Below are 112,813 nucleotides of genomic sequence, written 5' to 3'. Positions count from 1 at the left end.
GCAGCAAGTGATCGACGAATACCCGGTCAATGAACGTGAAGTGTTCGTTGCCGGCCTGTCGGCGGGCGGCGCCATGGCCGTCATCGTCGGCACCTTGTACCCGGATTTGTTTGCCGCCGTCGGCGTGCATTCGGGCTTGCCTTTCGCCTCGGCGCAGGACTTGCCGTCGGCGCTGGCCGCCATGAAGGGCGGCGCCATGCCCAATGCCCAGCGCAAGGCGCCGGCCGGCGGCGTGCCCATCATCGTTTTTCACGGCGACCGCGACACCACCGTCAACCCGCGCAATGGCGATGAACTGATCGCCCAGGGCGTGCGCAGCCAGGCGGGCGGCAAGGCGGCCAAAGCCGCTTCCATCGACGGCAGCGTGCCAAATGGCCGCCGCTACACGCGCACCACGCACAGCCAGGCCGACGGTTCGCCGCTGGGCGAGCACTGGGTCATCCACGGCGCCGGCCATGCGTGGTCCGGCGGCAGCGACAGCGGCAGCTATACGGATGGAAAAGGGCCGGACGCCAGCCGCGAGATGCTGCGCTTCTTCAAGACCGTCAGCTGATGTTGCCGGTGTAGGGCGCGATCTGCCGCTGCTTGTCGGCGATCTCGCATACGCCGTCGGCATAGCGGTGGGAGATGGCGATGAACTGGTCCTGGATCTGCAAAAAGGCGTCGACGATCTCGGCGTCGAAATGCGAGCCGCGTCCCTCGACGATGATACGCACGGCCTGCGCATGGTCCATGCCCTGCTTGTAGATGCGCCGGCTGATCAGGGCGTCGTACACGTCGGCCAGCGCCATCAGGCGCGCCGAAATCGGGATGTCTTCGCCAGCCAGCCCTTGCGGGTAGCCGCTGCCATCCCATTTCTCGTGGTGGCTGTAGGCGATCTCTTTCGCGTACTTGAGGAAATCGACTTCGATGCCCAGCTCGTGCTCGGCCGCCAGGATGGCGTCGCGTCCCAGGGTGGTGTGCGTCTTCATGATGGCCATTTCGTGCGGCTCGAAACGTCCGGGCTTGAGCAGGATATGGTCGGGGATGCCCACCTTGCCGATGTCGTGCAGCGGCGCCGTCTTGAACAGCAGTTCAATATTCTTGTCCGTCAAAAAATCGCGGAAACGCGGCAAGCCGCGCACCTTCTCGGCCAGCGCCTTCAGGTAGTGCGAGGTGCGGCGGATATGGTTGCCCGTCTCGCTGTCGCGCGTCTCGGCCAGCGAAGCCATGGCGTGGATGGTGACATCCTGCAGCGCCGCCACTTCCTGCACGCGGCGCTCCACTTCCGTTTCCAGGTACTGGTTCTGGTCGCGCAAGAAATCCTGCATCTGCTTCATCGCCAGCTGCGTCCTGATGCGCGCCAGCACGATGGGCGCCGAGATCGGCTTGGTGATGTAGTCGACGGCGCCCAGGGCCAGGCCCAGCTGCTCGTCCGCCACTTCGCTCATGGCCGTGACGAAAATCACGGGGATGCCGGCCGTGGCGGGATCGGCCTTCAGCGCGCGGCACACGTCGTAGCCGCTCATGCCCGGCATCATGATGTCGAGCAGGATCAGGTCGGGCTGGTCGCTGCCGGCGGCGATCTTCAGGGCGCGCTCGCCATTGACGGCGATCTTGGTGCGGTAGTCGTCTTCCAGCACCGCGCGCAACAGGTCGATATTGTCTGGCGTGTCGTCGACCACCAGGATGGTTGGCTTGCTTGCCGGCGCTCTCATGCCCGTCCTTCGTTCTGCATCATTATCCTTCTCACAGTGTCAGCTCCAGCGCATCGGCCACTTCGCCCAGCTGCGCCAGCGCACCTTCGAAATCGTATTGTCCCAGCATGCGCTTCAACTGGCGCGCGTGTTCCGCCTGCCCCGCCGCGACCAGCACGGGGCCGATGCCGTCGAGGTGCTTGACGGCCTGCGCATCGTCCTGCTGCAGCAGCTGCGACAGTTCGCGCAAGCCCGCTTCCAGGCGCGCCCGGTCCACCGGCGCCACGTGCGCCAGCGCCGCGCCGCCCGCCTCGGCCGCATGGCCGCGCGACTGCATGGCCAGCACGATCTTCGGCACCAGCTCGTCGAGCGCCAGGGTGCAGGCGGCCAGCGCCTGCGGCAAGCCGTCGTGCGAGCCCAGGCTGAGCAAGTGCTCGACTCGCGCGGCGCTGTCGGCCAGGCCGCCGGCACCGATATTGCCGGCCAGGCCTTTCAGGGTATGCGCTTCGCGGATGGCCGTTTCCAGCTGGTTGTTCTCGATGGCGGCAACGATGCGCTGCATGGCGTCGAACTGGGTTTCCACGAAGCGGTCCAGCAATTTTCGCATCAAAGCGGCATTGCCGCCCACGCGGCGCATGGCCTCCGCCATTTTCAGGCCCGCGATCACGGGCAGCTCCGCTTCCGGCTGCGCCACCACCGCCGCCATTTCCTGCGGCGTGGCCGGCGCGATCCAGCGCGCCAGGGTGCCGAACAGCTGCGCCACGTCGATCGGCTTGGCGATGAAATCGTTCATGCCGGCGTCCAGGCATTTTTCCTTGTCGCCCACCATGGCATTGGCCGTCATGGCGATCACGGGCAAGTTCGAATACCGGGGATCCTGGCGCAGCTTGCGCGTCGCCTGGTAGCCATCCATCACCGGCATCTGGCAATCCATCAGCACGCCGTCATAGGCGTTTTCCGCGATCTTCGCCAGCGCGATGGCGCCGTTGCCGGCGATGTCGACGCGGATGCCGGCGTCGTTCAGGATATGCTGCGCCACTTCCTGGTTCACTTCATTATCCTCGACCAGCAGCAGCCAGGCGCCGCGCAGGGCGCGCTCGTCGTCGCGGTAGCTGCTCTGGCGCTGCGTCTTGCGGCTCTGCCCCGTCACGCCGCCAAACACGAACGCAATCTGGTCGAGCAGGGTCGAGGCGCTGATCGGCTTGTTCAATACGCCGTCGAGCGGCAAGTCGCGCTGGCGCGCCGCCTCGAGCAGCGCTTCGCGATGGAAGGCCGTGACCATGATGCAGGCCGGTGTCGCATCGATGCCGGCGGCATCGGCGCGGATGCCGGCCAGGGTATCGAGGCCGTTCATGCCCGGCATTTTCCAGTCCATCAGCACCAGCCCGTACGGCCGCCCCTCGGCGCGCGCCTGCGCCACGGCGCCGATGGCCAGCGCTCCGCCAAGCACGGCACGCGCCTCGAAGCCCAGCGCCGTGAGCATGCTGACGAAGATTTCACGCGCGCTGGGGTTGTCGTCGACCACCAGCACGCGCAAGCCATGGAATTGCTGTGGCAATAGCAAATTATCGCGCGGCACGGCGGCCAGGCCGAAGCGGGCCGTGAAGAAAAAGGTGCTGCCCACACCCGCTTCGCTGACCAGGTCGATCTCGCCTTCCATCATTTCCACAAGCCGCTTGCTGATGGTCAGCCCCAGGCCCGTGCCGCCATGGTGGCGCGTGGTGGACGTGTCGGCCTGCGTAAAAGCCTGGAACAATTTGCTGCGCTGGGGCGGCGTGAGGCCGATGCCCGTGTCGCGCACGTCCACGCGCAGCACGGCCGCATGCTCTTCCAGCTGCTGCAGGCGGATAGTGACGACGATCTCGCCCCTGTCCGTAAATTTGATGGCGTTGTTGGTCAGGTTGATCAGCACCTGGCCCAGGCGCAGCGGATCGCCCTGCAAGGCGTTCGGCACGTCGGGGGCGACGTCGAACAGCAGTTCGAGTCCCTTGTCCTGCGCGCGCATCACGGACAGGTCGGCGATCTGCGCCAGCACGTCCTCGAGGAAGAAATCGACTTTTTCAAAGGCCATCTTGCCCGCCTCGATCTTCGAGAAATCGAGGATATCGTCGATGATGGCCAGCAGGTTCTTCGAAGCCGATTCCACCTTTTCCAGGTAGTTGCGCTGGGTCGACGTCAGTTCCGTCTGCAGCGCCAGGTGGGTCATGCCGATGATGCCGTTCATCGGCGTACGGATTTCGTGCGACATATTAGCGAGGAAATCCGACTTCATCTTGGTCGCATCCTCGGCCACTTCGACGGCGTGGCGCAGGTCCTGCTCGACGGCCAGGCTGGTGCTCATGTCCTTGAGCGCCTGCAGCAATTCGCCCGTCTCGTCGCGCGACGTCACTTCGATGACGGAACTGAGGTCGCCATTGGCCACGCGCGTGGCGATCGCCACCGCCTCGCCCAGCGGACGCGTGATCGAGCGCGCCGACCAGGCAAAGGCGAGACCCGTCAGCAAGGCCGCCAGGCCGATGCCGCCCATCAGCAGCAGCGAGGTGTCGATGTCGTTGCGTATCCTGGCGGCGCTGTCGCGGATCAGCTGCTGCTGCAGGTCGTCGAGCTGGCCCACGTACAGCAGCACTTTTTCCAGCACCGGCAAGGTCTGCGTCTGCATGGCCTGCTCGGCGCGGGCATGCTCGCCGCGCTCGACCAGTTCGAACATCGCCTTGAGCGACACATAGTAGTCGGCGCGTGCCAGGTGCATCTGTTCCAGCAGGCGCCGTTCCTCGGGCCGCGCATCGAGGCCGTCGAGGATGCGCACCTGCTCGTCGATGCCTTGCTTGATCGCTTCCAGGCGCGCCTGGTTCGCCTGGCGCAGCGCCAGCTCGTGCTGGTTCGGCAGGTTGCCGATGCGCGTGGCCGCCTCGCGCGCCAGCCCGTGGATCTTGCTGGTGGCCTTGGCGGCGACCCAGTCGCGCTGCAGGATATCGTCGGTCTCGGCGCGGATGGCATAGATGCGGCTGCCAGACAGGACGATGACGACCAGCATCAGCACGATCAACATGGCATAACCGGCATTGATGCGCACGCCGATACTGATATCCCTGAAGCGCATAACTTTCCTATAAGAAATTCTTGAAAGTCGAAGTCTGAGCGTATTCCCCTACAAAATGCAAGGTCTTTTGCAAAGGAAAAAGTATGCCGATGCGCTTATTTGGCCGCTGTCGGGACTTTTGCAGGCGGCGTCAGGGTGGCGATATGGGCTTGCAGGCAGGCGGGGCACCAGCATCCCGCAGCGCCACCGGGCACGGGAACGGCCGGCGGCAGGGCCACGCACCAGCAGGGTTCGTTGGCGTCCGGGTCAAGCTGGCCGCACTGGAAGGCGGCGCCGCACAGGCTGCACTGGCTCATGGCTGTGTGTGAATTGGCAAGTGTGTGTCATGCCGCGCAGGGATGGGACGCAGATGTAACGGGCAGTAAAAGGGCTGGCTGGGGAACATATCGGGCCAGACTATAGGATCATCAGGGAAAATACAACAAGATCGCCCTATAATGCCTCCAAGATTTTCTTCTTCCCTGTAAAATCGCACAAATCTATTTTCCGGACTCGCCATGAATCAACTAGCTAACTTGAACCTGGACATGAATGACGACTTGACGGCGGTGTCGCCGCAAATCAAGGCGCAGATTCTGGCCGAGGCCCTCCCCTACATCCGCAATTTCCACGGCAAGACCATCGTCATCAAATACGGTGGCAATGCCATGACGGACGAACGCCTGAAGCACGGCTTCGCGCGCGACGTCATCCTGCTCAAGCTGGTCGGCATGAACCCGGTCGTGGTGCACGGCGGCGGACCGCAGATCGACAACGCGCTGAAAAAAATCGGCAAGCAAGGCACCTTCGTGCAAGGCATGCGCATCACCGATGAAGAAACCATGGAAGTGGTGGAGTGGGTGCTGGGCGGCGAAGTGCAGCAGGATATCGTCATGCTGATCAACCATTACGGCGGCCAGGCCGTGGGCTTGACGGGCAAGGATGGCGGCTTGATCCGCGCACGCAAGATGCAGATGCCGGACCGCGAACATCCGGGCGAATTCCTCGACATCGGTTTTGTCGGCGAGATCGACGCGATCAACCCGGCCGTCGTCAAGGCGCTGCAGGACGATGCCTTCATTCCCATCATTTCGCCGATCGGTTTCGGCCAGGACGGCCAGGCCTACAACATCAACGCCGATGTCGTGGCGGGCAAGATCGCGGAAATCCTGAAAGCGGAAAAGCTGATCATGATGACCAACATCGCCGGCGTCCAGGACAAGCAGGGCAACCTGGTGACCGACCTGTCGGCGCGCGAAATCGACGAGATGTTCGCCGACGGCACGATCTCGGGCGGCATGCTGCCGAAGATCTCGTCCGCGCTCGACGCCGCCAAGTCCGGCGTGAACACGGTGCACATCATCGACGGCCGCATCGAACACTCATTATTGCTGGAAGTGTTGACCGAGCAGGCTTTTGGTACTATGATCCGTTCGCACTAAAAAAAATCGCAATGCATCACAGCGAGTAGTTTGGCGGCGCAGATCACCTGGCGCCGCTTTTAATTTGCCCTTGTAGCTCAGTGGTAGAGCACTCCCTTGGTAAGGGAGAGGCCACGTGTTCGATCCACGTCAAGGGCACCATCGACTTATCCCCGTATCTGAAAAATGTCCATGGCTGCGTTGCCTCGCCTCGCCGTACATGCGTACTGTCTTCGTCTCGGCGCCTTGCCCTGAACACTTTTCATCTACTCTGCCGTCATCTCCCCATAGTAAAAATGTCCATGGCGGCGTTGTCCTTCCTCGCCGTACATTCGTACTGTCTTCGGCAGTCCGCCTTGCCCTGAACACTTTTCCATCTGCTCTGCCGCGTGTCTTGCGCGGCTGAGCTAGCGCTATCTCTTCTGCCTTCTGTCGTCAAAACTCAATACACCCGCTCGACCTTCAATCCGCGTTTACGCAGTAAATCCGGCACGCTCTTGTCGCCCACCAAGTGCAGCACGCCGATGGCGGCCAGGCTGGACTTTTCGCGCGCAAGCAAGTTGGCGATGCCGTCGGCCAGGGCCGGGTTGCGGCCGTCCAGCAGCACTTTTTGCACGAACTGCGCGGCGAACGAGGGGTCTGTTGCCGCCTTTGCCGCCAGCTTGTCGAAGGCGGCAGCGTCGGCGTTGCGCCACGCATCGGCGATCTCGCGCGCTTCCTGGCTTTGTTCCTGCTCCTCGATCGACGCCACGCCGTCTTCGAGGAAGCGGCACTGGTCGAGCGGCGACATGGCGCCGAACAGCGCCATCTGGCCTTCCATCGATTCGAGTTCCACCACGGGGATCTTGCGCGCCTTGGCTTGCTGCGACAGATAACTGTCGACGGCCAGGTCGGAGCGGTAGCCAAGCGTGGAAAATTCGCCGATGGCCAGCACGCTGGCCAGCATCCACGGCTTCATCGGCGCCACCGCTGCGGGCGCGATGCCGTATTTTTGCAACAGCGGCGCCAGACGCGGCGCCAAAGTCTGGCGGCAGTCAGGCGGCACTTTGCTGCCTGGCGCCTCCATGCCGTATTTCAGCACGGCGCTGACGGCCTTGCGCGGATCGGCGCCGGGATCGATCTCCAGCGCCAGCGCGCCGGCGCCGTTCAACGCCTGCGTCACGGTCGGCTCGAGCGGATAAAAGTCGGGCGCGCCGACGTGGATGGTACCGAACAGATACAGGGTGTGGCTGGCATCCTGCACCTTGAACAGCGCGCCCCGTTTTTGCGCCACGGAAGGCGCTTCGGCCAAGGCCGACTGCAACGGCAGCAAGAATAATCCGCAAAACATCACTATAATCTGGCGTCGCATGGTTTTCCTGATTGTTGAATTTTTCATCTTCTCTCGCTAGCAAAGACTCCTGTGCCTGTGTCCCATCTTAACCGCTCGTCGCCGGTCTGGCTGTTTGACCTCGACAACACGCTGCACAATGCCTCGCACGCCATCTTCCCCACCATCACGGCCAATATGAACACGTATATTGCCCGCGTACTGGGCGACGGCGTGACGCCGGCCGACGACGCCATCGTCAATGCGGCGCGCGCGGCCTACTGGCGCCGCTATGGCGCCACCTTGCTGGGCATGGTCAAGCACCACCAGGTGCAGGCCGCGCATTTTCTGCACGAGACGCATGCGTTCGACGATTTGCGCGCGATGATACGCGCCGAGCGGGGCCTGGGGGCTTTACTCAAACGCCTGCCTGGCCGTAAAATTTTACTCACCAACGCGCCGCTGCGCTATTCGAGCGACGTGATGCGCCACCTGGGCTTGCGCCGGCACTTTTCACACCACGTCGCCATCGAGGCGATGCATGTGCACCGCCAGCTGCGGCCCAAGCCATCGACCCTGATGCTGTGCAAACTGATGCGCAAGCACCACATCCGCCCCGGCCGCTGCATTCTGGTGGAAGACACCCTGGCCAACCTCAAGGGTGCGAAAAAACTGGGCCTGCGCACGGCCTGGATCACGCAATACCTGAAAATGGCCGATCCGATCGGCGTGGCGAAGTTGCCCAAGGCGTTAAATCGCCCCGCTTACGTCGATGTCAAAGTAAAATCTGTCCGGCATTTGGCACGCCGCCTTCACCGTCTGCGTTGAAGGGGATTCCTGGGCTTCCGGTTGACACTGGAAGCCGCACCGCTAGCGGCGGTGACGGACCTCCCCATCAAGGCAGCATTTTTTTTAACGACAAGAGAAAATATGGCAAGCACACCGCCGGGCCAACGCAGGCTACAAATTCTTCAGGCCCTCGCCGCAATGCTGGAGCAGCCGAAAGGCGAAAAGATCACCACCGCCGCACTGGCGGCCAGACTGACCGTATCGGAAGCGGCCCTGTACCGCCATTTCGCCAGCAAGGCGCAAATGTTCGAAGGGCTGATCGAATTCATCGAGTCGAGCGTCTTCGGCCTGATCAACCAGATCGCGGAAAAACACAGCGATGGCATGACGCAGACGCGCGACATCATCGGCATGCTGCTCAATTTCGCCATCAGCAATCCGGGCATGACGCGCGTGCTGATCGGCGATGCGCTGGTCAATGAGGACGAGCGTCTGCAAGTGCGCATGAACCAGTTCTACGACCGCGTGGAACTGGCGCTCAAGCAGGCCTTGCGCGTGGCCGCCGCCGAAGGCCATGGCAAGGAAAGCGAAGTGGCGGCGCGCGCCACCCTGATCGTCAGCTTCGTCATCGGACGCTGGCACCGCTACGCCAAGAGCGGCTTCAAGATCAATCCATCCCAGGAAGCGGCGCTGCAAATCGCCATGCTGCTGGGGTAAGTCACCGCCGCAGCTGTCCCCATGCATACCGACTGCTTCGCCCTGCTCGACGACGCCAGCACACCCGGCGCCGGTTCGCGCCTGTACACGGGCCTGGCGGCGGTCTTGCAGTGCACCGAGGGACAACAGTGGCCGGCCCTGCTCGAAGGGCTGCAAGAGGCCTTGCAACGCGGCCAGTACGCCGTCAGCGTGTGCAGCTACGAACTGGGCGCGCACTTGCTGGCCATGCCGCCGCGCGCGGCCAGCCTTGACGCGCCGCCGCTGGCGCAAGTGCTCGTCTTCGAGCACTGCACGCAGCTGTCGCAGGACGAGGTGGCGCAGTGGCTGGACTCTCGCGTCGACGCGGACGCCGCGCCGGCCGGCGTGGCCGGTATCCGCGCGAACGTGGATCAAGCCGAATTCACGCGCGCGCTGCACCGCATCCACGACTACATCGTGGCCGGCGACACCTATCAGGTCAACTACACGTACCGTTTGCGCTTCGACGCCTTCGGCTCGCCCCTGGCCCTGTATGCGCGGCTGCGCGCGCGCCAGCCCGTGCCCTACGGCGCGCTGGTGATGCTGCCCGATGGCGGCGCCCTGCTGTCGCTGTCGCCGGAGCTGTTCGTGCGCCACGCACAAGGCGAGCTGACGGCGCGTCCCATGAAGGGCACGGCGCCAGCCGCCCCGCCTGAGCAAATGGCAGAAAACGCACGCCGCGCCGCCGCCCTGGCCAGCGACCCAAAAAACCGCGCGGAAAACCTGATGATCGTCGACCTGCTGCGCAACGACATTGGCCGCATCGCCGTCACGGGCTCCGTCAAGGTGCCGGCCCTGTTCGAGGTAACGCGCTACAGCAGCGTGCTGCAAATGACGTCCACCGTGCAGGCGCGCCTGCGCGACGATGCCAGCCTGGCCGACATCTTCCAGGCCTTGTACCCGTGCGGCTCGATCACGGGCGCGCCGAAACGCCGCACCATGGAAATCATCGCCGAACTGGAACCGGCGCCGCGCGGCATCTATACGGGCGCCATCGGCTGGTTCGATCCGCCAGCCGCCGGCGCCGCCCACGCCGTGGGCGACTTCTGCATGTCCGTGCCGATCCGCACCCTGGCCTTGCAACCGGCCGACCCTGATGGCATCCGGCGTGGCGAGATGGGCGTGGGCGCCGGCATCGTGCTCGACAGCGACCCGCACGAGGAATTTGCGGAATGCCAGCTCAAGGCCCGCTTCCTGACGGGCCTGAGCAACGACTTCGAACTGTTCGAAACCCTGCACGCCAGCCGCGACCATGGCTGCCGCCAGCAGGAGCGGCATTTGGCACGCCTGGCCGCCTCCAGCGCCTACTTCGGTTTTGCCTGGGATGCCAACGCTGCCCGCGCCGCGTTGCAGGCGGCCTGCGCGGCACGCCCCGACGATGTCCCTTTCCGCCTGCGCCTGGCGCTGCGCCAGGATGGGCAGTTCACGACGCAAAGCGGCGCGCTCAGCGCCTTGCCGGAGACGGTCAACGTCATGCTGGCACCCGATACAACGACGGCCGGCGACCTGTTCCTGCGCCACAAGAGCAGCGCGCGCGCGCGCTATGACGCAGCCTGGCGCGCGGCCGAGGCGCAAGGCGGCTTCGACATGCTGTTCTTTAACGAGCGTGGCGAGCTGACGGAGGGCGGGCGAAGCAATGTCTTCGTGCAGCTGGACGGCCGCTGGCACACGCCACCCCTGTCCTGCGGCCTGCTGCCCGGCGTGCAGCGCGCGGCCATGCTGGCCGATCCTGCCTGGAACGCGCAGGAAACCATCATCACGCGCGCCATGCTGGCGCGGGCCGAAGCGATCGTCGTGTGCAATGCGCTGCGCGGGGCGATCCCCGCGAAGCTGGTTACTTGATATCCACCTGCATTTCATAGCCGCCGTAGATCATCCGCTTGCCATCGAACGGCAATTTTTCCGGGTCCATCATCTCGGCCAGGCGCGGGTCTTTCATGACCTTGTCGTTGATTTCATCGCGTTTGGCGCGCGATTCATACACGATCCAGGAAAACACCACCACTTCGCCATCCTGCAAGTCCACCGCCTGCGGGAACGAGGTCAGCTTGCCCGGCTTGACATCGTCGCCCACGCATTCGCGAAATTCCAGCGCGCCGTACTCTCGCCAAACGGCGCCGCAACTGCGCGACATGGCCAGGTAGGCATCGAGCTTGGCTTTCGGTACGGGCACGACAAATCCATCGACATACGCCATGATGTTCTCCTTTGTTGTGACAAACGCGAACAACCAGCTTAGGACAATGATGGCAAGACGACAAGCACGGCATTAAAAAAAAGCAGGCGTTCAAGCCTGCTTGGGTATCAGCAACTTACAGCGCCAGCGCTTTTTCCACCGCGCCAACGAGTTTCTTGTCGTCCGGCGTCACCTTGCTGGGGAAGCTTTCCACCACTTTGCCGTGGCGGTCGATCAGGTATTTGTGGAAATTCCAGGCCGGGGTCTTGCCCGTCTGCTTGATCAGGTCCACGTACAGCGGATTCGGCGCGGGGCCGGAGACGACCGACTTCGAAAACATGGGGAACTTCACGCCATAGGTGTTGTAGCAGAAATCGGCGATTTCCTTGCTGTTACCGGGCTCCTGCTTGCCAAAATCGTTCGACGGGAAGCCCAGCACCACCAGGCCCTTGCTGCCGTACTTGGCGTACAGCGCCTCGAGCCCTTCATATTGATTGGTAAAACCGCAATAACTGGCCGTATTGACCACCAGCACGACCTTGCCCGCGTACTGGCACAGGTTTTGCGGCGCTTCATCCTGCAGGCGGTTGAAAGTCTGCTTGAGGATGGCCGGGCAGGCGGCTGGCGCGGCAGCAGCTGGCGCGGTGTCGGCCGCATGGGCCGGCATGGCCAGGCTGGCGCCGGCGGCAAGGGTGGTCAATGCAAACAGCTGGGCAAGAGTCTTGGACATGAAAGGCACCATGGTTGAACGGAAAAAACCATTCTATGTCAAACGCCGCGCGTGCGTACAAGACGGACAACAACAGCGATAGCTTGAGCGACATCAATGACGGTGCAGTACTTGCCCAGCGCACAGTTTTTTTACCTATGCTCGGCCTTCCTGTCCCTTTCCCTGCCTTGTGGAGCCGCCATGCCCTTCCCGCACCTGACCGCGCACCTGACCACACTAACCACCGCCCTGCTGGCCGCCAGCCTGCTCATCCTGACGCCAGGCGGCGCGCACGCCGCCACGACGGCCAGGACGGCCAAGCCCGCCAAGCCCGCCGCAACCAAGGATGCCCCCGCCCTGCCCGCCTACCAGGCTGACCTGAGCCAGACCACGGTGTCCGGCCTGTCCTCGGGCGGCTTCATGGCGGCGCAGTTTGCCGTCGCCTACTCGGCCACGGTGGCGGGCGCCGGCATCATCGCAGGCGGCCCGTATTTCTGCTCGGGCCAGCCGGGCCGCTTCCCCTACATTCCCTACCTGACGAATGCCTTGAGCACCTGCATGAATCCGGGCAGCGCGCAGGTGGCACCGCCCGTCGCCAGCGAATTGCTGCGCGCGGCGAACGATTTTGCGCGCGAGCGTCTCATCGACGACACGGCCAACCTGAAACGCCAGCGCGTATATCTGTTCAGCGGAACGAAAGACCAGACCGTGACGCGGCCGGTGGTGGAGCAGGTGGGGAAATTCTATCAACTGGCCGGTACGCCGGCGGCGCAGATCCGCTTCATCGACACGCTAGGCGCGGGCCACGCCATCCTCACCGACAGCAACGCCGACAAGCCTTGCGCCGTGACGGAGTCGCCGTTCATCAACGACTGCGACTATACGCAGGCGCGCGACATCCTGCAGCACCTGTACCCGGATCTGCAGCCGTCGTCGACTACCCTGACGGGCAAGCTGATCGCCTTCAACCAGCGCAGCTTCATCCAGAACGCGTACTCGAGCATGAGCAATACGGGCTACGCCTACATCCCGAAAGCCTGCAACAGCGAGAGCTGCCGCGTGCACGTGGTGTTCCACGGCTGCCTGCAAACGACGCAGGCCATCGGCGACCGTTTTTATACGAGCACCGGCTACAACCAGGTGGCGGACGCCAACAAGATCATCGTGCTGTATCCGCAAGCCGAACCGAGCCCCGTCTACCCGTACAACCCGAAAGGCTGCTGGGATTTCTGGGGCTACACCAGCATCAATCCGATCGACCCGGATTTCTACCGCAAGAGCGGCACGCAGATGGAAGCGGTCAAGGGCATGCTGGACCGGTTAGGATCGGCTCGCAACAGCCATCGATAACGGACGTCACGGATGCTTGAGAAAATCGTAGCGAGCGGCAACGATTTCTGGCTAAGAAGCGCAGCTGTACTTTAGTACAGTGAGCATCGCAGGCCGGAAAGCGCGCCGCGCAGTAGATTTAATCAAGCATTCTAGATACCGCCCATGCAGATGTATTTGATGACGAGATAGTCTTCGATACCGTAGGTCGACCCTTCACGGCCCAGGCCCGATTGCTTGACGCCGCCGAAGGGGGCGATCTCGTTCGAGATCAGGCCCGTGTTGACGCCGACCATGCCCGTTTCCAGGCCTTCGGCCACTCTCCAGATGCGGCCGATGTCGCGCGAATAGAAATAGGCGGCCAGGCCGAATTCCGTGTTGTTGGCCAGGGCGATCACTTCATCGTCCGTCTTGAAGCGGAACAGGGGCGCCAGCGGGCCGAAGGTTTCCTCGGTAGCCACGCGCATGTCGTTCGTCACGTCGGCGATGATGGTCGGCTCGAAGAAGCCATTGCCCAGCGCATGGCGCTTGCCGCCAGCGAGCAGGCGCCCGCCCTTGCCCAGCGCGTCGGCCACGTGTTCTTCCACCTTGGCCACGGCCTTGGCGTCGATCAGCGGGCCTTGCGTGACACCAGCCTCGATGCCATTACCCACCTTCAGCTTGGCCACGGCCGCCACCAGCTTGTCGGCAAACGCGTCATATACGCTGTCCTGCACGTACAGGCGGTTGGCGCAGACGCAGGTCTGGCCCGCATTGCGGTATTTCGAGGCGATGGCGCCTTCCACTGCCGCGTCCAGGTCGGCGTCATCGAAGACGATGAACGGCGCATTGCCGCCCAGTTCCAGCGACAGTTTCTTGATCGTCGGCGCGCACTGCTCGGCCAGCAAACGGCCCACCTGGGTCGAGCCCGTAAACGTCAGCTTGCGCACGATGGGGTTCGACGTCATTTCGCCGCCGATGTCTTTCGGCGCACCCGTGACGATACTGAACACGCCAGCAGGCACGCCCGCGCGCTCGGCCAGCACGGCCAGCGCCAGCGCGGAAAACGGCGTCGCTTCCGCCGGTTTCAATACCATCGGGCAGCCGGCTGCCAGGGCCGGACCGACCTTGCGCGTGATCATGGCGGCGGGGAAGTTCCATGGCGTGATGGCGGCGCACACGCCGATCGGCTCCTTGGTGACGACCAGGCGGCGGTCCGGCCATGGCGACTGCAGGGTCTCGCCCGCGACGCGCTTGCCTTCTTCGGCGAACCACTCGATGAACGAAGCGCCGAACTGCACTTCGCCCTTCGCTTCCGGCAGGGGCTTGCCCTGCTCGGTGGTCATGATCAGCGCCAGGTCATCGGCGTTTTCCAGAATCAGGTCATGCCAGCGGCGCAGCACGGCCGCGCGTTCCTTGGCCGTCTTCTTGCGCCAGGCGGGCCAGGCGGCATTGGCCGCCTCGATGGCGCGGCGCGTCTCGGCTGCGCCCATCAGAGGCACCGTACCGATATGCTCGCCCGTGGCGGGATTGTTCACGTTAATCGTCTGGCCACCATCGGCATCGACCCAGGCTCCATTCACGTAAGCCTGGTGACGCAACAAGGTAGGATCTTTCAACTGCAGCATATGGATCTCCGGTCTGGTTTGAATTATCGACGAGGGATACTATGCCACAGCGCGGCCGATTCCGCAGGCGCGGAACGGATTTACTCGACCTTGAAAGACGACAGTTTCGGGTCCGGCGCCGGGTATTCCAGCTTCATGCCCTGCAGGGTTTCCAGCAGCAGGGACGCGACCACGAGATTGCGCTGCGTCTTGGAGTTCGATGGCACCACATACCACGGCGCGTGGTCGGCATCCGTCTCGCGGATCGCCGTTTCATAGGCGCGCTGGTAAGCATCCCACTTCTTGCGCTGGGCGATATCGTTGGGGTCGAACTTCCACTGGCGATCGGGATCGTCGAGCCGCTCCTGCAGCCGTCCCCGTTGCTCGTCCTTCGAAATATGCAGGAAGATTTTCAGGATGACGGTGCCCGTTTCGCTCAGCATGCGCTCGAAATCGCGGATCTGCGCGTAGCGGCGCTGGCATTCGGCCTTGTCGATCATGTCCTGCACGCGCGTGATCAGCACATCCTCGTAATGGCTGCGGTTGAAGATGGCGATCTCGCCCTTCACGGGCACGTGCTGGTGCACGCGCCACAGGTAATCGTGCGCCAGTTCGATATCGGTGGGGCCCTTGAACGCGATGGCGCGGATGCCCATCGGGTTGATGTTGCTGAAGATGGCCTTGACCGTGCCATCCTTGCCCGACGTATCCATGCCCTGCAAGACCAGCAGCACCTTCTTTTTGTGCTGCGCGTACAGCATGCTCTGGCACTCGGCGATCTGCGCCGTCAGCGCCACGGTTTCCTCGCGGTCCATGGCCTTGCACTGGGCCGGCGTCAGCTTCTTGTTCGCCGCCTTGGTGGCGGCGCCCAGCAGGCGCTTGCCAGCGAAATCCTCGTTCAGCTCGAAGTCCTTGCCGGCGCGAAATTGCGTGCGCGCCTTCATGCCGCCACCGCCAGCTTGCGGTGCTCGATTTTTGTGCAGTGATCCATCACCACGTCCATGCCCGCCGCCCGCGCCAGCTGCGCCGCCTGCTCGTTGACGATGTCGAGCTGCAGCCACAGACAGCCGGCCTTGACGGCGATGGCTTCCTCGGCGATGGGCAGGATATCTTCTGACTTGCGGAAGCAGTCGACGATGTCGATGCGCGCCGGCGCGACGGCAGCCGCCGCCTCCGTCAGGGTGGCGTAGGCGCGCTGGCCCAGCACGTCGCGCCCGGCGAGGGCCGGATTGACGGGCAGCACGCGGTAGCCATGGCGCAGCAGGTAGTCGGCCACTTCATGGCTGGCGCGTTCGGGTTTGTCAGACATGCCGACGATGGCGATGATACGGCTGTCTTGCAGGATGCGGGCGATGTTGGACATGGTTTCTATAGTCAGGCGTGCGACATTGCCCGCCTAGCGTAGCAGAAAAAACCTACTGCGCGGCGCGATTTGCGGCCTGCGATGCTCACTGCCTTGGCGGCCCCGTGCTTCGCACAGCTCCGCTTCTCAGCCACAACTCACATCCGCTCGCTACGGTTTTCTCAGCAGGACGTTACTGAGAACGCACGGCCGCCATCTTCGCCACGAAAGCCTGCGCGCGCGCCGTCACGGCCGCGTAATCGCCCGTGGCGCCCGGGCCACTGAGGCTGCTGCCGATGCCCACGGCCACGGCGCCACTGGCAAACCATTCATTGAGGTTCTCTACCGTCACGCCGCCCGTCGGCATCAATGGCGCTTGCGGCAGGGGCGCGCGCAGGGCCTTGATGTAGGCGGGGCCGAACATCTCGGCGGGGAAGACCTTGACGATGTCGGCGCCCGCCTGCAGGGCCGTGACGATTTCCGTCGGCGTCATCGCGCCCGGCATGGACAGCACCTGGTAGCGCTGGCATAGCGCGATGGTGTCCACGTTGACGCTGGGCGAAATGATGAACTGGGCGCCGGCCAGGATGGCGGCGCGCGCCGTCTCCGTATCGAGCACGGTGCCCGCGCCCAGCAGCACGTCATGGCCATGGCGTTCGCGCAAGGTGCGCAGCACGCCCAGGGTATCGGGCGTGGTGAACGCCACTTCCAGCGCCGTGATGCCGCCGGCGATGCACGCCTCGGCGATCCGCAGCGCCGCATCGGGCGAGTCGGCGCGCACGATGCCGACCATGCCCCGTTCGAGGATGCCATTGAAAACCATGTGTTTTTGCATATGCTCTCTCCTGTCAGGCCGGCAGGGCGCCAAAGCGCACTTCCGGCAAACCGCGCACGCCCACCTGGCGCGCATGAAACAATCCGCCGGCCAGCGGTTCGCTCGCCAGCTGGGCCGGGGTCAAGTTCTCCTGCGCCGTCGTGACGAACAATTCGTCGTAGTGCGGGCCGCCCAGGCTCACGCAGCTGGGCTGTGAAACGGGCAGGCTGATCTTGCGCTCGACGCTGCCGTCCGGCGCGAAGCGCAAGACCCTGCCGGCGCCCCACTGCGCGCTCCACAGGTAGTCATCCGCATCGATGGTGGCGCCATCGGCGGCCCCCGGTCCCGGGTCGAGCACGGCAAACACGCGCACCCGGCTGGCGTCGCCGCCCAGGTAATCGTCCCAGCGGTAGATCGCCCTCTTCATCGAGTCGCAGAAATACATGGCCGTGCCATCGACGCTGAAGCAGATGCTGTTCGAGATGGCGATCTGCGGTAGCGGCAGGCGCTCCAGGGTCAAGTCCAGGTTGAGGCGGTAAAAGCTGCCGATCGCATCGCGGCACGGGCGCTCATCGAGCGTGCCGAAGACAAAGCGTCCCTGGCGGTCACAGCGGCCATCGTTCAGGCGCGTCATGGGCAAGTCGCCCTCCACCGTGTGCAAGCGCGTGACGGCCCCGCTGCGCGCGTCAAACCAGGCCAGTCCCGAGGCCAGTCCCAGCAGCAGCACCTCGTCGCTGTCCGTCAGCGCGAAACACGCCAGGCGCTCGGGCATGGCCCAGCTCTGGCGCTCGCCCGTGGCCAGCACCAGCGCATGCAGCTGGCAGCCTTCGATATTCGTCCAGAAAACGCGGCCGCTGCGTTCGCACCAGCGCACGCCCTCGCCCAGGAAGTTTTGCGCATCGACCAGTAATTGCGCCTGTGTTCCCATCATTTTTTTTTCCTTTAACTCTGTATAACGCATGATAAAACCGTCGCGAGCGGAAGTCAGTTGTGGCCGAGACGCGCAACTGTGCTTGAGCACAGTGAGCATCGAGGCCGCAAATGACGACGCGCAGCAGGTTTGATCGTGCGTTATCAATGAGACTCGCGCGGAACTGCGGAACCCCGGCAACCGACGAGGAAGTCCAGATCCGCGCCTTCGTCGGCCTGCGTCACGTGCTTGATATACATCGACTGATAACCGCCCTTCATGGCCGGCGGCGGCGCGCTCCACTCGGCGCGCCGGCGCGCCAGCTCCGCTTCGTCGACGTCCAGGTGCAAACGGCGTCCCGCCACGTCCAGTTCGATCATGTCGCCATCGCGCACCAGGGCCAGCGGCCCGCCCACGGCCGCTTCCGGCGCCACGTGCAGCACCACCGTGCCGTAGGCCGTGCCGCTCATGCGCGCGTCCGAGATGCGCACCATGTCGCGCACGCCCTGCTCCAGCAGTTTTTTCGGCAGTCCCATATTGCCCACTTCGGCCATGCCCGGATAGCCCTGCGGGCCGCAATTTTGCAGCACCATCACGCAGCTGGCATCGATATCGAGCGCAGGATCGTCGACGCGCTTTTTGTAGTGCTCGATGCTGTTGAAGACGACGGCGCGGCCACGGTGCTGCATCAGCTCGGGCGAGGCGGCGGATGGCTTGATGACGGCGCCGCGCGGGGCCAGGTTGCCATGCAGGACGGCGATGCCGCCTTCGTCCTTGAATGGCTGCGCCAGCGGCGTGATCACCTCGGGGTTGAAATTTTCCGCTTCGGCCACGTTGACGGCCATGGTGGCGCCCGTGACGGTGAGCGCCTCGCCATGCAATTTGCCCAGCAGGTCGCGGATGATCACGGGCAGGCCGCCCGCGTAGTAAAAATCTTCCATCAGGTACTGGCCCGACGGCATCAGGTTCAGCAGGCAAGGAATGTCGCGGCCCAGGCGATCCCAGTCGCCCAGGCGCATGTCCACGCCGATGCGCCCGGCGATGGCCAGCAAATGGATCACGGCATTGGTCGAGCCGCCGATGGCGCCGTTGACCATGATGGCGTTTTCAAACGCTTCGCGCGTGAGGATCTGCGACAGTTTCAGGTCTTCGTGCACCATGTCGACGATGCGCCGGCCCGTCAGCTGCGCCTGCAGCTTGCGGCGCGCATCGACGGCGGGAATGGCCGCATTGCCAGGCAAGGTCACGCCCAGCGCTTCGACCATGCTGGCCATGGTCGATGCCGTGCCCATGGTCATGCAGTGGCCGGCGGAACGCGACATGCACGATTCGGCCTGCTTGAATTCCGCCGAGGTCATGCGTCCGGCGCGCACATCCTCGGAAAACTTCCACACGTCCGTGCCCGAACCGATCGGCTTGCCGCGGTAGTTGCCGTTCAACATGGGGCCGCCCGACAGCACGATCGTGGGCAAATCCACGCTGGCCGCGCCCATCAGCAGGGCCGGGGTGGTCTTGTCGCAGCCCGTCAGCAGCACCACGCCGTCGATCGGGTTGGCGCGTATCGATTCCTCGACATCCATGCTGGCCAGGTTACGGAACAGCATGGCCGTCGGGCGCAGATTCGTCTCGCCCAGCGACATGACGGGAAATTCGACGGGAAAGCCGCCCGCCTCGAGCACGCCGCGCTTGACCATCTCGGCCAGGTCGCGGAAATGGCCATTGCAGGGCGTCAGCTCGGACCAGGTATTGCAGATGCCGATGACGGGACGGCCATCGAAGGCGTCGCTCGGATAGCCCTGGTTCTTCATCCAGCTGCGGTGAATAAAACTGTCCTTGTCGTCGCCACCAAACCACGATTGCGAACGCAAGGGGCGCTTGTTCTTGTTGCTGCTCATACTGTCTCCTGCGGGGAAATCAAGCCGCGCGCGGCGGCGATCAGCAGCGCACCGTGACCGGCCAGATTAGCTTGCTGCTGGTCGTCGACGATGATGCGCTTGCCATAAAAAAATCCGTGTTCTTCGATCAGCAGCCCGAGCGCCTGGCGCAGCATGGGCTTGCCGGTAATGACGAGCGGCGTATCGGGCCGCATCTGGATGGCGGTGCTGTTGCGCAGCGCCAGCAGGTCGCCGCTGAGGACGGCGCCCATCAGGAAATTGGCCCGCTCATTGCATTCGATGGCGCTGAACTGGCCCAGGGTGCGCACGCTGAAGCAGGCGCGCGCCAGCCCCGTTTTTTGCGCCGCGGCCGCGCCGGCCAGCAGCATCTTCGGCACCAGGGTCTGCGCAAAACCGCCATCGACCGATTGCTTGATCAGGGTGTGCTGCGTGATCGCCTGCAGCAGCTCGCCCGCAATGGTGGTGCTGCAGCCGAGGATGCGGCGCTGCTCGTCCACGCTGATCAATTTGGTATGCGAACCGGGCATGATCAGGGTCGCCGCGCCCCGCAATTGCAGGCGCTCGAGCAGCGCGACGACTTCCGTCTCTTCGCCGCGCATCATGTCCATCGCTTCGACGTTATGCAGGCCGACGGCGCCATGCTGGTTGCGCACGCCGGGAATCAGCCACAGGGGCTGGGGCAGCACGTCGGGCAAGTCCACCGCCTGCATGCCTTGCGCCAGCTGGGCCAGGCCGGCGGGCGCCGGCAAATGCGGCACTTCCCGCACACCCATGGGCGAAGTGATCATGCCCGAGGCCACGGCCAGGTCCACGTCGGACGGCGCGATGCCGGCGCTGGCCAGCACGCTGGCGATGGTGTCGCGCAGCGCCTGTTTCAGCGCACCGTTATGGCCATCGATGGCGGTATTGCGCACGCCCGTTTCCAGCTGCGCCTGGGCGACGACGGCGCCTGCGCGCCACAGCAAGGTACGCGTATTGGTGGTGCCGGCATCGATGGTGAGTATGTTCATGGGCAGGTTCGCAGCGTCGGTCAGGACAAAAATGAATGAGGGAAAAACTACCCCATGGTAGAACTGCCCCGCATATCTGACCAATCACTTATTTGACATCATTGATACCGGTTCGGATATGTCAAACGCATCGATATCCTGCACGCCCAAACGGTAGGCAAGATTGAAGCGCCTCACTTGTCCCGGCTGCAATTGCACACCCTGCGCCAGCAGGGAAAAACAGCGCGCATCGGAATACAAATGGCAACTGTCCTGGGTGCTGGAAAAACGCAGGACCCGGCCGGAAGCGGGGTCCGCCACCCGCGCCGCCTCGCGCAGCTGGCCGCTGCCCGTCCAGTAAAAGTCATGCCGGAATCCCGGCAAGTGCACGAGCGCGGGCCAGGCCAGGCGTGAAGCGAGCGGCGCCGGCTGGCGGAAGTCAAACGCGCTGCCCGCCACGTCGAGCGGAGCGCTGCACGCGTGGCCGCCGGGCCAGTAGCGGTCGGCGGCCAGGCGCAGCACATGGTCACCCACGGCCGCGCGGCCGCCCTGCAGATTGAACAGGGGCGCGGCCAGCGCAAAACGGGAAACCGTCTCGGCCGTGGCGACGCAATCGAGGTGCAGGCTGCCATCCTCGTCGAGCCGGTAGGCCAGGCGCACCGACAGGCCGTCGTGCGCCAGGTGCAGCAGCAAGTGGCCGTCGTCCGGCGGCGCGCACTGCCAGGCCGTGGACGAGCGCGCCGCAAGGGGCGCTGCGCCCAGCACATCGGCCAGGCGGCCATAGCGGTCGGGCGCCCACCAGGCCCGCACGCTGGCATCGTGCGCGTCGATGGCCACGCGCATGCCGCGCGCATTGCGCAGCAGATGCATCATGGCGCCTGCCCGGGGGCTGGCGGCGGCCGGCTGCGCTGCTGGAATTCGCGCGGCGTGCAACCGAGTTCGCGCTTGAAGACGGCATGCATGTACTGCACCGTGGTAAAGCCGCAACGCACGGCCACCTCGGCCACCTGCCCCGGTCCGCGCGCCAGCAGGGTCTTGGCCGCATCGAGCTTGAAATGCAGGATCTCGTCGTGCACGCTGCGCCCCAGCTCGTGGCGGAAGTGCGCTTCGAGCGAGGAGCGCGACACGCCCACGTAATCGGCCACCTGCTCCGTCTTGATGCCCTGGCAAGCGTACTGGCGAATAAAATGGCGCGCCTGCATCACCTGCGGATGCTGGAAAGGCTGGTGGCGCGTGGACGCGAGCACGTTCAGGCCGGCCGGCGGCACGAGGATGCGCGTGCCGGACAGGCGCGCGCCATTCAACATCTGATGCAGCAGATGCGCGGCCGTGCGGCCCATTTCCTCCGTGCCCTGGATCACGGAACTCAAGGGAATACGCGTGAGCATGCGCGCCAGCGGGTCGTTGTCGATGCCGATCAAAGCCACCTGCTCCGGCACGGCGATGCCCGCGTGCATGCACGCTTGCAGCAGCTGGCGCGCGCGCGCGTCGCTGACGGCGATGATGCCGACGGGTTTTTCCAGGCTGTTGAGCCAGGCGATCTGCTGCTCCACCGCCTCGTCCCACGACGGTGCGCTGGTGGCGACACCCCGGTACACGTCGGCGCGCATGTGGTCGCGCTCCATCAAGGCGCAAAACGCCGTTTCGCGCTCCTGCGCCCAGCGGTTGACGTCGGCCTCGGGCAGGCTGAAACAGGCAAAGCGGCTCAAGCCCGCTTCCACCAGGTGTTCATAGGCCAGCTTGACGATCTTGAAATTGTCGGTCGCCACATACGGGATGCCGGCCGGGTAATCCTCGGAGCGCGCATACGAGCCGCCCACGGCCACCACGGGCAGGCGGCTGTGCGCCAGCGCCTCGCAGACGGCGGGATCGTCGAAATCGGCGATGATGCCGTCGCCCTGCCAGCGCTCGATGCCGGGCAGGCGGCAGCGAAAGTCCTCTTCCAGGAACAGGTCCCACGACACGCGCGTCGTGTTCAGGTAGGCGGCGATACCCGCGATGATGTCGCGGTCGTAGATCTTATTCCCGTTAAACAGCAGCGCGATCCGGTGCGCGGTCGGCATCTTCATGGTGTCTCCTCCCGTGCCAGATCGTTTCACGGCTAACGGCGCCCTGCTCGCGTGCTGACATCGACCCACACGGCGAGGGTGAGGATACTGCCTTTCACGATCATCTGCCAGTAGGTGTCCACGTCCAGCATGGACATGCCGTTATCGAGACTGGCCATGACCAGCGCGCCGATCAGGGCGCCGTACACGGTGCCCGAGCCGCCGCGCATCGAAGTGCCGCCGATGAAGCAGGCGGCAATCGCATCGAGTTCGCTGAAGGTGCCGGCCGATGGCGAACCTGCGGCCAGTCGGCCCGTATTGATCAGGCCAGCCAGCGCGCACATCAGGCCCATGATGCCGAAGATCCACAGCTTGACGGCTTTTACGTTGATGCCGGACAGGCGCGTCGCTTCCATATTGCTGCCGACGGCATAGATGCGCCGGCCAAACACGGTCTGGCTCGTGATGTAGCTGAACAGTCCCAGCAAGGCCAGCAGCAACAGCACGGGCAGCGGGATGCCTTCATAGCCGTTCAGGGTTTGTACGAAGGCATACAGCACGGCGCCGATGACGGCCAGGCGCAAGCCGTCGGCCCAGGGCGCCGTCTGCGGCAAGCCATGCTGGGCACGGCTGGCGCGCGCGCGCCACGTCAGGAAGGCGGCCAGCAGGAACAGGCCGATACCCAGCACGATGCCGGGCACCGCAGGCAGGTAGCCCTGCCCCAGGTAGACCATCGGCTCGGAGACGGGCGCGATCGTGATGCCGCCCGTGATGCCCAGCAGGATGCCGCGGTACGCGAGCATGCCGCCCAGCCCGACGATGAAGGACGGGATGCCCCGGTACGCCGTCAGGTAGCCATTCAAGAGGCCGATCACCAGGCCGCAGCCGAGTACGGCCGCCAGGTTCAGCGCCAGCGGCCAGTGCTGCGTGACGTCCAGCACGGCGGCGATGCCGCCGAGCAGCCCCAGCAGGGAGCCGATCGACAGGTCGATCTCGCCGGCGATAATCACCAGCACCATGCCGCAGGCGAGGATGCCGGTGACGGACATTTGGCGCAGGAGGTTAGACAGGTTGCGCGGCGTGAGGAAACTGCCCTCCGTCTTCCACGAAAAGAAGGCCCAGATCAGCGCCACGGCGATCAGCAGGGCCAGCATTTTGTATTGGGTGAACAGCTGTTTGATACTGTGCGGTTTCATGCTGCGGGTTCCTTGTTTGCGGTGTTGGCGGCGGGCGCCGGGCGCTGGTCGAGCGCTGCCGCCAGCACGGTTTCCTGGCTCAGGCCATCGTTGATAAAATCGCCGCGCAGGCGGCCTTCGCCCATCACCAGCACGCGGTCGGACACGCCCAGCACTTCGGCCAGTTCCGACGAGACCATGATGATGGCCACGCCCTGGTCGGCCAGCGCCAGCATCAATTTGTAGATTTCATATTTGGCGCCCACGTCGACGCCGCGCGTAGGCTCGTCGAGGATCAGCACGCGCGGGCGCGTCAGCAGCATCTTGGCCAGCACGGCCTTTTGCTGGTTGCCGCCCGACAGGCTCGTGATGGACAGCGACGGGCTGGCCGCCTTCAGTTCCAGCTTCGCGATCTCGCCGCGCACGGCCGTCAACTCCGCCTCGCCATCGATGCGCGTGGCGCGCGTGAATTCCTCCAGCACGGCCAGGGTGATGTTCTGCCCCACGTCGAGGTCGGGCACGATGCCGTGATGCTTGCGGTCTTCCGGCACCATGGCCAGGCCCATGGCGATGGCCTTTTGCGGCGAGCGGGTATCGATCTTGCGGCCATCGAGCCACACTTCGGCCTGGCACGGCCCCTGGTAGGCGCCGAACAGGGCCGAGACGAGCTCCGTGCGCCCCGCTCCCACCAGGCCGGCGATGCCGAGGATCTCGCCCTTGCGCAGGGTGAACGACACATCGTCGACCCGCTTGCGCTGCGGGTTGTCGGCGTCGATGCAGGTCACGTGGCGCGCCTCGAACAGCACTTCGCCGATAGGTGCCGGCTGCGCACGCTGCGGATACAGCTGGCTCATTTCACGGCCCACCATTTGCGCGATGATGCTCTCGACGTTCATCTGCGCCATCGGCGTGGTGGCGATATGCTTGCCATCGCGGATGACGACGATGGTGTCGCAAATGGCCGCCACTTCATCGAGCTTGTGCGAAATGTAGATGCAGGTGACGCCCTTGGCCTTCAACGCGCGCAGGATATCGAGCAGCACGGCGATTTCCGACGCCGTCAGCGACGACGACGGCTCGTCGAGGATCAGCAGGCGCGCATTCTTGTTGAGCGCCTTGGCGATTTCCACCAGCTGCTGGTGGCCGCCGCCGTAATTCATCACGGGCTGCGCCACGTTCAGTTCGGGAATTTTCAGTTCGCGCAGCAGCTCGTCGGCGCGCTTGTACATGGCCGCGTAGTGCATGCGCCCGCCGGGCAGGGTCAGCTCGCGGCCCATGAAGATATTCTCGGCCACGGACAGCTGCGGCACCAGCATCAGTTCCTGGTGGATGATGATGATGCCCGCGTCTTCCGTGTCGCGGATCGATTGCGCGCGCAGGGGCTGGCCATCCCACAGGATCTCGCCATCCCAGGTGCCGTGCGGGTAGACGCCGGACAGCACCTTCATCAGGGTCGACTTGCCGGCGCCATTCTCGCCGCACAAGCCGATGCACTCGCCGGCCCGCACCTGCAGGTCGATGCCGTCAAGCGCGCGGACACCGCCAAACTGTTTGACGATGCCTTTCATTTCAAGCAGATAGTCGGACATGCTCACTCTCGTTGCGGATACGGGGGAAATGTCGGATTACGCGGCGCCCATGGCGCCGCTAATCCGACCTACGGCCGATGCGGACGGACGACACCACCACCGGCGTTTCCGGAGCCGGCGATTGTCGGATAACGGGCGATGCGGGCAATCGTAGGTCGGCTTAGCGCGCAGCGCGCAAGCCGACATCAAGCGGGTAATCAATTACCCAGCTGCGCCTTGGAATAGAAACCGTCATCGACGAGAATGTTCACATTCGCCTTGGTCAGCGGCGTTGGTTTCAGCAGCACCGTGCTGACCTTTTTCAGGCCGTTGTCATAGCTGGAGTTGTAAGCCGGCTTTTCATTGCGCGCCAGTTGCACGGCCAGCTTGGCCGCTTCCGCAGCGATGGTTTTCAACGGTTTGTAGACGGTCATCGACTGCGTGCCGGCGATGACGCGTTTCACGGCCGCCAGATCGGCGTCCTGGCCCGAGACCGGCACCTTGCCGGCCAGTTTTTGCGCAGCCAGGGCCTGGATGGCGCCGCCTGCCGTGCCGTCGTTCGAGGCGACGATGGCGTCGATCTTGTTGCCGTTGGCCGTCAGCGCGTTTTCCACGATGGACAACGCTTCGGTGGCGCTCCAGTCCTTCACCCACTGCTGGCCGACGATCTTGATGTCGCCCTTGTCGATGAACGGTTTCAATACCTTCATCTGGCCTTCGCGCAGCATCTTGGCGTTGTTGTCGGTCGGCGAGCCGCCCAGCAGGTAGTAATTGCCCTTCGGCTGCAGCTTGGTCACGCCTTCGGCCTGCATCTCGCCCACTTTCTCATTGTCGAACGAGATGTACGCGTCGATATCGGCGTTCAGGATCAGGCGGTCATACGACAGCACCTTGATGCCGGCCTTTTTCGCTTCCTTGACGGTGTTGTTGAGGACAGTGGCGTTGAACGGCACGATCACCAGCACGTCCACGCCGCGCGAGATCAGGTTTTCGATTTGCGAAATCTGGCGCTGCTCGCTGGCGTCGGCCGACTGCACGAAGACCTTGGCACCCTGCTTCTCGGCGGCGGCGATGAAGAAATCACGGTCGCGCGTCCAGCGCTCCACGCGCAGGTCGTCGATGGAAAAGCCGATCTTCGGGTTTTTCGCATCAGCCAGGGCGGCGCTGCTGCTCAATGCCAGCATGGCGGTCATGATGGCTGCACTGATGATCTTGTTCATTGTGTGTCTCCTTGTGGATTTTATTAACAACGTTTTTTAACTGCGGGTACTGCTGAAAAATTTTATGTCTGTGGTGGTGTCGGCTTACGCGCGGAGCGCTAACCCGACCTACCCCGACCTACATCAATGGTTGTGGCGCGGCAGGGTCTGGCCCACGGCGCGGTATTTCAGGGCCAGCTCCATGCAGGCGCCCGTTTCCAGCTGGCCCACGCTGGCGCGGTAGATTTCCTGCCACGGCGTGGCGCTGTCGTTGACGGGCGGCGGCAGTTCCTGCGCGCGGCGCGCCAGTTCGTCAGCATCGACCAACATGTCGCAGTGGCCGCCGTGCAAGTCCACGCGGATGATGTCACCCGTACGCAGCAGCGCCAGGCCACCGCCCACGGCGCTTTCCGGCGACGCGTTCAGGATCGAAGGACTGTCCGACGTGCCCGACTGGCGCCCGTCGCCCAGGGTCGGCAGGTTCAGAATGCCGGCCTTGAGCAAGGCGTCGGGCGGCTGCATGTTGACCACTTCGGCCGAACCGGGCCAGCCCACGGGACCTGCGCCGCGCATGACCAGCATGCAGCTGTCGTCGATGTTGAGCGCCGGGTCGTTGATGCGCGCGTGGTAGTCGCTTGAACCATCGAAGACGATGGCGCGCGCCTCGAACACGCCTTCGCTGCCGGGACGCGACAGGTAGCGCTCGCGGAAAGCGGGCGAGATCACGCTGGTCTTCATGATGGCGAAGTCGAACAGGTTGCCCTGCAAGGCCATGAAACCGGCCTTTTCCTTCAGCGGCGCGGCAAACGGGCGGATCATCTCGCGATCAGTACTTTCGCGTCCGGCCAGGTTTGCCGCCATCGTCTGACCCGTGACCGTCAACCGGTCCGCGTGCAACAAGCCCGCCTGCTGCAGCTCCCACATCACGGCCGGCACGCCGCCAGCGCGGTGGAAGCGTTCGCCCAAATACTTCCCGGCCGGCTGCATGTTCAGCAGCAGCGGCACGTCGTAGCCATGTTCCATCCAGTCGCTCGAATGCAGTTCCACGCCCGCATGGCGCGCCATGGCCATCAGGTGCGGCTGGGCGTTGGTCGAGCCGCCGATGGCCGCGTTGACGATGATCGCGTCCAAAAACGCCTCGCGCGTGAGAATGCACGACGGGCGCACGTCGTCATGCGCCATGGCGACGATGCGGCGTCCCGTTTCATAGGCGATCTGGCCCCGTTCGCGGTATGGCGCGGGAATGGCCGAGCAGCCCGTCAGGGACATGCCCAAGGCTTCCGCCAGCGCATTCATGGTCGATGCCGTGCCCATGGTGTTGCAATGACCGGCCGACGGCGCGGAGGCAGCCGCGATCTGCAGGAATTTGTCGTTGTCGATCAAGCCGGCGGACAGCTGGCGGCGGCCCTTCCAGATGGCCGCGCCGGAGCCGACCAGTTCGCCGTCCATCCAGCCGTCGAGCATGGGACCGCCCGACAGCACGATGGCGGGAATGTCCACCGTGGCGGCGGCCATCAATTGCGCCGGCGTCGTCTTGTCGCAGCCCGTCGTCAGCACCACGGCGTCGATCGGGTAGCCGTGCAAAATCTCCACCAGGCCCAGATACGCGAGGTTGCGGTCCAGCGCGGCCGTGGGACGGCGGCAGTTTTCAAAGATCGGGTGCAGCGGGAACTCCATCGGGATGCCGCCCGCGTCGCGGATGCCGTCGCGCACGCGCTGCGCCAGTTCCAGATGGATGCGGTTGCAGGGACTGATATCGCTGCCGCTTTGCGCAATGCCGATGATGGGCCGGCCCGAACGCAGCTCCTCGGCCGTGATGCCATAGTTCATGAAGCGCTCGAGGTACAGCGCCGTCATGTCGATGTGGTCGGGATTGTCGAACCAGTCCTGCGAGCGGAAGCGCCGCGCCTGGGGTTTGCCTGCGGTACTCATGCGCCGTACCAGCCTGCGTCGACATAGTATTCGCGTCCCGCGCACTTGGCCGCGTTGTCCGACGCGAGGAACAGCGCCAGCGCCGCCACGTCTTCCGGCTCCACGCGCAGCTGCAGGCATTGGCCCTGCAGGATCACGGCTTCCGCTTCCGGCGTATGCCACAGCTTTTCCTGGCGCGGCGTGCGCACGGCGCCAGGAATGATGCAGTTGACGCGGATGCCGTCGACGCCCAGGTCGCGCGCCAGGCCGCGCGTCAAGCCCTCGATGCCGGCTTTGGCCGTCATGTAGATCGACAGGCGCGCTTGCGCCAGGTGCCAGGAAATCGAGCCCAGGTTGAGAATCACGCCGCTGCCCTTGGCGCGCATGGCCGGCGCCACGGCCTGGGCGCAGAAATACTGGTGGCGCAGGTTGACGGCCATGCGCTCGTCCCAGTAGGCGGGCGTGACGTCCTGCAGTTCGTGGCGGTCGTCATTGGCCGCGTTGTTGATGAGGATATCCGTGGCGCCCGCGCTGTGTGCGATCTCGGCGAAGGTGGCGGCCAGGGCGCCCAGGTCCGTCAGGTCGCAATAGCGGAAAACGGGCGGCTGCGGCAGGTGGGCCAGCTTGTCCTGCAGCGCCAGCGACGCCTCGCGGGCGATATCGAGAAAGGTGACGTGGGCGCCCTGGCGCGCGAACGCCTCGACGATGGCCACACCGATGCCGGTGCCGCCGCCCGTGATGACGACGCGCTTGCCGGCCAGGCTGGAATAGATTGCATGCTGCATGGTGTCTCTCTTTTTAAAATAATCGGATCAAAGCAAGCCGCGCTGGGCCAGGTTCTGGTATAGCGCGCGCACGCCAAACGTCCAGGGGGCAATCGCATCGCAGCGCTGCACTTCATTGACCAGCGCGCCGAGCGCAGCGCTGGCAATCGTCACCCGGTCGCCCAGGTGGTGCGTAAAGCCGCCGCCCTGCGCGCCGCGGTCCTTCACGGGCGAGAACATGGTCCCGAGGAACAGCATGAAGCCGTCCGGATACTGGTGGTACTGGCCTGCCGTCTGGCGCACCAGGTCGAGCGGGTCGCGGCTGATCTCACGCATGAAGCTGGCGCCTTCGAGCACAAAGCCGTCGTCAGCGCCTTCGATCAGCAGCGACACTTCCGCCTCGCGCACGGTGTCGAGCGTGAAGTGCTCGTCGAACAGGCGGATGAAGGGGCCGATGGCGCAGGAGCCGTTGTTATCCTTGGCCTTGCCCAGCAAGAGGGCGCTGCGCCCTTCGATGTCGCGCAGGTTGACGTCGTTGCCCAAGGTCGCCCCCAGCACCTCGCCACGGCTGTTGACGGCCAGGACGATCTCGGGCTCCGGGTTGTTCCAGGCGGACGATGGCAGCAAGCCCACCTGCGCGCCGCAGCCGACCGACGACATCGGCTGCGCCTTGGTAAACACTTCCGCATCGGGGCCGATGCCCACTTCCATGTATTGCGACCAGGCGCCGCGCTGTTGCAGCTGTTGCTTCAGGCGCTGCGCCGCGTCCGAGCCAGGCTTCAATGCCGACAGGTCGCCGCCCAATGTCATTTGCAGGGCGGTGCGCAGGCTCGCCGCGCGCGCCGCGTCGCCGCCCGCCTGTTCCTCAATCACCCGTTCGAGCAGGCTGACGGCGAAGGTCACGCCGCACGCCTTGACGGCCTGCAGGTCGCACGGCGCCAGCAGCAGCGGCTCGCCGGCCGGCGCGGCCAGCGCCTGCTCCAGCAACGACTGCACGGGTCCGAGCGCGATGCCGGGCGCATGGCGGATGATATCGAGCGCATCGCTGCGCTCGAACAGCTCGGCCACCGTCGCCACCGTCTGCGTGATGTCGACCACTTCGCCGCCGCGCACGGCGACGACGCACGGGCCGTCACGCCAGATGCGGCCGACAAGGAGGGCCTGCGCCAGGTCGGCGGGCAACAAAGAGGCGGGGGAAATCGGCTGCATGGCAAGCTTTCAAAAGGTCGTGACGGGATGGCCGGTGTTCAAGTTCGGACCGATTCTGCGCGCCGCCCTGTGTCGCCGCAATTACGAAAATCACCAAATTGAATGATGATTATTGGTATTGCAGTGCACCAAAAAAAGCCGCCACCCAGCCCCCGTTTCCGCCCTGTGCGCAGGCGGAAAGGCGTGCCATGGCGCATTGCATCAATTGACCCATCGATATCGTTTTGGATATCAGCAATGCGAAAAAAGTGATTGGTGAGGGATGGATGGACAAACTAGTATCAGCCGTGGCCTGCAATCGGCCATTCGCACGGAGCCCGCCCACTGGACGACGGCCCTGGCACATTCAACTATCGAAGACGGTGGAGACCTGAAATGAAAACAACAATGAAAATGCTGACCGCGAGCCTGGCGCTGGCCATCTCCGGCATGGCGGTAATGCCCGTGGCAAGCGCCGCAGACAAGGGCGCAATCGGCATCTCGATGCCAACCAAATCGTCCATGCGCTGGATCGCCGACGGCGACAACATGGTTAAGGTATTCAAGGAGCGCGGCTACAAGACGGACTTGCAGTTTGCCGACGACGATATCCCGAACCAGCTGGCGCAGGTGGAAAACATGATCACCAAGGGCGCCAAGGTGCTGGTGATCGCCGCCATCGACGGCACCACCTTGTCGAACGTATTACAAAAAGCGGCCGACAAGGGCATCAAGGTCATCTCGTATGACCGTTTGATCCGCGGCACGAAAAACATCGATTACTACGCCACCTTCGACAACTTCCAGGTCGGCGTGCTGCAAGCGGGCTATATCGAATCGGCGCTGAAACTCAAGGAAGGCAAGGGCCCGTTCAATATCGAACTGTTCGGCGGCTCGGCCGACGACAACAATGCGCACTTCTTCTACAACGGCGCGCTGTCGGTGCTGAAACCCTACATCGACAGCGGCAAGCTGGTGGTGCGCTCGAAGCAGATGGGCATGGAAAAGGTCGCCACCCTGCGCTGGGATGGCGCCGTGGCGCAAGCGCGCATGGACAACCTGCTCAGCGCCTACTACGGCAATGCCCGCGTCGACGCGGTGCTGTCGCCCTATGACGGCTTGAGCATCGGCATCCTGTCCTCGCTCAAGGGCGTCGGCTACGGCACGCCGAAGCAGCCGTTCCCCGTCGTGACGGGCCAGGATGCGGAAATCCCGTCGGTGAAATCGATCATCCGCGGCGAACAGGCATCGACCGTGTTCAAGGACACGCGCGAACTGGCCAAGGTCACGGCCAACATGGTCGACGCGATGATGAGCGGCAAAACGCCGACCGTCAACGATACGAAGACCTATAACAACGGCGTGAAAGTCGTGCCGTCCTACCTGTTGAAACCGGTCACCGTCGACAAGGCGAACTGGAAGCAGGTGCTCGTCACCGGCAGCGGCTACTACACGGAAGCGCAAGTGAAATAAGCATCCAAGGTACTGAAGGCCCGGCCCTGCCGGGCCTTTCGCTTCACGCACTATCAAGAACAAGACTGCCGCACGACCGATGCCGACCAGCGCGGCCGTGCCAGAGAGGTTATATGACGAACACTATCCTGGAAATGCGCGGGATACGCAAAACATTCCCGGGCGTCGTTGCGCTCGACAATGTCAACCTGCGGGTACGCAGCGGCGAGATCCACGCCATCGTCGGCGAAAACGGCGCCGGCAAATCGACCCTGATGAAAGTGCTCAGTGGCGTCTACGGCCATGGCAGCTATACGGGCGACATCGATTACCTGGGCCAGACGCGGCACTTCCGCGGCATCAAGGACAGCGAAGAAATCGGTATCATCATCATCCACCAGGAACTGGCGCTGGTGCCCCAGCTGTCGATCGCCGAAAATATCTTCCTCGGCAACGAACCGTCCAGCATGGGCGTCATCGACTGGGAATACGCGCAAGGCAAGACGCGCGAACTGCTGCACAAAGTCGGCTTGAAAGAGTCCCCGGACACCCTGATCACCAACCTGGGCGTGGGCAAGCAGCAGCTGATCGAGATCGCCAAGGCGCTATGCAAGGACGTCAAGCTCTTGATCCTCGACGAGCCGACGGCCAGCCTGAACGAAAGCGACAGCGCGGCCCTGCTCGACCTGCTGCTGGGCCTGAAAGCCCAGGGCATCGCCTCGATCCTGATCTCGCACAAGCTCAATGAAATTTCAAGAGTCGCCGATGCCATCACGGTGCTGCGCGACGGGAACACGGTCGACAGTTTCGACTGCCGCATCGAACCCGTCAGCGAAGACCGCATCATCGAAAAAATGGTCGGACGCGAAATGGCGGACCGCTATCCGCCGCGCACGCCCACCATCGGCGAGACCATTTTCGAAGTGCGCGACTGGCGCGTCTTCCACCCCGAGCATGCCGACCGCCCCGTCATCAAGGGCATCAACATGCATGCGAAAAAGGGAGAGATCATCGGCATCGCCGGCCTGATGGGCTCCGGGCGCACGGAACTGGCGATGAGCATTTTCGGCCGCGCCTACGGCCAGCGCATCAGCGGCACGGTGCTCAAGAATGGGCAGGAAATCGACGTCAGCACCATCGGCAAGGCGATCGCACATGGCCTCGCGTATGTGACGGAAGACCGCAAGGGCCTGGGCCTGATCCTCGAGGAAGACATCCAGAAGAACACCAGCCTGGCCAACCTCGATGCGATTTCCAAGCACATGGTGATCGACGAGCAGCGTGAATTCAGCGTGGCCGAGGAGTTCCGCCGCAAGCTCAAGACCCGTTGCTCGAGCGTGGCGCAGAAGGTGGTCAATCTGTCCGGCGGCAACCAGCAGAAAGTGGTGCTGGCGAAGTGGCTGTTTTCGCGCCCCGACGTGCTGATCCTCGACGAACCGAGCCGCGGCATCGACGTGGGCGCCAAGTACGAGATCTACAGCATCATCAGCGACCTGGCCGCCGAAGGCAAATGCATCATCATGATCTCGTCGGAAATGCCGGAATTGCTGGGCATGTGCGACCGGATCTATGTCATGAACGAAGGCCGCTTTGCGGCGGAATTGAGCGCGGCAGAAGCATCGCAGGAGCGAATCATGCGCGCAATCGTTACACACGGAGAAAACAATGGACAATAAATTGACAGCAGGCGCGCCGGCAGCAGCGGCGCCAGCGGCCGCGCCGCAAGCGAAAAGCTATGCCGGCTTTTTGAAGAACAATATGCGCGACTACGGCATGCTGCTTTCGCTGATCGTCATCATGGGCTTTTTCCAGTACATGACCGACGGCACCCTGATGCAGCCGCTGAACCTGACCAACCTGGTGCTGCAAAACAGCTACATCGTCATCATGGCGCTGGGCATGCTGATGGTCATCGTGGCCGGCCATATCGATTTGTCCGTCGGCTCGGTGGTCGGCTTCGTCGGCGCCCTGGCGGCCGTCCTGATCGTCAACTACAACATGAATTTTGTCGCCGCCAGCATCCTCTGCCTGCTGGCCGGCGCCGTCATCGGCGGCGCGCAAGGCTATTTCGTCGCCTTCTTCAAGATCCCGTCCTTCATCGTCACCCTGGCCGGCATGCTGGTCTTCAAAGGCTTGACCCTGGCGCTGCTGGCAGGCCAGTCGGTCGGCCCCTTCCCTGAAGGCTTCCAGATGCTCAGCTCCGGCTTCCTGCCCGACCCGTTCGGCGGCGAGAACCTGCGCGGCCTGTCGCTGCTGCTGGGCGTGATCGCCGCCGCGGCGCTGATCTTCACCTCGCTGCGCAGCCGCGCCAAGCAACTGAAGCACGGCATGGAAAACGAGCCGCGCGCCTTCTTCCTGCTGAAAAACGCGGTCTTCGCCGCCGTGATGGTGTATTTCAGCTATCTGCTGGCGTCGTACCGCGGCTTTCCCAACGTGCTGGCCGTGATGTCGCTGCTCATCGTCGCCTACACCTTCATTACCAACCGCACCGTGCTGGGCCGCCGCGTGTATGCCGTGGGCGGCAACGAGAAGGCGGCGCGCCTGTCCGGCATCAAGACGGAACGGGTCAGCTTCTACACCTTCGTCAACATGGGCATGCTGGCCGCCCTGGCCGGCCTGATCTTCGCGGCGCGCCTGAACACGGCCACGCCAAAGGCGGGCACGGGCTTCGAACTGGACGTGATCGCCGCCTGCTTCATCGGCGGCGCCTCGGCTTCGGGCGGCGTGGGCAAGGTGATGGGCGCCGTCATCGGCGCCTTCATCATGGGCGTGATGAACAACGGCATGTCCATCATGGGCATCGGTATCGACTACCAGCAGGTGATCAAGGGCCTGGTGCTGCTGGCGGCCGTGTTCATCGACGTCATTAATAAAAATAAATGAGAAGAACAAGGAAGCACAGGTTCGAGCCTTAGGGGGCTCTGGCCGGCGCTTGCGCCGGCCTTTTTCATTTATGTGATCGCCAGCCGCGCCGCACGGTCGCCCCACCACGCGGCCTCTTCAAATACGGAAAAGCCCGACAGATCGGCATGCGCGAACAGGATCGCCCCATCGTGTTCGCGCAAGGCTTTGAGCCCCGCATTGCTGCGAAATCCCGGCAACGGCGCGGCCATGGCGTGGCCGCGCACGGTGATGTCGACGCGTTCGACGCAGCTGGCGAAATCGCGCCCGTACGCCGTCTTCAAATCGACGCTGGCCAGCGCCAGCAATTCTTCGGGGCTAGCCGTATCGAGCCACTTGCGCGCTTGCTGCGGTGTGCGGTCAGATAAGGCCACGTAGGCGCTGAAAACGGTTTTCTCGGGCGGGCGCACGCGGATGTCCTGGTGCGTGGAGACGACATAGCCGAGGCCAGGCTCCTGGTACACGACGTTGTCCCAGCACAGCGGTGCGTGCGGCAGTTCGTCAGGAAAACGCTTGAGCAGGAAATTGGCCACCATCCACGGCGCATACGCGGGCGTGTCGCGTTTCGCGTCGAAGCCATAGGCGGCGATGTTGTCCACCACGCGCGCCGCGACATACAGCGGCATGGCGCAGATGGCCTTGCGCGCCTTGACCAGGTAGGTGCGCGGCTGGCCATCGACCAGTTCCAGGCACAGCGCCTCCACGCCGCTGGCCGTCGTCGTGAGGGAAACCACCGTACCCGCATGGCGTTGGACACCTGAGGCCTGCTCCATGGCCGTGGCGACCGGCTGCATGCCGCCCGGCCAGGTCAGCCAGGCGCCATTGCCCGCGTTGGCCGCCTGACCCCAGCGGCTGCAATAGTAATGCAGGCCGGCCCAGGCCGAGACCTGGTCGTAGCGCGTGCCGTAGTCGTCGCGGCAGCAGTAATTCAGATACCAGTGCAAGGTGGGCGAGGTGTATCCCTCGCACTCCATCCACTGTTTCAAGGTGATGGTATCGAGCGCCTGCCAGGCCGGGTCTTGCGACGATTCCACGGTAGGAAAAACGAAGACGCGCTTGCCGTCGTTGCCATGCGCCTGGCGCAGGCGCCGCACGTCGGCAAAGAAGCGCTCGTGCTGCGCCAGCTCCTCGGCGGAGATGCCTTCGGTGGGAATGAAGCCATCCTGCCACTGGCCGTTGAACAGCAAGCGCTCTTCCGGCGCATGCAGGATGTAGCGCTCGTCGTAAGTGGGCTTTTCCGCCTGCGGATCGCGCTCGATGATACCCAGGTCGAACAATATCTCGCGCACATGCGTCGATTCGGGCGACGGCAGCGGCAGGTAATGGCCCCCCGTGGGATAAGCGAGATCGCCGAAGTGGCCGCCGGCCGCGTTGCCATACGGCTGCGGGCCATCGACCATGAGGAAATCCTTGTGCCCCAGTTTATTCAGCCGCCAGGCGGCCGTCAGGCCGGCGATGCCCGAGCCGAGGATGGCCACGTCGGTGGTGATGGTTGCCGAGGGCGCCGGCAGCGCCTTGCGCTCGCGCAGCAGCTCACGCAAATAGTGGCCCTCGCTGCGGCCCGGGTACAGCACCCTGGACGTGATTTCCTGCCAGCGCAGATAGGCGGCGATGCTGCCGATGCCAGCGGCGGCCGCCGCCGTGCCGCCGGCGGCCCACAGCATGAAGGAACGGCGCTGCATCAGCGGATCACCCGGTTCCAGTCCTGCTCGAATTCATGCACGAGCGACTGGGTGTTCAGGCGGTTCGGCGCCATCGGCAGCGGCTGCATGTCGGGCGGGAAGATGAACATCTCGCGCGTCGTGTCCGCATTCAGGTAGCGCATGGGCAGGCGGTATTTCGTCGGCGGTGTGTAGTCGAGTTGCGGCGAGGCGAGGATAAAACCCCATTCGCCGAACGAGGGCACGTAGGCGTGGTAGGGCCAGGTGCGCATGCCCACTTCGCGCAGGGTCGAATTGATGGTCCAGTAGGCGTGCGGCGCAAAGAACGGCGACGTCGATTGCACCACCATCAAGCCCTTGGCGGCCAGGTGCTTTTTCACCAGGTCGTAAAATGGCACCGAATACAGTTTGCCGAGCGCGAAGCTGGATGGGTCGGGGAAATCGACGATGGCCGCATCGAACATGTCGCCGTTGTTGCGCAGCCAGACGGCGGCATCGGCATTGACGACGGTGACGCGCTTGTCCGAGAACGAATTGTTATTCAGCTTCGCCAGTTCCGGGCGCGTGGTAAACGCGGCCGTCATGGCGGGGTCGAGGTCGACCACGGTGACGTGTTCGATCTGTGGATAACGGAGGATTTCGCGCAGGGCCAGACCATCGCCGCCGCCCAGCACCAGCACGCGGCGCGCCCACGGCAGCGCTTCCAGCACCGGATGCACGAGCGCCTCGTGGTAGCGGTACTCGTCGCGCGAGGAAAACTGCAAATTGCCATTGATGTACAGCCGCGTATCGTCCTTCCAGCGCGTGATCACCAGGCGCTGGTAGGGCGTGGTGGTGGAATACACGATCTGGTCGCCGAACAGGCCATGTTCTCCCCAGGCCACCATGCGGTCGGACATGGCAAAGCCGGCGATCAGCAGCAGCATCACGGCGCAGGCGCGCAGCAAGCGCCCCGTGAGGTTCTTCAGTTCCGCGCGGAAGACATAGATGCTCCACAGGCCCACGCCCACGTTGAGCATGCCGAACAAAAAGCCCGTGCGCACCAGGCCCAGATACGGTGACAGCACCAGCGGGAACAGCAGGGAAACGGCCAGCGCGCCCAAGTAATCGAAGGTGAGCACGCGGCTGACCAGTTCGGAAAATTCCGTCTGGCGCGTGTTCAGGGCGCGCATCACCAGCGGCACTTCCATGCCGACCAGTGCGCCGATCAGGAACACCATCACATACAATAAGGTGCGAAATGGCGCCGCCATCCACGAAAACGTCATGAACAGGATGGCGGCCGACAGGCCGCCGATCAGGCCCACGGCCAGTTCAATGTCGACAAAGCGCGAGAGCACGTCGTCGTCCTTCACGTACTTGGAAAAGTGCGCGCCTACGCCCATGGCAAACAGGTAGCAGCCGATGATGGTGGAAAACTGCAGAATGGAGTCGCCGAGCAGGTAGCTGGACATGGCGCCAGCGATCAGTTCATACGCGAGTCCGCAGGAAGCAACCACGAAGACGGACAAAATCAGAATCTTTTTGTTCATTGGACTTTTTTTTGTTCTAATATGCGTTGACGTTATCAAATACTCATTGCGAGGAAAGCCGTGCCCGCCATCCTAAACTATCTGATCCATCTTATACTGGCCGCCGCGCTGCTGATTGCCTTTTTTATCATTTACACGCGCGTCACGCCGTATAACGAAGTGCTGCTGATCCGCCAGGGTAACCACGCGGCGGCCCTGTCGCTGGGCGGCGCGCTGCTGGGCTTTTCCGCCACCATCGCCTCGTCCCTGATGCACACGGCCGACTACCAGCAATTCTTTGCCTGGGCCTTCGGCGCCATGGTGGTGCAATTGCTCGCCTATGTGGTGACCACGCGGCTGCTGCGCATGTCGAAGGACCAGATCGAATCGAACAACAGCGCTTTCGGCGGCCTGCTGGGCGCCATTGCCCTGTCGATCGGCGCCATCAACGCCGCCTGCATTTCCTGACACCGCTTTATCTTTTTCAAGGACATTCATCATGAGCCTCGGCAGCTTTATCAAGAAGCAGTTTATCGACGTACTGCAGTGGAACGAAGAGACGGAAGGCGTGCTGGCCTGGCGCTTCCCCATGCAGGATTTCGAGATCCAGAACGGCGCCATCCTGAATGTGCGCGAATCGCAGGTCGCCGTCTTCGTCAATGAAGGCAAGATCGCCGACGTCTTCGGTCCCGGCACGCACAAGCTGACGACACAGACCTTACCGCTGCTGACCAACCTGAAAAACTGGGACAAGCTGTTCGACTCGCCCTTCAAGTCGGACGTGTATTACTTCAGCACGCGCGTGCAGACGGGCCGCAAGTGGGGCACGCCGCAGCCAATCACCATCCGCGACAAGGATTTCGACATGATCCGCGTGCGCGCCTTCGGCATGTATTCGTACCGCATCGCCGACGCCCGCACCTTCTTCACCGAGATCAGCGGCACGCGCGAAGTCTATACGCGCGACGAGGTGGAAGACCAGTTGCGCGGTATTCTGATGTCGAGCATGGCCAGCTCGCTGGGCGGCGCGAACGTCCCCTTCCTCGACATGGCGGCCAACCAGGCGTTGATGGCGCAGGAAGTCAAGGATGGCCTGGCGCAGGCGTTTGCCCGCTATGGCGTGGGCCTCGATGAATTCAACGTGGCCAGCATCAGCCTGCCCGAGGAATTGCAGGCGGCGCTCGACGAACGCATCTCGGCCGGCATGAAGGGCGGCCTGGGTGCCGACAAGATGAGCGGCTACACGAAATTCCAGGTGGCCAACGCGATCCCGCTGGCGGCGCAGAACGAAGGCGGCATGGCCGGCATCGGTGCGGGACTGGGCGCCGGGTTGTCGATCGGCCAGGTGATGGCGCAAAGCATGGGCGGTACGCTGCAGCAGCAGGCACCGGCGCCGGCGGCGCCGCCAGCCCCCGCGGAGGAACCGATCGAGGCGCGCCTGGAAAACCTCAAGGGCTTGCTCGACAAGGGTCTCATCTCGCCGGCCGACTACGACGGCGCCAAGGCTGAACTGCTGAAAAAACTGATCGGCTAAGCGCGACTGCATGCAAACTGTTTCCTGTCCCAGCTGCGGCGCGGAAGTCCGCTTCCGCTCGCACGCTTCCGTGCTCGCCGTCTGCGAGTACTGCCACAGCACCATCCTCAAGGACGCCGATGCCGTCAGGGACGTGGGCAAGATGTCGGCCGTCCTGGAAGACTATACGCCGATCCAGATCGGCACGGCCGGCGTGCACGATGGCGTGCACTTCACGGTCGTCGGCCGCATCCAGCAGCGCTACAGCGCCGGCACGTGGAACGAGTGGTATCTGCTGTTCGATGACGCCAGCACGGCCTGGCTGGGCGACTCGTCCGGCCTGTACACCCTGACCCGCGAACGCAGCACGCAAGATACCTTACCCGTCTTTGGCGAGTTGGCGCCGGGCAAGCGCTACACGATCTGCGGCGAGCCGTACACGGCGGCCGAGATCCGCAACGCCGAATGCATCGCCGGCCAGGGCGAATTGCCGTTCAAGGTGGGCGCCGGCTGGCGCATCCAGGTGGCGGACTTCCGCAACTACGCCAGCTTTGTCACGCTCGACTACACGGATGGCCCGCAACCGGTCGTCTACCAGGGCGTCGCCGTCACCCTGGACAGTTTGAAGTGCCAGTTGCTGCGCGACGACGACGCCATCGCCAAGAGCGCCGGCAAGTACCGCGGCAAGCTCGATGCGCTCGACTGCCCTTCCTGCGGCAACGGCATCCACTATGTGCCCGGCGCGGCGGCGCAGCTGGTGTGCCCCGCCTGCCACGCGCAGCTCGACGCCAGCGGCCCGGAAGCGCAGGTGCTGGCCATCGGCAAGCAAGTGCACGACAACGCCGACATCTCCCTGGAACTGGGCGCCAGCGCGAAGATCAGCAATGTGGACTTCACGGTCATCGGCATGATGCGCCGCGCCGACGACGAAGGCAGCGAGTGGAACGAATACCTGCTGTACAACGCGCGCGCCGGCTTCTTCTGGCTGGTGGAGACGGACGATGGCTGGTCGCGCTCGAACGTGCTGCCGAACTGGCCCAACTGGGCGTCGCTGGACGCCGATACCTGTACGCTCGATGGCGCCACCTACCAAAAACTGTATGACTACGGCTCGCAGGTTGTGTATGCGGCGGGCGCCTTCAACTGGAAGGTGGCCGTCGGCGACAGCACGCATGTCCATGAATTCGAACAGGGACAGACCAAACTGGCGGCGGAGATCACCGGCGAGGAAATGACCTGGTCGCGCTCCGTGCCCGTCGCCTATGACCAGATGGCCGCCTGGTTTGGCGCCGCCTTCCATGGCGGCGACCAGGTGCGGAATATCCAGCTGAGCCACCGCGGCATCGCCAAGGTCTTCATCGTCATCGTGCTGGTCTTGAACGCGATCCCGATGTTCGTCTCGTTCTCCAGCACCTTGATGTGGAGTTTGCTGGGCTGCCTGGCGCTGTTCCTGCCCGCCGCTTTTCTCGACAAGAATGCAAAGAATCCCCCATGAGTAAATATGTGATCTATGCCCTGATGGTGACCTTCAGTGTCACGGCCGCCAACTGGGTGCGCATGTTCAAGGTGGCCGGTAGCAGCAGCGGCAGCAGCTGGAGTTCGCGCACGGGCAGCGGCGGCGGCAGCTATGGCGGCGGATCCAGCGGCGGGAGCCACAAATAAGCATGGCGTCCACACCGCATCTGCCCCTGGGCACCCATCTGCTGGCCGACCTGTCGGGCATCGCGCAAGAAGCTCTGCGCGACTGCGCCGCGCTGGAGCGCCTGCTGCGCGACGCCGCCATCGCGGCCGGCGCGCAAGTGCTGCACGGCCATTTCCACAGCTTTGGCCCGGGCCAGGGCGTCACGGGCGTGCTGCTGCTTGCCGAATCGCACATCTCGCTGCATACCTGGCCCGAGGTCGGCTTTGCCGCCGTCGACATCTTCATGTGCGGCGCGGCCCGGCCGCAACTGGCGCTCGACATCATCAAGGAGGCGCTGCAGGCCGCGCATTGCCAACTGCAGTCCATACGGCGTGCGCCGCCCGGGCATTCCTAGCGTCGCTGGTGGATCGCGTGGGGATCGCTTACACTGTCGGCTCATTTCCCCAACCGTGACTCCCATGCGCCGTTCCGCCCTCCTTGCCTTGCCCCTGCTGCTGCTGGTTTCCGCCTGCGATGACTACACGGCGCCCAGCCTGTACCAGGCCACCACGCCCGAGTGCAAGACGTGGACGGAGGGCTCGCGTTTCGAGCTGCCGCGCGGTATCAGCATCTACGCCACGCCGCCCGTCACCCTGAAGGAAGGCGGCACGGAGCTGGCGCTGATTTTTACTTTGCCCGTCGGTACGCAAGCCAGTTTTACGCGCCTGTCCTTCCTGCTGGAAGAACCGAAACAGCCGCCCTTCGCGCAAGCCAAGATACTCACCATTTACCAGCGCGGCATGAACCAGAAGGCGGAGATCGTCGACGTCATCGAGCAGCTGCCCATCATGTTTTCCGCCGTCGGCAACAGCAAGGAAACGCAATGGCGCCTGCGGTTGCAACTGCCGCGCCAGCTGCCGCAGCGCTTCGATCTGTCGATGCCCGACATGCTCGTCGGCGGCAAGCGCTATCCGGTGCGCACGTTTACGTACCGCTATTTCCCCGAGCGCCAGGCTTACGGCATGTGCAGCTAAGCCACACCCTCTGTTGACGGCGGCGCAGGCCGCTGGCACACTGGTGTTTTCCATCACACAACAGGAGTAGACAACATGCGCCATTCGGATACTGCCGTGCTGTCGGCTGCCTGATCACCGTTTTTTCCCCGCTAAGATTTTTAGCCCGCACTTCCCCATACGCTGATCGCGTAGCCGACGTTCCCCTTCTTTCGTGCCAGTCATCGCGACTGGCGGTGCCTGCACGCGCAGGCTACACGTCCGCACGCGGACGACAGAATATGGAATCACGCTACCATGATCGCATTCGATTTTGCACAACTACGCCGTATCGGGCTGCAGCAGGCCATCGCCAGCGCAGCCACCCAGCTCGACATCTCTTCCCCCGCCGCGCAGCTGATGCGCGTTTGCGCCGTGCACCGCGACAGCATCGGCGTGCACGACGGCATCCTGGAACAGCCGGCGCAGATCCTGCCGCGCCTGCTGCACGAACTGCAGGAACACGACACCATCCTCACGGTGGGCGACTGGGTCGCCGCCGAAGCCGATGGTCACGGCACGCTGTGGATAACGGCGCACTTATCCCCAGTCACGCAGATCGCGCGGAGCGGCAATGACGGCCGGCGCCAACTGCTTGCCAGCAATGTCGATACGGCCCTGCTGGTGATGGGACTGGACGACGATTTCAATCCGCGCCGCCTGGAGCGCTATCTGGCCATCGTGCTGGCGGCCCAGGTCAGCCCCGTGGTGGTGCTGAGCAAGGCCGATGTGGCCGATGACGTGCCGGGCAAGCTGGCGCAGCTCAGACAGCGCCTGCCGCCCCACGTGCCCCTGTTTGCCATCGATACGCGCCATGCGTATGACGTGGCCATCCTGGAACCGTGGTTGGGTGCAGGCCAGACCCTGGTGCTGCTCGGTTCATCGGGCGCCGGCAAGTCCAGCCTGACCAATACCTTGTGCGCGGTGGAGCAGGCAACCAACGGCGTGCGCCATGGCGACGGGCGCGGCCGCCACACGACGACGGCCCGCTCGCTGCACCTGTGCGCCAGCGGCGCCTGCATCATCGACACGCCGGGGCTGCGCAGCTGGCGCGCCGATGCCGATGCGCAGACCCTGGCGGCCACCTTTGACGACATCGCGGCGCTGGCGGCGGCGTGCCAGTTCCGCGATTGCCGGCATGCGAGCGAACCCGGTTGCGCCGTGCGCGGCGCCGTCGATGGGGACCGCCTGCGCAATTATCACAAGCTGCTGCGCGACGCGCGCCGCATCGACGAGACGCCGCTCGAGCGCATTGCCGCGCGCGCCAGGTGGAAGACGGTATTGAAGGCGGGACTGGAAAGGGGAAAGGACAAGCGCCGCTGATTTTTACTGAAATTCGTTTGCTGAAAAAAAAGGCAGCCCGAAGGCTGCCTTTCTTGCGCGGCGCAGATTGATTACATCTTGCGCAGCTTCTGGATCGCTGCCAGCTGCGCAATCGCGCTGGCCAGCTCGGCTTGCGCTTGCGCGTAGTCGATGCCCGAATCCTTGTTGTGGATATTTTCTTCCGCCAACTTCTTCGCTTCCAGCGCTTTCGCTTCGTCGAGGTCGTGACCGCGGATCGCGGTATCGGCCAGGACAGTCACGGTATCCGGTTGCACTTCCAGCAGGCCGCCGGCAACGAAGACGAACTCTTCTTCAGCCTGGCCGACTACCTTGATGCGGACCGCGCCCGGACGGATGCGGGTAATCAAAGGCGTGTGGCGTGGGTAGATACCCAGCTCGCCCTGTTCACCCGGCAACGCGACGAATTCTGCTTCGCCTGAAAAAATCAGTTCTTCAGCGGAAACCACGTCAACGTGAATTGTGTGTGCCATGTGTGTCCTATCGGGTTGAAGAACCCCGCCTTCTGAGGGGCGGGGTTAGGCCCAGACTTAACTTAGTTAAGTTTCTTGGCTTTTTCGATTGCTTCTTCGATCGTGCCGACCATGTAGAACGCTTGTTCCGGCAGGTGATCGAGTTCGCCCGAAGCGATCATTTTGAAGCCCTTGATCGTGTCTTTGAGCGAAACGTATTTACCAGGCGCGCCAGTAAAGACTTCAGCGACGTGGAAAGGCTGCGACAGGAAACGCTGCATCTTACGTGCGCGGGCGACCAGCAGTTTGTCTTCCGGTGCCAGCTCGTCCATACCCAGAATCGCGATAATGTCGCGCAATTCCTTGTAGCGTTGCAGGGTCGTTTGCACGGCACGCGCGGTGTCATAGTGCTCTTGACCAACGATCAACGGATCCAGCTGACGCGAGGTCGAATCCAGTGGGTCCACGGCTGGGTAGATACCCAGGGAAGCGATGTCACGCGACAGCGCAACGGTCGAATCCAAGTGAGCAAACGTGGTAGCAGGCGACGGATCGGTGTAATCATCGGCTGGAACGTAGACGGCCTGGATCGAGGTGATCGAACCGGTCTTGGTCGACGTAATACGCTCTTGCAGACGGCCCATTTCTTCAGCCAGGGTCGGTTGGTAACCCACAGCCGACGGCATACGGCCCAGCAGTGCCGAGACTTCGGTACCAGCCAGCGTAAAGCGGTAGATGTTGTCGACGAAGAACAGAACGTCCTTGCCTTCATCACGGAACGATTCAGCGATCGTCAGGCCGGTCAGCGCAACGCGCAGACGGTTACCTGGCGGTTCATTCATCTGACCGTAGACCATCGCGACTTTGGAATTCTCCGGGTTTTCCAGATCGACCACTTTCGCGTCAGCCATCTCGTGGTAGAAGTCGTTACCTTCACGAGTACGCTCACCAACACCGGCGAACACGGACACGCCGCTGTGCGCTTTGGCGATGTTGTTAATCAGTTCCATCATGTTCACGGTCTTGCCTACGCCAGCGCCGCCGAACAGACCGACTTTACCGCCTTTTGCAAACGGGCAAACCAGGTCGATCACCTTGATGCCGGTTTCCAGCAGTTCTTGCGATGGCGACAGTTCGTCGTATGCAGGAGCGGTGCGGTGGATCGACGCGATCTGCTCGTGCGACACGGGGCCGCATTCGTCGATCGGGTTGCCCAGCACGTCCATGATGCGACCCAGGGTTGCTTTACCGACTGGCACCATGATAGGTTTGCCGGTGTTCTGGATCATCATGCCGCGACGCAGGCCATCGGACGAGCCGAGTGCAATGGTACGGACAATGCCGTCGCCCAACTGCTGTTGTACTTCCAGGGTCAGTTCCGAGCCTGCCATCTTCAAGGCATCAAATACCTTAGGCATCGCGTTGCGGGGAAACTCAACGTCCACCACAGCGCCGATACACTGAACGATTTTGCCATCAGCCATGTTCGTTCCTTCAATATAGTTAAATTCGTTTAAACCGCAGCCGCACCGGCGACGATTTCGGAGAGTTCTTTGGTAATCGCAGCTTGGCGGGTCTTGTTGTAGATCAGCTTCAATTCGCCGATCACACTACCCGCGTTGTCGCTTGCAGCTTTCATCGCGACCATCCGTGCCGATTGCTCGGACGCCAGATTCTCCGCGACAGCCTGGTACACCAGCGCTTCTACATAGCGCTCCAGCAATTCGTCGATGATGCTTTGTGCATCCGGCTCGTAGATGTAATCCCACGAGTGTGCGCTCTTGTCGGCGACCATCTTGTCGGCCGTCAGGGGCAGCAATTGCTCCACGACTGGTTCCTGTTTCATCGTGTTGATGAATTTGGTGTAGCACAGGTACACTGCATCGATCTTGCCTGCCTGGAACTCTTCGAGCATGACCTTGACGGGTCCGATCAGTTTGTCCAGGTGGGGCGTATCACCGGTCTGAATGGCAGAGGCGACGATCTTGACGCCGATGCGATTCAAAAAACCCAAACCCTTGTTACCGATGGCAACTGCTTCAACCCGGTTGCCAGCTGCTTCCAGCTCGCGCGACTTCGACGTCACCTGGCGCAGGATGTTGGTGTTCATGCCGCCGCACAGACCCTTGTCGGTCGTGACAACGATGAAACCCACTGCCTTCGCTTGCGTACCCTGGGCAACTGCCAGGAACGGGTGCGTGTATTCCGGATTGGCGGTCGCCAGATTGGCGGCGATATTCCGAATCTTGTCACTGTAGGGACGAGCGGCCCGCATCCGGTCTTGCGCCTTGCGCATTTTGGACGCGGCGACCATTTCCATCGCCTTGGTGATCTTCTTCGTATTCTCTACGCTCTTGATCTTGCCTCGTATCTCTTTGCTTGATGCCATGAGTCCTTACTCCTTCTGCGCGTAGGGCGGCGCCTCACTCGAGGTGGGCGCCGCCTGGCCGCTTAATATGCGCCGGATTTCTTGAAATCAGCAATGGCCGCCGACAGAGTTGCTTCGCTGTCTTTGTCGAGTTGCTTGGTTTCTTCGATCTTGGCCAGCAGAGCAGCTTGCTTGGTCTTCATGTAAGCGTGGACACCAGCTTCGAACGACAGCACTTGCTTGACTGGCACGTCGTCCATGAAGCCTTTGTTCACCGAGAACAGCGATACAGCCATCAGCGAGATCGACAGTGGCGAGTATTGGGCTTGCTTGAGCAATTCCGTTACGCGGGCACCACGGTCCAGCTGCTTGCGGGTCGATTCATCGAGGTCCGAAGCGAACTGCGCAAACGCGGCCAGTTCACGGTACTGCGCCAAGTCGGTACGGATACCGCCGGACAGGTTTTTGATGACCTTGGTCTGGGCGGCGCCACCGACGCGCGATACGGAAATACCGGCGTTAATTGCAGGACGGATACCGGCATTGAACAGCGAGGTTTCCAGGAAGATCTGACCGTCGGTAATCGAAATCACGTTGGTTGGAACGAATGCGGACACGTCGCCAGCTTGCGTTTCAATGATCGGCAGTGCCGTCAGGGAACCGGTCTTGCCTTTGACGGCGCCGTCGGTGAACTTCTCGACGTAGTCGGCGTTCACGCGTGCTGCGCGTTCCAGCAGGCGGCTGTGCAGGTAGAACACGTCGCCTGGGTACGCTTCGCGACCTGGTGGACGGCGCAGCAGCAGCGAGATTTGACGGTATGCAACAGCTTGTTTGGACAGATCATCGTAGACGATCAGTGCATCTTCACCGCGGTCACGGAAGTATTCGCCCATGGCGCAACCGGAGTACGGCGAGATGTATTGCATGGCGGCCGATTCCGAAGCGGAAGCGGCGACAACGATGGTGTATTCCATCGCGCCGTGCTGTTCCAGCGAGCGCACGATGTTCTTGATCGACGAGGCTTTTTGGCCAATCGCGACGTAGATACATTTCATGCCCTGGCCTTTTTGATTGATGATCGCATCAATCGCCACAGCCGACTTGCCGGTTTGACGGTCGCCGATGATCAGTTCGCGCTGGCCGCGGCCAACTGGAACCATCGCATCGATCGACTTCAGGCCGGTTTGCATCGGTTGCGAAACGGATTCACGGGCGATCACGCCCGGTGCGATTTTTTCAATCGCGGCCGTCAATTTGGTTTCGATGGCGCCTTTGCCGTCGATCGGCTGACCCAGCGCGTTGACAACGCGGCCGAGCAGCTCAGGACCGACTGGCACTTCCAGAATGCGGCCGGTGCATTTCACCGTGTCGCCTTCGGAGATGTGCTCGTAGGCACCCAGAATCACGGAACCGACGGAGTCGCGTTCCAGATTCATTGCCAGGCCAAACGTGTTGCCTGGGAATTCCAGCATCTCGCCTTGCATCACGTCCGACAAACCGTGGATGCGGCAGATACCGTCGGCGACGGAAATAACCGTGCCTTGATTACGCACTTCAGCGCCGCCGTCAAGACCTTGGATCCGGCTCTTGATCAACTCGCTGATTTCAGATGGGTTGAGTTGCATACTAACTCCTAAAAGTGTTTCTCTCAGCTTGCGCGAGGGGTAAGGGTCTGTCTAAGCTGGCCTGCCGAAGCGCGTGTCTTACGACACCAGTGCAGCGTGCAGTTGCTGCAACTTGGCGCGCACCGAGGTATCGAGCACCTGGTCGCCAACGACCACGCGCACGCCGCCGAGCAGCGATGGATCCACTGTGACGGCAGGGTTGAGCTTACGACTGAATTTCTTTTCCAGCGTTGCGACCAGCTCGGCCGTTTGGCCTTCGCTCAGATCGAAAGCGCTCGTGATCTCGGCGTCAGCCGCACCTTCCAGGCCATTTTTCAAGGCATGGAATTGCGCGCCGATTTCCGGCAGCAGGCTGATGCGGCCATTTTCGATCAACATCGTGACGAAGTTTTTCACTTCCTCATTGAGCGGCGATTTCAACAACGACAGGATGGTGGCGGCGACGTCGCTTTCCGAAACTTTCGGATTGCGCGCGTACGCCTGTACCTCGGGGTGGCTACCGATCTGTGCCAGTTCGGACACCAGCTCGGACCACGCCGCGAGGTTGCTTGACTCCTTACCAGCTTGGGCTACGCGGAACAAAGCTTCCGCGTAGGGACGGGCGACGGTTGCGAGTTCTGCCATGATTACAGCTCGACAGCAAGACGCTGCAACATTTCGGCGTGAGCCGTAGCGTTAACTTCACGCTTCAAGATCTGCTCGGCACCCTTGACAGCCAGGTCAGCCACCTGAGCGCGCAATTGTTCGCGTGCTTTCGACAGTTGCTGTTCGGCGTCCGACTGGGCTTGCGCAATGATACGCGCAGCTTCAGCTTGTGCATTTTGCTTGATCTCTTCAGCAACCAGCTGCGCGCGCTTTTCAGCGTCCGCAACGCGTTGCGACGCTTCTTCACGTGCACTGTTCAATGCCTCTTGCGCACGCTTTTCAGCGACTGCCATCGAAGCTTGACCTTGATCGGCCGCAGCCAATCCATCCGCGATTCGTTTGGCACGCTCATCCAGCGCATTGTTCAGCGCTGGAAATACGAACTTCATCGAGAACCAGACCAACACCGCGAAGGTGATCATCTGGCCGATGAGCGACATATTGATGTCCATACCTTTGCTCCTAACTAAAAGTTTCTCCTAGGGTTGGAGCGAATTACTGAGCAACAGCCGTCAGAGCGGACAGGAACGGGTTAGCGAACGTGTACAGCAGAGCAACACCAACGCCGATCATCGAAATAGCATCCAGCAGACCAGCGATAACGAACAGTTTGGTTTGCAGTTGTGGCATCAGTTCTGGTTGACGTGCCGAAGCTTCCAGGAATTTGCCACCCAAGATAGCGAAGCCCAGAGCGGTGCCGATTGCGGCCAGGCCGATGATGATTGCTGCTGCCAGAACGGTCATGCTTTGTACTTGTGCGATCAGAGCTTGCATAAAATTCTCCTAAATTTAAAAACGAAAGATACTAAAAAAACAAAATATAAAGTTAATGATTAATGTTTCTCAACCGCAAGGCTCAGATACACAACCGTCAACGCCATAAACACAAAAGCTTGCAAAGTTACAATCAAGATATGGAAAATTGCCCATGGACCACCCAACGCCCACTGTGCCCACCAAGGCAACAACGCGATCAAGATGAAAATCAGTTCGCCGGCATACATATTGCCGAACAGTCGCAGCGACAGGGAGATCAGTTTTGCAACCAGCTCAACCATTTGCAGCAAGAAATTGACAGGTGCCAGGGCGATCGTGCCGATCAGGCCGCTCGCATGGAACGGTGCCGTGAACAGTTCCTTGATCCAGCCGCCCAGGCCCTTGGCCTTGATCGAGAAGGCGATCACGCACAGCACGACCGACAGCGACATGGCGAAGGTGTGGTTGACGTCGGCAGTCGGCACGGCGCGCAGTTTATGCACGCCAAACCAGCTCAGAATCTTCGGCAACAGGTCAACCGGCAGGAAGTCCATCGCGTTCAGCAACCAGACCCACACAAAAATTGTGATGGCCAGCGGCGCGATGACCTTGCTTTTCGCGTGGAAGGCCCCATTAATAGTGTCATTGACGATTTCCATGACCATTTCGACGAAGTTTTGCAACTTGCCGGGGACACCAGCCGTCGCGCGGCGCGACGCCATATAGAAAACAGCCAGGAAAACAAAGCCCAGAATGGCCGAAATCCAGAACGTATCCAGATTGATCATGCCGTCGGCACTTCTCAGGTGGGCCAGATGGTGACTGATGTATTCTGTGGCGTTGGCCGGGGCAGCATGGCCCGCTTCAATAGCGTGTTCTGTGGTCATAATGAATTTAGATTTGTCGTTTCAGAGCTCAACAGGCCCCAAAACCAATGATTAAACAGCGAGCAATGAAAACCAGTATGCTAAGGTTGCCACCGCGAAACCCAAGATCAGCCATAACCAGGCGGCCGACTGAAACAACACCAGTGCCAATATAAACAGCACCGCTGTGATAAATATTTTCACCACTTCTGCGCGCAAATGCGCCCGGAATGCCTTATTGGCGTCGCTAGAACCGCGAACTACCAACAGGGCATACACCAGGCTACCGATGACTGCGATAGCGCCGCCGTATGCGGCGGACCAGCCTCTGACACTGCCACCGAAAAACAGGGTGACCGTGGCAAAACTGATAGCGATTGCTAGCTGCAAGGCAACTACTTTGTAGACTGGCTTGGCAATACTTTGTTGTGAATCACTCAATTGCCAAGTTCCCAGAAAAATCTACACACGCAAAGACACGGGATTATAGTTGGCTTTGATCTATAGAGTCAAACGTTGCTGCACCGCAGCAGGGCAATTGCTGCGTGAAACTGACGCTTTACCGACTATTCGCCGCCATTTGCACCACTATATGGCAAAGCCGCTTGTCTGGCCGCTCCCAGCCGTGTTATCAAGGAATCACGTGGTGCATCCGGAAAGCATGGCCCGATTGTCCACACCCGCATGGCCCCTGTCTTTGCAGCTTGCTATTTAACCACGCAAGCGGGTCAACAAACCATCCAGTACGTCAAGATCGGCAAAATCAATCACCAATTGGCCACGGCCCTTGTTGCCCATCTTGAACACCACGGGCGTGGCCAGCGCATCGGACAGCTCTTCTTCCAGGCGCGCGATGTCGCCCGACTTTTCCTTTTGCCGCGGCTCGACCGGGTTGGCCGCTTCCTCGACCGTGCGCGTGACAAGCTTTTCCGTTTCGCGCACGGACAGGCGCTTGGCCACAACCTGATTGGCCAGGGTGATCTGGCTGGCCGCATCGACGGCCAGCAGCGCGCGCGCATGGCCCATGTCGATATCGCCGGCCATCAGCATGGTTTGCACAGGAGCGGCCAAGTTCATCAAACGCAACAGGTTCGACACGGCGCTGCGCGAGCGTCCCAGCGCAGTGGCCGCTTGCTCATGCGTAAAACTGAAGTCGGCGATCAGGCGGTGAATGCCCTGCGCTTCTTCCAATGGATTGAGGTCTTCGCGCTGGATATTCTCGATCAGCGCCATGGCCGCGGCGGCCAGGTCGTCCACATCGCGCACCAGCACCGGCACTTCCGTCAGGCCGGCCAGTTGCGAGGCGCGGAAACGGCGTTCGCCGGCGATGATTTCATATTTGACAAGTCCGCTCAAGGTGTCTTGCCCGATCGGGCGCACCAGGATCGGCTGCATCAGCCCTTGCGCCTTGATCGAGGCGGCCAGTTCGTTCAAGGCCCCCTCGTCCATGCGCGTGCGCGGCTGGTATTTGCCCGCTTGCATTTGCGACACGGGCAAGTTCGACGGTTGATTTGTGTCCGGACTGGCGAAGTCGCCGCCACCGCCGCCCAACAGGGCGTCGAGTCCGCGGCCCAGTCCTTTTAATTTTTTCGTAGCCATGCTGTCCTAATCGTGTTTTCAGAGTAAGCGCTCACACCATATTGTGCAGACGCTCGCCCCTTGTTTACATATGTTTGATGCGTTCGACCATCTCGGCGCCGAAGGCGATATACGCCTGCGCACCTTTCGAGCTCGGGTCGAAGGTCACGCCGGGCAAGCCGTACGACGGCGCTTCGGCCAGGCGGACGTTGCGCGGGATGATGGTGTTGAACACCTTGTCGCCGAAGTGCTGTTCCAGCTGGGCCGACACTTGTTGCGATAATGTCATGCGTGGATCGAACATCACGCGCAGCAGGCCGATGATCTTCAAGTCCGGGTTCAGATTGGCGTGCACCTTCTTGATGGTGTTGACCAGGTCGGACAAGCCTTCCAGCGCGTAGTACTCGCACTGCATCGGGATGATCACGCCATGCGCCGCGCACAGGCCGTTCAGGGTCAGCATCGATAATGCCGGTGGGCAATCTACCAGGATGAAATCGTATTCGCCGTCCACTTCGGCCAGCGCATCCTTGAGGCGGCGTTCGCGGTTGTCCAGTTCGACCATCTCCACTTCCGCGCCGGCCAGCTCGCGGTTCGACGGCAAGACATCGAAGCGCCCCGCTTCCGAACGCTGGCGTGCCGTCTTGACATTGGACTCGCCCAGCATGACTTCATAGGTCGACGCCTTCAGGCCGGCCTTGTTGATGCCGGCACCCATGGTCGCATTGCCCTGCGGGTCGAGGTCGACCAGCAGCACACGCTGGTTCAACTTGGCCAGACCGGCGGAGAGGTTGACGCTTGTTGTGGTTTTACCAACACCACCCTTTTGATTTGCTACACAAAAAATTTTGGCCATGTATCTTCTAGTTGTAAAGAGATGCAAACTTCATCACGCGCCCCGGCATTCGGCCGAAACGATTTATACTGTTTATTTCATTTATACGATATAAATCGTTTATACGGTTTATATTATTTATACCGTATAAACTGTTTATCTCATTTATTTTTTGACTTTTAAATTCTTGCTATAAAGACCAGATGACGCTCTGCATTTAGCCCTGGTACCTGAATTGCGCGTAATTCCGTCACTTTCCAGTCTGGCGGCAGCCGCTCTCTCTCGTCTGGTGGTGCCACCCCTTTCAAGGCGATGTATTGCCCGCCCTCGGCCAGTACGTGGTTCGACCAGTTGACGAAGTCGGACAGGTCGGCAAAGGCACGCGAGGTGATCACGTCGAATTTCTGCTGCACTTCCAGCTGTTCCACCCGTTTCGTGTACACGCTAACGTTGCTCAAGCCCAGTTCGGCCTTCACTTGCGTCAAAAAAGCCGTCTTTTTATGCACGGTATCGATCATCGACACCTTGATATCGGGCCGCGCGATGGCCAGGACCATGCCCGGCAAGCCACCGCCGGCGCCCACGTCGAGCACATTCTTTGCATCCGCGAACGCCGGCACGGCGGCCAGCGAATCGAGCACGTGCAGGGTCAGCATCTGCATAGGATCGCGCACCGACGTCAGGTTGTACACGCTATTCCATTTGGCCAGCAAGGCCAGGTAATCGAGCAGTTTTTCCGTCTGATCCGCGCTCAGGTCCAGCCCCAGCGCGGCGATGCCTTCATTCAAAATGGGGGCCAATGCGGCCCGGTCAAACTGCTTCATTCAACAACCTCGTCCTTTAAAGTGGTGGTGTGCGCGGCGCCAAAGCCGCGCTTTTTCAGGTGCACCAGCAGCAGCGAAATGGCCGCCGGCGTCACGCCCGAAATGCGCGATGCCTGGCCCAGGGTTTCCGGGCGCTGCTTGTCGAGTTTTTGCCGCACTTCGACCGACAGTGCGCCGATATCGAGATAATTGAAACCTTCTGGCAAGGCCAGGTTTTCATAGTGTTCGTGGCGCTCGATTTCCTTGCTCTGGCGCTCGATGTAGCCCGCATATTTGAGCTGGATTTCCACCTGTTCGCGCACGGCGGGATCCATCACGCCGGGGCCGGCCAGGGCCTGGCCTTCCATGCCCGTCATGCTCATCAGGGTGTCGTAGGCGACGTTCGGGCGGCACAGCAGGTCCGCCAGCGAGTACTCGCGCTCGATGGCCTGGCCCACGATGCGTTCCGATTCGGCGGCCGCCAGGATGCGCGGATTGACCCACGTGGAACGCAGGCGCTGCAGTTCCAGCGCCACCGCTTCGCGCTTGGTCTCGAACGCTTGCCATTGGGCGTCGCCGACGCAGCCCAAAGCGCGGCCGATTTCCGTCAACCGCATGTCGGCATTGTCTTCGCGCAGGCTCAAACGGTACTCGGCGCGGCTGGTGAACATGCGGTACGGTTCCTGCACGCCCTGGGTGATCAGATCGTCGACCAGCACGCCCAGATAGGCCTCGGAGCGGCCCGGTACCCAGGCTTCCTTGTCCTGCGTCAGCAAGGCCGCATTCAGGCCCGCCAGCATGCCTTGCGCGGCCGCTTCTTCGTAGCCGGTGGTGCCGTTGATCTGGCCGGCGAAGAACAGGCCGGCGACGGCCTTCGTTTCCAGCGACGCCTTCAAGCCGCGCGGGTCGAAATAATCGTATTCGATGGCGTAGCCGGGGCGCAGGATGTGGGCGTTTTCCATGCCCTTCATCGATTGCACCAGGGCGATCTGCACGTCGAACGGCAGGCTCGTGGAAATGCCGTTCGGATAGAACTCATGCGTCGTCAAGCCTTCCGGCTCGAGGAAGATCTGGTGCGATTCCTTGCCCGAGAAACGGTGGATCTTGTCTTCGATCGACGGGCAATAACGGGGGCCCACGCCTTCGATCACGCCCGTGTACATGGGGCTGCGGTCCAGGCCGGCACGGATGATGTCGTGCGTCTGGCTATTCGTGTGCGTGACCCAGCACGGTACCTGGCGCGGGTGCATGGCCGTGTTGCCCATCACGGAAAACACAGGCACGGGATCGAGGTCGCCCGCCTGTTCCTGCATGACGGAAAAGTCGATCGTACGGCCATCGATGCGCGGCGGCGTCCCCGTTTTCAAACGGCCCTGCGGCAGCTTCAGCTCTTTCAGGCGGGCCGACAGCGAGATGGCGGGCGGGTCGCCGGCACGGCCAGCCGAATAATTATTCAAGCCCACGTGGATCTTGCCGTCGAGGAAAGTACCGGCCGTCAGCACGACGGCGCGCGCAAGAAACTTCAAGCCGATCTGCGTCACGGCGCCGACGACCCGGTCGCCTTCGACGATCAGATCATCGACCGCTTGCTGGAACAGCCACAGATTCGGCTGGTTTTCCAGGCGCGTGCGGATGGCGGCCTTGTACAAAATACGGTCGGCCTGGGCGCGCGTGGCGCGAACTGCCGGGCCTTTCGAGGAGTTCAGAATGCGGAACTGGATGCCGGATTCGTCGGTGGCGATCGCCATCGCGCCGCCCATGGCATCGACTTCCTTGACCAGATGACCCTTGCCGATGCCACCGATGGAGGGGTTGCACGACATCTGGCCCAGTGTCTCAATATTATGCGTGAGCAATAGCGTCTTCTGCCCCATGCGGGCGGAAGCGAGGGCCGCCTCGGTACCGGCGTGACCACCGCCGACAACGATGACGTCGAATTCTGTAGGAAATAACATGATAAATAGGTAACAGTGCAAGTAAAAATGCGGGAAGAGAGCTCCGATTATAGAGTCTTTTTGCAAGCGCAACCTTCCACGGGCCAATTTTTGCTTAATTTTTACTCAGCAAGGGCAAGTCAGCGGCGATTTTTGTTTCACGTGGAACACGCAGCGGTGCCAGGACAGTGCCCGCGCTGGTGCTGCAACGTCCGGCAATGTTTGCTACAATTACCGCATCGTCCGCATCCGTGGCCACGCCTGTGGCCACGCCTGTGGCCACGCCTGTGGCCATCGGAGGACGGCCTCCCCCATCATGGGAACACACCGGGACGGCCCGCTCTGTATAAGGAGCCGCCATGGCCTGGATACTGTTACTCATTGCCGGCATGTTTGAAGTCGTGTGGGCATACTCAATGAAACTCTCCGAGGGTTTCACCAAACTCACTCCCTCCGTCCTTACCATCGTCATGATGATCGCCAGCTTCGGCTTGCTGTCGCTGGCCATGCGCACCCTGCCCCTGGGCACGGCCTATACGATCTGGACGGGCATCGGCGCCGTCGGCGCCTTTATCGTCGGCATCGTTTTTCTGGGCGAGCAAGTCAACACCCTGCGCGTGTGCGCCGCCGTCCTCATCGTGTGCGGCATCGTGCTGATGAAACTGTCGTCCAGCCACTGAGAGGAATCCCCATGCTCCTCGAAAACTATTTTCCCGTTCTGCTGTTCATTCTGATCGGCATCCTCGTCGGCATCGTGCCCATGCTGCTGGGACGCGCGCTCGGTCCGCACAAACCGGATGCACAAAAACTGTCGCCGTACGAATGCGGCTTCGAAGCATTCGGCGATGCGCGCATGAAGTTCGACGTCCGCTTCTATCTGGTCGCCATTCTGTTCATCCTGTTCGATATCGAAGTCATCTTTCTGATGCCGTGGGCGGCCAATGTCAACGAACTGGGCCTGGTCGGTTTCTGGGCCGTCATGGGTTTTCTCGCCGTGCTGACAATCGGACTAGTCTATGAGTGGAAGAAAGGCGCGCTGGACTGGGAGTAAGCGACGGATCTGGTTCCACGTGAAACAGGCGCGGGGCTGGAAAGCGGAGTAAGCTTGGCTTCTGTCCTCACTGTCAGGAGTCTGCATGTCCGCCTTCCAGTTTCGCACCGTGCCGCATCTGATCGTTGAACCGGGCGCCGCCGCCCAACTGGGCACGCACATCGCCCACCACTTCCCCACCGTACGCCGCGCCCTGCTCGTCACCGATGCGGGCTTTTTGCGCACGGGCCTGGCCGACGCCTCCCGGCACAGCTTGCAGGCGGCCGGCATTGAGGTCCACGTGTTTTCCGACGTGCAAGCCGATCCGCCCGAAGCCGTCGTGCTGGCCGGCGTGGCCCAGGCGCAGATGTTTCACGTGGAACTGATTATCGGCCTCGGTGGCGGCAGCTCGCTGGACGTGGCCAAGCTGATCGCCGTGCTGGCACCAGGCCACCAAGAACTGGCGCAACTGTATGGCATCGGTAATGTTCACGGCCAGCGCCTGCCCCTCGTGCAATTGCCGACCACGGCCGGCACGGGCTCGGAAGTGACGCACATCGCCATCGTCACCACAGGCGCCACCAGCAAGATGGGCGTGGTCGCGCCGCAACTGTATGCGGACCTGGCCATCCTCGACGCCAACCTGACCCTGGGTTTGCCGCCCGCTGTGACGGCCGCCACCGGCATCGATGCCATGGTGCATGCGATCGAAGCGTACACCAGCCACCTGCTGAAAAATCCCTTGTCCGACATGCTGGCCACACAAGCGCTGTCGCTACTCTCCAATAACCTGGTCACCGCCTGCCGCGATGGCGCCAACGTGCCGGCGCGCCAAGCCATGCTGCTGGGCGCCATGCTGGCCGGCCAGGCGTTTGCGAACGCGCCCGTGGCCGCCGTGCATGCGCTCGCCTATCCCATCGGGGGACTGTTCCACGTGCCACACGGCCTGTCGAATGCGCTGGTGCTGCCGCACGTGCTGCGTTTTAATCTGTCCCACGCAGCGCCCCTGTATGCGCAACTGGCCACCATCCTGCAGCCCGGCATCGCGGGCAGCGAGGAAGCGCGAGCCGTGGCCTTGATCGATACGATGCAGGAAATCGCCGTGGCCACGGGCATCGCGCGCACCCTGCGCGAGGTGGGCATCGCAGCCGGTGACCTGGACCACCTGGCCGATGAAGCCATGCTGCAGACGCGCTTGCTGGGCAACAATCCACGGCCCGTCACGCGCGCCGACGCGCGCGCCATCTATGCGGCCGCACTGTGAAGCAGCAGACGGAATAGGACCGGCCCGCCCTGCTACACTGCCGCCATGACGCCTCCCGACATCCCCATCCACCCTGACAGCACCAGCTTTCCGCACGGTGCCTGTGCCGGCTGCCATGACGGCGCGCCGCTGCCGTTTGCCTTCGAGTATGCGTATCAGCCCATCGTCGACCTGGCCACGCGCAGCATCTATGCGCACGAGGCGCTGGTGCGCGGCCCCAATGGCGAAAGCGCGGCCAGCGTGCTGGCGCAAGTCAACGACGACAACCGCTACCGCTTCGACCAGGCGTGCCGCGTCAAGGCCGTGGCCGGCGCTGCCAGGCTGGGCATGCAGGGATTTCTGTCGATCAACTTCCTGCCCAACGCCGTTTACCGTCCTGAAGTGTGCATCCGCAGCACCCTGGAAGCGGCCAAGCTCCATCGCTTCCCTACCGACAAAATCATCTTTGAAGTGACGGAAGGCGAACGGGTACAAGACCGTCCACATCTGGTCGAGATCTTCCGCGCGTACCGGCGCTTCGGTTTCCAGACGGCCATCGACGATTTCGGCGCCGGCTATGCGGGCTTGAACTTGCTGGCCGAATACCAGCCTGACATCATCAAGATCGATATGGACCTGGTGCGCGGCATCGATACGCATGCGCCGCGCCAGGCCATCGTGCGGGCCATCGCCAGCCTGTGCCATGAACTCGGTATCCGCGTGCTGGCCGAAGGCATCGAGACGCGCGCCGAGCGCGATTTTCTTTCCGGCTGCGGTATTTCCCTGATGCAGGGTTACTGGTTTTCCAAGCCCGTCTTCCAGGGACTGGGCCATATCGCCGAGTCGGCCTGGGAATAAAAACAGCCACGTGAAACGTGGCCGCAGCTTCTACATACCATATAGCCTAGTTGGGAATATCGACGACAGTCCCCGTCACACTGATGACATTGCCGGGCGCCGGCGCCGTGGCGATCGCTGGCACGTTGACATTCGTGATCAGGGTCGATGCATCGGCACGCGTCACCGTGCGCACCACCTGCGATGGCGGCAGAGCTTGCTTGGCATTCAGATGCGCATACATGGCGTCGAGTGCCCGGTTCAGGTACACGTGCAGCGGCACGATCAGGGTCGGCAAGGCATTGCTGAAGGAATCGAAGTGGTTCGCATTGGTCACCTCGATATAGCGCAGCTTGCTATTACCCCCTTCCACGGCAGCGTTCAGGCCCACGTAAGCGCGCGACGCGTGATTGACGGGAATCAGGGTGTCGCTGCGTCCGTGCACGATGATGGCCGGCTTGCCGTTCAATTTGCCGCTGGCCGCGACCTCGGCCATGCCCGCACGCACGCGCACGCTTTGCGTGGCCAATGTCCCTTGCAGGTTGGCGCCGCTGACGGTGTCGCGCCCCGTCGCCAGGCTGCGCAGGCACAGGAAGCCGTCGAGCGACTGGTCCGCCAGGCTGTTCGACGGCGACACGCCGGCCGTGTAGACCTTCGCGCCGCCCACGCTGTTCTCATACACGACATTGCCGAGGATGCCATTTTGTGCGGCAAAGCTGGCCGCCTTTTGTGCCGACGTGAACGCGATCGGATTGCCGCTGCCGTCCGTCTGCGCAAACGTGAAACCGCACACTTTATCGGTCACGGAGAATTTTCCATAGGAATACGCATAGGTGACGGCCACGAGGATGTTCGTGCCCGCATGCGCGGCCTGCAAGGGATCGGAGTCGGGCAACCAGCCATACGCGCGCAAGCGCTGCTTGGCGTCCGCCTGCTGCGCCGCCAGGTCGGCGCCGTTCAATAAGCCCTTGGCGACGAGCGCCGTGCAGCGTCCCGCGTTGCCGGCCACGGAGGCGATGCATGGTTGATACAGGGCAGCATAGGTGGCGTAGTCAAACAGCGCACGGCCGGGATTGGCGACCGCCGCCCCACCCTGGCGCACAGTGTAGGCGCTCGATGCCGCCGGCTGGACTTGCGGCTCGCTGGCCGCCACGCCGCTGATCAAGCCCTTGCTATCCTGTTCCGCCGCCAGCAAGGCCGAGCCGGCGCCGTTGGAAATGCTCGAGGCAATCGTGATGGTGTTCTTCGGCGTCAGCCGCACGATGCGCGAACTGCCGTCGCGGGCCAGCACGCCATAGCGCTCGTTCAAAACGTAATACGCCATCTCGACGGCCTGCAAGGTGACCTTGCCCCAATCCTTCTCGGGGTTCTGCTGCGAGTGCGCATGCTTGAAGGCGATGCGGTTCGGGTTGGTGCCAGTCCAGGCCAGCCGCTCGGCGTCGCTCAGGTCCGGCGCGAAGAGCGCATTCTTGCCGGCGGTCACCCTGCCAGCGCGCAGGCCGTTCTGCAGGTTGACGCTGTCGTCCTCGAACACATACAAGCCCGTGCCGGAACCCTTGTCGGCATACGCCACGGCGCAGCCTTTTTTCAAGCCCCATTCACCGGAGCTGCCGATGGCGCCGTAGATGCCGCGCGAGCCGCTCGACGTGCCCGTGACGATGCAGGCATGGTCGGGGTCGAAGCTGGCCGGCACCTGCACCATCAAGGTAACATTCTTCTTGCCCGTGCCATCATCGGCATAGGCGATGTATTCACTGCCCGCGACCAGGCCCTCGCCCGTACCCACGTTCCCGGACGCATCCACGTTCGGTCCGTACAGGGTGCCGTAGCCGCTGTTGGCGGCAATGTCGAGCACGGCCCGGTAATTGGCGTAGATGGCATTGCGGCGCAGTTCAAGCGGCGTCGGCTGTTCCACGTTCGCATACGCGGGCGCGGCGCCCGCCAGCCCCGTCTTGCCCAGGCCAGCCGTGAGCAGGTCGTTCGTCTTGCCGTCGTAGTCGGCCCGCGTGATGGTACCCAGGTAGCCGGGCATCTGGTTCAGTTCTTCCGGCGCATGGTTGCTGCCGCAGGCTGCCAATGCCAGCACGGTGCACAGACTGCTCCCCGCGCGCATGATCGTCATTTGCATGGTGGTACTCTCCGTTGAAGTAACAGTGGACGCACAATGAAAAACGCCGGACGATCCGTCCGGCGTTGCTTGAAAATCAGGCCGCGGCTTTGGCAGCCCTGCCGCCGAAGCGCGCAATGGCTTCGCCGACAATACCACGCCGGAACATCAGCACGCAGATGACGAAGATCACGCCCGTCACCATGCCCACCGATTCGCCCAGGGTGCCGAACCACTCGATGCCCGTGTGCGTGGCCAAATAGGTACCGACATCGCCCAGCTTGTTTTCCAGCGCAATGATCAGCACGGCGCCAAGGATGGGGCCGGACAAGGTGCCCATGCCGCCCACCAGAGTCATCAGCACAACCAGGCCCGACATGCCCCAGTACACGTCGGTCAGCGTCTCAAAGCCCAGCACCAGGGTCTTGGTGGCGCCGGCCAGCGCGGCCAGGGAGGCGGACAGGACGATGGCCATCAGCTTGTACTTGTTGACGTCATAGCCGAGCGAGATGGCGCGCGGTTCGTTTTCCTTGATCGCCTTGAGCACCTGGCCAAACGGCGAGTGGATGGTGCGCACGATCAGGGCGAAGCCGGCGACAAAGATGGCCAGCACGACGTAGTACAAGACGGTGTCATTGCCCAGGTCTATCGTGCCGAGCAAGGTTCCACGTGGAACACCTTGCAAGCCATCCTCGCCACCCGTGAACGGCAGTCGCAAGGCCAGGAAGTACACCATCTGCGCCAGCGCCAGGGTGATCATCGTAAAGTAGATGCCCTGGCGGCGGATCGCCAGGCCGCCGATCACCAGGCCCAGCAAGGCGCCCGTGGCGACGCCGGCCAGCAAACCGAGTTCCGTTGGCCAGCCCCAGGTGCGCAGCGCATAGCCGGTGACATAACCGGCGCCGCCGAAGAAGGCCGCGTGGCCGAACGACAACAAGCCCGTATAGCCGATCAGCAAGTTGAACGCGCAGGCAAACAGGGCAAAGCACAGCAACTTCATCAGGAAGACGGGATAGCCGTAAAACGGGGCCGCCAACGCCAGCAGCAAGGCAATGGCGTAGCCTACATTCTTATTCATCGTGGTAGCTCCAATACATGACTGATGAGAATTACTTTTCTTTGCCGAACAGGCCGGCGGGACGCAGCAGCAGCACGATGACCATCACCACGAACACCACGGTGGCCGAGCCTTCCGGATAGAACACGCGGGTCAGGCCCTCAATCACGCCCAGGCCCAGGCCCGTCAGGATGGAACCCATGATGGAACCCATGCCGCCAATCACCACCACGGCAAACACGACGATGATCAGGTTCGAGCCCATCAGCGGCGAAACCTGGATGATGGGCGCCGCCAGCACACCGGCGAAACCGGCCAGCGCCACGCCGAAGCCGAACGTCAACGTCACCATCAGCGGCACGTTGATGCCGAACGCTTCCACCAGTTTCGGGTTTTCCGTGCCGGCCCGCAGGTAGGCCCCTAATTTGGTTTTCTCGATGACGAACCAGGTGGCCAGGCACACGGAGAGCGATGCGATCACCACCCAGGCGCGGTAGTTCGGCAAGATCATGAAACCGAGGTCCGTCGCGCCGGCCAGCGCTTCGGGCACGGCATACGGCTGGCCCGAGACGCCATAGAACGAGCGAAACACGCCTTCCATGATCAGGGTGATGCCGAAGGTCAGCAGCAAGCCATACAGGTGGTCGAGTTTATACAGCCAGCGCAGCATGGTCTTTTCGATCAGGATGCCGACCAGGCCGACGAGGATCGGGGCGATGACGAGCATGGCCCAGTAATTGATGTCGAAATAGCTGAGGCCCATCCAGGCCAGGAAGGCGCCCATCATGTACATGGCGCCGTGCGAGAAATTAATAACGTTAAGCAAGCCGAAGATGACGGCCAGACCGAGGGACAACATGGCATAGAACGAGCCGTTGACGAGACCCAGCAGCAGCTGGCTCATCATCGCTTGTATTGGAACGCCGAAAATTTCCATGGCATCACAGTATAAAAAGCACCGCCGGATAGCGGTGTGGTATCAAGGGAAACGCGCCACCGCAAACGGGTGCGGCGGCGCAAGGCGAACCCTGCGGGCGAAGCATGCAGGACAGAGCGCCCGCGCGCAGGCGGGCACTCTGTGGAGGTTGCTACAGCGTTACTTCCACAGCGAACACTTCGACTCGGCCTTGGTCACATATGCTTGCGCGCCGGGCACGGTGGCGACTACCTTGTAGTAATCCCATGGGTATTTCGACTCGGACGGTTTCTTCACTTCCATCAAGTACATATCGTGCACCATGCGGCCATCGGGACGCACTTCGCCATTCTGGGTGAACATGTCGTTGATCTTGGTCTTTTTCAGGTAGGCCATGACCTTCTCGGTGTCATCCGTACCGATTGCCTTGACGGCTTTCAGGTAGTTGGCCGCCGCCGAATAGTCGGCCGCCTGCAGCATCGATGGCTCTTTCTTCATCTTGGCGAAATAACGTTTCGACCAGGCGCGCGTGTCCGCATTCAAGTCCCAGTACCAGCCATCCGTCAGGTACATGCCCTGCGTCAGGTTCAGGCCCAGCGAATGGATGTCATTGATGAAGATCAGCAAGCCGGCCAGTTTCATCGATTTCGTCAGGCCGAACTCGTTGGCCGCCTTGATGCTGTTGATGGCGTCGCCACCGGCATTGGCCAGGCCCAGAATTTGCGGTTTTGCCGATTGCGCCTGCAGCAGGAAGGAAGAAAAGTCGGAGGCGCCCAGCGGATGCTTGACGCTGCCCAACACCTTGCCGCCGGCCGCCTTGACGACCTCGGCCGTGTCTTTTTCCAGCGAGTGGCCAAACGCATAATCGGCTGTCATGAAATACCAGTTCTTGCCGCCCTGCTTGACGATGGTGCCGCCCGTGCCGCGCGCCAGCGCCACCGTGTCGTAGGCGTAATGCACGGTGTAAGGCGTGCACTCTTCATTCGTCAGGCGCGAGGAGCCGGCGCCGATGGCGATGAAGATTTTTTTCTTTTCCGCCGCCACCTTGGCCATGGCCAGGCTGGCGCCGGAATTGGTGCCGCCGATCAGCATGTCGACGCCCTGCTGGTCAAACCATTCGCGCGCTTTCGAAGCGGCGATGTCGGCCTTGTTTTGATGGTCGGCGGAAATGAATTCCACCTTTTTGCCGGCCAGTACGACGCCGGCATCGGCGATCGCCATCTTGATGGCTTCCGCGCCGCCGAGGCCGTCGACGTCGGAATACACGCCCGACATGTCGGAAATAAAACCGATCTTGATGGTGTCGCCCGATACCTGGGCGTGCGCGGCGGCGGAAAAGCCCAATGCGCAAAGAGTGGCGGTGGCAATGGCGATAGCGTTACGTTTCATGGTGTCTCCGTTGGGATTATTGTTTGCTATTCAGACGATTGCTGGTCGATGACGAGTAAAACGCACTACATGGGGACTACACGCCAAGCAGCTCGGTCAATACCGGCATCTTGGCCTCCAGTTCGGATGCAGCAAAAGTCTCGACAATCTGACCGTGCTCCATCACATAAAACCGGTCCGCCAGCGGCGCGGCAAACCGGAAATTCTGTTCCACCATGACAATGGTGTAGCCCTTCGCTTTCAGGGTGGTGATCATGCGCGCCAGCCCTTGCACGATGACGGGCGCCAGGCCTTCGGATATTTCATCAAGCAGCAGCAAACGCGCGCCCGTGCGCAGGATGCGCGCCACGGCCAGCATCTGCTGTTCCCCGCCCGACAGGCGCGTTCCCTGGCTGTGCCGGCGTTCCTGCAAGTTCGGGAACATGGCGTAGATTTCCTCCACCGACATGCCCTTCTCGCCGCTGGCCAGGGTCGGCGGCAGTAGCAGGTTTTCCTCGGTCGACAGCGACGAAAAAATACCGCGCTCTTCGGGACAATACCCGATGCCCAGGTGGGCGATTTTGTGCGTGGCCAAACCTATCGCTTCGACGCCGTTGACTTTGATGGAGCCCGTGCGCGCGCCCGTCAGCCCCATGATGGCGCGCAGGGTGGTCGTGCGGCCGGCGCCGTTGCGGCCCAGCAAAGTGACCACTTCTCCCTGCGCCACTTTCAGGTTCACGTCGTGCAGGATGTGCGATTCGCCATACCAGGTGTGCAGTTGCGTAATTTCCAGCGCAGGTGCGCCGCCATTCACTTGTGTCGCCATCAATGCGCCCCTTCCAGTTCCGCGTGGGTGGTGCCCATGTACGCTTCCATCACTTGCGGATTGCGCGACACTTCCGCGTAACTGCCTTCGGCCAGCATGGCGCCACGCTGCAGGACGGAAATTTTGTCGCAGATGCCAGAGACCACGCTCATATTGTGTTCCACCATCAAAATCGTGCGGCCAGCCGACACTTTTTTAATCAGTTCCGTCACGCGGTGCACGTCTTCGTGGCCCATGCCTTGCGTGGGTTCGTCGAGCAGCATCATTTCCGGTTCCATCGCCAGGGTGGTGGCAATTTCCAGCGCCCGCTTGCGCCCGTACGGCATGTCGACCGTAATGGTGTCGGCAAACTCCGTCAGGTCGACTTCGGCCAGCAAGGCCATGGCACGGTCGTTGAGCTGGTTCAATGCGCGTTCGCTTTGCCAGAAGTGGAACGAGGTACCGAGCTGGCGCTGCAAGCCGATACGCACATTCTGCAGCACGGATAAATGGGGAAAGACGGCGGAAATCTGGAAGGAACGGATCACGCCCATGCGCGCGATCTGGGCCGGTTTGGCGGCCGTGATATCTTTTCCATTGAACAGGATCTGTCCGGAAGTGGGGACCAGGAATTTGGTGAGCAAGTTAAAACACGTGGTCTTGCCGGCACCGTTCGGACCGATCAAGGCGTGGATATGGCCGCGCTCTACCTTCAGGTTCACGTCGCTCACAGCGGTGAAACCCTTGAATTCCTTGGTCAAATTTCTTGTTTCCAAGATTACGTTTGACATCGTGTCTCCTAGTTGTACTTTTTGTACTACTTAGTCATTTTTATAATACACAACTTAAATTTAACGCACAATACAGTATAACTACGGGGATTTTTCGCCGGCCCGAATGGCGCAAACTCGCACGCTTGCCCCGCTATTTCCAGGCCGCATGTATCATTTGCGCCGCTTTTTCCGCAATCATCACCGTGGGCGAGTTCGTGTTACCAGAAGTAATGTACGGCATGATCGAGGCATCGACGACGCGCAAACCGGCCACGCCGATCACGCGCAACTGGCTGTCGACCACGCTTGATGCCTCGCTGGCCAGTCCCATGCGGCAAGTGCCCACCGGGTGGAAGATGGTGGTGCCGATCTGGCTGGCCGCCTGCGCCAGTTCTTCCTGGCTCTGGAATTGCACGCCAGGCTTGTATTCTTCCGGCGCAAATTTTTTCAGGGCCGGCGCTGCGGCGATGGTCCGCGTCAGGCGCAAGGCGTCGGCCGCCACGCTGCGGTCCTGCTCGGTACTGAGGTAATTGGGAACGATCTTTGGCGCCGCATAGCTGTCGGCCGATGCGATCTGCACGTGGCCACGCGACGTGGGACGCAGATTGCACACACTGGCCGTAAATGCTGGAAACGCATGCAAGGGTTCGCCGAATTTGTCGAGCGACAAGGGCTGCACGTGGTATTGCAGGTTCGGCGTGGCTTGCTGCGGATCGGATTTGGCGAACGCCCCCAACTGCGATGGCGCCATCGACATGGGCCCGCTCTGAAACAACGCATATTGCAAGCCGATCTGCATCTTGCCCAGCATATTGCCCGCCATGATGTTCAGCGTTTTCACGCCCTGCACTTTGAATACCATGCGCAGCTGCAAGTGGTCCTGCAAATTGCCGCCCACGCCAGGAGCGTCCAGCACGGGCGCGATGCCATGCTGCTGCAGCAAGGCGGCCGGGCCGATGCCGGACAATTGCAGCAATTGCGGCGAGCCGATGGCGCCCGCCGTCAGCAAGGTTTCCCGCTTGGCCGTCGCCTGCCACTGCGTGCCGCCGCCCGTAAACACGATGCCCGTGCAACGGGGGCCCGACTCCGAAGTCTCAAGCAACAGACGTTCCACGTGGCAGCCCGTCATGATGGTCAGATTCGGGCGGCGCGATGCCGGTTTCAAAAATGCTTTCGAGGTATTCCAGCGGATGCCGCGGCGCTGGTTGACGTCGAAATACGCGCTGCCGCTATTGTCGCCGCCATTGAAATCGCTGGTTTTCGGGATGCCGACTTGCTGCGCCGCATCGCGGAACGCGTTCAGGATATCCCATGACAGCCGCTGTTTTTCCACGCGCCACTCGCCGCCCACGCCATGGTTTTCCGAGGCGCCGCCGTAATAATCCTCGCTTTGCTTAAATAGCGGCAAGACCTTGTCCCAGCGCCAGGAAGCGTCGTCCGTCAGGTCGGCCCAGTGATCGTAATCGCCGGCCTGGCCCCGCATATAGATCATGCCGTTGATGGAAGAACTGCCGCCGAGCACCTTTCCGCGTGGATAGATCAGGCTGCGCCCGCCCAGTCCCGCGTCCGCCTGCGTGGAATACAGCCAGTCCGTGCGGGGATTGCCGATGCAATGCAGATAGCCGACGGGGATGTGGATCCACACGTAATCGTCCTTGCCGCCCGCTTCCACGAGCAAAACGTTGGCATCCTTGTCGCGTGTGAGCCGGTTGGCCAGCACGCAACCTGCCGTGCCGCCGCCCACGATGATGTAGTCGTATTCGCCTGCCGATTCCAATGAAGCTCCTTTCGGTATGCCATCAAGCTGTCACGCGGCGTGTCTCCCCGCCGCGTTCCGCTACCAGAGTCTGTCTTTCTTCATGCATGCATGGCTGCTGAGCCGCCTTGAGATTACCACCAGTGCCGAACCAGGGCGACATTAATCGTTGCCTGGGATACGAACAAGCGTCACGGCAAGGTAAAAAAGCATCAAACCAGGGGCGGCAAGCTGTGGATAACCGTATGGATATCCACAGGGACGATATGTGTGTAAACGAAAAATTTTTTCAGCGGCTTTTTTTTGTCCAGAAACCGTCCCAGGCAGATACAACCCTTACTCAGCGCTTATCCGCACGCCAAGCGATTGTTTACAAGGATAAATCGGGACTTATCCACAGAAGATGCCGCCGTTAACTACTATTACTATTCTTGTATACGAACTTGTTAAGGTAAACCCGACAACGCACGTCTTGCCTGCCCTACCGCTTAGCGAACCTTCACAAGCCCATCTTCAAAAAAAGCTGGGCAACAGCGTTGGCTGACAAAAAAAATCGAGCCAACAACTGCGCGACGAAAACCGGCACGGCCGGCATCACGCAAACAGCACTGCCAAACCGTTTTGCAAAATGTAAACGTCAACAGACCTGAGCAGGCACAGTACCAGCAGGCGGTTCGATGTTGAAAAAAGGGGGAATTTGAAACGATTGTGGATAAGTCACTTGATATCCACAGGATGACTTGTGCGTAAACACGAACTTTTGCACAGGCCCGCATTTTATACAATTTTGCTCCTCGCGTGATACAGCGATTATGCACGCTTTATTTTGCGTGTAAACGATTGATCCTGTTGAAAAAAAGCGACTTATCCACAGAAAAAAACGCGTTTACTATTACTACTATTTTTATATATAGATCTATTGTAAACCGACAAAAAAAGCGGAAGTCCGGGGATATTTCCAAAAAGCACGCCAAACCGTCAAAAAAAAAGCCAACGGCAACATCCCGACCCACTGCCAAACCGTCTTCCAGGAATCACCTCGATGCCAGCCTCCGTGAAAGAACAGCGCTCGTGGTCGCTCAACGTTCATTGCCAGACCAGATCCCATGCTGACGAAACACGTCAACCATGCCACTACAGCAAGAAAAGCCACGATTTTTGCTTGGCGGTGTGGATAAGTGCCTGCATATCCACAGGATGAGATGTGGGAAAAGTCGATCTTTGTCCACAAGCCAATTTTTATCCCAAACAAGTCCTCCGTGGATACAATGCTTGTGCGCCTACTTTTTTGTGCGCTAAGTCGATGATTTTTCGATGGTATACCGACTTATCCACAAAAAAATGGCCGTTTACTATCACTACTATTTTTATGTATACATCTTTATTTAAAACACAGAGACAAACGCGAACGGTGGAAAAGTCGCCGAAACGGCTGTTTTCACCATGTAAACCGTTTTGCAATCCCAAAAACCTGTAAAAACAGCATGCATACACATCAAAAAATGCGTTTAGGCATCATCAGTGCCTTGCACGAAGAACAGCAGGGGCTGGTAGAAGCCATGCAAGGCCCCCAGAGGCATTCACACGGCATGCGCGACTACACCCTGGGAACCCTTTGGAATATCGACGCTGTGTGCGTCCTGTCGCGTCTAGGCAAGGTTGCCGCCGCCATGACAGCTTCTATCCTTGTGGAAAAGTACGGAGTTACCCACATCGTCTTCATCGGCGTGGCCGGCAGTGGGGATAAACGCGTGAAAGTGGGCGATATCGTCGTGGCCGAAGCGCTGTTGCAGCACGATATGGACGCTCGCCCTCTATTTCCCCGCTTCGAAGTGCCGTTGACTGGCCTGCAGCGCTTTGCCACGGACCTGGAACTGAGCACGCAACTGGCTGGCGCCGCAGAAGATTTCCTGCGTGACGATGTGTCCAGCGTGCTCAAGGCGGCCGATATCGCGGCATTTGGCTTGCAGCACGCGCGAGTGCACCGCGGCCTGATCGCCAGCGGCGACCAGTTCATCAGCAGCGCCGCGCATCTGAACCAGCTCAAAGTAGATATCCCCGACTTGCTGGCCGTCGAAATGGAAGGCGCCGCCGTGGCGCAAGTGTGTTTTGAACTGGGCGTGCCGTTTACCGTCATGCGTACCATTTCCGACAACGCCAACGAAGAGGCGGCCGTCGACTTCATGCGTTTCGTGCAAACCGTCGCTTCGCCATACGCGTATACGGTGATCCAGCAATTGTGCCAGCGCCTGGCTGGCTGATTTTTCATCCAGCGTGCATAAAAAAAGGGCAGAACCACTGGTTCCGCCCTTTTACGTTGACTGCCTGCTTAAATGTTAGACACTGAGCATCATCAGGCTGGCATTCCCACCGGCCGCCGTCGTATTCACGCACAGCGCCCGCTCAGCAACCAGGCGCCACAGAGGGATGGCACCGTCCTGCGTGGTGGCGATGGTGCCCACCAAGGCCCCTTCCCGTGCCGCCAGCAGCGGTTTGAGCTGGCCATCGAGGCTAGGCTCGATCATGGCGATCTGGAAATCATGCTTGACCGACTCCAGGTTGCTGACGATCTGGATGCGGTCCTTCAGCGCGGCCGGCAAGTCGCCCGGGATTAGTTCCGGCGATTGTGCCAGCACCAAGGCCTCGTTACCGGTGGCCAGGACGGCGGCCAGCTGGTTCATCAGCGTGCCCGAGGTCGCTGCCGCGCACAGAATCGTGCCGCGCGCGGCAAAGCTCAGGGTATTGCGCTCGCCTGTCGGGCCTGGCAAGACGGTGGTGCTGCCCAGCAAGGTGGTGCGTGCGTATTCCTGCGCCAGTTGTTCGACCTTGTCGTGGCCATGCATCTTTGCCCACACGGTCAGCGCGTCGAGTGCTGGCGGCGCCTGGCGTTGATGCTGCGCGCCGGCCGGCGCATTGCGCTGCAGGCGTTTCAGGTACAGGGGGCCGCCCGCCTTGGGGCCGGTGCCTGATTTGCCTTCGCCGCCGAACGGCTGCACGCCGACGACGGCGCCGACGATGTTGCGGTTCACATAAATATTGCCTACGTGCGCGCGCTTGGTAATGAAATCGATGGTTTCATCGATGCGTGTATGGATGCCCAGGGTCAGGCCGTAACCGCTGTCGTTGATCGATTGCACCAGTTGCGGCAGCTCGGAGCGCTTGTAGCGGATCACGTGCAGCACGGGGCCGAAGACTTCCTGCGTCAATTGCGCCAGCGACTTGATTTCCAACACGGTCGGGGCGACAAACGTGCCTTTGACGGTCGGCAAATCGAGCGAATAATGGTCGATGGCCATGGTTTTCATCTTGTTGATGTGTGCCAGCAAGTTACCTTGCGCTTCCGCATCGATGACGGGACCGATATCGGTGGCCAGGCGGTCAGGATTGCCGACGCGCAATTCCTGCATGGCGCCCTTGAGCATGTGGATGGTCTTGTCGGCGATTTCCGTTTGCAGGAACAGCACGCGCAAGGCCGAGCAGCGCTGGCCGGCACTGTCGAAAGCGGACGACATCACGTCCTGCACCACTTGCTCCGGCAAGGCGGACGAATCGACGATCAGGGCATTCTGGCCACCCGTTTCGGCGATCAGGGGAATGTCGATGCCTTCGGCCACGGCACGCGCGGCCAGGTTGCGGTTGATCAATTGCGCCACTTCCGTCGAGCCCGTGAAAATCACGCCTTTCACGCGTGCGTCATTGCACAGGCCGGCACCAACGACTTCGCCGCTGCCGGGCAAGAATTGCAGTGCGCCGCGCGGCACGCCCGCCGCATGCAGCAATTGCACGGCGCGGTGGGCGATCAGCGGCGTTTGCTCGGCCGGCTTGGCCAGTACCACGTTGCCTGCGGCCAGGGCGGCGGCCAGCTGGCCCGTAAAGATAGCCAGCGGGAAGTTCCACGGGCTGATGCAGGTGACGGGACCGAGCGCCAGGGTGTTCGGTGCGTGTTCCACCTGTGCTGCGTAGTAGCGCAGGAAGTCGACGGCTTCGCGGATTTCCGCGATCGCGTTCGGCAGCGACTTGCCCGCTTCGCGCACGGCCAGGGCCATCAGCTCGATGTGGTGTTCTTCGAACAGGTCGGCCGCGCGCAGCAACGCTTGCGCGCGGATCGACGGCTCCGTGGTTTGCCAATCCATGGCGTAGGCGCTGGCGCTGGCCAGCGCCGTTTCCACGTCGGCCGGGCCGGCTTCCATGACCTTGCCCACGACATCGTCGTGCTGGGCCGGATTGTGCAGCATGTGCGTGGGGCCATTCAGGCTGACGGCGCCATCGATCAGCGGCGCGGCCTGCCATGTCTGCTGCTGCGCCAGGCCCGTGGCCAAGGTGCGCAAAGTATCTTCATTCGACAGGTCCAGGCCGGCCGAGTTCCTGCGTTCGCTGCCAAACATGTCCAGCGGCAGCGGAATCGACGGATGCGGCAAGCCGCCCTGCAGGCGTGCCTGCTCGAGCGGATCGCGGATCAGGCTATCGATGGCCACGCTTTCGTCGACGATCTGGTTGACGAACGACGAGTTGGCGCCGTTTTCCAGCAGGCGGCGCACCAGGTAGGCCAGCAGGGTTTCATGCGAGCCGACGGGCGCGTAGATGCGGCACGGCTTGTCGAGATTCTCGGGGCCGACGACCTGGTCGTACAGGGTCTCGCCCATGCCGTGCAGGCACTGGAATTCATAGTCGGTGATGCCGTCGCGTTTCGCCCAGGTATAAATGGTCGACAGGGTTTGCGCGTTGTGCGTGGCAAATTGTGGATAGATCAACTTGCTCGCGGCCAGCAGTTTTTGCGCACACACGAGGTAAGAGACGTCCGTGTAGACCTTGCGCGTGTAGACGGGATAGCCTTCCTGGCCGTCGACTTGCGCGCGTTTGACTTCCGCATCCCAATACGCGCCCTTGACCAGGCGCACCATGAACTTGCGGCCGCTGCGGTGCGCCAGGTCGATCAGGAAATCGATGGCGAACGGGCAGCGTTTTTGATACGCCTGCACCACGTAGCCGATACCGTCGAAGCCGGCCAGGTCCGCATCGAAGGCCAGTGCTTCCATCAGGTCGAGCGACAGTTCCAGGCGGTCCGTTTCTTCCGCATCGATGTTGAAGCCGATGTTGTACTGTTTGGCCAGCAACAGCAGGGTTTTGACTTTCGGCAGCAATTCTTCCATGACGCGGGTACTCTGGGCGCGGCTGTAGCGCGCATGCAGGGCCGACAGTTTCACGGAAATGCCGGGACCGTTGCGGATGCCGCGGCCGTTCGACGCCTTGCCGATGGCGTGGATCGCCGTTTCGTACGAGGCGTAGTAGTTGGCCGCGTCCTGCTGCGTCAGGGCCGCCTCGCCCAGCATGTCGTACGAGTAGCGGTAGCCGCGTGTTTCATTCTCGCGGCTGTTCTTCAACGCTTCTTCGATGGTCTGGCCTGTAACAAACTGGTTGCCCAGCATGCGCATGGCCAGGTCGACGCCCTTGCGGATCAGCGGTTCGCCGCCTTTGGCGATGAGCTTGGTCATGGCCGAACCGAGGCCCGATTCGCTGCTGGTACTGACCAGTTTGCCCGTAATCAGCAAACCCCAGGTGGCCGCGTTGACGAACAGCGACGGCGATTCGCCCAGGTGTTTCTTCCAGTCACCCTTACTGATTTTGTCGGCGATCAAACGGTCGGCCGTCTGACTGTCGGGTATACGCAACAGCGCTTCAGCCAGACACATTAATGCAACACCCTCTTCCGACGATAGCGAGAACTCGTGCATCAGTGCATCGACGCCGGACGCGCGTGTGCGTTTTTGGCGCACGTTCGAGACCAGGCGGTGCGCCAGCGCTTGTCCTTCGGCCGTCGTTTCGGTGCTGCTGGGGCGCACTTGTTGCAACAGCCACTGCACCGCGGAAACCTCGTCGCGCCTATAGGCGGCGGTGATGGCGGCGCGTTGTGGAGTCGCTTCGGGCAGGATTTCTGCCTGGAACGCAGCAAAAGGAATCGGGGTAAAAGCCGAGGGGCCTGCAGGGTGCATAAGTGCTCTTTACAAGGAAAAAGGGGACGAAAACTGACGTAATTCTTGCTCTTTTTTGGTGCAAAAAAATACAGAAAGTCGGACGTTAAGATGATTCGATTGTAAAGGGGATTCTTATGGATTAATTCTGGTAATACAGGGGACTAGCAATAGATAGTTTTTGATGCGACAATTTAACCAAATAATATTAATTTGGGGGTGATGGGAATGCTGGACAAGATCAGTAAGAAAATCCTGATGGAATTGCAGAGCGATGGACGCATCAGCAATGTGGAGCTGGCCGCGCGCGTGAACCTGTCGCCTGCCGCCTGCCTGGAGCGCGTGCGCAAGCTGCACGAATCCGGTTACATCATGGGCTATACGGCCCAGTTGAACCCGCAGCTGCTCGACGTGTCGCTGCTGGTGTTCATCGAAGTGGTGCTCGATCGCACGACACCGGAAGTGTTCGACGCCTTCAAGCATAGCGTACAAATCATTCCAGAGGTACTGGAATGTCATATGGTCGCTGGCGGTTTCGATTACCTGGTCAAGGCGCGCGTCAAGGACATGGCCGCCTACCGCGAATTCCTGGGCAAGACCTTGCTGCAGAAAGGTGTGCGGGAAACCCACACTTATGCCGTCATGGAAGAGGTCAAAAACACCACCAAATTGCCAATTAAGTGACCCTGGTGTAGCCGCCCCGTTTTTCTGATTGAGCTATCGGAACAAATGTTGTAGGGTAGAACTACAATTCTGCTATCCGGTAGCCGGCCTGAAAACACGCGCAGACGTTGTGTTCAGGGTGCAAGGTGGGCAATCGTGCCCACCCGCATACGGCCACAGCACGTCCCTCCAGGGACGTGACGGGTTCGCGCAGCGGGGGACAAATGAAGCAGTTGCAGCATCAGCTGGTGCGTTTCTTTGTATTCACGATCCTGGCAATGGCCGTGGCCTGTTGCCTGGCCTATCTGCTGCTGCTGTCGGGCGGCGACCATCCTTATTTGATTGCCTGCATGGCCGCCGCCATCGGCGCCGCGCTGCTGGCGTTTGCCGGCCGTCCGCGTGGCGAACCGGGCTTGCACCAGTTCGCCGACACGGTGGGCAATGCCATCGATGCCATCATGATCGGTGCGGCGGAAACCTCGTATTTCGTCGATTCCGTCAAACAGAAGGTGGAACTTGATGTCCGCACGGCCAGCGACATTGCCGACAGTTCCGTACAAAATGCCGCGATGACGGAAAAGATCGCCGCCAATGCGGAACGGGCCGCCAAGGTGGCCGCCGGCGTGCGCGTGGAAAGCGTGGCGGCGCGCGCCGAAGTGGACCAGGGCTTGCGCCGCATCAATACGGCACGCGAGGAAGCGCAAGGCGCGTCCAGCACCATGCTGAGCCTGCAGGAAAAATCCAAACGCATCACGGGCTTCACGGAAGCCATTTCCGATATTTCCGCACGTACCAATTTGCTGGCGCTGAACGCCGCCATCGAAGCGGCCCGTGCCGGCGAACACGGCCGCGGTTTTGCCGTGGTGGCCGGTGAAGTGCGGCAATTGGCGCAGCGCACCAAGGAAGCTTCCGATGAAATCAGCGTGATGGTGCGCGAAATCAATGAACAGTCGGAAAAGGCCGCGCGCGGCATGAGTTCGCTGGCGGCCGGTGTCACGGAAGCGGCGCGCAACGTGGAAAGCGTGCACGCCTCACTCAGCCATATCGAGCAATCGTCGGGCGAGTCGGAAGACGAGATCGGGCAAATTGCCCGCGCCTCGCGCGAACACGTCGACACGACGCAAGTGATCGCCGACGCCATCCTGCAAATCCGCGACAGCATGCTGTCGACGAATGCCGAATTGCCGCGCGCCACGCAGTCGGCCATGGCCCTGGCCGAGCGGGCTGAAGTGATCGCGGGCGCCCTCGGTGAATCGAGCGTGGCCACGCCGCATGACGAGATCCGCGAGGCGGCCCAGCGCGCCGCGCGCGAGGTGGGCAAACTGTTCGAGCAAGCGATTGCATCGGGCCGCATCACGCGCGAAGCCCTGTTCGACCGCCACTACCGCCCCATCCCGAACACCAATCCGCCCAAGCACAACACGAAGTTCGACGCGTTTACGGACAAGGTGCTGCCCGACCTGCAGGAAGGCGTGCTGGCCGCCCTGCCCCATTTGGCGTATGCGGGCGCCGTCGACAACAATGGCTATTTTCCGACGCACAACAAGAAGTTTTCCCAGCCGCTGACGGGCGACTACGCCACCGATATGGTCAATAACCGCACCAAGCGCATCTTCAGCGACCGCACGGGCAAGCGCTGCGGCAGCAACACCAAGGCCTTCCTGCTGCAGACGTATAAACGCGACACGGGCGAAGTCATGCACGATTTGTCCGTGCCCATCCACGTCGAAGGCAAGCACTGGGGCGGTTTCAGAATTGGCTATAGATCCAGCAACCACGCATAGCAAAACGCCTGATGAGAGATCATCAGGCGTTTTTTCTTGTGCCGGCGGCGCTTACTCGATATGCGGCTTGGGCGCCACGCCGCCGCCGGCCGCCGTGGCCGTCCGTAAAGTGGGCGTGTTCATGCTTTCCAGATGATTACGCAGCCATTTATGGGCGGGGCTGCGGGCGTCGCGCTCGTGCCACAGCATGTCCAGGTGGACGGCCGGCAAGGTCAATGGCAAATCCTTGTACAGCAGGGACTCCGTCATGCCCGTCGAGGCGATCAAATGGCGCGGCAAGACCGTGATCAGGTCGGAATTGGCGACCACTCGCCCGGCCGTGAAGAACTGGTTGACCGTCAACAAAATGCGCCGTTCGCGGTGGATCTGCGACAGCGCTTCGTCGATCAAGCCATGCGCGCGGCCGGAAAAGCTCACCAATAAATGGTTGGCCGCGCAGTAGTTATCCAAGGTCAATTCCTTGTCGGCCAGCGGATGGCCGCGCCGCATCACGCACACATACTTGCCGGAATACAGGCGCTCGTGGCGGATGGGCGAACCCGTTTCGCTCGACAATTGCGCTGCCACGCCGGGAAAGAAGCCCACGGCCAGATCGATATCGCCGCGCAGCAGCATGGGGCGCGGTTCGCGCGTCGTCAGCGGCATCATGCGCACGTTGACGCCCGGTGCTTCCCGTTCGATCGAGCGCATCAGCGAGGGCAGCCAGAACGCGGCCGTCGCATCGGCCATCGCCATGCGGAAAGTGGCGTGGGTCTTCGACACGTCGAAGGTTTCCGGCGTGACGGCCGCTTCCAGGCTGGCCAGGGCCGAGCGCACGGATGGCCATAGTGCTTCGGCGCGGGGCGTGGGTTTTACGCCGTAGGCCGTGCGGATCAGCAATTCGTCACCGAGGCTCTCGCGCAGGCGTTTGATGGCGTTCGATACCGCCGGCTGCGTCATCGCCAGGTGGCCGGCTGCGCGCGTCAGGTTTTGTTCCGTCATGACGGCGTCGAAAACACGCAGCAAGTTCAGATCCAGCGTCAGAAAACTCATGGAAAGCCCAAGATAAAAGTTGAATTGATTACTTAAAATTGATTACTTAGCAGTGTAAACCGCGCCGGGCACGAATATTTTCACTCGTAAAAAAATATTACAGTTTTCCATTCACGATTCATATAATTGGTATCAAGAAATGGAATTAGATTTATATGTTGCACTGCACTATAGTACTGGCAAATTCTATAATGCACTGGAACACTATGTCTACCTTCGCCTCCGCCCTGTACGCAGTATCCGCACCCGTGCTGGAGATTTCTCTGCTCAACGCCCTGCAACTCGTGCTGGTGATCGTCGCTGTGGGCGCGTTCGCCCTGCTGTTCAAGCCTTTGCTGGTGGGGATCGCCCGCGCCATGATGCTGGTGGTGCGTCCCAAGTTGAGCCGCGAAGAGCGTCTGGCGCGCCAGCAGATGCGCGAAGCGCAAGCCTTGAAGCGCACTTTGGGCAAGATGGATGGCGTGTCGCCAAGCAACGCCGCCGAATTGCGCGCCCTGTCGACACGCGCATAAGCTCGCTGTTGCAGATGACAAGCCGGCATGCGCCGGCTTTTTTTACGCCCGCGTTTTGCTTCAGGCCATATCGCCCAGCAAATGCGCGCGCAACAAGGTGTCGGCAGGATGGGCGCCGATCCAGATTTTCAGCAGCGCATTGTAAAAGGCCAGGTCCGGCACCATGTCGCCCACCTGCTTGCCGTTCAGTTTGCACAAGGTTCCCTCTTCCGGCAGCCAGTCCACGGTGAGAATGTCGCCCTTTTTCAGGCCCGGTACCATTTCGAACATGGCGCCGAACTGCATCGTCTGGCTCAGCAGGCGCGTGCGGTCGGCCTGGTCGGAACTGCGCTTCAAGCCCTGCATGAAGGCTTGCCCCAGCTCGTCGGAAGTGATGTCGCGCAGCATGACGATTTCCAGGCGGCGCGGTCCGGGCAGCGCCAAAATGTCGGCCAGCTGGGTTTTCTTTTCCGGCAGGTACAGCGCGATCGTATAGACCTTGAAGATGACCTTGTAGCGCACGCCGGCGCCGTTGAGTTTCAACTCGCGGCTGGCCAGCTGTACCGTGTCGTCCAGCTTGACGCCGCCCACCTCGACGGCAAGCGCCGTTTGTGCCAGGCAGGCGCACAGGCAGGCGGCAGTGAGGGAACAGCCGAAACGGGATGTGCGTATTTGCATCTTCTACCTCCGTGGAAACCATGGGCTGTGGATAAGTCAGCACACAGTGTAGAACAGTTGGCAGAAGCTGGCGCCACGCAGAAGTGGTCCAGAAGTGGCGCGGGGGAAATGCTTAAGGTTTGGCAGGCAGTTCCGCCTGCAGGCGTTCGTACTTGGCCATCAATTGTTCCGGGCTTTCGCGCCAGGCGGGATTGAAGGGGATGCAGCTGACGGGGCACACTTGCTGGCATTGCGGCTCGTCAAAGTGGCCCACGCATTCGGTGCACTTGTTGGGATCGATTTCGTAGATTTCCGCGCCCATGTAGATCGCGTCATTCGGGCACTCGGGCTCGCAAATGTCGCAATTGATGCATTCGTCGGTGATCAGTAATGCCATGATTTCACTCTTACTTATTGCGATGAGGCAGCGTTGGCGGCAATCTTGTTTTGCAGCCAGCGGTTCACCGAGGGGAAGACAAACTTGGAGACGTCGCCGCCCAGTGCCGCGATTTCGCGCACGATGGTGCCCGAAATGAACTGGTACTGGTCGGACGGCGTCAGGAACATGGTTTCGACATCGGGCAACAGGTAGCGGTTCATGCCCGCCATCTGGAATTCGTATTCGAAGTCGGAAACGGCGCGCAAGCCGCGCACGATGACACGCGCTTCATGCTTGCGCACGAAATCCTTGAGCAAGCCGGAAAAGCTTTCCACTTGCACATTCGGATAGTGGCCAAGCACTTCGTTGGCGATTTCCAGGCGTTCGTCGAGCGAGAAAAACGGTTGCTTGTTCTTGCTGTCGGCCACACCGACGATCAGCTTGTCAAACAGACCCGATGCGCGGCGCACCAAATCTTCATGACCACGCGTGAGCGGATCGAATGTTCCTGGATAAACGGCTACAACCATTGCGGCTCCCTGACGATGCACCAATATAGACGCGCATTATGCCTGAAATTGGTGCTGCGCCTCGGGCCAGGGAGCCTTTTTGCCTCATTTATAGGCAGATTCAGGCAGTTGCAGGCACTTTGTTGTAAGTTAGCAAATGATAATAAACGGTGCCCGCCTTGTCGGCGCGGATGACTTCCCACGGCGCCATCCATTCCGGCTTTTCCAGTGCGCTCGCTTCATCGAAGACCAGCGGCAAGCCCGATTCGGCATACACGATGCCGCCTTCCTTGAGCAGATTGGCGCACAGCGGCAGCACTTTTGCGAGGAAATCCTGCTGGTAAGGCGGATCGAGGAAGATCAGGTCGAAGCGCTGGCCGCGCGCTGCCAGGCCCTGCGCCGTCAGCAGGGCGTCGCCGCGCAGCAGCTGGACATTATCAGCGCGCAATTTCGTCTTGTTCTCTTCCAGCTGGCGGATCACGGGCGTGTGCGTGTCGACCATGATGACGGACGCGGCGCCGCGGCTGGCCGCTTCGAAACCCAGCGCGCCGCTGCCGGCGAACAGGTCCAGCACCTGGGCGTTGGCCCAGTCGCCGTCGCGCAAGTGATTGATCCAGTTAAATACGGTTTCGCGCACGCGGTCCGGTGTCGGGCGCAAACCGAGTGCCTGCAAAACAGGCAGCACGGAGCGTTTCCACTGGCCGCCGATAATGCGCACCTGGTTCGGTGGCGGCGCGTGGTGCACGGGGACTTTGGCGGGTTTTTTAATCTTCTTTTGCATGGGGATTTCTTCAATTCGATGGCGGCCACTATAGCATATGGCCCCCTCCCCCCTGCTGGCGCTGCCTCGCTATTTTGGTTGCGTGGCCAGGGAATTGAAATCGTCGATCCAGCCCTGCATGCGCTTGACGGCGTGGGTCTTTTGCGCCGGCGTGGCGATCTTGATCACCGTCATGACCATCTGCGCCGTGCTGCTTTCGTAGGCATCGAAGAAGGCCTTGCGCTCCGAATGTTCGAGGCGCTCGAAACTGTCCTTGATCAGGGTCGTGATCAAGCCCACGGTGGCGTCCTTGCCAAGTTTTTCCTGGTGGACCTTCTTGACCAGGTTCAACACATTCTGCTGGCGCCGCATGCGTTCGTCGAGCCAGATCTCATTGTTCAGCGGACGTGCGTCGGACGCCTTGCGGATGATGGCTTCCTGCTCGCTGCTGAAGCTGCCGAACCACAGTTCGAATTGCTCCATGGCCTTCTTGTAGCGCAGTTGCTGGCGCTTCTCCTGGTCGCCGCTCAGGTATTTTTTGCGGTAATCATCATTGTTCGATTTGAACTTCTTTTCCATTTGCGCGATCTGCTCGGGCTTGAGCGAGCGCGCCAGGTCGGCCAGTTCGGGCGCCGCTTTCAGCAGCAGCGCCTGGGTGCGCTGCTTGATCTCGCTGTAATCGGCCATCAGGTCCGCCTGCGTGGTATTGCCTTGCAGCTGCTTTTGGCCCGTGCGCAGGATTTCCACGTAATCCTTCAATTGCGTCTTGCGGTGCCAGTCGAACAGCTTGTCGATATCCTCGCGCACCCAGCCCTTCTGGTCGCGGTCGAGGTCGACATACGCGTTCAGCCACCAGTACAGCACGGTATCGCCATTGTTGTAGGCCAGGCGCAAGCCGCTGCAGCCTGCGACGATAATGAAAAGCATGGCCAGCACGGCGTAACGAAAGCGGCTGGAGAACGGGGCCTGCGTGTTAAACTTTTTCATATTCTTAACTTATAAAAGACGGTCTATGAACGTTGTCATTCTCGCTGCCGGTATGGGCAAACGCATGCAGTCGGCACTGCCCAAGGTATTGCACCCGTTGGCGGGCAAGCCATTGTTGTCGCACGTCATCGACACGGCGCGCGGCCTGGCGCCGTCCCGATTATGCGTGATTTACGGGCATGGGGGCGCAGCGGTGCTGAAGTTGCTTGACGGCTACAAGGTGAACCATGCCGTGCAGATCGACGCCGCTGAGCAGGCGCAGCAGCTGGGCACCGGCCATGCCGTGCAGCAAGCGCTGCCTTTGCTGGACGACAGCGTGCCGACCCTGATCCTGTACGGCGACGTGCCGCTGACCAGCGCTGTTTCCCTGCAAAAACTGGTGAATGCGGCTGGCAACGATAAGCTGGCCATCTTGACCGTGGAACAGGACGATCCTTTCGGCCTGGGCCGCATCGTGCGCGAGAACGGCGCCATCGTGCGCATCGTCGAGGAAAAAGATGCCACGCCAGCAGAGCGCGCCATCCAGGAAATCAACAGCGGCATCATGGTCGCGCCCACCGTGGCCCTGAAGCAATGGCTGTCGGCCTTGTCGAATGACAATGCGCAAGGGGAATACTATCTGACCGATATCGTTGCCCAGGCAGTCGCTGACGGCGTGGCCGTCACCTCGGCGCATCCTGCCGCCGTGTGGGAAGTGGCGGGCGTCAACAGCAAGGTGCAGCTGGCCCAGCTGGAACGCATCCACCAGAACAATATCGCGCAAGCGCTGCTCGAGCGTGGTGTGACCCTGTTTGACCCGGCCCGCATCGACGTGCGCGGCGAACTCATTTGCGGCCGCGATGTCACCATCGACGTCGGCTGCGTATTTGAAGGCAGAGTCGAACTGGGCGACGGCGTGCGCGTGGGCGCCAACAACGTCTTCATCAACGCCACGGTGGCGCCCGGCGCGCACATCAAGCCCTTCTGCCATATCGAGGACGCCATCGTCGGCGCCGCTTCCATCATCGGCCCGTACGCGCGCCTGCGCCCGGGCACGGTCCTGGCGGAAGACGTGCACATCGGTAACTTCGTCGAAGTGAAAAACAGCCAGATCGCCGCGCACAGCAAGGCCAACCACCTGGCCTACATCGGCGACGCCACCATCGGCTCGAAGGTCAACATCGGCGCCGGCACGATTACCTGCAACTATGACGGCGTGAACAAGTTCCGCACGGTGATTGAAGACGACGCCTTCATTGGCAGCGACAGCCAGCTGATCGCGCCCGTCACCGTCGGCAAAGGCGCTACCCTGGGCGCCGGCACGACCTTGTCGAAAGATGCGCCAGCGGGCAAGCTGACCGTCTCGCGCGCGCGCCAGGTGACCATCGACGGCTGGACGCGTCCCGTGAAAATCAAGAAGTAAGCGCACCGCCCTCGGTACGCATGACGCCGTCAGCCTGTCCGGGCTGGCGGCGTTTTTTTTCGCCTGTGGATAATCCTGTGGAGAGTTGGCTGGCAACCCGGGATAAGTCCGACCATTTTTCCCATCCCGTATTTTCTCCATATTGTTGTGTGTGGATAAACATGTGAACAAGCATGCGGACAAGTGATGGATAAGCCCGGTATAAACTACGTATAAACGGTACAAAACCTGTGGAAAAGACGGGATAAGTTTTCTGATCCAGCTTGCCGCTCCAACGTACAAGCCAGTCCGGGCGGACTGAAAAAGTATCGCCGATTTTTTGCTTGCCTGGACTGTGGATAAGCTTGTGTACAATCTACGGATAAGTGATGAATAACTTATAAGTCATTGTATTGTAAGGATATTCAAGAGTTATTCGTAAGTATGGGCTGTGGGTAAAGCTGTGCAAAAGCCTGTGCTTAAAGCATGGACAAGCGATGGATAAGCCGGGATAAGTTTTTACACGGCAGTAGCTACACATTTATTGAACGGCCTCCTGCGAGGCCGGATGTGGCAGCCGTGAAAATCCGCGATTTTTATACTGTGGATAAACTTGTGTATAAGCACGTGAAAAGCGAGGGATAAGCTGAGATAACTTCTCTGTCCGCTTGTTTCACACAGCGATGCGCGTCTCGAACTTGCTGCGGAACGTGGAAAAATAGCTTTTCACGTTGCGCACATTCGCGTGCGCGGCAAACAGGCGGTGCGCCAGCGCGTGGTAGGCGGGCATGTCGGCCACTTGCACCATCAGCACGAAATCGGGCCCGGGCGAGACGCGGTAGCATTGCAGCACGGCCGCTTCCTGCGCCACCAGCTGCTCGAATTCCGCCATGCGCTCCGCCGCCTGTACGTCGAGCGTGATTTCCACGATGGCCGTCAGGCGCGCGCCCACCAGCTGCGGCGCGACGATGGCCACTTGCCGCTCGATGACGCCGCTTTCCCGTAAATGCTTGACCCGCCGCAAACACGTGGGCGCCGAGACGTGCACCGCTTGCGCCAGTTCACTGTTGGTTTGCGATGCATCAATTTGCAAGGCGTTCAGGATGCGACGATCGATTTCGTCGAGGGTAATGTTGTCTTCGCTCATAGTATTGATGGATTAGAGAATATATCGAGTATAAATGAAATAATATTTCATCATAAAATAGAGGTGAAATATTCAGTCAAATATACACGGATTTAGAAAGCATATTTCACGCGCTCTGCATTAGCATGCATGCATTGATTAAATTTTAGACAGAGGTTTCCATGTGCGGCATCGTCGGCGCAGTAGCGCAACGTAATATCACTCCCATCCTGGTCGAAGGCTTGAAGCGCCTGGAATACCGCGGCTACGATTCCTGCGGCATCGCCCTGCATGCGGATGGCCGCTTGCAGCGCTCGCGCTCCACCTCGCGCGTGGCCGAGCTGGAAAAGCAGATCGGCGAAGAAGGTTTGAGCGGTTTCACGGGCATCGCCCACACGCGCTGGGCCACGCATGGCGCCCCTGTCTCCTTCAATGCCCACCCGCACTTTTCCCCAACGGAAGAGAACGCCCGCGTGGCGCTGGTGCATAACGGCATCATCGAAAACCACGACGAGCTGCGCGCCGAACTGACGGCCCTCGGTTACGTCTTCCAGAGCCAGACGGACACGGAAGTGATTGCCCACCTGGTCGAGCACATGTACAACGGCGACCTGTTCGAGACCGTGCAGCAAGCCGTGAAACGCCTCGATGGCGCGTATGCGATTGCCGTGTTCTGCCGCGACGAACCGCACCGCGTGGTCGCCGCGCGCCAGGGTTCGCCCCTGATCGTCGGCCTGGGCAATGGTGAAAACTTTGTCGCGTCCGACGCCATGGCGCTGGCCGGCACGACGGACCAGATTATCTACTTGGAAGAAGGCGACGTGGTCGACCTGCAACTGTCGCGCTGCTGGATCGTCGACGTTGATGGCAAGCCCGTCGAGCGCGAAGTGAAAACCGTGCACGCGCACACGGGCGCGGCCGAGCTGGGTCCTTACCGCCACTACATGCAGAAGGAAATCTTCGAGCAGCCGCGCGCCATCGGCGACACCTTGGAAGGTGTGACGGGCATCATGCCGGAACTGTTCGGCGACGACGCCTATAAAATCTTCAAGCAGATCGACCGCGTGCTGATCCTGGCCTGCGGCACCAGCTCGTACGCGGGCATGACGGCGAAATATTGGATCGAGTCGATCGCCAAGGTACCCGTCAGCGTGGAAGTGGCCAGCGAATACCGCTACCGCGACAGCGTGCCGAATCCGAATACACTGGTGGTGACCATTTCGCAAAGCGGCGAAACGGCCGACACCCTGGCCGCCCTGAAACACGCGCGCAGCCTGGGCATGCTGCACACCTTGACCATCTGCAACGTGGCCACCAGCGCCATGGTGCGCGAATGCGCCTTGGCCTACATCACGCGCGCCGGCGTGGAAGTGGGCGTGGCCTCCACCAAAGCGTTCACGACGCAGCTGGCCGGCTTGTTCCTGCTGACTCTGTGCCTGGCGCAAGTCAATGGCCACCTGTCCGAAGAACAGGAAGCGGCGCACCTGAAAGCCATGCGCCACCTGCCTGTCGCCATCGCGTCCGTGCTGGCGCTGGAACCGCAAATCATCGCCTGGTCCGAAGAATTCGCGCGCAAGGAAAACGCCCTCTTCCTCGGTCGCGGCATGCACTATCCGATCGCCCTGGAAGGCGCACTGAAGCTGAAGGAAATTTCGTACATCCACGCCGAAGCATATCCGGCAGGCGAGCTGAAGCACGGCCCGCTGGCTCTGGTGACGAATGAAATGCCGGTCGTCACCATCGCGCCGAACGACGCTCTGATCGAAAAGCTGAAATCGAACATGCAGGAAGTGCGCGCCCGCGGCGGCCAACTGTACGTCTTCGCCGATGTGGATTCCCGCATCAGCTCCGGCGAAGGCCTGCACGTCATCCGCCTGCCCGAGCACTATGGAGATTTGTCGCCGATCCTGCACGTCGTCGCGCTGCAATTGCTGGCGTACCACACGGCGCTGGCACGTGGCACGGATGTGGACAAGCCACGCAATCTGGCCAAGTCGGTGACGGTGGAGTAATTTTTTAAAATGCATCAACAAGGTTGATGCAGAAATTAATCTTGAAAATTTAAGTTCTTTAAGATATAGTTGCGTCATGAAAATTGATGCAACTATTTCTTCTATTGTCGACCTGCTTCATCTGCAAGGCGGCTATTCTTTCAGAGGCTCCATAGAAGGAGCAGTCGATGGGAATGCGCTGGCTGTGCAGATGAAGGACGTTGATCCCGAACATGGCGTGAATTGGGCGGGCACACTCCGCACTAATTTGAGCACGCATAGATTGCCTGCCTGGCTCAAAGAAGAAGATATTCTTCTTGTTTCCAAAGGGACGCGTTTCTATGCGGTTTGTCTGGATCGCCCGCCCCACCCTGCCGTCTGCAGTCCTCACTTTTTTCACTTGCAGGTGAAGTCGACGGCGACGTTGATGCCAGCATTTGTTGCATGGCAAATAAACCAAGCTCCGTTTCAGCGGCAACTGCTACAGGCTGCCGAAGGTAGCAGCCAACTCAGCATCCGTCGTCCATTGCTGGAAGCACTCACACTCAGTATTCCGTCGTTGCAGATCCAGCAAAGCATTGTCGCGCTGGCCGAACTTGCACGTCAGGAGCGCCAAACACTCAAGCAACTTATTCGCAACCGCGAACAACAAATCAATGCACTCGCTGACGGTCTGTTCCCGACGGCTAACTTACATTTGCAGGGAAATCCATGAACGATCTCAACATCAAAATCAACGCCGTCAGCCAGGACGAAATCAATGGTGCAGTATGGAGTGCGTGTGACACCTTCCGTGGTACGGTGGATCCCAGCATCTACAAGGATTTTGTGCTTACCATGCTGTTTCTCAAGTATGTGTCGGACGTTTGGCAGGATCACTACGACAATTACAAAAAACAATATGGCGATCATCCTGAGCTGATCAAGGAAATGCTCAAGAACGAGCGTTTTGTCTTGCCAGCCAGCGCCAGTTTTTATTCGCTGCATAGCTTGCGCCACAGCGCCGGTAACGGCGAACGTATCGACAAAGCTTTGCATGCCATTGAAGATGCGAACTTGACCAAGCTGCGTGATGTTTTTCAAGACATCAGCTTCAACTCCAACAAGCTCGGCGATGAACAGCAGAAAAATGACATCCTGCGCCATCTGCTGGAAGATTTTGCAAAGCCAGCCTTGGATCTGCGGCCCAGCCGTGTCGGCACCTTGGATGTGATTGGCAATGCTTATGAATTCCTCATCAAGAATTTCGCGTCCACCAGTGGTAAAAAGGCCGGTGAATTCTATACCCCACCGGAAGTATCATCCTTGATGGCGCGCCTGATGACGCCACAGGAAGGCGATGAAATCTGCGACCCTACCTGCGGCTCCGGCTCCCTGCTGATGAAATGCGGCCGTCTGGTGCGCGAGAATACGGGCTCGCGCAAATATGCGCTGTACGGGCAAGAAGCGATAGGCAGCACCTGGGCATTGGCCAAGATGAATATGTTCTTGCATGGCGAAGATAATCATCGCATCGAGTGGGGCGATACCATTCGCAATCCCAAGCTGTTGGATAGCGTATCGAGCTTGAAACACTTTGATATCGTTGTCGCCAATCCTCCGTTCAGCCTGGAAAAGTGGGGCCATGAGGGGGCCGATACGGATAAATTCAGCCGCTTCCGCCGCGGCGTGCCGCCACGTACCAAGGGCGACTATGCATTCATTCTGCACATGGTGGAAACCATGAAACCCGGAACTGGGCGCATGGCGGTAGTGGTGCCGCATGGCGTGCTGTTCCGCGGCGCGGCAGAGGGCCGCATTCGCCAGAGACTGATCGAAGAAAACTTGCTCGACATAGTGATTGGTTTGCCTGAAAAACTGTTCTACGGCACGGGTATTCCTGCTGCGGTGTTAGTACTGCGCAAGAACAAGAGCGACGACAAAGTGCTGTTCATCGATGCCAGCCGTGATTTCGAAGCAGGGAAGAATCAGAACTTCCTGCGCGAAACTGACTTGCAACGTATCTTGGACACTGCATTCACAAGGCAGGGGTCAGATAAATACGCCTACCTTGCCAGCCCTGCAGAGATCGCCGAAAACGACTTCAACCTCAATATTCCGCGCTATGTCGACACCTTCGAGGAGGAAGCAGAGATTGACCTGATGGCTGTACGCAAGGAGCGCGAACAACTCAAGGCAGAGCTTGAAGTTCTGGAGGCGCAAATGGCGGTGTACTTGAAGGAACTGGGCTATGAGTGATAACAGCAAGCCTATCGTGGATCAAGGCGAATTAGTTCTTTACACATCAGAGGACGGCAACGCGACGTTCTTCCTGCGGGCAGAAGGTGGCACCGTATGGCTGACACAAGTAGAGTTGGCTGAACTGTTTCAAACCTCGGTGCCAAACGTCAATATTCATATCAAGAATGTTATTGAGGAAGGCGAGCTTGAGGGGGAGGCAACTATTAAGGAAGACTTAATAGTTCGAATCGAAGGTACACGACAGGTGAGGCGTCCAGTCAAGCTGTACAACCTGGACATGATCCTGGCGGTCGGATACAGGGTCAAATCTCCACGCGGCACGCAGTTTCGCCAGTGGGCGACCACGCATTTGCGCGAATACCTGGTCAAAGGTTTCGTCATGGATGACGAGCGCATGAAAGACCCGGTGGGTTGGGATTATTTTGACGAACTGCTTGAACGTATCCGTGACATACGGGCTTCCGAAAAGCGCTTTTACCAAAAAGTGCGCGATCTGTTTGCCTTGTCTGTGGATTACAAAGCCCATGCTGGCATGGTCGGTCCTTTTTTTGCTGAAGTACAAAACAAAATGCTATACGCCGTTACCCAGCAAACCGCCGCCGAGTTGATTGTCAATCGTGCCGATCCCAGCCAACCGAATATGGCGTTGACGGCATGGAAAGCAAAGCGCATCTGCAAGACGGACGTTATCGTTGCCAAGAATTACCTTAATGCCGAAGAAATCGATCACCTGAATCGCATGGTCACCGCCTTCCTGGAGTTTGCGGAACTGCGCATCCGCCAGCGCAAGCAGCTGACGATGGCCGACTGGAAACTATACGTCGATAACTTCATTCAGTTCAATGAAAGTCCTTTGCTGAAAGGCGCCGGACGCATGAGCCATGACGCCATGCTGAAGATCGCGCATGAGCGATACGAGCAGTTTGATGGACAGCGGCGCAAGGCTGAGGCGATTGAGGCGGACAGCAGCGATTTGAAGGAACTGGAGCAGGTGGAAAAGCAGTTGAGCAAGAAAGGTGGGCGTGATGTTTCCTAAAGATTGGCAACGATCTACGTTGGGTAAGATCGCGCAGATCACTTCCGGTGGTACGCCTGATCGTGCGAACGCTGACTACTGGGATGGCGACGTGCCGTGGGTAACAACGGGCGAAATTCAATTCAATACGATTAATGGAACGTTGGAAAAGATAACGGAATTAGGGCTGAAAAATTCAGCTGCGAAGCGTTTCCCAGTCGATACGTTATTAATGGCAATGTATGGACAAGGAAAAACGAGGGGGCAAGTAGCCAAGCTGGGAATTGAGGCCGCGACAAATCAGGCCTGTGCCGCCATCTTGTTGCGAGATGGGTATGACACGGATTTCTATTTTCAGTATCTATCTTTTCAATATGAAGCTCTTCGGGAGCTGGGCAATGCTGGTACGCAACAGAATTTAAGTGGAGGTATCCTAAAAATGGTACCTGTACCTATTCTTCCTCTAAAGGAGCAGCGCCGCATCGCCAACATCCTCACCACGTGGGATAAAGTCATCGCAAGCACTGAACGATTGATAGCGAATAGCCTAAGGCAAAAAAAAATGCTTGCTCAACGAATGCTGACTGGCAAGGTGCGATTACAAGGATTTTCGACTAGCGTAATTCGTCGTGAAACCCCATATGGCTCGCTGCCTGAGGATTGGGCTTACTTGCGGATCGAAGAAGTTGCAGTTGAAGTGAGCCAGAAGCTTGGTGATGTTGCTCCTTATCCAGTGCTATCTTGTACCAAGCACCATGGACTGGTTGACTCATTAAATTACTTTAAGAAGCAAGTTTTTAGCCTGGATACATCGACATATAAAGTTATTCCAAAGAACTGTTTCGTTTACGCGACAAATCACATCGATGAGGGATCCATCGGCTATCAGAATTTATATGATTTCGGATTGGTTAGCCCTATGTACACCTCTTTTAAAACTAACGATAATATTTTGGATTCTTATCTTTTTGCATTGCTTAAGACAGAACATTATCGCCAGATTTTTGCATCGGCAACCAATGCATCAGTAGACCGTCGAGGTAGTCTTCGGTGGAAAGATTTTAGAAAATTGCATATACCCGTACCATCGATCAGTGAACAAAAAGCCATTGCAAAGGTGTTGGTGCTCGCTGATCGTGATGCCGATTTGATGCAGCGTAAATTAGATTTACTACGCAAAGAAAAATCCGCATTGATGACTCAACTCCTGACTGGCAAACGACGCGTTCATTTGTCAGATTCCGAAACTGTGGTGTCAGCATGAACACAACCCCCAACTCCCGCGAGCAATACAGCGCCCATATTCCCGCATTGCATTTGTTGTGCAACCTAGGCTGGAACTTTATCACCACGGCGCAAGCTCTGGCGCTGCGTGGCAGCACGCGGGAAGTGTTGCTCAAGGGGCGGTTGATCGAGGTATTGCAGACGCGCCGCTATGAGTACAAGGGAGAGTGGTATGCGCTGTCCGCTGGCGGCATCGATCAAGTGGTGCGGGAGTTGTCGGCGTTGAGTCTTGCAGAAGGACTGATGCCAGCCAATGAAAAGCTGTATGGCAAGCTGGCGTTGGGTATTACTGTCACAGAATTCATGCCTGATGGTAAAAGGCATCAAACTACCGTGCAAGTGGTGGATTGGGCTGAACTTGACCGCAACCGCTGGGATGTCACGGAAGAGCTGGAAGTGCTATCCACTCAGGGCACGCATACCCGCGTACCCGATGTGGTGTGCTATGTGAATGGTATTCCGTTGGTGGTGATCGAGGCGAAGCGTGCTGAATCGGCCGGCAGTCATCCGGCCAAGGCAATGGTGCAGGAGGGGATCAGCCAGCACTTGCGCAACCAGCGGCAAGATGAGATTCCCAATTTGTTCTCGTACGCGCAATTGCTGCTTTCCATCAGTCAAACGGAAGGACGTTACGGTACCACGCATACGGCGGCAAAGTTCTGGGCCAAATGGCGTGAAGAAGAATTCGACGATTCATACATTTCCTTTTTTAAAAATTCCGCCTTGACCCCGGACACTCGCGCGGCCATGTTTGAAGGTAAACCCGTTGCCTTGGCAGCTTACTTTGATGCATTGTGGTCACATCCTATGCAAGCCACCGACCAGGATCGCCTGCTGGTCAGTCTCTTGACGCCGCAACGCTTGCTGGAATTTTTGCGCGGGTTTGTATTGTTCGACCGGAAGGTCGGCAAGATCGTCGCGCGCTATCAGCAGTTTTTCGGCATTCGCGCCTTATTGGAGCGCATCAGTCAGCGGCGTCCTGATGGCGGGCGTGAGGGAGGCGTGGTGTGGCACACCACAGGCTCGGGCAAGAGCTTTACCATGGTGTTCCTGACCAAAGCCCTGCTATTGGTGAAATCGTTGCAAGAATGTCGCGTGGTGGTGGTTACCGACCGGGTTGATCTGGAAAGCCAGCTCTCTCGCAACTTCATGTCGGGCGGCGCGTTTGGTTCATCGATTGGCACGCAAAAAGATGGTGAAAAAAGCCGCAGCTTGTCCGGGCGTGACCTTGCCAGGCGTATCGGTAGTGGCACCGAACGTATTACCTTTACCTTGATACACAAGTTCAATACCGCTTCCAAGCTGGCCGAATGCCGCAATGATTCACCCGACCTGATTGTGCTGGTCGATGAGGGGCACCGCAGCCATGGTGGCGAAACCCATGAGCGCATGAAGCAGGCGCTACCCAAGGCTGCGTATATCGCTTTCACGGGCACGCCCTTGTTGAAAAATGAAAAAGCCGCCAACAAGTTTGGCCCTATCGTGCATGCCTATACCATGCAGCGCGCGGTGGAGGACGAAACCGTGGCACCTCTGTTGTACGAGGAACGCAAGCCTGCATTGGATATCAATGAGGATGCAGTCAGCCGCTGGTTCGAGAAGATCACCGTGAATCTTAGTGATGCTCAACGCACCGACTTGAAGCGCAAGTACGCCAAAAAGAAAGCTGTTTATGGTGCGCTCAATCGCATTGAACTGATTGCATGGGATATTGCCACGCATTTCAGTGAAAATATCAAGAGTCTGGGCATGGGGCTGAAAGGGCAAGTCGCCACGGACAGCAAACTGAATGCAATACGCTACAAGAAAGCACTCGATGAAACCGGGCTGGTCACCAGCGCGATTGTCATCTCGCCGCCCGATACGCGCGAGGGCAATTCCGACGTGGATGAAGATACTTTGCCGGAAGTCCAAAGGTGGTGGAAGCAAAATATCGCCGTGTATGGTGCCGACCCCGAAGTGTATGAAAAGCAGATACTCAACGACTTCGCTACCGATGGCGCGCCGGATTTGCTGATCGTGGTCGACAAATTGTTGACTGGATTTGACGAGCCGCGCAACGCGGTGCTGTATATCGACAAGCCGCTCAAGGGACACAATCTGATCCAGGCTGTGGCGCGTGTAAATCGCCTGCATGATGCCAAACGCTATGGCATTCTGGTCGATTACCGGGGCATTCTGGAAGAGCTCGACACGGCCATCCGTGACTATCAAGACCTGGAAATTACCACCCAAGGCGGCTTTGATATCGCGGACATTGAAGGTCTCTACCACCAGTTCAGCACCGAGTACAAACGCTTGCCTGGCTTGCACGACAAGCTTTTCTCATTTTTTAAGAGTGTTGGAAACCGGCTCGACACCGAGCAGTACCGGCAAGTGTTGACGCCAAAGTTCGTCAAGGGCGTTGATGGTGACGAGTATGACGAGCGCCAAAAAGTGCGCGACGACTTTTATGCAGCCGTGACCGCGTTTGGTCTTTGTTTGCAGTTGGCCCTGTCCTCGCGCAGTTTTTTTGAAGACAAGAGTTTTTCAGAAAGCCTGATCGCTCGTTACAAGTCCGATTTACGCTTCTTCACGGAATTGCGCCAGACCGCGCGCCGCGATGCCATGGAAACCGTCGATTACAGTAACTATGAAGAGCAAATTCGCAAACTCGTCGACAAGCAAGTCATCGGCATGGAGGTGCGTGAATCGGAAGGTGTGTACCTGGTGCACCAACTGGGAAAAATTGAAGATCCCGAGCAATGGTCGGAAGACAAGACACGCAATGAAACGGACATCATCCGTACGCGTTTGCGTAAAACCATCGAGCAGGAGTTGGCGGAAGATCCTTATGCACAGAAGGTGTTTGGGGAACTGCTGAAACAGGCTATCGCCGAGGCAGAAGCCATGTTCGATCACCCGATCAAGCAATATGCCCTGTTTCAGGAGTTTGAGAAAAAACTCGACACTCGCCAGACTGACGGAGTACCTGATGCCCTGGATGAAAAACCGCATGCCAAAGCGTACTTTGGTGTGATGCGTCTCGTTTTAGGGGAGACTGTGTTTGCGACATTAAGTTCTGAAGTTCAGGAAAATCTGGTTCAGCAGGCGATTGCCATGGATGTGTTGGTACGCGATGCCGTCGCAGAAAATTCCCTGAATCCGCAAAATATCGAGGCGGCCATACGCAAGGGGCTATTGCCCTTATTGTTTGGCACCCTGGGGTTGGACAAGACGTTGCTGGTCGTTGAACAGATCATCCAGATTACCCGCATTGGATTGAATCGTTCCGCAACATGATAAAACCCATGCAATCGACTCAGCACAGCATTCAGTATGGAGACGAGCTGATTCGCTTCAGCCTGCGTCGCCAGCCCTTGCGCACCGCACAACGGCTGGCGATTCATGTCGAACCGGATGGCAGTGTCGTTGTCGATGCCTCCGAGGTAACGTCACTTGAAGTTGTCCTGAGTGCTGTAAAAAAGCGCGTGCGCTGGATCAGTCAGCATGTTGGCGCCGCAAGAGAAAGACTGCATCATGTGCTTCCACGTGAATATGTGAGTGGAGAAGCGCTGCACTATCTTGGCCGGCGTTATCGATTGAAGGTCATTGTTCAGAATGACGTGACCCCGGGTGCGCGCATGCGTGGTGGATTTATCGAAGTTACCGTTGATGAACATCGGCCAGTCACTATCCAGAAAATCCTGGATGGCTGGTTTCGTATCAGAGCGCGGGAAGTGTTTGCCATCCGTTTGGCAGCGGTCGCTGCCCCTCTTGGCTGGATAAAGCACCTTCCCCCTACCCGTCTTCAATTCATGAAGGTGCAGTGGGGCAGCTGTTCGCCATCAGGCCGTATCACCCTTAATCCGATGCTGGTGAAAGCGCCACGCGATTGCATCGACTACGTGATATTGCATGAGTTATGTCATCTGCTACATCACAACCATGGTCCCAAATTTTACAAAACGCTGGACCGGTGCATGCCTGGTTGGCGAGTAGTTAAAGAAAGATTGGACAACATGGCCGAAGAGATATTTCGGGTATAAAAGTGGATATTCAAGTTTCAAAAAACATTGAACGGCTGCGGTTTGCGTTCAGCAGCTGGCTCCTGGCGCCATAGCGCTGGCCGGCTGGCGCGCCAGCTCGATGAAAGCCTTCACGTAGCCGATGGCGGTGTCCGTCTCGCGTGCCCCCAGGAAGATCTGCTTGGCGATGCCGCGCGGACCCAGCCGCACAGGCACCACGTCCATCTTGGCCGCGTATTCCTCGACCAGCCAGCGCGGCAGGGCGGCTACGCCGCGGCCGCTGGCCACCATCTGCAGCATGATGTCCGTCGTTTCGATGGCTTTGTGGCGCTTGGGCGTGACGCCGGCCGGCAACAGGAACTGGTTGTAGATGTCCAGGCGCTCGATGTCCACGGGGTAGCTGATCAGCACTTCCTGCGTCAGTTGCTGGGGCTTCACATAGGCAGCCGACGCCAGGGCATGGCCCTTGGCCACGACGAGCACCTGCTCGTAGTCGAACACGGGCTCGAATGTCAGCCCCGGCTTGTACAGCGGGTCGGGCGTGACAAGCAAGTCGATCTCGTAGCCGAACAGCGCGCCGATCCCGCCGAACTGAAACTTCTGCTTGACGTCCACATCCACGTGGGGCCACGCGGCCAGATAGGGAGACACCACTTTGAGCAGCCACTGGTAGCAAGGATGGCATTCCATGCCGATGCGCAGCGCGCCGCGCTCGCCCTGCGCGAACTGGCCCAGGCGCTCTTCGGCCAAGTCCAGTTGCGGCAGCACCCGGTTCGCCACCGCCAGCAAGTACTGGCCGGCCTGCGTCAGGCGCAGGTTGCGCCCTTCGCGCAGCCAGACGTCGGTGCCCAGTTGCTGCTCCAGCTTCTTCATGCTGTGGCTCAAGGCCGACTGGGTCAGGTTCAGCACGCCTGCGGCGGCCGTCAATGACCCTTGCTTTTCGACTTGCTGGACGATGCTGAGGTGGATACGTTCAAGCATTGGAATGAGCCATATTCATGGATGTATGAAATAAGACCATTATACTTCATCGATTCCCCCCGTTATCATCCATCCTCTTGCTGTTGGCATTCTTCGCCCTCGCGCATCACTCCCTATGAAAGCAAACATGACACGTCCACTTCGCTTAGTCGCCGTTTCCGGCGGGCTGCAACGCCCTTCCAAGGCAGCAGCCCTGGCCGAGCACCTGATGGACCTGATCGCCGAGGAAGTGCTGTGCGAACAACGCCTGGTCGAACTGGGGCAGCTCGCGCCGCAGCTGGCCGGCGCCACCTGGCGCTCCCATCTGCCCGAGACGGTGGAGCGGGAATTGGCGGCGGTCGAGCAAGCGGACATCTTGGTGGTGGCGACACCGGTCTATCGTGGCTCGTACACGGGCCTGTTCAAGCACTTCTTCGACTTCATTGACCAGGACGCCTTGATCGACAAGCCCGTCTTGCTGGCGGCTACCGGCGGCAGCGAGCGCCATGCCCTGATGATCGACCACCAGTTGCGGCCGCTGTTCAGCTTCTTCCAGGCACGCACATTGCCGCTGGGCGTCTACGCGACCGACAAGGACTTTACCGACTACCGCCTGCAGGATGAGGCCCTGCTCCAGCGCGCCACCTTGGCGGTACAACGGGCATTGCCCTTGATCGGCTTGACGCGCCATGCGAGATCCGCCAATGCTGAAGAGCTGGTCGCGGCCTGATACGCATCACCACGGTCAATCAACATATTCACCTTTTCGCAGACATCAGGACAGATCACCATGAGCAAAGATTTTGTATTCAGCATCAAGAGCATTGTTTTCGATGAAAACTATCACCCATCGGACAGCACGCGCCTGACGACCAACTTTGCCAATCTGGCCCGGGGAGAGCGTCGCCAGGAGAACTTGCGCAACACTTTGAAAATGATCGACAGCCGCTTCAACAGCCTGGCGCATTGGGACAACCCGACCGCAGACCGCTACTCGGTCGAGCTTGAAATCATTTCCGTCGCGTTGAATATCGATGCCGAAGGCGACAATATTCCATTGATCGAGATATTGAAGCCGAACATCATCGATAAAAAAACCAATGAGCGCATCGATGGCATCGCCGGGAATAACTTCTCCTCCTACGTGCGCGATTACGACTTTAGCGTGCTGCTGCCAGAGCACAACAATAATAAATCCACGTTTGGCACGCCGGACAACTTCGGCGATTTCCATGGCAAGCTGTTCAAGCACTTTGTCAGGTCAGACACCTATAAAGCGCACTTCAGCAAGCCGCCCGTTATCTGCATCAGCGCCTCGAGCAGCAAGACCTATCAGCGTACTGAAAACCAGCACCCCATCCTGGGCGTCGAGTACCAACAAAATGAGTTCTCGTCGACCGATGAATATTTCGAAAAGATGGGGATGCAGGTGCGTTATTTCATGCCGCCCAACAGCTCCGCGCCGCTGGCTTTCTACTTTATCGGCGACCTGCTGGCCGACTACAGCAATCTTGAACTGATCGGCACCATCAGCACGATGGAAACGTTCCAAAAGATCTACCGGCCCGAAATTTACAATGCCAATTCCGCGGCGGGGAAGTTGTATCAGCCCAGCCTGAAGAATCAGGATTACTCATTGACGCAAATTGTCTATGACCGGGAAGAGCGCAGCCAGCTGGCGGTCAAGCAAGGCAAATATACGGAAGAGCACTTCATCAAGCCCTACAAGAATGTTCTTGAACAATGGGCTGCGAATTACGCGCTCTGATCTAAAATAAACGAAAGCATTCATCATGAAAAAATTATTGCCTACTTCCACTGCCGGCAGCTTGCCCAAACCTTCCTGGCTGGCACAGCCTGAAAAACTGTGGTCGCCGTGGAAATTACAGGACGAGGAATTGATCGAGGGCAAACAGGATGCTCTGCGTTTGTCGCTGCAGGAACAGCAGCACGCAGGCATCGATATCGTCAGTGACGGCGAACAGACCCGTCAGCATTTCGTCACCACGTTTATCGAGCATCTGAGCGGCGTGGATTTTGACAAACGCGAGACTGTCAGGATTCGTGACCGCTACGATGCGAGCGTGCCGACCGTCGTAGGCGCGGTGAGCCGCCCGAAGCCGGTTTTCGTGGAAGACGCCAAGTTTTTACGCCAGCAAACCAAGCAGCCGATCAAATGGGCCCTGCCAGGCCCGATGACGATGATCGATACGCTGTATGACAGCCACTACAAGAGCCGTGAAAAACTGGCCTGGGAATTTGCCAAGATACTCAATCAGGAAGCGAGGGAACTGGAGGCGGCCGGCGTCGACATCATCCAGTTTGACGAACCTGCATTCAATGTCTTCTTTGATGAGGTCAATGACTGGGGGATTGCCACCCTGGAAAGGGCGATCGAAGGACTCAAATGCGAAACGGCCGTCCATATTTGCTACGGCTACGGCATCAAGGCCAATACGGACTGGAAAAATACGCTGGGCTCCGAGTGGCGCCAATATGAAGAGTCTTTCCCGAAGCTGCAGAAATCGAATATCGACATCATCTCGCTCGAATGCCACAACTCGCGTGTGCCCATCGACCTGATTGAACTCATCCGTGGCAAGAAGGTGATGGTCGGCGCCATCGACGTGGCCAGCAATACGATTGAAACACCGGAGGAAGTGGCCAACACCCTGCGCAAAGCGCTGCGCTTTGTCGATGCCGACAAACTCTATCCTTCGACCAACTGCGGCATGGCGCCCTTGGCTCGCCGGGTAGCAAGAGGCAAGTTGAATGCGCTCAGCGCAGGCGCGGCAATCATTCGGGGAGAGCTTTCCTAGCCGGCTGGTGAAGTTACGCCCGTGCTTAAGCCGGGCGCAAGCGCTCCCCCATCCGTGCCCGCAAGGCTGCGTTCAGCAGCGGCGCCACCTGCGCAAAAGCTTTATCGATGCGTACCAGCAGGGCATCGACATACTCTTCCGCCTGTTGGCGCGTGGCGAAGCCGAAACGGGTCACGTCGAGCAGCATGGCGTCGCGCGTGATGTCGCGGCGGCCGGCGGATTGTGGTTTTTAATTGGAAGAATATGAACGCCGCAGTTAATTTTTAAAGTGAACATAAAACTGAATTTAATACGATTAAATTCAATCTTATGTTCATGTGATCCGTCGTCGCGCTATTCTAGAATTCCTCCCACTGGGCCGGCGCGCAGGCGCGTTGCGTTGCCGCTGCCACGGCCACGCGCATTGCCGTACCGGCCGCTGGCCGCGCGGCAGGCGTTGGCAAGGTCGCCGCTGGCACGCCGCCCAGTTTAAATGCGCTCACCACCTGCGCCAGGGTGGCCGCCTGCTCCTGCATGGCCGCCGCTGCTGCCGCCGACTCTTCCACCAGGGCCGCATTTTGCTGGGTGACGTTGTCCATTTCGCTGATGGCTTGGTTGATTTGCTCGATGCCGGCCGTCTGTTCCGCGCTGGCGGAGGTGATTTCTTCCATGATGTCGGTAACGCGGCGCACGCTGTCGACCAGGTCGGTCATGGTGTTGCCGGCTTGATGCACGAGCTCGCTGCCGGCCGCCACGCTTTGGGTCGAGTCGTCGATCAGGGTCTTGATTTCCTTGGCCGCGGCAGCCGAGCGGTGCGCCAGGCTGCGCACTTCCGTGGCCACGACGGCAAAGCCGCGGCCCTGCTCGCCCGCGCGTGCCGCTTCCACGGCCGCGTTCAAGGCCAGAATGTTGGTCTGGAAGGCGATGCCATCGATGACGCCGATGATGTCCGCGATCTTGTTCGACGAGGCGTCGATTTGCCGCATGGTCGCCACCACTTGCGCGATGACGGCGCCGCCGCGCTGCGCCACGCCGGAAGCCGTGTCGGCCAGCACATGCGCCTGGCGCGCATTGTCGGCATTCTGCTTGACGGTCGAGGTCAGCTCTTCCATGGAAGAGGCGGTCTCTTCCAGCGAACTGGCTTGCTGCTCCGTGCGCGCAGACAGGTCCAGGCTGCCCGCCGCCACTTCGGACGAGGCCGAGGCGATCGTTTCCGTGCCGGCGCGCACGGTGCCCACCGTTTGCGCCAGGTTGTCGTTCATGCGCTTGAGCGCCTGCAACAACTGTCCCATTTCATCGCGCGACTGCACCGTGATCTGGCTGCGCAAATCACCTGCGGCCACCGTGTTGGCTACCTGCAGCGCCGTGGTGACGGGGCCGGTGATCGAGCGCGTGATGCCGTACGCCAAGGCCGCCGCGATGGCCAGCGCCGCCAGCGACATGCCGATCAGCAAGGTGCGCGTGTTGGCATAGGTCGCATTGGCATTGTCGCCCGCCGTGTTGGCCAGGGTGTTTTGCAAGCTGATCTGTTCAGCAATCAATTGCTTGTAGACGAGCAAGACGGGGCGCAGCTGGCCGTACAGATAGGCGCTGCTGTTGTCCGGCGTGCCGCTCCTGATCAGTTCCAGCAAAGCTTCCTGCCCCTGCGCGTAGCGCGTGTTGGCGTCGTTCATCTTGGCCAGCAGCGCGCGTTCGCGGTCGGAATCGAGCATGTTCGCAAGCTTGCCGAGATTGCCGGCTGCCGCCTGGCGCGCGGCCAGGATGGCGTCCGTTTGCTTGCGCTGGTCGGCCGGATCGGCGCTGAGCATCATGTTGCGCAAGGCAATGGCGATGTCGTTGATGTTGGCCGATACGCTGTTGGCGAGCTCAATCTTCGGCATGCTGTCATGCACGATATGGCCGGTGCCCTGGTTGATCTTGCCCAGCATGGCAATGCCCAGGCAGGAGATGATGATCAGCATGGCGCCGATGGCGCCAAAGCCCACGGCGAGGCGGGTGCCGATGGTCAGGTTGGATAAAAACTTCATGGCAGTCTCAATACGGAGGGAATGGTCAAAAGGTCGGCGGCTGCGGATTGGGGGCCGCGCCGCCAAGCGGAGGACGATCCTAGACCTTTTTATGCGATATTTCCATAGGGCAATATGCCTAGTCGCCCCCTTGGATGCACGCCGGTTCCGCCTGTTCTGCGGCTTGCGCGTGTTTTCAGCTATATTGGCAGGCACCCGCCTGGCGGCAGGCCATGACCGGCGTCGCCGCCGATTCGGCAATTTTTCCCATTTTCAGCCTTAGGTCCGCATGACTTCTTTCCGTCTCCGTTTCTTCCCCTTCCTGCTGGCGTTGTTGCTGGCCTGCTCGCTGGCCCCGCCACCCGCCTGGTCGCAGCCCGTCGACGATGCCGCCACGGCTGACCAGCGTCTCGATGGCTTGCGCAAGCAGATCACCGGTATTCAAAAGGCGCTCGATGGCGAGGCGGAGCTCGATGACGCGACCCTGTCGCAGATGCGTGCCGACGCGCTGGCGGCCAGCGCCGAGGCGGACAAGGTGGCCGATGCGCTCGCGCCCACGCTCACCAGCGTGCAGGCGCGGCTGGCCGAGCTGGGCAAGCCGGCGGCGGGCACGAAAGACGCTCCCGACGTGGCGGCGCAGCGCAGCCAGCTGGACCGCACCAGCAGCGCGCTCGATGCGCAAGTAAAACTGGCGCGCCTGCTGGCCGTGGAAGCGACGCAGGCGTCGGAGCAGGTGTCGACGGTGCGCCGCGCGCAGTTGCAGGCGCGTCTGGGCGAGCGCACGGCGTCGATACTCGCCGGCTCGTTCTGGAAGCAGCTGCATGCGGAATTGCCGCAGAACCTGCAACGGCTGCGGGCGCTGGAGCTGGAATTGGCGAACGCGGCAAGCGCCACGCCGTGGTCGGCCTGGGGCGGCTTGCTGGCCGCCATCGTGGCCGTGATCGGCGCCAGCGTCTGGATTTCGCGCTATTTGCTGGTGGTCACGTCCACGCGCGTGCCGCATGGCCGTTTACGCCGTTCGCTGCATGCGCTGGCCGTGCTGGTGCTGGCGCTGGCCACGCCGGGCCTGGTGGCGGAATTGCTGGCCATGGGCTTGCGCTGGGAGGGCGGCCTGTCCGAAAAAACCTCGACTTTCCTCAGCAGCTTGATCGGCATCATCTGTTTTGCCGGTTTTACGGCAGGGCTGGGCCACGCGCTGCTGTCGCCGCGCCGCGTGTCGTGGCGTCTTCTGCCCCTGCCCGATGCGCTGGCGCACCGCATGCGCAATTTTCCATCGATGTTTTCCTTCATCGTCGTGCTCGTGTGGGCGACGGAACGGGTCACCATCGTCATCAATGCGGGCCTGTCGACGGCCGTGGCCGTCAACTGCATCGTCGCCCTCGTGATGAGCACGACCATCGCCTACGGCCTGATGCGGGCCGAGCGCTGCTGGCGCCAGTTGCGCGAGGCCGATCCCGCCACCCTCGTCACGCCGCTGTGGCTGCGCTGCGTCACGGTGCTGCTGTGGCTGGCGCTGGCGTCCAGCGTCATCAGCTTGCTGGTCGGCTATGTGGCGTTCGGCAGCTTTGTCGCCAAGCAAATCGCCTGGGTCATCGTCGTGGTGTGCAGCACGTATCTGCTGACGGTGCTGGTTGACGATATCTGCATGCTGCTGGCCTCGACCCCGCCGCCGCCCGACGCGGCCCATCCCGTGCTGGCCACGCCCAAGGCGCGCGACCAGGCGGCCGTGCTGCTGTCGGGCATCGGCCGCGCCATCGTCGTGCTGCTGGCCCTGATGCTGCTGCTGGCGCCGTTTGGCGAAGGTCCGGGCGAGCTGTTCCAGCGCGTCGGCAAGCTGCAGGATGGCCTGGCCATTGGCGAAGTGGCGATTCGTCCGGCCGCCATGATCCAGGCGCTGCTGGTGCTGGTCGTCGGCTTTATCGCGCTGGGCCTGTTCAAGCGCTGGCTGCAAAACAGTTATTTGCCGACCACCAATCTTGATACGGGCATGCAAGTGTCGTTCATCACCCTGTTCGGCTACATCGGCGGCGTGCTGGCCGTGGCGCTGGCCCTGTCGGCGGCCGGCATCGGCCTCGAGCGCATCGCGTGGGTGGCGTCGGCCTTGTCGGTGGGTATCGGTTTTGGCTTGCAGGCCGTGGTGCAGAATTTCGTTTCCGGCCTGATCCTGCTGGCCGAGCGTCCCGTCAAAGTGGGCGACTGGGTGTCGTTAGGCGGCGTGGAGGGCGACATTCGCCGCATCAATGTGCGCGCCACGGAAATTCAGCTGGGCGACCGCTCGACGGTGATCGTGCCGAACTCGGAATTCATCACCAAGACGGTGCGCAACGTGACCCTGGCCAATCCGCTGGGCCTGGTGCAAGTCAAGCTGCCGCTGCCGCTGGGCACGGATGCGCAGGTGGCGCGCGCGCTGATCCTGTCCGTCTTTGTCGACAATCCCGACGTGCTCGACACACCGGCGCCGAATGTGCAGCTCGACGGCATCGACAATGGCCTGTTGTTGTTCAACGCCACCGGCTTTGCCTCGTCGCCGCGCCTGACGTCGGGCATCCGCAGCGCGCTGCTGTTCGAACTGCTTAAGCGCCTGGACGAGGCGCACATCGCGATCGCCAAACCCAGCACGATGGTGCTGAGTACGGTGCCGGCGCAGCCCGAGGCGCCGGCCATGTCAGCCGTTGCACCGGCGCCCGCACCGGTACCGCCGCTGACGAGCTAGTCGGCACAAGTCAGCGCACGGTCGACCACAGCAGGGCCGCCAGGTACAGGCCGACGCCGAACGCCGTGTGCGCCATCAAGCTGCGCAGGCGGGCGGCGTTTGGGTGCGGCGTCTTGCTGGCGGCTAGGCCGGCGCCCATGCCCGGCTGCAAGATGCAAAATGGCGCGGCCACGCTCACGAGGCCCGCCAGCAGCGCCGGCGCGAACGTCGGCTGTTGCGCCCACTCCTGTCCCACCAGCGCCAGCAGCACGGCCGCAAACAGCACGCCGATCACGTAATGGGCCGTCCAGCCCAGGATGGCTTCATCGCGCACGGGCGCCGCCTGGGCAATGTTGACGTGGCTGAAGGTGCCGCGCGGCAGATGGCCGAGCCAGCGCCCCACCATCGCAAAGTTCAGCGAGGGAATGCACCAGAAGCGTTTCAAGGCCACCGCCCACACATCCATCACCGCCGTCGCGCCCACGCCGATCGCCAGCGCATCGAGCCAAAGTATTTGCATTGCCGCCCCTAACATTCAATGAATTGCTTGAATGTTATAAGGGTGCTAGCATTGTGTCAATGAACAATGCAGAAATCGATACCCTTGCCAGTCCCGCCGGTTTTGCCCATATTTTAGGCAGCGCGCCGCGTTTGCGCCTGCTCGAGCAGATCGTGCATGGCGAGTACGCGGTGGAGCAGCTGGTGGAGTTGACGGGCTTGTCCGTGGCGAACACCTCCCAGCATTTGCAGCAATTGCGGCGTGCCGGTTTCGTGCAGGCGCGGCGCGACGGCAAGCGCGTGCTGTACCGGCTCGGCAGCGGACCCATCGTGCAACTGCTGGCCGCGCTGGACGTGTATGCGCAGCACCAGCGCAGCGAATTGCAGGCGCTGGGACGGGGCGACCACGTGGAAGCGATCACGGGCGACGAGTTGCTCGAGCGCATGCGCGAAGCCAGCATCACCGTGCTCGACGTGCGGCCCGCGCAGGAATTTGCCGCCGGCCACTTGCCCGGTGCGGTCAATATTCCTTTTGATGACTTGCAGCGCCGCCTCGACGAATTGCCTGCGAACGCAGAGATCGCCGCCTACTGCCGCGGCCCGTATTGCGTGCTGTCCGTGCAGGCCGTGGCGGCCCTGCGCCAGCACGGCCTGCACGCGCGCCGTCTCGGCAGCGGCTACGACGACTGGCAGGCGGCCGGCTTGCCTGTCGTCAAGGCGGCGTGATGGCGGTCCCCAACAGCAAGCAGGAACTGCTCGACGCCATCAACAGCACGTATGCGAAGCTGGCGCAGGAGCTGGCGCGCGTGCCGCCGGCGCTATCGCGGGAGCCCGTGCTGGAAGGGCAAGTGGCCGGCACGCGCATGAGCGTGTGCGATCTGCTCGCCTATCTGGTCGGCTGGAACGAGCTGGTCTTGCACTGGCACGCGCAGCTACGCGACGGCAAACACATCGAGGACATCGCCTTTCCCGCCGAAGGTTTCACGTGGAACGCTCTGGGAAAACTGGCGCAGCGCTTCTATGCCGACTATGCTGAACTGAGCATGGACGAGTTGCTGCAGCGCCTGGAACAGGCGAAAAACCAGCTGCTGGCGCTGGTCGAAGCACACGATGATGCGCAATTGTATGGCCAGCCCTGGTACACGCATTACACGATGGGACGCATGATCCAGTTCAACACGGCATCGCCGTATGCGAACGCGCGCACACGCTTGCGGGCCTGGCTCAAGACCTTGTAGCGGGATCGGCAGGCTTGCACGATTGCATCAGTACGCTCGGAAAACTTTTCAGGCAGGATAGTGGTTTCAAGCGCAACCGATTGAAGGATCACCATGCTGACCATCGCCCTCGCCCAGATGAATCCCACCGTGGGCGACTTCGACGCCAATGTCGCCGCCATTGTCGCGCGCATGCAGCGCGCCAGCGAGGAAGGCGCGGATCTGCTCGTCTGTCCCGAACTGTCGCTGTGTGCGTATTACCCGGGCGACCTGTTCGAAGATGCCGCCTTCCTGCGCGGCATGCAGCAGGCGCTCGACACCGTGCTGCAAGCATCCACGCGCTGGCCGGAGCTGGTTACCGTCATCGGCACGGCGCGGCCGAACTCCGGCGTCGGCAAGCCCCTGTACAACGCCTTGCTGGCGATGCGTGACGGGCACATCGTGGCCGAATACTACAAGCAGCTGCTGCCCACCTACGGCATCTTCGACGAGGGCCGCCATTTTGAACCGGGCCCGCCCGGCGCCTGCACCTTGGAGATCGCTGGCTGCAAGGTCGGCTTCATGATTTGCGAGGATGGCTGGAATGACGATGGCCGCGCCTACGCCGTCAACCCCTTCGACGCCCTGCACGCGGCGCAGCCCGACCTGATCGTCAGCATCAACGCCAGCCCGTCCGACATCGGCAAGCGCGCGCAGCGCCACGCCGTGTTTGGCGCCGCCTGCGCGCGCGTGAACTTGCCCCTGCTGTTCGTCAACCAGGTGGGCGGCCAGGACCAGCTCGTGTTCGACGGCGCCTCGTTCGCCATGTCACCGAGCCAGGGCGTGCAATTCGAAGCGGCCCGCTTCGTCGAAGATTTTCCATTGCTGCGCTTTGCCGATGGCCGTTTTACGCGTACCGACGGTGCCGCGTTTCCCGTGCCCGACCCGGACGGCATCCCCGCCGTGGAATTTGCGCGGCGCCAGATCGTGCTCGGTTTGCGCGACTACGCGCGCCGCTGCCGCTTTACGCAAGTCGTCGTCGGCTGCTCGGGTGGCATCGATTCGGCGCTGACCCTGGCCCTGGCCGTCGAAGCGCTGGGCGCCGACAACGTCGTGGGCATCACCATGCCATCCGTGTTTTCCAGCGCCGGCTCCGTCACCGATTCCGTCGCCCTGTGCGCCAATCTGGGCATCGCCCTCTACACGCATCCGATCCGCGACATCGTGGCGCAATATGAAACCGGCTACGCCCAGGCCTTCGACGGCAAGCTGCAGGGACTGCCGCTGGAAAACCTGCAGGCGCGCGTGCGCGGCACGATATTGATGGAATACTCGAACGCGTTTGGCGCCCTGCTGCTCACCACCGGCAACAAGAGCGAAATCTCGGTCGGTTACTGCACCCTGTACGGCGACACGAATGGGGGACTGGGCCTGATCGGCGACCTGTATAAAACGGAGGTGTTCGCCCTGTCGCGCCACATCAACGCCAGCGCCGGGCGCGAACTGATCCCCGTCGCCGTGCTCGATAAACCGCCATCGGCGGAACTGGCGCCGGGCCAGCGCGACACGGATAGTCTGCCGCCGTATCCCGTACTCGATGAAATTCTCAAATGGCATATCGAAGGACGCCGCCTGCCGGCGCCAGAAAGCGCACAGGCGTTGACCCTGGTCGACCAGCTGCGCGAGACGGACGAGGGGCGCGCCCTCGTAACGCGCATCCTCGGCATGGTCGCCCGCAACGAATACAAGCGGCGCCAGGCGGCACCGATCATCCGCGTGCGTTCGCGCGCCTTTGGCAGCGGGCGTCAATTGCCGATCGCCGCCCATTACCCCACCGGAGACGACGCATGACCCCATCCTACCCTGCCGACGCGGCCATCCTGATCGGCCGCTTCCAGCCTTTTCACAATGGCCATGCGGGCTTGCTGCAAAAGGCGCTGACGACGGCTGCGCAAGTGGTGGTGGTGCTCGGCTCGGCCTTCCATGCGCGCAGTCCGAAGAACCCGTTTACGTGGCAGGAGCGGGCCGCCATGATCGCCGCGACCTTGCCCGAGGCGCAGCGCGCGCGCGTGCATTACGTGGCCGTGCGCGATTACTACGACGATGGCCTGTGGGCTGACGCCGTGCGGCACGCCGTGGCGGGCGCCGTGCCGAAGGCGCAGCGCGTGATGCTGGTGGCCTGCTTCAAGGACGCCACCAGTTACTACCTGCATCACTTCCCCCATTGGCAGCTGTTGAACCTGGAGATCGACCCTGGCGCGCCCATCGGCGCGACGGCCATCCGCAACGTGCTGTTCGAGGCGGAAGACGTGGACGTGTCGCTGAGCGCCGTGGCCCAGCTGCTGCCGGCGGCCATCGGCCAGTATGTAAAGGCGTGGACCTTGCTGCCGTGGTATGCGCCGCTGGTGCAGGAATACCGCGCCATCGAAGCGTATAAAGCGCGCTGGCGCGCGGCGCCGTATCCGCCCATCTTCACCACCGTCGACGCACTGGTGCAGACGGGCGGCCACGTGCTGCTCGTGCGCCGCGGCGGCTATCCGGGCAAGGACTTGTGGGCGCTGCCCGGCGGCTTCCTGGAGCCGCGCGAACGCCTGCTGCAGGGCGCCCTGCGCGAACTGGCGGAGGAAACCCAGCTGGGCGTGCTTGCGCCCACCCTCGTCGAGGCCTTGGTCGGGGTGGCCGTGTTCGACCACCCGGACCGCAGCCAGCGCGGGCGCACCATCACGCATGCGCATTACTTCGATTTGAAGACGCGCCAGCTGCCGGCCGTGACGGCGGCCGACGATGCGGCGCTGGCGCAGTGGGTACCCGTGGCCGCGCTGCCGGCCATGGAAGAGCAATTCTTCGAAGACCATTTCCACATCCTGAACCACTTCCTCAAGCTCACGCACGAGGGGCGCTGAGAGGGGACCATCCCCCTCCCCGCGCGTCAGGATGTCACGCGTTCCCAGCCATGCCTGACGGCCGCCTTGAACTTGTCCCACGCCGATTGCGGATACGTGTGCTCCCACGTGGAACGCAGGTCCGCTTCCACGTCGTCCCATGGGCGGCCCCGGTAGCTGTCGCTGTTCGCCATTGAATGGCCATAGCGGTAGGCGGGATCGTAGTCCTCGAAGCGCGCGCCGGTGGCGATATAGGTGGCGCTCCAGTGGCTGCGGTAGTACTGCTCGTCGTCGTAGTTGGTGCCGGGCAGGTTGTCGGCGCTGGGATAGCGGCGCACGTTGGCGCCCGCGCTGGACGGCGGCGGGGCCATGTCGGTGGCAAACTGCTGCGACCCTGGCGCCTCGTTCATGCTGCCCTGCTGCGATGACGTATCGGACTGCATGCTGGCACCCTGGCGCATCGCGCTGGCGTCTTGCGGCGCGCCTTGCCAGCCGCCGGCGCGCCAGTGGTCCGCGTGCGCATCGATGTCGAGCGGCGCGTAGCGTTCGACGATGTCGGTGGCGCGCTGGATGTCGGCGTCGCTCGCCTCTTCCAAGGTCAGCACGACATGCCCGCGCCGCACGGCTTCCGCATAGATGTGGCGGTCGGCGTGGCTGCCGAACAGGTCGGTGAAGAAATGCTTGACGCTGTCGAGCAGGCTGTCGCTGTCGTCGCGGCGGATGTTTTCGGTGGCGGAAAAATCGTCACTGCCCGCATCATGCAGGCGGATGCTGGCGCCGGGGAAGCCAGCCGTGATCAGGTCGTGCCGGGCGCGCTCGGCCATATCGCGCACGGCGAAAACTGCTGCCAATGTATGTGCCATGATGGTCTCCAATCGGTGAACAACGTCCTTCCAGTGTAGGCCGGGAAAAACGAAAGTGGCGCCCGTTTGCCCTTTGGAAATCGTTGTATTCAACAAGTATTGACGACGTGATATGGGCGCCGTGGCGCCACGTGAAACCTCAGTCCGGTATGCCCACAAAGGCGCGCAAAAAGTCGATAAAAGCGCGTACTTTTTCCGCGATATGCTGGGTGTTCGGATACACGGCATACACGCCCTGCTCCGGGAAGACGACGTCAGGCAGCAGGCGGCGCAGGCGTCCCGCGCGCACTTCCCCCTCCACCTGCCACTGCGGCAGCAGGGCCACGCCGCAGCCGCCCAGGGCAAAGCCCAGCAGGGCCGAAGCGGAGTCGGAATGGATGGCGGCGTCGTCCTGCGCCGTGAAGGCGGCGGGGCCGTCTTGTGTCTGCACGTCCCAGCGCAGCGGCGCGGCCAGGCGGCTGTGCGCCAGCCAGCGCGCGCGCTGCAAGTCGTCCAAGGTGGCGATGCCCTTCGCAGGCAGGCTGGCCAGGTAGGCGGGCGAGGCGACGGGCCAAATCGCGTACGGTTCGATCAGCGCGGCGCGGTAGCTCGAATCGTTGAGGGAACCCATGCGGATGGCCAGGTCGTAGCGACCCGAGATCAGGTCTTCGTGCGAGGATGACGACGAGTGCTGGATCTGCAGCTGCGGGTGGGCGGCGGCAAAGGCGATCAGCGCGGGGATCACCGTGCGGCTGCCGTATTCGACGGTGGTGGTCAGGCGCAGGGTGCCGCGCAAGCCCTGGTGGCCCTGCCGCGCTGTTTCGATGGCGCCCTGCGCTTCGCTGAGCACGCGCTGGCAATCTTCATAAAAGCGCCGCCCCACGTCGGTCAGCGCCAGGCTGCGCGTGCTGCGTGTGAGCAGAGACACGCCCAGCTCCGCCTCCAGCTGTTTCAAATTAAAACTGACGACGGCCTTGCTCTGGCCCAGCACGGCGGCGGCCGCCGTCAGCGAACCGGCATCGACGATGGCGATAAAAATACCCAGGCGGTCAAGACTGATCATAGATAAAAATAAGAAGAGATGCGGGTTACAGGGTTTTGTCAAAATAGATTTGACAGTGTAATCGGGGCTGGCCCGTTACGCAAATGGCGGTTGGCGCTTAAGCTGGCCGTTTGCCATTCGGAGCACCATGGACTATCGCAAAAAGGTCGCGGCCATCTATCTGCTGGGATTTTTCGTTGACCTGATCAACATGTTCATCACCAGCGTCGCCTACCCCGACATCGGCCATGCCCTGCACGCTTCGGTGGCGCAGCTGGCCTGGATCAGCACCGCCTACATCCTCGGCCTGACCATCGTCATCCCTGCCAGCGCCTGGCTGGCTGCCTATTATGGCAGCAAAACCGTGTTCATGGCATCGTTGCTAACTTTTTTAGTCGCCAGCATCGGCGCCGGCCTGGCGCCATCGATCGAAGCGCTGATCGCCTGGCGCTGCGTGCAGGGCCTCGGCGGCGGCTTGCTCATTCCGCTGGGGCAAAGCATGACCTACCAGCTGTATCAGCCTGCAGAGCGGCCGGGACTATCCTCCGTCATCATGCTGGTGGGCTTGTTGGCGCCGGCCCTGTCGCCTGCGCTGGGCGGCGTCATCGTCGACAGCCTGTCGTGGTGCTGGATTTTCTATTTGAACGTGCCGTTTGCCGCGCTGGCGCTGTTGCTGGCCGCCTGCTGGCTGCGTCCCGACCCGCCGCGCGGGGCCGTTCCCCGTCTCGACGTGGCCGGCCTGCTGGCGGGCAGCACGGCGATTTTGCTGCTGTTGCTGGGCTTGACCATGCTGGGCACGCCGGACGAACTGCTGGCCGGCGCCGGGGTGCTGGCGCTGGGCGTAGCCTGCGCCTGGGGCTATGTGCGCGGTGCGCTGCGCAAATCGACGCCGCTGCTTAACCTGCGCCTGGCCAGTGAGCCGCTGCTGCGCATCGCCATGCTGATGTATCTGCTGGTGCCGGGCGTCTTCATGGGCGTGAGCCTGCTGGCCATGCTGTATCTGCAGGGCGTGCTGGGCATGCCGGCGTCCAAGGCCGGCGCGCTGATGCTGCCGTGGGCGCTGGCTTCGTTTGCCGCCATTTCATTGACCGGCAAAAGCTACCGCCGCGTGGGTCCGCAACCGCTGTTCATCGCGGGCGCCCTGTTGCAGGCGGCGGGCATGCTGATGCTGCTGCGTGTGGCTGCGGCCGATCAGCTGTTCTGGCTGTCCGGTGCGTATGCCGTGATGGGCTTTGGTGGCGGCCTGTGCAGCAGCACGGCGCAAAGCACGGCCTTCTTGCGCACGCCGGACGGGCAGCTGAGCCAGGCCAGCGCCGTGTGGAATATCAACCGCCAGCTGGGCTTTTGCCTGGGCGTGGCGCTGCTCAGCGTATTACTCAATGGCTTGCTGGCGGCGCAGGGTATCGCATCGCTGGACGACCCTGCCCAGCATCTGCGTGCGGCGCAGGTGTTCCACTGGTGCTTTGCGCTGGCCGCCGCCTCATGCTTACTGCCTTTGGCACTGTGCTTGCGCATCGACAACCGCGCCGTTCTCGACCTTTTACATCACCATGGAGCTAGCAAAAAATGACTGCAACAAATCCCTATTTTGACGACGTTTTATCCACGCATGTGCTGATCCGTGCATGGCTTTCTGGCGAGGCGGCGGCGGAAAACTGCGCGCAATTGCTGGCGCGTTTCTCGCCCGACTTTACGATGGTGGCGCCGGGCGGGATGCGGCTCGACCACTTTGGCTTGACCAGGTTTTTCCAGGGCGCCGGCGGCAGCCGCCCGGGCCTTGCCATGCGCATCACGGACTTGCAGCTGATCCAGGAAAGCGCCGCCGGTGCGACCGTCTCCTACCGAGAATTCCAGTCGTTGCCGGGCACGGAAAACACCGAGCGCTGGTCCACCGTCGTGTATGAAAAAACGCCCGATGGCGCCTTGCTGTGGCGCCACCTGCATGAAACGTGGGCGGCGCGGGCGGATTGATCCTACAGCGTGGCGGCGGGCGCGCCGATGGACAATGGCGCCATGGCGGCTAGGCTGACAGGGTCCCCTCGTTCATCAGGAGCGCCTCATGACCAAGCAAAAATCGCAGGCCGGCCAGAACCGCCAATCGGCCGGCCCCACGGAAGACAAAAGCAGTACCGACAATGACGTTGGCAAGCGCGGCAAGGATGCGGCCAGCCATACGAAGGCCGGTTCCGGCAAGGGTGCCGGCGGCGGCAAGAAGCAGGGCCGCAAGCACTGACGCAAACCCGGTGATGCGTGTTCAAGCCGGCTTGGCCGTCATCAGGTAAAACACGACGATGAGGGCGAAGAAGGCGGGCACGCCCAGCGCCGTCCAGATGCGCAGGTAGCGCCAGTACAGCGCCGGCAAGCCCAGGCCGTCGCGCGCGCTCGCCTGCGCCATGTCGCGCATGCGCATCTGCAGCCACACGACGGGCAGCCAGCAGGCGCCCGCCACCAGGTACAGCACCACGGACCAGACGATCCAGCGGCTGCCCAAGGGATAACCGGCCAGATGGGCCAGGTAAAAGCCGCTCAGGGGCTGGAACACCACCGTGGTGGCCGTAAACAGCCAGTCGGCGCGCACCACGTGGCGGCTGACGACGGCGATGGCGCGCACGTCGCGGCTCAGGCTCGTGAACAGCAGGTAGAAGGCCGAGCCGATGCCGGTGCCGAACAGCAGGGTCGACGAGACGATGTGCAGCCATTTGACGATCAGGTATTCCATGGATGTTCCTCCAGTTGGTACAGCAGCCACAGGGCCGCCAGCATGGGCAGGTTTTTCGTCAGGGGACCGTAGGGGTGCCAGAGGAATTCCGGCAGGAATACGGCGATCCAGACGGTATAGAACACGATGAGCGCGGCCTGCAGCGGCCATAGCCAGCGCCGCCACGGCGGGCGCAGCGCCAGGGTGGCCATGCCCAGCAGCAGGTCGAACAGGCAGGCGCCGGCCAGCAGCGGCGGCGCCCAGGCTGGCGGCACGCCGCTGCGTTCGAGCAGGTCATAGCTGTCTTCGAGCGGATAGACGCCGGCCGAGACGATGGCCGTGGCGATCCACACGATGGCAATCGACAGGCGCAGCACGGGCAGCAGCCAGTCCAGCTGGGCGCGCACGGCCGCGCCGCGCGCGTCGCTGATGAACTGCGCCACGGGCCGCGGCGCGCGCCCCAGCAAACGCCGCGTGAGCCCCGCATCGGCTGTATTGCCCCGTTCGAGCATGCCCAGGGTGGCGCGGTCCGGCATGGCGAAGCCCAGCAGCCTGGCCAGCAGCAGCACGGGCGGCATCAGCCACCGGGGCAGCGGCACGACGCGCAGGCGTCCCAGCCCCATGGCCGCGCGCAGGGCCGCCAGGTAGGCCGCAAACGGCAGCGCCTGCGGCCCCACGACGGGCACGCGGCGCGTCTTCTGTCCGCCCAGCGCGCCCGCGCCGCGCACCAGCGCGACGATCAGGTCGCTTAAGTCGTCCACGTGCACGGGTTGCACCGGCTGCGGCGCGCGGCCGAAGCGGGGATACACGGGCAGGCTGGCCAGCATGCGGAACAGGCGCGCGCTTTCGCCATCGTCGCCATACACGAGCGAAGGCTGCACGATGACGGCGCGCAGCGGCAGGCCGGCGAGAAAATCGTCGGCCGCCTTCTTGCTCAGATGGTAGGGCGAGACGGCGCCTTCGTCGGCGCCCAGGGCAGACAGCTGTATCACCAGCTGCACCTCGCTCTCGGCGCAGGCGGCGAACAGGGCGCGCGGCGTCTGCGTGTGCAGGGCCGCAAACGTCTGCGTGCCATGCTCGGCGATGATGCCGACGCAGTTGATGACGACGTCGATGCCGGCCAGGCGCGGCAGCCACGCGGCCTTGGCCGTGTCGCGCGCAAAATCAGCCTCGATCAGGCGCACGCGCTGCCCATCGCCGCTGCGCGCGCGGGGCGGCGCGCGGCGTGTCGTGCACGCGAGCTGGAAACCTTCGGCCAGCAGCGCGGTCGAAACATGCGTTCCGATGAAACCGCTCGCCCCCGTCAGCAGTATGCGCATCGATGCCCTTTCCTGATGGGAGTTGGATTCGCCTTTTGCGTTTCAGTTCATTGCCGCATTCACCATAGGAGACCACCATGCCATCCTTGCCTGCCACCCTGCGTCATGGCGCCCTGTCGGGCAGCCTTGCCTCCCTCCTGTCCGCCGCCGCCCTGGCCCTGTGCGGGCGGCGCGAAACGGGCAGCG

Annotated in this window: 103 protein-coding genes and 1 tRNA gene (2 of these 104 cut by a window edge); 45 read left to right on the top strand and 59 right to left on the bottom strand. The window is 61.2% G+C overall.

Annotation, left to right across the window (positions count from 1 at the left end):
* A protein-coding gene (locus tag SKZ59_RS13065; protein ID WP_319992026.1) for a PHB depolymerase family esterase crosses the window boundary here: on the top strand, window positions 1-553 show its 3' end. The gene continues 719 nt to the left of window position 1, outside the view; the window shows 553 of its 1,272 coding nt (coding positions 720-1,272); its start codon lies beyond the left edge, outside the window; the stop codon is at window positions 551-553.
* Here the strand turns inward: SKZ59_RS13065 and SKZ59_RS13060 are convergent.
* The 3 genes from SKZ59_RS13060 to SKZ59_RS13050 form a co-directional block, all read right to left on the bottom strand.
* Window positions 546-1,697 carry a two-component system response regulator gene (locus SKZ59_RS13060; protein ID WP_219328567.1) on the bottom strand — a complete coding sequence of 384 codons (1,152 nt, stop codon included), beginning with the start codon at window positions 1,695-1,697 and terminating at the stop codon, window positions 546-548. The genes SKZ59_RS13065 and SKZ59_RS13060 overlap by 8 nt on opposite strands.
* A 31-nt stretch (window positions 1,698-1,728) precedes the next feature.
* Window positions 1,729-4,776 carry a response regulator gene (locus SKZ59_RS13055; RefSeq protein ID WP_070304431.1) on the bottom strand — a complete coding sequence of 1,016 codons (3,048 nt, stop codon included), beginning with the start codon at window positions 4,774-4,776 and terminating at the stop codon, window positions 1,729-1,731.
* A gap of 95 nt (window positions 4,777-4,871) precedes the next feature.
* Complete coding sequence (locus SKZ59_RS13050; protein WP_319992025.1) at window positions 4,872-5,072, bottom strand: cysteine-rich CWC family protein; 201 nt, start codon at window positions 5,070-5,072, stop codon at window positions 4,872-4,874.
* A gap of 231 nt (window positions 5,073-5,303) precedes the next feature.
* Here SKZ59_RS13050 and argB point away from each other — a divergent pair, with 231 nt between their 5' ends.
* Window positions 5,304-6,197: an acetylglutamate kinase gene (argB, locus tag SKZ59_RS13045; RefSeq protein ID WP_010393729.1), complete on the top strand. Its 894-nt coding sequence runs from the start codon at window positions 5,304-5,306 to the stop codon at window positions 6,195-6,197.
* Between the two features lie 66 nt (window positions 6,198-6,263).
* Window positions 6,264-6,338 (top strand) — tRNA-Thr (locus SKZ59_RS13040).
* 280 nt (window positions 6,339-6,618) lie between these two features.
* Here SKZ59_RS13040 and SKZ59_RS13035 read toward each other — a convergent pair.
* Entirely contained in the window at window positions 6,619-7,488 is an 870-nt protein-coding gene (locus tag SKZ59_RS13035) for a TraB/GumN family protein (protein WP_319992024.1), read from the bottom strand.
* Between the two features lie 90 nt (window positions 7,489-7,578).
* Here SKZ59_RS13035 and SKZ59_RS13030 point away from each other — a divergent pair, with 90 nt between their 5' ends.
* From SKZ59_RS13030 to pabB, 3 genes are all read left to right on the top strand, one after another.
* Window positions 7,579-8,313, top strand: coding sequence for an HAD-IA family hydrolase (locus SKZ59_RS13030; protein ID WP_319992023.1), 735 nt, complete (start codon window positions 7,579-7,581; stop codon window positions 8,311-8,313).
* Between the two features lie 102 nt (window positions 8,314-8,415).
* On the top strand, window positions 8,416-8,991 hold the full coding sequence (slmA, locus tag SKZ59_RS13025) for a nucleoid occlusion factor SlmA (RefSeq protein WP_034752791.1): 576 nt from the start codon (window positions 8,416-8,418) through the stop codon (window positions 8,989-8,991).
* Between the two features lie 21 nt (window positions 8,992-9,012).
* Window positions 9,013-10,851: an aminodeoxychorismate synthase component I gene (pabB, locus tag SKZ59_RS13020; RefSeq protein WP_319992022.1), complete on the top strand. Its 1,839-nt coding sequence runs from the start codon at window positions 9,013-9,015 to the stop codon at window positions 10,849-10,851.
* Here pabB and SKZ59_RS13015 read toward each other — a convergent pair.
* Together SKZ59_RS13015 and SKZ59_RS13010 are read right to left on the bottom strand one after the other, a co-directional pair.
* Complete coding sequence (locus tag SKZ59_RS13015) at window positions 10,844-11,206, bottom strand: DUF1428 domain-containing protein (protein ID WP_034752786.1); 363 nt, start codon at window positions 11,204-11,206, stop codon at window positions 10,844-10,846. The genes pabB and SKZ59_RS13015 overlap by 8 nt on opposite strands.
* 115 nt (window positions 11,207-11,321) lie before the next feature.
* Window positions 11,322-11,915, bottom strand: coding sequence for a glutathione peroxidase (locus SKZ59_RS13010; protein WP_035828486.1), 594 nt, complete (start codon window positions 11,913-11,915; stop codon window positions 11,322-11,324).
* Between the two features lie 180 nt (window positions 11,916-12,095).
* Between SKZ59_RS13010 and SKZ59_RS13005 the strand changes: the two genes are divergently transcribed.
* A complete protein-coding gene (locus SKZ59_RS13005) occupies window positions 12,096-13,244 on the top strand; it encodes a poly(3-hydroxybutyrate) depolymerase (protein WP_319992021.1) in 1,149 nt (382 codons plus the stop codon).
* A gap of 131 nt (window positions 13,245-13,375) precedes the next feature.
* Here SKZ59_RS13005 and gabD read toward each other — a convergent pair whose 3' ends face one another.
* From gabD to SKZ59_RS12930, 15 genes are all read right to left on the bottom strand, one after another.
* Window positions 13,376-14,830 (bottom strand): NADP-dependent succinate-semialdehyde dehydrogenase, encoded by a 1,455-nt coding sequence (gabD, locus tag SKZ59_RS13000; protein WP_100428679.1) that lies wholly within the window; start codon window positions 14,828-14,830, stop codon window positions 13,376-13,378.
* 80 nt (window positions 14,831-14,910) lie between these two features.
* A complete protein-coding gene (locus SKZ59_RS12995) occupies window positions 14,911-15,753 on the bottom strand; it encodes a PPK2 family polyphosphate kinase (RefSeq protein ID WP_319992020.1) in 843 nt (280 codons plus the stop codon).
* Window positions 15,750-16,172: a CoA-binding protein gene (locus SKZ59_RS12990; RefSeq protein WP_319992019.1), complete on the bottom strand. Its 423-nt coding sequence runs from the start codon at window positions 16,170-16,172 to the stop codon at window positions 15,750-15,752. The genes SKZ59_RS12995 and SKZ59_RS12990 overlap by 4 nt, the downstream gene beginning before the upstream one ends.
* A gap of 172 nt (window positions 16,173-16,344) precedes the next feature.
* Window positions 16,345-16,986 carry a bifunctional 2-keto-4-hydroxyglutarate aldolase/2-keto-3-deoxy-6-phosphogluconate aldolase gene (locus SKZ59_RS12985; RefSeq protein ID WP_319992018.1) on the bottom strand — a complete coding sequence of 214 codons (642 nt, stop codon included), beginning with the start codon at window positions 16,984-16,986 and terminating at the stop codon, window positions 16,345-16,347.
* A 13-nt stretch (window positions 16,987-16,999) separates the two neighbouring features.
* Window positions 17,000-17,896, bottom strand: a complete 897-nt coding sequence (locus tag SKZ59_RS12980; protein ID WP_413774551.1) for an SMP-30/gluconolactonase/LRE family protein — start codon at window positions 17,894-17,896, stop codon at window positions 17,000-17,002.
* Window positions 17,897-18,039: 143 nt separating this feature from the next.
* Complete coding sequence (gene araD, locus SKZ59_RS12975; protein WP_058049351.1) at window positions 18,040-19,770, bottom strand: L-arabinonate dehydratase; 1,731 nt, start codon at window positions 19,768-19,770, stop codon at window positions 18,040-18,042.
* Window positions 19,767-20,780 (bottom strand): 2-dehydro-3-deoxygalactonokinase, encoded by a 1,014-nt coding sequence (locus tag SKZ59_RS12970; protein ID WP_319992017.1) that lies wholly within the window; start codon window positions 20,778-20,780, stop codon window positions 19,767-19,769. Before SKZ59_RS12970 ends, araD begins: the two co-directional genes overlap by 4 nt.
* 84 nt (window positions 20,781-20,864) lie before the next feature.
* Window positions 20,865-21,632, bottom strand: coding sequence for a hypothetical protein (locus SKZ59_RS12965; RefSeq protein WP_319992016.1), 768 nt, complete (start codon window positions 21,630-21,632; stop codon window positions 20,865-20,867).
* Entirely contained in the window at window positions 21,629-22,828 is a 1,200-nt protein-coding gene (locus tag SKZ59_RS12960; protein ID WP_319992015.1) for a DNA-binding transcriptional regulator, read from the bottom strand. The genes SKZ59_RS12965 and SKZ59_RS12960 overlap by 4 nt, the downstream gene beginning before the upstream one ends.
* 32 nt (window positions 22,829-22,860) lie before the next feature.
* The gene (locus tag SKZ59_RS12955) at window positions 22,861-24,003 is read right to left on the bottom strand and encodes a sugar ABC transporter permease (protein WP_034783811.1); all 1,143 of its coding nucleotides are present in this window, start codon (window positions 24,001-24,003) and stop codon (window positions 22,861-22,863) included.
* Complete coding sequence (gene xylG / locus SKZ59_RS12950; RefSeq protein WP_319992014.1) at window positions 24,000-25,571, bottom strand: D-xylose ABC transporter ATP-binding protein; 1,572 nt, start codon at window positions 25,569-25,571, stop codon at window positions 24,000-24,002. Before xylG ends, SKZ59_RS12955 begins: the two co-directional genes overlap by 4 nt.
* A gap of 197 nt (window positions 25,572-25,768) precedes the next feature.
* On the bottom strand, window positions 25,769-26,743 hold the full coding sequence (gene xylF / locus SKZ59_RS12945) for a D-xylose ABC transporter substrate-binding protein (RefSeq protein ID WP_413774558.1): 975 nt from the start codon (window positions 26,741-26,743) through the stop codon (window positions 25,769-25,771).
* A 150-nt stretch (window positions 26,744-26,893) separates the two neighbouring features.
* The gene (locus SKZ59_RS12940) at window positions 26,894-28,681 is read right to left on the bottom strand and encodes an IlvD/Edd family dehydratase (protein ID WP_319992012.1); all 1,788 of its coding nucleotides are present in this window, start codon (window positions 28,679-28,681) and stop codon (window positions 26,894-26,896) included.
* Window positions 28,678-29,445 (bottom strand): SDR family NAD(P)-dependent oxidoreductase, encoded by a 768-nt coding sequence (locus tag SKZ59_RS12935; RefSeq protein ID WP_070303241.1) that lies wholly within the window; start codon window positions 29,443-29,445, stop codon window positions 28,678-28,680. Before SKZ59_RS12935 ends, SKZ59_RS12940 begins: the two co-directional genes overlap by 4 nt.
* Before the next feature lie 27 nt (window positions 29,446-29,472).
* Window positions 29,473-30,633 (bottom strand): fumarylacetoacetate hydrolase family protein, encoded by a 1,161-nt coding sequence (locus SKZ59_RS12930; RefSeq protein ID WP_319992011.1) that lies wholly within the window; start codon window positions 30,631-30,633, stop codon window positions 29,473-29,475.
* Between the two features lie 429 nt (window positions 30,634-31,062).
* Between SKZ59_RS12930 and chvE the strand changes: the two genes are divergently transcribed.
* The 3 genes from chvE (at window position 31,063) to mmsB (ending at window position 34,947) form a co-directional block, all read left to right on the top strand.
* A complete protein-coding gene (gene chvE / locus SKZ59_RS12925; protein WP_223278970.1) occupies window positions 31,063-32,085 on the top strand; it encodes a multiple monosaccharide ABC transporter substrate-binding protein in 1,023 nt (340 codons plus the stop codon).
* 113 nt (window positions 32,086-32,198) lie between these two features.
* Entirely contained in the window at window positions 32,199-33,740 is a 1,542-nt protein-coding gene (mmsA, locus tag SKZ59_RS12920; RefSeq protein ID WP_319992010.1) for a multiple monosaccharide ABC transporter ATP-binding protein, read from the top strand.
* Window positions 33,730-34,947: a multiple monosaccharide ABC transporter permease gene (gene mmsB, locus SKZ59_RS12915; protein WP_034752728.1), complete on the top strand. Its 1,218-nt coding sequence runs from the start codon at window positions 33,730-33,732 to the stop codon at window positions 34,945-34,947. The genes mmsA and mmsB overlap by 11 nt, the downstream gene beginning before the upstream one ends.
* Window positions 34,948-35,015: 68 nt before the next feature.
* Here mmsB and SKZ59_RS12910 read toward each other — a convergent pair whose 3' ends face one another.
* Together SKZ59_RS12910 and SKZ59_RS12905 are read right to left on the bottom strand one after the other, a co-directional pair.
* A complete protein-coding gene (locus SKZ59_RS12910) occupies window positions 35,016-36,647 on the bottom strand; it encodes an NAD(P)-binding protein (protein ID WP_319992009.1) in 1,632 nt (543 codons plus the stop codon).
* Window positions 36,647-38,158 carry a polyamine aminopropyltransferase gene (locus SKZ59_RS12905; protein WP_413774550.1) on the bottom strand — a complete coding sequence of 504 codons (1,512 nt, stop codon included), beginning with the start codon at window positions 38,156-38,158 and terminating at the stop codon, window positions 36,647-36,649. Before SKZ59_RS12905 ends, SKZ59_RS12910 begins: the two co-directional genes overlap by 1 nt.
* A 60-nt stretch (window positions 38,159-38,218) precedes the next feature.
* Here SKZ59_RS12905 and SKZ59_RS12900 point away from each other — a divergent pair, with 60 nt between their 5' ends.
* The 7 genes from SKZ59_RS12900 (at window position 38,219) to rsgA (ending at window position 43,646) form a co-directional block, all read left to right on the top strand.
* Window positions 38,219-38,605 carry a DUF350 domain-containing protein gene (locus SKZ59_RS12900; RefSeq protein ID WP_034752720.1) on the top strand — a complete coding sequence of 129 codons (387 nt, stop codon included), beginning with the start codon at window positions 38,219-38,221 and terminating at the stop codon, window positions 38,603-38,605.
* A 31-nt stretch (window positions 38,606-38,636) separates the two neighbouring features.
* Window positions 38,637-39,671: an SPFH domain-containing protein gene (locus SKZ59_RS12895; protein ID WP_319992008.1), complete on the top strand. Its 1,035-nt coding sequence runs from the start codon at window positions 38,637-38,639 to the stop codon at window positions 39,669-39,671.
* Window positions 39,672-39,681: 10 nt separating this feature from the next.
* On the top strand, window positions 39,682-41,145 hold the full coding sequence (locus tag SKZ59_RS12890) for a DUF4178 domain-containing protein (protein ID WP_319992007.1): 1,464 nt from the start codon (window positions 39,682-39,684) through the stop codon (window positions 41,143-41,145).
* Window positions 41,142-41,312: a hypothetical protein gene (locus tag SKZ59_RS12885; RefSeq protein ID WP_157814714.1), complete on the top strand. Its 171-nt coding sequence runs from the start codon at window positions 41,142-41,144 to the stop codon at window positions 41,310-41,312. Before SKZ59_RS12890 ends, SKZ59_RS12885 begins: the two co-directional genes overlap by 4 nt.
* A 2-nt stretch (window positions 41,313-41,314) precedes the next feature.
* Entirely contained in the window at window positions 41,315-41,686 is a 372-nt protein-coding gene (gene speD, locus SKZ59_RS12880; protein WP_319992006.1) for an adenosylmethionine decarboxylase, read from the top strand.
* A 64-nt stretch (window positions 41,687-41,750) separates the two neighbouring features.
* Window positions 41,751-42,305: a hypothetical protein gene (locus SKZ59_RS12875; RefSeq protein ID WP_034752711.1), complete on the top strand. Its 555-nt coding sequence runs from the start codon at window positions 41,751-41,753 to the stop codon at window positions 42,303-42,305.
* Window positions 42,306-42,581: 276 nt separating this feature from the next.
* The gene (rsgA, locus tag SKZ59_RS12870) at window positions 42,582-43,646 is read left to right on the top strand and encodes a ribosome small subunit-dependent GTPase A (RefSeq protein WP_319992005.1); all 1,065 of its coding nucleotides are present in this window, start codon (window positions 42,582-42,584) and stop codon (window positions 43,644-43,646) included.
* 71 nt (window positions 43,647-43,717) lie between these two features.
* Here rsgA and SKZ59_RS12865 read toward each other — a convergent pair whose 3' ends face one another.
* From SKZ59_RS12865 to mnmG, 13 genes are all read right to left on the bottom strand, one after another.
* Window positions 43,718-44,137, bottom strand: coding sequence for a F0F1 ATP synthase subunit epsilon (locus tag SKZ59_RS12865; protein ID WP_034752707.1), 420 nt, complete (start codon window positions 44,135-44,137; stop codon window positions 43,718-43,720).
* Window positions 44,138-44,199: 62 nt separating this feature from the next.
* Window positions 44,200-45,600 carry a F0F1 ATP synthase subunit beta gene (atpD, locus tag SKZ59_RS12860; protein ID WP_034752705.1) on the bottom strand — a complete coding sequence of 467 codons (1,401 nt, stop codon included), beginning with the start codon at window positions 45,598-45,600 and terminating at the stop codon, window positions 44,200-44,202.
* Window positions 45,601-45,629: 29 nt separating this feature from the next.
* Complete coding sequence (atpG, locus tag SKZ59_RS12855) at window positions 45,630-46,505, bottom strand: F0F1 ATP synthase subunit gamma (RefSeq protein WP_319992004.1); 876 nt, start codon at window positions 46,503-46,505, stop codon at window positions 45,630-45,632.
* Between the two features lie 62 nt (window positions 46,506-46,567).
* Window positions 46,568-48,109: a F0F1 ATP synthase subunit alpha gene (gene atpA, locus SKZ59_RS12850; RefSeq protein WP_034752701.1), complete on the bottom strand. Its 1,542-nt coding sequence runs from the start codon at window positions 48,107-48,109 to the stop codon at window positions 46,568-46,570.
* A gap of 78 nt (window positions 48,110-48,187) precedes the next feature.
* The gene (locus tag SKZ59_RS12845; RefSeq protein ID WP_034752699.1) at window positions 48,188-48,733 is read right to left on the bottom strand and encodes a F0F1 ATP synthase subunit delta; all 546 of its coding nucleotides are present in this window, start codon (window positions 48,731-48,733) and stop codon (window positions 48,188-48,190) included.
* A 2-nt stretch (window positions 48,734-48,735) separates the two neighbouring features.
* The gene (locus tag SKZ59_RS12840) at window positions 48,736-49,206 is read right to left on the bottom strand and encodes a F0F1 ATP synthase subunit B (RefSeq protein ID WP_034752697.1); all 471 of its coding nucleotides are present in this window, start codon (window positions 49,204-49,206) and stop codon (window positions 48,736-48,738) included.
* A 43-nt stretch (window positions 49,207-49,249) separates the two neighbouring features.
* Window positions 49,250-49,528, bottom strand: a complete 279-nt coding sequence (atpE, locus tag SKZ59_RS12835) for a F0F1 ATP synthase subunit C (RefSeq protein ID WP_034752695.1) — start codon at window positions 49,526-49,528, stop codon at window positions 49,250-49,252.
* A gap of 59 nt (window positions 49,529-49,587) precedes the next feature.
* Complete coding sequence (atpB, locus tag SKZ59_RS12830) at window positions 49,588-50,397, bottom strand: F0F1 ATP synthase subunit A (RefSeq protein WP_046681851.1); 810 nt, start codon at window positions 50,395-50,397, stop codon at window positions 49,588-49,590.
* A 51-nt stretch (window positions 50,398-50,448) separates the two neighbouring features.
* Window positions 50,449-50,817, bottom strand: a complete 369-nt coding sequence (locus tag SKZ59_RS12825) for an ATP synthase subunit I (RefSeq protein WP_034752692.1) — start codon at window positions 50,815-50,817, stop codon at window positions 50,449-50,451.
* 270 nt (window positions 50,818-51,087) lie between these two features.
* Complete coding sequence (locus SKZ59_RS12820; protein ID WP_034752690.1) at window positions 51,088-51,975, bottom strand: ParB/RepB/Spo0J family partition protein; 888 nt, start codon at window positions 51,973-51,975, stop codon at window positions 51,088-51,090.
* Between the two features lie 64 nt (window positions 51,976-52,039).
* Window positions 52,040-52,810: an AAA family ATPase gene (locus SKZ59_RS12815; RefSeq protein WP_319992003.1), complete on the bottom strand. Its 771-nt coding sequence runs from the start codon at window positions 52,808-52,810 to the stop codon at window positions 52,040-52,042.
* Between the two features lie 158 nt (window positions 52,811-52,968).
* Window positions 52,969-53,613 carry a 16S rRNA (guanine(527)-N(7))-methyltransferase RsmG gene (gene rsmG, locus SKZ59_RS12810; protein WP_319992002.1) on the bottom strand — a complete coding sequence of 215 codons (645 nt, stop codon included), beginning with the start codon at window positions 53,611-53,613 and terminating at the stop codon, window positions 52,969-52,971.
* Window positions 53,610-55,547, bottom strand: a complete 1,938-nt coding sequence (mnmG, locus tag SKZ59_RS12805) for a tRNA uridine-5-carboxymethylaminomethyl(34) synthesis enzyme MnmG (RefSeq protein ID WP_319992001.1) — start codon at window positions 55,545-55,547, stop codon at window positions 53,610-53,612. The genes rsmG and mnmG overlap by 4 nt, the downstream gene beginning before the upstream one ends.
* A gap of 338 nt (window positions 55,548-55,885) precedes the next feature.
* Here mnmG and SKZ59_RS12800 point away from each other — a divergent pair, with 338 nt between their 5' ends.
* From SKZ59_RS12800 to SKZ59_RS12785, 4 genes are all read left to right on the top strand, one after another.
* The gene (locus SKZ59_RS12800; protein WP_319992000.1) at window positions 55,886-56,206 is read left to right on the top strand and encodes an SMR family transporter; all 321 of its coding nucleotides are present in this window, start codon (window positions 55,886-55,888) and stop codon (window positions 56,204-56,206) included.
* Between the two features lie 11 nt (window positions 56,207-56,217).
* A complete protein-coding gene (locus SKZ59_RS12795; protein WP_139092060.1) occupies window positions 56,218-56,577 on the top strand; it encodes an NADH-quinone oxidoreductase subunit A in 360 nt (119 codons plus the stop codon).
* Window positions 56,578-56,662: 85 nt separating this feature from the next.
* On the top strand, window positions 56,663-57,820 hold the full coding sequence (locus SKZ59_RS12790; protein ID WP_319991999.1) for an iron-containing alcohol dehydrogenase: 1,158 nt from the start codon (window positions 56,663-56,665) through the stop codon (window positions 57,818-57,820).
* 45 nt (window positions 57,821-57,865) lie between these two features.
* The gene (locus SKZ59_RS12785; protein WP_319991998.1) at window positions 57,866-58,657 is read left to right on the top strand and encodes an EAL domain-containing protein; all 792 of its coding nucleotides are present in this window, start codon (window positions 57,866-57,868) and stop codon (window positions 58,655-58,657) included.
* Between the two features lie 46 nt (window positions 58,658-58,703).
* On the opposite strand, the gene SKZ59_RS12780 is transcribed toward SKZ59_RS12785, so the two are convergent.
* From SKZ59_RS12780 to SKZ59_RS12750, 7 genes are all read right to left on the bottom strand, one after another.
* Window positions 58,704-60,764 (bottom strand): 3-hydroxybutyrate oligomer hydrolase family protein, encoded by a 2,061-nt coding sequence (locus SKZ59_RS12780; RefSeq protein ID WP_319991997.1) that lies wholly within the window; start codon window positions 60,762-60,764, stop codon window positions 58,704-58,706.
* A 76-nt stretch (window positions 60,765-60,840) separates the two neighbouring features.
* A complete protein-coding gene (locus SKZ59_RS12775; protein WP_319991996.1) occupies window positions 60,841-61,821 on the bottom strand; it encodes a branched-chain amino acid ABC transporter permease in 981 nt (326 codons plus the stop codon).
* Window positions 61,822-61,852: 31 nt separating this feature from the next.
* Entirely contained in the window at window positions 61,853-62,737 is an 885-nt protein-coding gene (locus SKZ59_RS12770) for a branched-chain amino acid ABC transporter permease (protein WP_034752662.1), read from the bottom strand.
* A gap of 159 nt (window positions 62,738-62,896) precedes the next feature.
* Complete coding sequence (locus tag SKZ59_RS12765; RefSeq protein ID WP_072456017.1) at window positions 62,897-64,105, bottom strand: ABC transporter substrate-binding protein; 1,209 nt, start codon at window positions 64,103-64,105, stop codon at window positions 62,897-62,899.
* A gap of 76 nt (window positions 64,106-64,181) precedes the next feature.
* Window positions 64,182-64,910: an ABC transporter ATP-binding protein gene (locus SKZ59_RS12760; RefSeq protein ID WP_034752656.1), complete on the bottom strand. Its 729-nt coding sequence runs from the start codon at window positions 64,908-64,910 to the stop codon at window positions 64,182-64,184.
* Entirely contained in the window at window positions 64,910-65,680 is a 771-nt protein-coding gene (locus tag SKZ59_RS12755) for an ABC transporter ATP-binding protein (protein ID WP_034752653.1), read from the bottom strand. Before SKZ59_RS12755 ends, SKZ59_RS12760 begins: the two co-directional genes overlap by 1 nt.
* A gap of 133 nt (window positions 65,681-65,813) precedes the next feature.
* Window positions 65,814-67,439, bottom strand: coding sequence for a GMC family oxidoreductase (locus SKZ59_RS12750; RefSeq protein ID WP_319991995.1), 1,626 nt, complete (start codon window positions 67,437-67,439; stop codon window positions 65,814-65,816).
* Window positions 67,440-68,920: 1,481 nt separating this feature from the next.
* Here SKZ59_RS12750 and SKZ59_RS12745 point away from each other — a divergent pair.
* The gene (locus tag SKZ59_RS12745; RefSeq protein WP_319991994.1) at window positions 68,921-69,679 is read left to right on the top strand and encodes a 5'-methylthioadenosine/adenosylhomocysteine nucleosidase; all 759 of its coding nucleotides are present in this window, start codon (window positions 68,921-68,923) and stop codon (window positions 69,677-69,679) included.
* Window positions 69,680-69,754: 75 nt separating this feature from the next.
* Here the strand turns inward: SKZ59_RS12745 and putA are convergent, their stop codons facing one another.
* Entirely contained in the window at window positions 69,755-73,408 is a 3,654-nt protein-coding gene (gene putA / locus SKZ59_RS12740; protein WP_319991993.1) for a trifunctional transcriptional regulator/proline dehydrogenase/L-glutamate gamma-semialdehyde dehydrogenase, read from the bottom strand.
* A 207-nt stretch (window positions 73,409-73,615) separates the two neighbouring features.
* Here putA and SKZ59_RS12735 point away from each other — a divergent pair, with 207 nt between their 5' ends.
* On the top strand, window positions 73,616-74,071 hold the full coding sequence (locus tag SKZ59_RS12735) for an Lrp/AsnC ligand binding domain-containing protein (protein WP_010393827.1): 456 nt from the start codon (window positions 73,616-73,618) through the stop codon (window positions 74,069-74,071).
* 203 nt (window positions 74,072-74,274) lie between these two features.
* Window positions 74,275-75,834: a methyl-accepting chemotaxis protein gene (locus SKZ59_RS12730; RefSeq protein ID WP_072456025.1), complete on the top strand. Its 1,560-nt coding sequence runs from the start codon at window positions 74,275-74,277 to the stop codon at window positions 75,832-75,834.
* A 51-nt stretch (window positions 75,835-75,885) separates the two neighbouring features.
* On the opposite strand, the gene SKZ59_RS12725 is transcribed toward SKZ59_RS12730, so the two are convergent.
* Window positions 75,886-76,866: a LysR family transcriptional regulator gene (locus SKZ59_RS12725; protein ID WP_034752642.1), complete on the bottom strand. Its 981-nt coding sequence runs from the start codon at window positions 76,864-76,866 to the stop codon at window positions 75,886-75,888.
* Window positions 76,867-77,072: 206 nt separating this feature from the next.
* Between SKZ59_RS12725 and SKZ59_RS12720 the strand changes: the two genes are divergently transcribed.
* Window positions 77,073-77,378, top strand: a complete 306-nt coding sequence (locus SKZ59_RS12720; RefSeq protein WP_034752641.1) for a hypothetical protein — start codon at window positions 77,073-77,075, stop codon at window positions 77,376-77,378.
* Between the two features lie 60 nt (window positions 77,379-77,438).
* Here SKZ59_RS12720 and SKZ59_RS12715 read toward each other — a convergent pair whose 3' ends face one another.
* The 5 genes from SKZ59_RS12715 to SKZ59_RS12695 all read right to left on the bottom strand — a co-directional run bounded on the left by SKZ59_RS12715 (window position 77,439) and on the right by SKZ59_RS12695 (window position 80,649).
* Window positions 77,439-78,035: a chalcone isomerase family protein gene (locus SKZ59_RS12715; RefSeq protein ID WP_070303218.1), complete on the bottom strand. Its 597-nt coding sequence runs from the start codon at window positions 78,033-78,035 to the stop codon at window positions 77,439-77,441.
* Window positions 78,036-78,147: 112 nt separating this feature from the next.
* Window positions 78,148-78,411: a YfhL family 4Fe-4S dicluster ferredoxin gene (locus SKZ59_RS12710; protein WP_070303217.1), complete on the bottom strand. Its 264-nt coding sequence runs from the start codon at window positions 78,409-78,411 to the stop codon at window positions 78,148-78,150.
* 14 nt (window positions 78,412-78,425) lie between these two features.
* Window positions 78,426-78,923 carry a pantetheine-phosphate adenylyltransferase gene (gene coaD / locus SKZ59_RS12705; RefSeq protein WP_034752633.1) on the bottom strand — a complete coding sequence of 166 codons (498 nt, stop codon included), beginning with the start codon at window positions 78,921-78,923 and terminating at the stop codon, window positions 78,426-78,428.
* 100 nt (window positions 78,924-79,023) lie between these two features.
* Window positions 79,024-79,683, bottom strand: a complete 660-nt coding sequence (gene rsmD, locus SKZ59_RS12700; RefSeq protein WP_319991992.1) for a 16S rRNA (guanine(966)-N(2))-methyltransferase RsmD — start codon at window positions 79,681-79,683, stop codon at window positions 79,024-79,026.
* A gap of 69 nt (window positions 79,684-79,752) precedes the next feature.
* The gene (locus SKZ59_RS12695) at window positions 79,753-80,649 is read right to left on the bottom strand and encodes a DUF6279 family lipoprotein (RefSeq protein ID WP_319991991.1); all 897 of its coding nucleotides are present in this window, start codon (window positions 80,647-80,649) and stop codon (window positions 79,753-79,755) included.
* Between the two features lie 25 nt (window positions 80,650-80,674).
* On the opposite strand from SKZ59_RS12695, the gene glmU reads away from it, so the two are divergent.
* The gene (glmU, locus tag SKZ59_RS12690) at window positions 80,675-82,051 is read left to right on the top strand and encodes a bifunctional UDP-N-acetylglucosamine diphosphorylase/glucosamine-1-phosphate N-acetyltransferase GlmU (protein WP_319991990.1); all 1,377 of its coding nucleotides are present in this window, start codon (window positions 80,675-80,677) and stop codon (window positions 82,049-82,051) included.
* A 652-nt stretch (window positions 82,052-82,703) separates the two neighbouring features.
* Here the strand turns inward: glmU and SKZ59_RS12685 are convergent.
* Window positions 82,704-83,177, bottom strand: coding sequence for an Lrp/AsnC family transcriptional regulator (locus SKZ59_RS12685; protein ID WP_034752625.1), 474 nt, complete (start codon window positions 83,175-83,177; stop codon window positions 82,704-82,706).
* Window positions 83,178-83,338: 161 nt separating this feature from the next.
* On the opposite strand from SKZ59_RS12685, the gene glmS reads away from it, so the two are divergent.
* The 7 genes from glmS to SKZ59_RS12650 all read left to right on the top strand — a co-directional run bounded on the left by glmS (window position 83,339) and on the right by SKZ59_RS12650 (window position 93,715).
* The gene (gene glmS / locus SKZ59_RS12680) at window positions 83,339-85,168 is read left to right on the top strand and encodes a glutamine--fructose-6-phosphate transaminase (isomerizing) (protein WP_034752623.1); all 1,830 of its coding nucleotides are present in this window, start codon (window positions 83,339-83,341) and stop codon (window positions 85,166-85,168) included.
* A gap of 76 nt (window positions 85,169-85,244) precedes the next feature.
* Window positions 85,245-85,862, top strand: a complete 618-nt coding sequence (locus SKZ59_RS12675) for a restriction endonuclease subunit S (RefSeq protein ID WP_319991989.1) — start codon at window positions 85,245-85,247, stop codon at window positions 85,860-85,862.
* Complete coding sequence (locus tag SKZ59_RS12670; protein ID WP_319991988.1) at window positions 85,859-87,385, top strand: type I restriction-modification system subunit M; 1,527 nt, start codon at window positions 85,859-85,861, stop codon at window positions 87,383-87,385. Before SKZ59_RS12675 ends, SKZ59_RS12670 begins: the two co-directional genes overlap by 4 nt.
* On the top strand, window positions 87,378-88,424 hold the full coding sequence (locus SKZ59_RS12665) for a virulence RhuM family protein (protein WP_319991987.1): 1,047 nt from the start codon (window positions 87,378-87,380) through the stop codon (window positions 88,422-88,424). The genes SKZ59_RS12670 and SKZ59_RS12665 overlap by 8 nt, the downstream gene beginning before the upstream one ends.
* A complete protein-coding gene (locus SKZ59_RS12660; RefSeq protein ID WP_319991986.1) occupies window positions 88,414-89,667 on the top strand; it encodes a restriction endonuclease subunit S in 1,254 nt (417 codons plus the stop codon). The genes SKZ59_RS12665 and SKZ59_RS12660 overlap by 11 nt, the downstream gene beginning before the upstream one ends.
* Window positions 89,664-92,969: an HsdR family type I site-specific deoxyribonuclease gene (locus tag SKZ59_RS12655; RefSeq protein ID WP_319991985.1), complete on the top strand. Its 3,306-nt coding sequence runs from the start codon at window positions 89,664-89,666 to the stop codon at window positions 92,967-92,969. The genes SKZ59_RS12660 and SKZ59_RS12655 overlap by 4 nt, the downstream gene beginning before the upstream one ends.
* Before the next feature lie 8 nt (window positions 92,970-92,977).
* Window positions 92,978-93,715 carry a SprT family zinc-dependent metalloprotease gene (locus SKZ59_RS12650; RefSeq protein WP_319991984.1) on the top strand — a complete coding sequence of 246 codons (738 nt, stop codon included), beginning with the start codon at window positions 92,978-92,980 and terminating at the stop codon, window positions 93,713-93,715.
* A gap of 48 nt (window positions 93,716-93,763) precedes the next feature.
* Here the strand turns inward: SKZ59_RS12650 and SKZ59_RS12645 are convergent, their stop codons facing one another.
* Window positions 93,764-94,675 carry a LysR family transcriptional regulator gene (locus SKZ59_RS12645; RefSeq protein WP_319991983.1) on the bottom strand — a complete coding sequence of 304 codons (912 nt, stop codon included), beginning with the start codon at window positions 94,673-94,675 and terminating at the stop codon, window positions 93,764-93,766.
* A 127-nt stretch (window positions 94,676-94,802) separates the two neighbouring features.
* Between SKZ59_RS12645 and msuE the strand changes: the two genes are divergently transcribed.
* Genes msuE through SKZ59_RS12630 form a run of 3 tightly spaced genes read left to right on the top strand, consistent with a single transcriptional unit; the run spans window position 94,803 to window position 97,473 of the window.
* Window positions 94,803-95,384: an FMN reductase gene (msuE, locus tag SKZ59_RS12640; RefSeq protein WP_319991982.1), complete on the top strand. Its 582-nt coding sequence runs from the start codon at window positions 94,803-94,805 to the stop codon at window positions 95,382-95,384.
* Window positions 95,385-95,444: 60 nt separating this feature from the next.
* Window positions 95,445-96,422 (top strand): DUF1852 domain-containing protein, encoded by a 978-nt coding sequence (locus SKZ59_RS12635; RefSeq protein WP_319991981.1) that lies wholly within the window; start codon window positions 95,445-95,447, stop codon window positions 96,420-96,422.
* A 25-nt stretch (window positions 96,423-96,447) separates the two neighbouring features.
* Window positions 96,448-97,473 carry a methionine synthase gene (locus SKZ59_RS12630; protein ID WP_319991980.1) on the top strand — a complete coding sequence of 342 codons (1,026 nt, stop codon included), beginning with the start codon at window positions 96,448-96,450 and terminating at the stop codon, window positions 97,471-97,473.
* Window positions 97,474-97,498: 25 nt separating this feature from the next.
* Here SKZ59_RS12630 and SKZ59_RS12625 read toward each other — a convergent pair whose 3' ends face one another.
* Together SKZ59_RS12625 and SKZ59_RS12620 are read right to left on the bottom strand one after the other, a co-directional pair.
* On the bottom strand, window positions 97,499-97,660 hold the full coding sequence (locus tag SKZ59_RS12625; RefSeq protein WP_319991979.1) for a hypothetical protein: 162 nt from the start codon (window positions 97,658-97,660) through the stop codon (window positions 97,499-97,501).
* Window positions 97,661-97,811: 151 nt separating this feature from the next.
* Window positions 97,812-99,479, bottom strand: coding sequence for a methyl-accepting chemotaxis protein (locus tag SKZ59_RS12620; RefSeq protein ID WP_319991978.1), 1,668 nt, complete (start codon window positions 99,477-99,479; stop codon window positions 97,812-97,814).
* A 268-nt stretch (window positions 99,480-99,747) separates the two neighbouring features.
* On the opposite strand from SKZ59_RS12620, the gene SKZ59_RS12615 reads away from it, so the two are divergent.
* Window positions 99,748-102,171 carry a DUF3772 domain-containing protein gene (locus SKZ59_RS12615; protein ID WP_319991977.1) on the top strand — a complete coding sequence of 808 codons (2,424 nt, stop codon included), beginning with the start codon at window positions 99,748-99,750 and terminating at the stop codon, window positions 102,169-102,171.
* Window positions 102,172-102,181: 10 nt separating this feature from the next.
* Here the strand turns inward: SKZ59_RS12615 and SKZ59_RS12610 are convergent, their stop codons facing one another.
* Window positions 102,182-102,670, bottom strand: coding sequence for a DUF2938 domain-containing protein (locus tag SKZ59_RS12610; RefSeq protein WP_319991976.1), 489 nt, complete (start codon window positions 102,668-102,670; stop codon window positions 102,182-102,184).
* Between the two features lie 59 nt (window positions 102,671-102,729).
* Here SKZ59_RS12610 and SKZ59_RS12605 point away from each other — a divergent pair, with 59 nt between their 5' ends.
* The 4 genes from SKZ59_RS12605 (at window position 102,730) to SKZ59_RS12590 (ending at window position 106,747) form a co-directional block, all read left to right on the top strand.
* On the top strand, window positions 102,730-103,374 hold the full coding sequence (locus SKZ59_RS12605; protein WP_319991975.1) for a metalloregulator ArsR/SmtB family transcription factor: 645 nt from the start codon (window positions 102,730-102,732) through the stop codon (window positions 103,372-103,374).
* Window positions 103,374-103,886: a ClbS/DfsB family four-helix bundle protein gene (locus SKZ59_RS12600; RefSeq protein WP_319991974.1), complete on the top strand. Its 513-nt coding sequence runs from the start codon at window positions 103,374-103,376 to the stop codon at window positions 103,884-103,886. The genes SKZ59_RS12605 and SKZ59_RS12600 overlap by 1 nt, the downstream gene beginning before the upstream one ends.
* A 93-nt stretch (window positions 103,887-103,979) precedes the next feature.
* Window positions 103,980-105,695, top strand: coding sequence for an NAD+ synthase (locus tag SKZ59_RS12595; RefSeq protein ID WP_319991973.1), 1,716 nt, complete (start codon window positions 103,980-103,982; stop codon window positions 105,693-105,695).
* The gene (locus tag SKZ59_RS12590) at window positions 105,692-106,747 is read left to right on the top strand and encodes a bifunctional nicotinamide-nucleotide adenylyltransferase/Nudix hydroxylase (protein WP_070303204.1); all 1,056 of its coding nucleotides are present in this window, start codon (window positions 105,692-105,694) and stop codon (window positions 106,745-106,747) included. Before SKZ59_RS12595 ends, SKZ59_RS12590 begins: the two co-directional genes overlap by 4 nt.
* Window positions 106,748-106,773: 26 nt before the next feature.
* On the opposite strand, the gene SKZ59_RS12585 is transcribed toward SKZ59_RS12590, so the two are convergent.
* Window positions 106,774-107,589 (bottom strand): hypothetical protein, encoded by an 816-nt coding sequence (locus SKZ59_RS12585; protein ID WP_319991972.1) that lies wholly within the window; start codon window positions 107,587-107,589, stop codon window positions 106,774-106,776.
* A 139-nt stretch (window positions 107,590-107,728) separates the two neighbouring features.
* On the bottom strand, window positions 107,729-108,631 hold the full coding sequence (locus tag SKZ59_RS12580; protein WP_319991971.1) for a LysR family transcriptional regulator: 903 nt from the start codon (window positions 108,629-108,631) through the stop codon (window positions 107,729-107,731).
* A gap of 127 nt (window positions 108,632-108,758) precedes the next feature.
* On the opposite strand from SKZ59_RS12580, the gene SKZ59_RS12575 reads away from it, so the two are divergent.
* From SKZ59_RS12575 to SKZ59_RS12565, 3 genes are all read left to right on the top strand, one after another.
* Complete coding sequence (locus tag SKZ59_RS12575; RefSeq protein WP_319991970.1) at window positions 108,759-110,180, top strand: MFS transporter; 1,422 nt, start codon at window positions 108,759-108,761, stop codon at window positions 110,178-110,180.
* A complete protein-coding gene (locus SKZ59_RS12570; RefSeq protein WP_319991969.1) occupies window positions 110,177-110,581 on the top strand; it encodes a DUF4440 domain-containing protein in 405 nt (134 codons plus the stop codon). Before SKZ59_RS12575 ends, SKZ59_RS12570 begins: the two co-directional genes overlap by 4 nt.
* A gap of 88 nt (window positions 110,582-110,669) precedes the next feature.
* A complete protein-coding gene (locus SKZ59_RS12565; RefSeq protein WP_161781496.1) occupies window positions 110,670-110,843 on the top strand; it encodes a hypothetical protein in 174 nt (57 codons plus the stop codon).
* Between the two features lie 21 nt (window positions 110,844-110,864).
* Here SKZ59_RS12565 and SKZ59_RS12560 read toward each other — a convergent pair whose 3' ends face one another.
* Both SKZ59_RS12560 and SKZ59_RS12555 read right to left on the bottom strand, forming a co-directional pair.
* Window positions 110,865-111,329: a DUF2269 domain-containing protein gene (locus SKZ59_RS12560; RefSeq protein ID WP_319991968.1), complete on the bottom strand. Its 465-nt coding sequence runs from the start codon at window positions 111,327-111,329 to the stop codon at window positions 110,865-110,867.
* The gene (locus tag SKZ59_RS12555) at window positions 111,317-112,627 is read right to left on the bottom strand and encodes an SDR family oxidoreductase (RefSeq protein WP_319991967.1); all 1,311 of its coding nucleotides are present in this window, start codon (window positions 112,625-112,627) and stop codon (window positions 111,317-111,319) included. Before SKZ59_RS12555 ends, SKZ59_RS12560 begins: the two co-directional genes overlap by 13 nt.
* A gap of 77 nt (window positions 112,628-112,704) precedes the next feature.
* On the opposite strand from SKZ59_RS12555, the gene SKZ59_RS12550 reads away from it, so the two are divergent.
* Window positions 112,705-112,813, top strand: partial view of a hypothetical protein gene (locus SKZ59_RS12550; RefSeq protein WP_319991966.1) — the start only. Its footprint extends 359 nt past the window's final position; the window shows 109 of its 468 coding nt (coding positions 1-109); the start codon lies at window positions 112,705-112,707; its stop codon lies beyond the right edge, outside the window.

Source organism: Janthinobacterium sp. GMG2 (genome assembly GCF_033949445.1).
GTDB classification, from domain to species: Bacteria; Pseudomonadota; Gammaproteobacteria; order Burkholderiales; family Burkholderiaceae_D; genus Janthinobacterium; species Janthinobacterium aestuarii.
The sequence above is the reverse complement of the archived record's forward strand: the minus strand, read 5'-3'. Positions and strand labels throughout refer to the sequence as shown.

Excerpts from the sequence above, each read along its gene's own strand:
- rsmG (WP_319992002.1), bottom strand. The coding sequence starts at position 53,613 with ATGAAGCAGTTTGACCGGGCCGCATTGGCCCCCATTTTGAATGAAGGC.
- putA (WP_319991993.1), bottom strand. The coding sequence starts at position 73,408 with ATGCACCCTGCAGGCCCCTCGGCTTTTACCCCGATTCCTTTTGCTGCG.
- SKZ59_RS12815 (WP_319992003.1), bottom strand. The coding sequence starts at position 52,810 with ATGGCCAAAATTTTTTGTGTAGCAAATCAAAAGGGTGGTGTTGGTAAA.
- xylF (WP_413774558.1), bottom strand. The coding sequence starts at position 26,743 with ATGACCGCCATGCTGGCATTGAGCAGCAGCGCCGCCCTGGCTGATGCG.
- SKZ59_RS12905 (WP_413774550.1), bottom strand. The coding sequence starts at position 38,158 with ATGAACAAAAAGATTCTGATTTTGTCCGTCTTCGTGGTTGCTTCCTGC.
- SKZ59_RS12595 (WP_319991973.1), top strand. The coding sequence starts at position 103,980 with ATGCTGACCATCGCCCTCGCCCAGATGAATCCCACCGTGGGCGACTTC.
- SKZ59_RS12735 (WP_010393827.1), top strand. The coding sequence starts at position 73,616 with ATGCTGGACAAGATCAGTAAGAAAATCCTGATGGAATTGCAGAGCGAT.
- argB (WP_010393729.1), top strand. The coding sequence starts at position 5,304 with ATGAATGACGACTTGACGGCGGTGTCGCCGCAAATCAAGGCGCAGATT.
- SKZ59_RS13005 (WP_319992021.1), top strand. The coding sequence starts at position 12,096 with ATGCCCTTCCCGCACCTGACCGCGCACCTGACCACACTAACCACCGCC.
- msuE (WP_319991982.1), top strand. The coding sequence starts at position 94,803 with ATGACACGTCCACTTCGCTTAGTCGCCGTTTCCGGCGGGCTGCAACGC.
- SKZ59_RS12865 (WP_034752707.1), bottom strand. The coding sequence starts at position 44,137 with ATGGCACACACAATTCACGTTGACGTGGTTTCCGCTGAAGAACTGATT.
- SKZ59_RS12570 (WP_319991969.1), top strand. The coding sequence starts at position 110,177 with ATGACTGCAACAAATCCCTATTTTGACGACGTTTTATCCACGCATGTG.
- atpE (WP_034752695.1), bottom strand. The coding sequence starts at position 49,528 with ATGCAAGCTCTGATCGCACAAGTACAAAGCATGACCGTTCTGGCAGCA.
- SKZ59_RS12770 (WP_034752662.1), bottom strand. The coding sequence starts at position 62,737 with ATGGAAATTTTCGGCGTTCCAATACAAGCGATGATGAGCCAGCTGCTG.
- SKZ59_RS12575 (WP_319991970.1), top strand. The coding sequence starts at position 108,759 with ATGGACTATCGCAAAAAGGTCGCGGCCATCTATCTGCTGGGATTTTTC.
- SKZ59_RS12565 (WP_161781496.1), top strand. The coding sequence starts at position 110,670 with ATGACCAAGCAAAAATCGCAGGCCGGCCAGAACCGCCAATCGGCCGGC.
- glmS (WP_034752623.1), top strand. The coding sequence starts at position 83,339 with ATGTGCGGCATCGTCGGCGCAGTAGCGCAACGTAATATCACTCCCATC.
- SKZ59_RS12660 (WP_319991986.1), top strand. The coding sequence starts at position 88,414 with ATGTTTCCTAAAGATTGGCAACGATCTACGTTGGGTAAGATCGCGCAG.
- atpG (WP_319992004.1), bottom strand. The coding sequence starts at position 46,505 with ATGGCATCAAGCAAAGAGATACGAGGCAAGATCAAGAGCGTAGAGAAT.
- SKZ59_RS12620 (WP_319991978.1), bottom strand. The coding sequence starts at position 99,479 with ATGAAGTTTTTATCCAACCTGACCATCGGCACCCGCCTCGCCGTGGGC.
- SKZ59_RS12670 (WP_319991988.1), top strand. The coding sequence starts at position 85,859 with ATGAACGATCTCAACATCAAAATCAACGCCGTCAGCCAGGACGAAATC.
- SKZ59_RS12980 (WP_413774551.1), bottom strand. The coding sequence starts at position 17,896 with ATGATGGGAACACAGGCGCAATTACTGGTCGATGCGCAAAACTTCCTG.
- SKZ59_RS12875 (WP_034752711.1), top strand. The coding sequence starts at position 41,751 with ATGCGCCGTTCCGCCCTCCTTGCCTTGCCCCTGCTGCTGCTGGTTTCC.
- SKZ59_RS12610 (WP_319991976.1), bottom strand. The coding sequence starts at position 102,670 with ATGCAAATACTTTGGCTCGATGCGCTGGCGATCGGCGTGGGCGCGACG.
- SKZ59_RS12795 (WP_139092060.1), top strand. The coding sequence starts at position 56,218 with ATGCTCCTCGAAAACTATTTTCCCGTTCTGCTGTTCATTCTGATCGGC.
- SKZ59_RS12800 (WP_319992000.1), top strand. The coding sequence starts at position 55,886 with ATGGCCTGGATACTGTTACTCATTGCCGGCATGTTTGAAGTCGTGTGG.
- SKZ59_RS12675 (WP_319991989.1), top strand. The coding sequence starts at position 85,245 with ATGAAAATTGATGCAACTATTTCTTCTATTGTCGACCTGCTTCATCTG.
- SKZ59_RS12625 (WP_319991979.1), bottom strand. The coding sequence starts at position 97,660 with ATGCTGCTCGACGTGACCCGTTTCGGCTTCGCCACGCGCCAACAGGCG.
- slmA (WP_034752791.1), top strand. The coding sequence starts at position 8,416 with ATGGCAAGCACACCGCCGGGCCAACGCAGGCTACAAATTCTTCAGGCC.
- SKZ59_RS12685 (WP_034752625.1), bottom strand. The coding sequence starts at position 83,177 with ATGAGCGAAGACAACATTACCCTCGACGAAATCGATCGTCGCATCCTG.
- SKZ59_RS12755 (WP_034752653.1), bottom strand. The coding sequence starts at position 65,680 with ATGTCAAACGTAATCTTGGAAACAAGAAATTTGACCAAGGAATTCAAG.
- speD (WP_319992006.1), top strand. The coding sequence starts at position 41,315 with ATGGCGTCCACACCGCATCTGCCCCTGGGCACCCATCTGCTGGCCGAC.
- SKZ59_RS13015 (WP_034752786.1), bottom strand. The coding sequence starts at position 11,206 with ATGGCGTATGTCGATGGATTTGTCGTGCCCGTACCGAAAGCCAAGCTC.
- SKZ59_RS12710 (WP_070303217.1), bottom strand. The coding sequence starts at position 78,411 with ATGGCATTACTGATCACCGACGAATGCATCAATTGCGACATTTGCGAG.
- SKZ59_RS12600 (WP_319991974.1), top strand. The coding sequence starts at position 103,374 with ATGGCGGTCCCCAACAGCAAGCAGGAACTGCTCGACGCCATCAACAGC.
- SKZ59_RS12730 (WP_072456025.1), top strand. The coding sequence starts at position 74,275 with ATGAAGCAGTTGCAGCATCAGCTGGTGCGTTTCTTTGTATTCACGATC.
- SKZ59_RS12820 (WP_034752690.1), bottom strand. The coding sequence starts at position 51,975 with ATGGCTACGAAAAAATTAAAAGGACTGGGCCGCGGACTCGACGCCCTG.
- SKZ59_RS13060 (WP_219328567.1), bottom strand. The coding sequence starts at position 1,697 with ATGAGAGCGCCGGCAAGCAAGCCAACCATCCTGGTGGTCGACGACACG.
- SKZ59_RS12560 (WP_319991968.1), bottom strand. The coding sequence starts at position 111,329 with ATGGAATACCTGATCGTCAAATGGCTGCACATCGTCTCGTCGACCCTG.
- SKZ59_RS12615 (WP_319991977.1), top strand. The coding sequence starts at position 99,748 with ATGACTTCTTTCCGTCTCCGTTTCTTCCCCTTCCTGCTGGCGTTGTTG.
- chvE (WP_223278970.1), top strand. The coding sequence starts at position 31,063 with ATGGCGGTAATGCCCGTGGCAAGCGCCGCAGACAAGGGCGCAATCGGC.
- atpD (WP_034752705.1), bottom strand. The coding sequence starts at position 45,600 with ATGGCTGATGGCAAAATCGTTCAGTGTATCGGCGCTGTGGTGGACGTT.
- SKZ59_RS12995 (WP_319992020.1), bottom strand. The coding sequence starts at position 15,753 with ATGAAGGCGCGCACGCAATTTCGCGCCGGCAAGGACTTCGAGCTGAAC.
- SKZ59_RS12585 (WP_319991972.1), bottom strand. The coding sequence starts at position 107,589 with ATGGCACATACATTGGCAGCAGTTTTCGCCGTGCGCGATATGGCCGAG.
- SKZ59_RS12960 (WP_319992015.1), bottom strand. The coding sequence starts at position 22,828 with ATGAAGATGCCGACCGCGCACCGGATCGCGCTGCTGTTTAACGGGAAT.
- SKZ59_RS12635 (WP_319991981.1), top strand. The coding sequence starts at position 95,445 with ATGAGCAAAGATTTTGTATTCAGCATCAAGAGCATTGTTTTCGATGAA.
- SKZ59_RS12845 (WP_034752699.1), bottom strand. The coding sequence starts at position 48,733 with ATGGCAGAACTCGCAACCGTCGCCCGTCCCTACGCGGAAGCTTTGTTC.
- SKZ59_RS12910 (WP_319992009.1), bottom strand. The coding sequence starts at position 36,647 with ATGCAGCGCCGTTCCTTCATGCTGTGGGCCGCCGGCGGCACGGCGGCG.
- mnmG (WP_319992001.1), bottom strand. The coding sequence starts at position 55,547 with ATGTTATTTCCTACAGAATTCGACGTCATCGTTGTCGGCGGTGGTCAC.
- SKZ59_RS12895 (WP_319992008.1), top strand. The coding sequence starts at position 38,637 with ATGAGCCTCGGCAGCTTTATCAAGAAGCAGTTTATCGACGTACTGCAG.
- SKZ59_RS12695 (WP_319991991.1), bottom strand. The coding sequence starts at position 80,649 with ATGAAAAAGTTTAACACGCAGGCCCCGTTCTCCAGCCGCTTTCGTTAC.
- SKZ59_RS12590 (WP_070303204.1), top strand. The coding sequence starts at position 105,692 with ATGACCCCATCCTACCCTGCCGACGCGGCCATCCTGATCGGCCGCTTC.
- SKZ59_RS12955 (WP_034783811.1), bottom strand. The coding sequence starts at position 24,003 with ATGAAACCGCACAGTATCAAACAGCTGTTCACCCAATACAAAATGCTG.
- SKZ59_RS12790 (WP_319991999.1), top strand. The coding sequence starts at position 56,663 with ATGTCCGCCTTCCAGTTTCGCACCGTGCCGCATCTGATCGTTGAACCG.
- SKZ59_RS12555 (WP_319991967.1), bottom strand. The coding sequence starts at position 112,627 with ATGCGCATACTGCTGACGGGGGCGAGCGGTTTCATCGGAACGCATGTT.
- SKZ59_RS13050 (WP_319992025.1), bottom strand. The coding sequence starts at position 5,072 with ATGAGCCAGTGCAGCCTGTGCGGCGCCGCCTTCCAGTGCGGCCAGCTT.
- SKZ59_RS12840 (WP_034752697.1), bottom strand. The coding sequence starts at position 49,206 with ATGGACATCAATATGTCGCTCATCGGCCAGATGATCACCTTCGCGGTG.
- SKZ59_RS12775 (WP_319991996.1), bottom strand. The coding sequence starts at position 61,821 with ATGAATAAGAATGTAGGCTACGCCATTGCCTTGCTGCTGGCGTTGGCG.
- SKZ59_RS12645 (WP_319991983.1), bottom strand. The coding sequence starts at position 94,675 with ATGCTTGAACGTATCCACCTCAGCATCGTCCAGCAAGTCGAAAAGCAA.
- rsmD (WP_319991992.1), bottom strand. The coding sequence starts at position 79,683 with ATGCAAAAGAAGATTAAAAAACCCGCCAAAGTCCCCGTGCACCACGCG.
- SKZ59_RS12765 (WP_072456017.1), bottom strand. The coding sequence starts at position 64,105 with ATGAAACGTAACGCTATCGCCATTGCCACCGCCACTCTTTGCGCATTG.
- coaD (WP_034752633.1), bottom strand. The coding sequence starts at position 78,923 with ATGGTTGTAGCCGTTTATCCAGGAACATTCGATCCGCTCACGCGTGGT.
- atpB (WP_046681851.1), bottom strand. The coding sequence starts at position 50,397 with ATGACCACAGAACACGCTATTGAAGCGGGCCATGCTGCCCCGGCCAAC.
- mmsB (WP_034752728.1), top strand. The coding sequence starts at position 33,730 with ATGGACAATAAATTGACAGCAGGCGCGCCGGCAGCAGCGGCGCCAGCG.
- SKZ59_RS12890 (WP_319992007.1), top strand. The coding sequence starts at position 39,682 with ATGCAAACTGTTTCCTGTCCCAGCTGCGGCGCGGAAGTCCGCTTCCGC.
- SKZ59_RS12665 (WP_319991987.1), top strand. The coding sequence starts at position 87,378 with ATGAGTGATAACAGCAAGCCTATCGTGGATCAAGGCGAATTAGTTCTT.
- SKZ59_RS13055 (WP_070304431.1), bottom strand. The coding sequence starts at position 4,776 with ATGCGCTTCAGGGATATCAGTATCGGCGTGCGCATCAATGCCGGTTAT.
- SKZ59_RS12970 (WP_319992017.1), bottom strand. The coding sequence starts at position 20,780 with ATGAACATACTCACCATCGATGCCGGCACCACCAATACGCGTACCTTG.
- xylG (WP_319992014.1), bottom strand. The coding sequence starts at position 25,571 with ATGTCCGACTATCTGCTTGAAATGAAAGGCATCGTCAAACAGTTTGGC.
- SKZ59_RS12605 (WP_319991975.1), top strand. The coding sequence starts at position 102,730 with ATGAACAATGCAGAAATCGATACCCTTGCCAGTCCCGCCGGTTTTGCC.
- SKZ59_RS12580 (WP_319991971.1), bottom strand. The coding sequence starts at position 108,631 with ATGATCAGTCTTGACCGCCTGGGTATTTTTATCGCCATCGTCGATGCC.
- SKZ59_RS12935 (WP_070303241.1), bottom strand. The coding sequence starts at position 29,445 with ATGCAGCATGCAATCTATTCCAGCCTGGCCGGCAAGCGCGTCGTCATC.
- araD (WP_058049351.1), bottom strand. The coding sequence starts at position 19,770 with ATGAGCAGCAACAAGAACAAGCGCCCCTTGCGTTCGCAATCGTGGTTT.
- SKZ59_RS12985 (WP_319992018.1), bottom strand. The coding sequence starts at position 16,986 with ATGCAAAAACACATGGTTTTCAATGGCATCCTCGAACGGGGCATGGTC.
- gabD (WP_100428679.1), bottom strand. The coding sequence starts at position 14,830 with ATGCTGCAGTTGAAAGATCCTACCTTGTTGCGTCACCAGGCTTACGTG.
- rsgA (WP_319992005.1), top strand. The coding sequence starts at position 42,582 with ATGATCGCATTCGATTTTGCACAACTACGCCGTATCGGGCTGCAGCAG.
- glmU (WP_319991990.1), top strand. The coding sequence starts at position 80,675 with ATGAACGTTGTCATTCTCGCTGCCGGTATGGGCAAACGCATGCAGTCG.
- SKZ59_RS13010 (WP_035828486.1), bottom strand. The coding sequence starts at position 11,915 with ATGTCCAAGACTCTTGCCCAGCTGTTTGCATTGACCACCCTTGCCGCC.
- SKZ59_RS12725 (WP_034752642.1), bottom strand. The coding sequence starts at position 76,866 with ATGAGTTTTCTGACGCTGGATCTGAACTTGCTGCGTGTTTTCGACGCC.
- SKZ59_RS12650 (WP_319991984.1), top strand. The coding sequence starts at position 92,978 with ATGCAATCGACTCAGCACAGCATTCAGTATGGAGACGAGCTGATTCGC.
- SKZ59_RS12760 (WP_034752656.1), bottom strand. The coding sequence starts at position 64,910 with ATGGCGACACAAGTGAATGGCGGCGCACCTGCGCTGGAAATTACGCAA.
- SKZ59_RS12655 (WP_319991985.1), top strand. The coding sequence starts at position 89,664 with ATGAACACAACCCCCAACTCCCGCGAGCAATACAGCGCCCATATTCCC.
- SKZ59_RS12940 (WP_319992012.1), bottom strand. The coding sequence starts at position 28,681 with ATGAGTACCGCAGGCAAACCCCAGGCGCGGCGCTTCCGCTCGCAGGAC.
- SKZ59_RS12930 (WP_319992011.1), bottom strand. The coding sequence starts at position 30,633 with ATGCAGCCGATTTCCCCCGCCTCTTTGTTGCCCGCCGACCTGGCGCAG.
- SKZ59_RS12720 (WP_034752641.1), top strand. The coding sequence starts at position 77,073 with ATGTCTACCTTCGCCTCCGCCCTGTACGCAGTATCCGCACCCGTGCTG.
- SKZ59_RS12630 (WP_319991980.1), top strand. The coding sequence starts at position 96,448 with ATGAAAAAATTATTGCCTACTTCCACTGCCGGCAGCTTGCCCAAACCT.
- SKZ59_RS12745 (WP_319991994.1), top strand. The coding sequence starts at position 68,921 with ATGCGTTTAGGCATCATCAGTGCCTTGCACGAAGAACAGCAGGGGCTG.
- SKZ59_RS12785 (WP_319991998.1), top strand. The coding sequence starts at position 57,866 with ATGACGCCTCCCGACATCCCCATCCACCCTGACAGCACCAGCTTTCCG.
- SKZ59_RS12965 (WP_319992016.1), bottom strand. The coding sequence starts at position 21,632 with ATGATGCATCTGCTGCGCAATGCGCGCGGCATGCGCGTGGCCATCGAC.
- SKZ59_RS12715 (WP_070303218.1), bottom strand. The coding sequence starts at position 78,035 with ATGCAAATACGCACATCCCGTTTCGGCTGTTCCCTCACTGCCGCCTGC.
- pabB (WP_319992022.1), top strand. The coding sequence starts at position 9,013 with ATGCATACCGACTGCTTCGCCCTGCTCGACGACGCCAGCACACCCGGC.
- SKZ59_RS12780 (WP_319991997.1), bottom strand. The coding sequence starts at position 60,764 with ATGCAAATGACGATCATGCGCGCGGGGAGCAGTCTGTGCACCGTGCTG.
- mmsA (WP_319992010.1), top strand. The coding sequence starts at position 32,199 with ATGACGAACACTATCCTGGAAATGCGCGGGATACGCAAAACATTCCCG.
- SKZ59_RS12885 (WP_157814714.1), top strand. The coding sequence starts at position 41,142 with ATGAGTAAATATGTGATCTATGCCCTGATGGTGACCTTCAGTGTCACG.
- atpA (WP_034752701.1), bottom strand. The coding sequence starts at position 48,109 with ATGCAACTCAACCCATCTGAAATCAGCGAGTTGATCAAGAGCCGGATC.
- SKZ59_RS12990 (WP_319992019.1), bottom strand. The coding sequence starts at position 16,172 with ATGTCCAACATCGCCCGCATCCTGCAAGACAGCCGTATCATCGCCATC.